Genomic DNA, 115,343 nt, shown 5'->3' on the forward strand with positions numbered 1-115,343 from the left:
GCAGGGCGTTGAGCAACGAGGCGGGGGAAGCGCAGGTGGAGGAATACTTCCGGCGCCACGCGAAGGTGAGGGGGTACACCCCCGAGGTAGTGGACAAGGTATGGGGGACGTTGAAGTCCTTTGCCAGTTTCGGCTTCTGCAAGGCCCATGGCGCTGCCTTCGCGGTTCCCACCTACCAGTCCGCCTGGCTCAAAACACACCATCCCGAAGCTTTCCTGGCGGGCTTGTGGGAGCACGATCCGGGGATGTACCCCAAACGGCTTCTGGTGGCTGAAGCCCGGCGGCTGGGCATCCCCATCGTTCCCCTGGACATCAACAGGAGCAAAGCCGAGTACCGGGTGGAGCGGATCGAATCCGGCAAGGACACCGGCAAGCTGGGAATCCGGCTCAGCCTGAACGGGATCTACGGGCTGTCGGCCGCCGAATTGAAGCGGATCGTGGCGGGGCAGCCTTATGATTCGCTGGCCGACCTTCGGGCGCGCTCGCGGCTTAGCAAGCCAAACATCCGGCGCCTTGCCCAGTTAGGTGCCTTTGATTCCCTGCACCGGGAAGCAGGAGGTCCGGCCAACCGCGCGGACCTGGTGCAGCACCTGCAGCAGCTCCAAACCGCCAACGGAACCCGCAAGGGCGTGGAGGTGCTGGAGGGGCAGCTGGCCCTTCCCCTGGGCGACATCGAACTAAGGAACATCAAGCCCAGGCTTCCCGCCCCCACGCTGGTGGAAAACGTCAGGGCAGAACTTGACCTCATGGCCGTAGATGTCAGCACCCACCTGATGGAAAGCCACCGCCCCATGCTGGAAAGGCTCGGCGTCACCACAGCGGACAAGCTTCTTAGCATGCGCAACGGCACAGAAGTACTGGTGGCAGGAGTGCGCGTGGCAACCCAAACGCCTCCCATGCGCGGCGGCAGGAGGGTAGTTTTCATCAGCATCGACGACGGCACAGGCTGTGTTGATTCGGTCTTCTTCCATGAGGCCCAGGAAAGCGCCGGACCGCTCCTGTTCGGCACCCGCCTGCTGCTGATCCGCGGCACCACCCGAAGGACCGGTCCACGGGGCATCAGCCTGAGTGCAAGCATGGCATGGGACCTCAGCAGGACGGAGACACTGCCCTTCCCTGAGGCCGCGACGGCGGGCGGCGGGGACGTGGCCCATCCCCTGGATGGCATCAGCAGGACGCTGGCGATCACCGGTTTTAACGGGTGAGCCTGCAGTTTTTGCCGGGTGGGCATGCAGTGCGGCGCGTTGGTCGGCCCTCACAGGAACCGATAGCATTGACGGTGGCTGGCTGTGGTCCCCGTATGCCACAAGCTATGAAGCCTCAACTTTGAATAGGAGACACCCGTGTCAGATGCCCAGCAGATCACCCTTCTCGTCGATGGCGAAGAGACCAAGGTGACTACCGGGACAACCGGTGCGGAACTCTTCTTTGAGCGCCGCGACGTTGTCGTGGCCCGCGTTAACGGCGAGCTGAAGGACCTTGACCAGGAGCTTCCCGAAGGCGCCGAGGTGGAAGGCGTCACCATTGATTCGCCCGACGGCCTGAACGTCCTGCGCCACTCCACCGCCCACGTCATGGCCCAGGCAGTGCAGCAGCTGCGCCCCGACGCCAAGCTCGGCATTGGCCCCTACATCACCGACGGCTTCTACTTCGACTTCGACGTTGCCGAGCCGTTCACCCCCGAGGACCTCAAAACCCTCGAAAAGATGATGCAGAAGATCGTCAACCAGAACCAGAAGTTCGTCCGCCGCGTCGTCACCGAGGACCAGGCCCGCGAAGCGATGAAGAACGAGCCCTACAAGCTCGAGCTGCTGGGTAAGAAGAACGACGCCGCCGAGGCCGGGGAAGGCGTGAACGTTGAGGTGGGTGCCGGCGACATCACCATCTACGACAACGTGGAACGCAAGGAAGGCGCCACCGTCTGGTGCGACCTCTGCCGTGGCCCGCACCTGCCCAACACCAAACTCATCTCCAACGCCTTCGCCCTGACCCGTTCCTCGTCGGCCTACTGGCTGGGTAACCAGAAGAACCAGCAGCTGCAGCGCATCTACGGCACCGCCTGGCCCACCAAGGAAGCCCTGAAGGCCTACCAGGAGCGCATTGCCGAGGCCGAACGCCGCGACCACCGCAAGCTGGGCTCCGAACTGGACCTGTTCTCCTTCCCGGACGAGCTGGGTTCAGGACTGCCTGTCTTCCACCCCAAGGGCGGCATTATCCGCAAGGAGATGGAGGACTATTCCCGCCAGCGCCACGTCGAGGCCGGCTACGAGTTCGTCTACACCCCCCACATCACCAAGGGGCACCTGTACGAGGTCTCCGGCCACCTGGACTGGTACAAGGACGGTATGTTCCCGGCCATGCATGTGGATGCCGAACTCAATGAGGACGGCACCGTACGCAAGCCCGGCCAGGACTACTACCTGAAGCCGATGAACTGCCCCATGCACAACCTCATCTTCCGCTCCCGCGGCCGGTCCTACCGCGAGCTGCCCCTGCGGCTGTTCGAATTCGGTTCGGTGTACCGGTACGAGAAATCCGGTGTGGTGCACGGCCTCACCCGTGTGCGCGGCATGACACAGGACGACGCCCACATCTACTGCACCCGCGAGCAGATGAAGGATGAGCTCACCAAGACCCTCAACTTCGTCCTGGCCCTGCTCAAAGACTACGGGCTGAACGACTTCTACCTGGAACTGTCCACCAAGGACCCGGAAAAGTACGTCGGCGACGACGCCACCTGGGAGGAAGCCACCAGGACCCTTGCCGAGGTGGCCCAGGAGTCCGGACTGGAGCTCGTGCCGGATCCGGGTGGAGCAGCCTTCTACGGCCCGAAGATCTCGGTGCAGGCCAAGGATGCGCTGGGCCGTACCTGGCAGATGTCCACCATCCAGCTGGACTTCAACCTGCCCGAACGCTTCGAACTGGAGTTCCAGGCCGCCGATGGCAGCCGCCAGCGCCCCGTGATGATCCACCGCGCCCTGTTTGGCTCAGTGGAGCGGTTCATGGGCGTCCTCACCGAGCACTACGCCGGTGCGTTCCCCGCCTGGCTGGCTCCGGTCCAGGTGGTGGGCATCCCGGTTGCCGAAGCGTTCAACGAGTACATGTTCGACGTCGTCGATCAGCTTAAGGCCGCTGGTATCCGCGCCGAGGTGGACACCACCTCCGACCGGTTCCCCAAGAAGATCCGCACCGCCAGCAAGGACAAGATCCCGTTCGTGCTCATCGCAGGTGGCGACGATGCGGAAGCAGGAGCGGTGTCGTTCCGGTTCCGGGACGGAAGCCAGGACAACGGCGTGCCGGTGGAGGAAGCCGTCAAACGGATCACCGACGCCGTCCGCAACCGGACCAGCTAGCCGAACGGAAGCAGCACAGTGCAGGAGAACACAGGCGCAGGTTATCCAGGCGATGACGGCGTTACCGACTATTTTGCCCTCGCCGGTGTCCCGGACGCCTTCCAGCGCCTGTGGACTCCGCACCGCATGGCCTACATCAAGGGCGGGCAGCACCAGTTCAAGAACGAAAACGACTGCCCGTTCTGCGTGGGCCCCGCCCGCACGGACGAGGAAGCGCTCATTGTCTACCGCGGCCGGACCTGCTATGTGGTGCTGAACCTGTTCCCCTATAACCCGGGCCACCTGCTGGTCTGCCCGTACCGGCACATCCCGGACTACACGGACCTCACGGTTGAGGAAACAGCAGAGTTCGCCGAACTCACCCAGACGGCCATGCGGGTCCTCCGCAAAGTCTCCAATCCCGGCGGCTTCAACCTGGGCATGAACCAGGGTTTGGTGGGGGGTGCCGGAATCTCTGCGCACCTGCACCAGCACATCGTTCCGCGGTGGGGCGGGGACGGCAACTTCTTCCCCATCATCGCCCAGACCAAGGCCATCACCCAGACCCTTGATGAGGTCCGGCAGCAGGTTGCCGACGCCTGGCCCGGGGAGTCGGATGCTGAATAGGCATGCCCGCGGCTTCTTCACCGCGGTGTTTACCCCGCTGGCCCGCTGGCTCCTGAAGATCGGTGTTTCCCCGGACGCGGTGACCATTCTTGGCACTGCAGGGGTTGCGGCGGGAGCCCTCGTGTTCTACCCCCTGGGTCAGCTCTTCTGGGGCACCCTCTTCATCACGGCGTTCATTTTCTCCGACGTGCTGGACGGCATCATGGCCCGAATGCAGGACGCGAAGAGCCGCTGGGGAAACTTCCTTGACTCCACCCTGGACAGGATCGCCGATGGCGCCCTGTTCGCCGGCGTGTCCGTTTGGTTCTTCACCGGGGGCAACAACACCGCCATCGCCGTCTCCGCCCTGCTGTGCCTTGTCCTGGGCATGGTGGTTTCGTATGCCAGGGCCAAGGCCGAATCCCTGGGGTTCACAGCGAACGTGGGCATTGCAGAACGTGCTGAACGCCTGGTATCCGTGCTGGTGGTCACCGGCCTGACCGGCCTTGGACTCCCGCCGGTGGTCCTGCTGGTGACGCTGGTACTGCTTGCGGTGGCGAGCCTCGTGACGGTGGTGCAGCGCATCGTTTCCGTCCGCCGGCAGGCCTTGGCGGAACCCACGCCCGCTGATTAAGCATGATTAAGCCGGGCACGCGGCGGGGGACTAGTATATAAGTGCCCGGTCAAGGGACCCGGCAACCCGTGCGTGCACCCCCGGCAGCTGCCGCCGCATGCCCGGCGAAGATCATCTGTCTACCCATAGGGGTTTTTGTGTCTACACCTGATGTAAGCAACGAGGCCGGTTCGTCCGCGAACAGCGTCACGGGCAGCAGCCGCGTGAAGCGCGGCATGGCCGAGATGCTCAAGGGCGGCGTCATCATGGACGTCGTCAACGTCGAGCAGGCCCGCATCGCCGAAGACGCCGGTGCCGTGGCAGTCATGGCGCTGGAGCGTGTTCCGGCCGATATCCGCGCCCAGGGCGGCGTGTCCCGTATGTCCGATCCGGACATGATCGACCAGATCATCGATGCCGTGTCCATCCCGGTCATGGCCAAGGCCCGCATCGGCCACTTCGTCGAGGCCCAGGTCCTGCAGTCCCTCGGCGTTGACTACATCGACGAGTCCGAGGTCCTGACCCCGGCCGACTACATCAACCACATCGACAAGTGGAACTTCAAGGTTCCCTTCGTCTGCGGTGCCACCAACCTCGGTGAGGCCTTGCGCCGCATCAACGAAGGCGCGGCCATGATCCGCTCCAAGGGCGAGGCCGGTACCGGCGACGTCTCCAACGCCACCGGCCACATGCGCAAGATCCGCTCCGAGATTGCCCGGCTCTCCTCCCTGCCCGAGGACGAACTGTACGTCGCGGCCAAGGAACTGCAGGCCCCCTACGAACTGGTCAAGGAAGTCGCCGCAGCCGGCAAGCTTCCCGTGGTCCTGTTCACCGCAGGCGGCATCGCCACCCCCGCTGACGCTGCCATGATGATGCAGCTCGGCGCCGACGGCGTCTTCGTCGGTTCCGGCATCTTCAAGTCCGGCAACCCGGCCCAGCGCGCCGCCGCCGTCGTCAAGGCCACCACCTTCTTCGACGACCCGGACGTCATCGCTAAGGCCTCCCGCGGCCTGGGCGAAGCCATGGTGGGCATCAACGTCGACGAGATCCCCCAACCGCACCGTCTCGCTGAGCGCGGCTGGTAACTCTCTCCTCGCGTCCTCTTGGGGCGCCGGACGGCGCTGATCCTCTGCGTGCTATTCCCCGCGCCCCGTTGGCGGCTTTGTCGACGGTCCGGGCGCGGGGGCCCTTTTACGCACGCTGCCGGATCAGCCCCGCCTCTCGTTTGGCTAGTCGCCAACCGCGGTAACTTACGACGCCGGTTCCTCACCTTCTCTGGTGGGGGACCGGCGTCGTCCGTTTTTTAGGTCTCTTCTGGAACCGTCGATTGCTCCGTACTTGTCGTTTTCGGGGCTCAAAACGACAAGTACTCAGCAATCGATGGGGGTTATTCGAGGCCGCGGCGCTTTAGCAGGGGCTCGAGCCGTGCTTCGCGGCCTCTCAGGGTCCGGAAGGACTCCAGGGGGTCGCGGCTGTTGCCGCGGCTGAGGAGTTCCTGGCGGAAGCGTTCGCCGTTGCTCCTGGAGAGGCCGCCGTTCTCGGTGAACCAGTCCACCGTCTCTGCGTCCAGCACTTCACTCCAGATGTAGGAGTAGTAGCCGGCCGCGTAGCCTGCCCCGGCGAAGATGTGCTGGAAGTAGCCGGTCCGGTACCGCGGCGGGATCAGCGGGTGGGCGATACCTGCCGCAGCGAGGGCCTTCGCCTCAAACTCCACGGCATCGTCCGGCACCTCACCAGGTTCCAGCGTGTGCCAGGCGAGGTCGAGCAGGGCTGCGCCCAGGTATTCGGTGGTTGCAAAGCCTTCGCCCCACAGCCGGGATTCGTTGAGCCGGTCCACAATGTCCTGCGGAAGTGGGTCCCCGGTGACGTGGTGGCGGGCGTAGTTGGACAGTACCTGCGGCCACATGATCCACATCTCGTTGACCTGCGAGGGGTACTCCACAAAGTCCCGCGGCACGGAAGTGCCGGAGAAGCGGGGATAGGTGACGTTGGAGAACAGGCCGTGCAGGGCGTGGCCGAACTCGTGGAACAGGGTCCGCAGCTCGTCCAGGCTTAGAAGGGTAGGCTCGCCGGCCGGAGGCTTGGAAATATTGAGCGTGTTGATCACCACTGACTGGGTGCCCAGCAGGGCGGACTGGTCCACCAGCGAGTTCATCCACGCGCCACCCCGCTTCGACTCACGCGCGTAGTAGTCGCCGAGGAACAGGCCCAGGCTGGCGCCGTCCTCATTCAGGACCTCCCAGATGCGCACATCCGGATGGTACGCCTGGAGATCAGCCCTCTCCTGGAAGGTGATGCCGTACAGCGACGTTGCAGCAAAGAACACGCCGTCGGTAATGACCCGGTCGAGTTCGAAGTAGGGGCGGAGCGCCTGTTCGTCCACGTCGTACTTCTCCCGCCGCACCTTCGCGGAATAGTAGGCCCAGTCCCATGCTTCCAGCGGGTGGCCGGCAACCTCGGCCAATGCGGCCGCCTCGGCATCGGCGTTGCGGACAGCGGCCGGCGCCATCCGGTTGAGCATGGTCCGGATTGCCTCGAAGTCCGGGGCCGTCTGCCGGTCGGCCACAAGCTCGGCGTAGTTGGCGAAACCCAGCAGCTGCGCCTTTTCCGCCCGAAGGCCGGCCATCTCCCTGGCGGGGTCCAACACATCCAGGCTGCCGCCGTCACTGCCCCTGGCCACGGATGCTTCGAACAGACGACGGCGGACGTCCCGGTTTTCGAGCGAGGCCAGGGCAGGCTGATTGCCGGGTTGGATCAGGGTGAGCAGGTATTTTTCGTCGTGCCCGGCGGCGCGGGCAGCTTCGGCGGCGCTGGCGACGTCGTCGGCGGGCAGGCCCGCCAGGTCATTGACGTCCTCCAGCAGCAGGGCCGCGGATTTCATTCCCTCTTTGACCCGTTGGCCGAACTCGGTGCCCAGCCGGGCCAGCCCGGCGTTGATGGCCCGCAGCCGCTCCTGGCCCGGTCCGTCCAGCTGGATGCCTGACTGGCGGAACTCCCTGAGGTACTCGTCCACCAGCCGGATGGATTCGGGATCATGGCCGGCCGTATCAATAGCCGCAAAGCGCTCAAACAGCCTCCTGTTGAGGTACACCTCGTCCTGGTGCGAGGAGAACCGAGGCGACAGCACCGTTTCCAGTTCCCTGATCTGCTCAGACGCGTCGGCCGACACCAGGGTAAAGAATGCCGCCGCTGCCCTGTTCAGGAGCTGTCCGGAGCGTTCCATGGCGAGGGCCGTGTTCTCAAACGTGGCCGGTTCCGTGCTGTTGGCGATGGCCTGGATCTCGTCCAAGTGGGAAGCCAGACCCGCTTCGATGGCCTCGCCGTACTGCTCCGGAGTGAGCGCCGTGAAAGGTGGAAGGCCGTAGGGCAGGGGACTGGCGGTGAGGAGGGGGTTCGTCATGGGGTAAACCTTTCACAGCGGGGCACGCTTCTCAATCACCGCCAATGGCGGCGTCCTCCCAGCCGGCATCCCTACAATTGCCGCTAGGTAGTCCGGCCAGGACTGCAACCAGTGCGCCCAGCAGGGCAAACGCCCAGTTCGGGAAATGACGAAGGAGATCGGGGCCCATGACCAAAGGTGGCACAAGGCCCGGGACGACCTTCGTGGGCATACCGTTCCGGTGGCTGGGACCGGGCGTGGTCATGCTGCTCGTGGGGGCGTACGGCATCTTCTGGTACCTGGCGCGTCCCGAGAACGAGCCCCTCACGGGCTACATAGGGCAGCTTTTCGGCGGCGAGTCCGTGCTGCTGTATTCGATCGCACTGGTGCTGGTCAGTACCCTTCCCCTTGTCGAGCCTGTCTTCGGCGGCATTGACCACGCTGCCATCTGGCACCGCAGGGCGGCGATTACGGCAACGATTTTGCTGCTGCCGCACATCGAGCTCGCGGCCAACCCCGAGGCTACCAGCCTGGGAAAAACCCTGGCCGTGGTGGCCATCTGCGGCCTGGCGGCGCTGGTGGTGTGGGCAATCCTGCCGCGCTGGCGCACCATGCTTCCGGCACCCATCCGGCGGCTGGTGGTTGCCGCTCTCCAGTCCAAGCCGGTCCAGGTGGCGGTCCGGCTGGTGGGCGGCTACGAGCGGTGGCGGGGCTTCCACCGCCTGACCGGCTTGTTCCTGGCCGCTGGATTCCTGCACGGCCTGCTCGATGCCAGCGCATTCGACGCGGTGCCCGGACTGCGGTGGAGCTACGTGGCCATCGGCGGAACGGGCCTGGCTTTCTATGCCTACCGGGAACTGCTGGCGCGCCGCTTCCTGCCGCATCACGACTATCAGGTGGCAGGAGTCCGGCCGGTTGCTGCCGACCTGGTGGAAGTGGCACTGCGTCCCCTGGGCCGGCCGTTGACTTTCAAGCCCGGCCAATTCGCCATGGTCTACCTCGAAACGGCCGACGGCTGGCAGCGCCACCCGTTCTCCATCTCAGGGCCGGCCCCGGAGGGTGGAATCAGTATCACGGTGAAGGCACTTGGAGACCACACCACCAAGCTCCCCGACGTGGTCCAGCCAGGCATGCCGGCGGTTGTGGGTGGTCCCTACGGCCGGTTCGACCGGCACCGCGGCACTGCACACCAGGTCTGGATCGCGGGAGGGGTGGGAATTACACCGTTCCTCAGCTGGCTGCGCGCCTTGGACAGGGAGCCTGATGCGGAACTTCAGGAGGAGGTCCACTTCTTCGTCACTTCGGCCGGGCGTTCCCCGTTCGCCGATGAGATCCTTGCCGTGGCCCGCAACCATCCCAGGCTTACCGTGCACCTGGTGGACACGGCGGCGGACGGCCGGCTGACCCCGGAATCGGTCCTGGCGTCTGTGGGCGGCGAACCAGCTCGGCTGTCAGTCTTCATGGGCGGACCGGATGCCATGCTGCGGCAGTTCCGGAAAGCCTTCCAGGCGGCAGGCGTCCGCCGGGCCAACATCCACCGCGAGTACTTCCAGTGGCGTTGAGGCGCCACTGAAGCCGCCCAGTTTCGCAAGCGATCCGGCAGGGGCCGTCGCAGCTCAGCGGGGGCGGCGGGCAGCGTGCTCCCGGGCCAGGACTGCGTAGGTGTCGTCGGGATTGCCGGGCGAGAAGCTGCCGAACCTGCGCTCCGCAGCCGTACGGATGAGGAAGTCCGCGATGGCCGGGTTCTTGGGCAGCAGCGAGCCATGCAGGTAGCTGGCAACGATGTTGCGGTAGCGGGCACCCTCATGGCCGTCGTTGCTGTTGTTTCCCGTGCCTTTGGCCACCGTACCGAGCGGCCGGACCCTGTCGCCCAGCGTCGTCTGTCCGCTGTGGTTTTCGTAGCCCAGGACTTCGCCGAACTCCGTGGTTGAGACCTTGACGTTGCCGATCAGGCGCTCATCGGTGCCGTGCGTTTCCACGTCCAAGACACCGATACCGGGAATGACGGCGCCCGTGCGGGTCTTGAAGAACCGTCCGAAGAGCTGGTAGAGGCCGCAGATGACCAGCATGGGCGCGCCGTCCTCGGCCAATTCCTTGAGTTCCCCTGCCCGGGACTGCAGGTCGTCCTGGATCACCAGCTGCCCGCTGTCCTGCCCGCCGCCGCCCACAATGATGTCCACGCCGTCAGGGAAGGGATCGCCAACGTTGTACTCGAGCAGTTCCGGGGTGTAGCCGTGCCACTGGATGCGGCGCTGCAGCACCAGCGCGTTGCCCCAGTCGCCGTAAATGTTCATGTCGCGGGGATAGAGCTGGACCACGCGGAGGGTGCCCTTGGACCCGCCGTCCGCCGTCGCTGCTTGTGCCGGATTCACGAGACAACCTCCACGGTGGTGATTTTGGACAGCTCGCGGCGGATGGCAAGCATCGCCGTGTAGGTGCAGAAGATCCGCTTCGGCTTGCCCCGGCCTTCCCTGACGAAGGCGGCCAGGGCGGCGGGGATCTCCGTTTCCACGGCTCCGACGGGAACCTGGTCGTACTGCAGCCGGAGCGCCATGTCGTAGGCCCGCGACCCGGTGATCATGTCCACACCGCCCTCGCGGAGCGAGTCGAACTCGACGTCCCAGAGCCAGGACATGTCCCGGCCGTCCGCGTAGTTGTCGTTGATGGCGACCATGGTGGCGTAACCGGCGGCAGGGAAGGATTTCAGGCCCAGCCGGAAACCGCTGGGGTTCTTCACCAGCACCAGGTCCAGCGGCTGGCCGTCCACCGTAAGGCTTTCACCGCGGCCAAAGGCGGGGGCCACCTTGGACAATGCCTCGAGAAGGGTGGCGTGGTCGGCCGTGGCGGCGCCCGCGCCGCAGATGCTGCGGGCCAGGGTCAGGGCCGCAGCGGCATTGAAGATGTTGTACACGCCGCGCAGCTTCATCGCCGTGGTGACCGTATCGCCGTCGTACTCAAACTCGGCGTTGTCCGCGCCCACTTTCCGGAGCACGACGTCGGCCGCCGGCTTTTCCGGCAGGCCCGCCGGGGCGGGACTACCGGGAACGGCCCGCATGTCGTCGTCGTTGGGAAAGGTCCCCAGCAGGGAGTCGTCAAGGCCGAAGTACTTGACCTCCTGGCCCGTGAGGGTGTCCGCGATCCGGGCCACCCGGGGATCCTCTCGGTTGAGGACTACGGTTCCGGTGGTCTTGGCGGCGATGTGCTGCAGGAGCTGCGCGGTCTTGTCGATCTCGCCAAAACGGTCCAGTTGGTCGCGCAGCACGTTAAGGAGGAGGCAGTACCGGGGCGGGACACTGTTCACGAAGTGGACTGCGTGGGCTTCGTCGAGTTCCAGGACGGCAATGTCCGCGTCCAGCCTGCCGCGCCAGTCCACCTCACCCAGGAGGGCTGCCGCCACGCCCCGCGTGAAGTTGCTGCCGGTGCGGTTGGTGAAGACCTTCAGGCCCTGGCTTTCCAGCAGTTCCACCACCATTTTGGTGGTCGTGGTTTTGCCGTTAGTGCCGCTGACCACCGCCACACCGTGCGGCAGGGTGGTGAGCGTGCGCCGCATGAAGCCGGGGTCGATTTTCTCGACCACCAGGCCCGGCAGGGCGGACCCGCCGCCCCGCAGCCGGGACACCCTGCGGACCAGCTTGCCGAGCGGAACACTGTAGAAGACCATGTTTTGAATATATCCCAGCAGCGGCATGCAACCGCTGCCCGCAGGACGTGTGCGGCAGCGGCTGCACGGCCCGGGCCGTATGCTGGAAAGATGACAAACCCCCCATCTGCTGCCCAGGCGCGCGTGGGGTCAGGCCTGAAAATCGGTGTCCTGGCCCTCCAGGGCGACTTCCGTGAGCACCTGCGTGCCGCGGAAGCCACAGGCGCCCAAGCCGTGCCCGTGCGCCGTCCGGAGGAACTGGACGGTCTGGACGGCCTCATCATTCCCGGCGGCGAGTCCACCACTATCGATAAGCTGGCCCGGGCCTTTGACCTTGCCGACCCCCTCCGCAAGTACATCGGCGAGGGCCTGCCCGTGTACGGCTCCTGTGCAGGCATGATCCTGCTCGCGTCCGACATTGCAGATCCGGCGACCGATCTCTCCGGTGCGCCCCAGCAGACCTTCGGCGGCCTCGACATCACTGTCCGCCGCAACGCTTTTGGCCGCCAGCGCGAGTCCTTCGAAACCGACCTGGACTTCAAGGGCCTGGACTTCAGCGCCACGGAATCGGGCGTGGAACCGGTCCATGCAGTCTTCATCCGCGGCCCTTGGGTGGAGCGGGTGGGGGAGGACGTGGAGATCCTCGCGCAGGTGGAGCCGGCGGACCCCGGCCAGGCCTCCCACGCTGCCCAGCTGCCGGGGGCGGCTAGAATTGTGGCAGTGCGTTCCGGCCAGCTGCTGGCCACCTCCTTCCATCCGGAAGTGACCGGCGAAAAACGCGTACACGAACTGTTTATCCGAATGATCAGAGGAGAAGCGTAAAGCATGTCAGGCCACTCCAAATGGGCAACGACCAAGCACAAAAAGGCGATCATTGACAGCCGCCGCGCAAAGTCGTTCGCCAAGCTGATCAAGAACATCGAAGTTGCCGCCCGGATGGGCGGGCCGGACCTCGCCGGCAACCCCGGCCTGGAACTTGCGGTGACCAAGGCGAAGAAGACCTCGGTTCCCAACGACAACATCGACCGCGCCATCAAGCGCGGCGCCGGCCTTACCGGTGAAGTGGTCGATTACACCGAGATCATGTATGAGGCCCGCGGCCCCCAGGGTTCCGCCCTGCTGATTGAGTGCCTTACCGACAACAAGAACCGGGCAGCCTCCGAGGTCCGCCTGGCCATCTCCCGTAACGGCGGCACCATCGCCGATCCCGGCTCCGTGAGCTACCTCTTCACCCGCAAGGGTGTGGTCAACCTGCCCAAGAACGGCCTGAGCGAGGACGATGTCCTGATGGCCGTCCTCGACGCCGGAGCCGAGGAGGTCAAGGACAACGGGGAGACGTTCGAAATCCACTCGGAACCGGGCGACCTGCAGGCTATCCGTGAAGCGCTGAAGGAAGCCGGCATTGAATACGACACGGACGAAGTGGAGTTCGTGCCCTCGATGCAGGTGGAGCTGGATGTTGACGGCGCCCGCAAGTTCCTGAAGCTGGCCGACGCCCTCGAGGACCTCGACGACGTCCAGAACGTGTACAGCAACGCCGACCTCAGCGACGAAGTCCAGGCTGCCCTGGAATCCGAGTGACGTCCCGCCTTGCCCGCTAGCCCGCAGCTGGAGTCTAGGCCGGATTCCCTGGCAGGGGCGGAGGACAGATGACCCTCCGCGTCCTGGGGGTTGACCCCGGCCTCACCCGCTGTGGCATCGGCGTGGTTGATGTGGAACGGAACCGGCGCGCCAGCATGGTGGCCGTCGGCGTAGTGGGCACGTCCCCGGACGAGACCCTCGACCGCCGCCTGCTGGTGATCGCGACGGCCATTGATGAGTGGCTGGACCGCTACGAGCCGGAGGTCCTCGCCGTCGAACGCGTTTTCTCGCAACTCAACGTGAGCACGGTAATGGGAGTGGCCCAGGCGTCCGGCGTTGTGATCGCGGCAGCAGCCCGGCGGGGCATCCCGGTGGCACTCCACACGCCGTCGGAGGTCAAAGCCGCAGTCACCGGGAGCGGGTCCTCCAACAAGGACGCCGTGACCAAGCTGGTGACCAAAATCCTACGGCTGGACGCACCACCACGCCCTGCCGACGCGGCCGATGCCCTGGCTCTTGCCATCACCCATGCCTGGCGCGCCGGGAGCGGCGCTGCCGTGGCCACCACCGGTCCCGGCAGTTCATCGCTGACCCCCGCCCAGCGGGCGTGGGCCGAAGCCGAGGCCAAAGCGCGCCGCGCACGCTGATTGTCCCTGCTGCTTGCTAGGGTATTCGTAGATATGTTCGGATAGTCGTGCCCCATCTGCGGGCCGGCAATACCACGGGAGCCCGGCCTTGATCAGTTTCCTCCGCGGAACCGTAGCGCACGTTGGCCTGTCAACGGCAGTGATTGACCTCAACGGGGCCGGGATGAGCGTCTACGCCACCCCACAGACCCTCAGCCGCCTCCGCGTCGGTGAAGAGGGAAAGGTGTTCACCTCGCTGATCGTGCGGGAGGACTCCCTGACGCTCTTCGGCTTCGCGGACGACGACGAGCGCGAGGTTTTCGAGATCCTGCTCAGTGTGAGCGGCGTCGGCCCCCGGCTTGCCCTTGCTGTGCTGGCCGTCCACGAACCCGAGGCCATCCGCGTGGCGGCGCATACGGGGGACAGCAAGACCTTCACCAAGGTCCCCGGAATCGGCCCCAAGGTCGCCGGCCGGATCGTCCTGGAGCTCGCAGGCAAGCTCGTCCCGCAGGGAACCGCCCCCACCGCCGGGGCCGGCACCCCGGCCGAGGCCGCCTGGAAGCCCCAGGTGGTGGCCGCCATGACCAGCCTTGGCTGGTCCGAAAAGGACGCGTCCGCCAGCATCGACAAAGCACTTGCCGACGAACCCGAAGTGTCCTTCCGCGGCAACGTTCCCGAGATCCTCCGCACCACGCTCCGGTGGCTGGGCCAGGACGGCGCACGCGCCGGCAACCGCGTAGGCACCCGTGGCTGAACCCTCACTGGTTGCCGCGGGGGAGGAGCCGGAGGAGCGCGCCATCGAGGCTGCGCTGCGACCCAAGAACCTGGACGACTTCGTTGGCCAGCACCGGGTGCGCAAGCAATTGTCGCTGGTGTTGCAGGCCTCCCGGATGCGCGGGCGCACCGCGGACCACGTGCTGTTCTCAGGGCCGCCCGGCCTGGGCAAGACCACCCTCGCCATGATCGTCGCGGCCGAGATGAATGCCCCGCTGCGCCTCAGCAGCGGACCCGCCATCCAGCACGCCGGCGACCTCGCGGCCATCCTGTCCTCGCTCTCCGAAGGCGAGGTCCTGTTCCTCGACGAAATCCACCGCATGTCGCGGCCGGCCGAGGAAATGCTCTACATGGCCATGGAGGACTTCCGCGTCGACATCGTCGTGGGCAAAGGGGCAGGGGCCACCGCAATTCCACTGGAACTGCCGCCGTTCACCCTGGTGGGCGCCACCACCCGTGCCGGTTTGCTGCCGGGGCCCCTGCGCGACCGTTTCGGCTTCACCGGGCACCTGGAGTTTTACTCGGTCGAGGAGCTGGAGCTGGTCCTGCGCCGTTCCGCAGGCCTGCTGGACCTGAAGGTCAATTCCGCCGGATTCGCTGAGATCGCCGGGCGCTCACGCGGCACGCCGCGTATCGCCAACCGACTGCTGCGCCGTGTCCGGGACTGGGCGCTGGTGCACGGCATCGAACAAATCGACGCCAGGGCCGCTTCCGCTGCCCTGGACATGTATGAAGTGGACAAGAAAGGACTGGACCGGTTGGACCGGGCCGTCCTGGAGGCCCTCATCACCAAATTCGGCGGCGGTCCCGTGGGCCTTTCCACCCTCGCCATTGCCGTGGGCGAGGAAACCGAAACGGTGGAAACCGTCGCCGAACCCTTCCTGGTCCGCGAAGGCCTGCTGGGCCGGACGCCCCGCGGCAGGATCGCGCTGGCGCCCGCATGGACGCACCTTGGCTATGCCATCCCGTCCAACGTGTTCGCGCAGGAGCAGTTGGACCTCTTCGAGCCCGGCGGGGACGCTTCCGCAGCGGGGGAATGGGCTCCGGAGGGCCAATAGCAGGCTCCCTTCAGCTTTTCCCTTTAGACTGGTATGACGCCCGGCACGTTCGGGTCTTTGTTTCGCGGGTGGCCCTGACGCCCCCGTCGCTTGGGGAAGGAAAAGTCAGGCCGTCTGCCTGCATCACCAGCCCGCCCCGGCCGAAGCGAAGCCGACGTCGCTGGAAAACCAGCTGTACCAGAAAAAGAACGGAATTCCCCTTGGATCCAATGTCAATTCTCCTGTTCGTCATGCTCGGCGTGTTCATCTTCATGATGTTCCGCCGCAACAAGAAGACGCAGCAGCAGCAGGCAGAGCTCCAGTCGAAGTTTGGCCCGGGCGTGGAGGTCATGACCAGTTTTGGCCTTTTCGGCCGGATCGTGGACATCGACGAGGCCGACAACAAGGTCACCCTTGAACTTTCCCCCGGCAACCTGGCCACGGTCCACCGCCAGGCCGTCACCAAGGTCATCGAGCCTGCGGCGGAAGCCACCACCGAGTCCGCCGCCGCTTCCCCGGTAGTGCCGGACGACGCCTCCTCGCTGACCACCCCGGAGGCCGGGAGCACCGCCACCGGCGCGGAGACTCCGGAAGAAACCCTGAAGCGCCTCAACGACGAGGGCAAGAAGGACAGCTAGGCCCGCTGGCCCCTTTCCTCCCTCTACCGCTGCGGACCACCGCCGGCGCGGGCCAGAGCCTGCGCCGGCGGTTCCTCCGCGAATAAGAGAAAGATCGACAATGGCACGAACTGGCCGCAAGAAGCCGGGGCTCCGCGTCCTGGTCTGGCTTGGCGTACTCCTGGCGGCTCTGACCGCCGTCCTGGCCGGCGGCACCATCGCCGGACAGGCCAGCTGGGCGCCCAAACTTGCCCTTGACCTCGAGGGCGGCACCCAGATGATCCTCGCCCCCAAGGTGGAGGGCGGATCGGACATCAACGAGCAGCAGCTCAACCAGGCCGTGGCGATCATCCGCCAACGCGTTGACGGCTCTGGCGTCTCCGAAGCCGAAATCAGCACCCAGTCCGGGCGCAACGTGGTGGTCAGCCTTCCCGGCACGCCCTCCGCCGAAACAAGGAACCTGATCCAGGCCTCCGCGGACATGAACTTCCGCCCCGTCCTGCTGAACGGCGACGGCGCAGCAGTGCCCCCGGAGAAGCAGACTCCCGATGACCAACTGCCCAAGCCGACGGCCGCCCCGGCCAACAGCAGCGACACCAACTGGATCACGCCGGAGATCTACAAGCAGTTCGAGGCACTGGACTGCAACAGCGCCGCCGAGAAGTCGCAGCGGTCAGATCCCACCAAGCCGCTGGTTACCTGCGAACCTGCCACCGACAAGTCCCCGGCCATCAAGTACATCCTGGGTCCCGTGGAGGTTAAGGGCAGCAACATCGTCACGTCCAGCTTCCAGCTGCAGCAGGGCGCCCAGGGTGCGGTCACCAATGACTGGGCCGTCAACATCCAGTTCGACGCCGACGGTACCGCGAAGTTCAAAGAGGTCACCGAGCGCCTGAACCAGTTCTACACGGCCGCCGGCGGGCAGTCGGGCAGCGACCCCAAGGCGCAGTTCGCCATCGTCCTGGACGACCAGGTCATCTCCGCGCCGCGTGCGCTGGCCGTCATCACCGACGGACGTCCGCAGATCACCGGCGGCTTCACCGAGCAGACCGCCAAGGCGCTCTCCGATCAGCTGAAGTTCGGTGCCCTTCCCATCAGCTTCGACATCCAGAGCGAACAGCAGATTTCCGCAACGCTTGGCGGGGAGCAGCTGCGCATGGGCCTGCTGGCCGGCCTGATCGGGCTCCTGCTCGTGGTGGTCTACTCGCTGTTCCAGTACCGGGCCCTCGGCTTCGTCACCATTGCTTCCCTGGTGGTCGCCGGTGCCCTGACCTACCTCGCCATTGCCATCCTCGGCTGGACGGAAAACTACCGCCTGTCCCTGGCAGGCGTAGCGGGCATTATCGTGGCCATCGGCCAGACAGCCGACTCGTTCATCGTCTACTTCGAACGCATCCGCGATGAACTGCGTGAAGGGCGCGGCCTGGTGTCCGCCGTCGAGAACGGCTGGAAGCGGGCCAAGCGCACCGTCCTGGCCTCCAAGGCCGTCAACCTGCTGGCCGCGCTCGTCCTCTACTTCGTCGCCGTCGGCAACGTGCGTGGGTTCGCCTTCACCCTGGGCCTGACTGCCATCGCCGACCTCATTGTGGTGTTCATGTTCACCCACCCCACGCTGCAGCTTTTGGCCCGCACCCGCTTCTTCGGTGAAGGCCACAAGTTCTCCGGCCTGGATCCCGAACGTTTGGGCGCGGTGCCGTTGTACCGCGGTGCCGGGCGGATCCGGACCCCGGAGGACCGGCCAGTGGTGGTCCGCAGCAAGAACACCGGTGCGGCGGCCGAGGCCGAGCGCCGCATGACCATCGCCGAACGGCGCCTGGCAGAAAAGCAGGAACAGCTGGCTGGCTCGTCCAAGACCTCCGCGAAGGAGAACAAGTAATGTCAGGCTTCGCTACTTTCGGCAACGAGCTTTACTCGGGCAAGCGTTCCTACGACTTCGTCGGCGCCAAGAAGATCTGGTTCATCATCGCCGCGGTGGGCGTGGCGCTGTCCATCATCATTCCGGTGGCCAAGGGCGGCTTCAACCTCGGTATCGAATTCCGTGGCGGCTCTGAATTCACGGTCTCCAACGTCAAAACCACGGATGCCACCATCGGCGAGAAAGCCGTCACCGACGTTGTGTCCGGCAGTGTTCCGCGCGTGGCGAACGTGGCCGGCAACACCATGCGCATCCAGACGGACAAACTGACCGACGACGAGACCCTCAAGATCAAGCAGGGCCTCACCAGCGCCTACGGCGTTACAGACAATGAGGTGACCTCCACATTTGTCGGACCCACGTGGGGCGCTGACGTGACAAAGCAGGCGTTGATCGGCCTGGTGGTGTTCGTGCTGCTGGCGGCCCTCCTCATGGCCCTGTACTTCCGCACTTGGAAGATGTCGCTGTCGGCGCTTGCCGGCATGGCGGTGACGATGTTCATCACGGCCGGGGTTTATGCCCTGAGTGATTTCGAAGTGACCCCGTCGGCGATCATCGGATTCCTGACCGTCCTCAGCTACTCGCTGTACGACACGGTGGTGGTCTTCGACAAGATCCGCGAGAACACCTCCGGCATCGACGCGTCCACGCGCCGGACCTTCGCCGAGGAGGTCAATTTGGCCGTCAACCAGACGCTGGTGCGGTCCATCAACACCATGATGGTGGCTATCCTCCCCGTGGGATCCATCCTGTTCATCGGTGCCGGACTCCTGGGCGCGGGAACCCTGCGCGACCTGTCCCTGGCACTGTTCGTCGGGATCCTGATCGGCACGGCGGCGACCATCTTCGTGGCCGCACCGATGTACGCCTGGCTCCGCCAGGGCGAACCGGACCTGGTCAAGCAGGCACGGCGCGTCGAGCAGCGCCGTGCCGGGGCAGCGGAGCGGTCAGCTCCGGCAGCACCGGCGAAAGCCTGACCGGCAACCGCGAAGCCTGACGGGCAACCGCGAGGCCTGACGGGCAACCGCAGGCAGTTGTAAAGCCATCAAGGGCCGGGTGACGCAGACCATGCGTCGCCCGGCCCTTGACTATTCTGTCCCGGTTATAAAAGTCGCCGCCCGGAGGAATAGACTGGGGTAATTAAAACGTGGTGAGGGGTGCTTCATTGGAAGAACGTTCGGCGTCGGCGCCAACGGCACAGGAAGAAAAGAATCCTGCCGGTGTACAAGCCGGTGCGGCAACGCCGGCGCGCCCTGGTTCCCTGGTTCCTGTTGACAACTCAGGATCCCGCGCCACGTTCCCCGGCCGCCGTGAGCGCACCCGCTCCCGCCTCGCCCGCCTGACCGGCCGCGGCACCGCCACTTACTCTCCCATCCTTGAGCCGCTGCTCCGTACAGTCCGGGCCAACAATCCCAAAGAGGACTTCGACCTTATCCAGCGCGCCTTTGACGTGGCCGAACGCAGCCACCGCGGGCAGAAGCGCAAGAGCGGGGATCCGTACATCACGCACCCGGTGGCCGTGGCCACCATCCTTGCTGAACTGGGCCTCAGCGGCACCACGCTGGCTGCGGCGCTGCTGCACGACACCGTGGAAGACACGCCGTACACACTTGCTGATCTGAAACGGGACTTCGGGCCCGAAGTGGCCATGCTGGTGGACGGCGTGACCAAGCTGGATAAGGTCAGCTTCGGCGAGGCTGCCCAGTCGGAGACCGTCCGCAAAATGGTCGTGGCCATGGCCAAGGACATCCGCGTCCTGATGATCAAACTGGCGGACCGGCTGCATAACGCCCGCACCTGGCGTTTCGTTTCGGCCGAGTCCTCGGCACGCAAGGCCCGGGAAACCCTGGAGATCTTCGCGCCCCTGGCCCACCGCCTGGGCATGAACACCATCAAGTGGGAACTCGAGGACCTGTCCTTCGCGGCCCTCTATCCCAAGGTGTATGAGGAGATCGTCCGGATGGTGGGGGACCGGACCCCGGAGCGGGAAAAGAGCCTGGGCGTCATCCGCGACCAGATCACAGAGGACCTGCGCGGCGCCAAGATCAAGGCCACCATTACTGGCCGGCCCAAGCACTACTACTCCATCTACCAAAAGATGATTGTCCGCGACAAGGACTTCGACGACATCAACGACCTCATGGGCGTCCGTGTCCTGGTGGACTCCGTCCGGGACTGCTACGCCGCCCTGGGCATCATGCACTCGCGCTGGAACCCGCTGCCCGGCAGGTTCAAGGACTACATCGCGATGCCGAAGTTCAACATGTACCAGTCCCTGCACACCACCGTCATCGGCCCGGGTGGAAAGCCGGTGGAAATCCAGATCCGCACGCACGAAATGCACCGCCGGGCCGAATACGGTGTGGCCGCGCACTGGAAGTACAAGGACCAGCCCAACCGCACCGCCGTCGGTCCGGGGAGCCCCCGCGATGGTGACATGGGGTGGCTACGGTCCCTGGTGGACTGGCAGCAGGAGACGTCGGATCCCGGGGAGTTCCTGGACTCGCTGCGGTTCGAAATCAACGCCCGCGAAGTTTTCGTCTTCACCCCCAAGGGCGAAGTCATGGCCCTTCCGGCGGGTTCGACGCCGGTGGACTTCGCCTACGCCGTGCACACGGAAGTAGGCCACCGCACCATCGGCGCCAGGGTCAACGGCAAGCTGGTCCCACTCAACAGCGAGTTGAACCATGGCGACTGGGTGGAGATCTTCACCTCCAAGGCGGAAGGCGCCGGGCCCAGCCAGGACTGGCAGCACTTCGTCAAGAGCGCCCGCGCCAGGAACAAGATCCGGCAGTGGTTCAGCAAGGAACGCCGCGAAGAGGCGATCGACCGCGGCAAGGAGCTGCTGACCCGCGCCATGCGGAAGCAGAACCTTCCGCTGCAGCGGCTGATGACGCACGAGGCCCTGGCTGCCGTGGCGGAGGAGTTCAAGTACGCCGACATCTCAGGTCTCTACGCCGGGGTGGGCGACGGCCACACATCCGCGCAGTCGGTCATGGAGAAGCTCATTGAAAGCCTCGGAGGCAATGAGAGTGCCGATGATGACGTCGAAGAGGTCAGCATCCCCACCCAGGTCACCAAGGCCCGCTTCTCCGACTCCGGCGTAGTGGTCCGTGGCGTAGGCGACGTTTGGGTCAAGCTGGCCCGCTGCTGCACACCCGTTCCGCCGGACCCGATCCTTGGCTTCGTGACCCGGGGCTCCGGTGTCTCCGTACACCGGACGGACTGCACGAACATTTCGGACCTGAAGGACCAGCCAGACCGGATCGTGGACGTGGACTGGGCGCCGACGCAGTCCAGCGTCTTCCTGGTCGAGATCCAGGTGGAGGCCCTGGACCGCAAATCCCTGCTCTCCGACGTGACCCGGGTTCTCTCGGACAACCACGTCAACATCCTTGCTGCCAGCGTCCATACCTCCACGGACCGGGTGGCGATCTCAAAGTTCGCTTTCGAGATGGGCGACCCGAAGTACCTCAGCCACGTGCTGAGCGCCGTCCGGCGGATCGACGGGGTCTTCGACGTCTACCGCACCACGGGGAACAAACGCCGGAGCTAGCAAAGCCAGCTTTTCCAGGGCAGCCCGCTTGTGTGGAACCCGGGGTGTTGCCTCGATGGCGCGGACCAGGAGTCGCAGTTTGACGTCCTGCTGAGGCCGTGCCAGCAGCCCGGCGAGGGCCGGCACGGCGCGCTCCGGCTCCACGTGGAGGGCGATATCAAGGGCGGTCCGCAAGGGGCTGGACACCATCAGCCCGCCCAGGCTGATCACATCGAACGGCCCCAGCTTCACTTCGTGCAACGTACACCCGCGTGTGCCCCGCAGGCTGGATACCCTCCTCTTGGCGTCCACCAGCAGGGCCAGGCGGTCAGGCTCCGCTGCGCAGCCGTAGATCCACGCGGCCGTCATCCGCCCGGCAACAACGCGCTGCCGGATTGCCGCCGGTACAGCGCCTGCCGCTGCCCGTGCGCGCAGCTGTGGGGACGCAGGAATGCCGGGGAGCGTGTAGCCGTGCTGATGGAAGCGGGCCAGCAGGCCGTCTGCTGCGAGGGACTGCAGTTCCGGACCGGCGAAGGGGCCTCCGGGAGCGTACAGTTCCGGAAAGCGCTGCGCTGCACCGGCTTCCGCCGCGTTTTCCTGGCATCCCGTACGGGAAGCATGGGTGCGGGCTTCCCTGCCCGTGCCGGCTGCGGATGGAGTTGGAGGAGAGGCCATAGCCCCATCCTGCCCGGACGCCCTTAGACGGCACAGGCCCCGCCCGGGTTATGTGGATAACCGGTACGGGGCCTGGGCCCGTCAGCTCAACGGGTTGTTCAGGAAAGCTCGCTGGCGGAACGCTGGATCTGGTCGAGCCAGGCCTGGCGGGCTTCGAGGGCTTCCTGGGCAGCCTTGATCTTGCGCTGGTCGCCGCTCTTCTCCGCCTGTGCGAGGTCTTCCTGGAGCCCGGCGATGGCGGACTCCAGCTGCGACAGTGCACTGTTGGTGCGGGCCTTGCGCTCCGGGTTGGACCGCTGCCACTGCTCTTCCTCGGCGTGGCGCACTGCGTCCTCCACCTTCCGCAGTCCGGCCTCAATCCGGCCCATGTCCGCCCGCGGCACCTTGCCGGCTTCTTCCCAGCGGTCACGGATGGACTGCAGGGCCTTCTTGGCTGCAGAGAGGTCCTTCACGGGGAGGATCGTGTTGGCTTCGGCCAACAGTGCTTCCTTCACGGTGAGGTTTGCCGCGTACTCCTGGTCGATCTCGTCGTTGGCAGCCTGGCGCGACGTGAAGAAGACGTCCTGCGCGGCGCGGAAGCGTGCCCACAGCGCGTCGTCGTCCTTGCGGCTGGCCCGGGGCGATGCCTTCCACTGGTCCATCAGCCGGCGGTATTCGCCGGCGGCGAAGCCCCAGTCCGTGGACGAGGACAGGGCTTCGGCTTCGGCGATCAGCTTTTCCTTGGCTGCCTTAGCTGCCGAGTTGTTGCTGTCCAACTGGGAGAAGTATGCCCTGCGGTGGCGGTCGAAAACCGTCCGGGCAGCACGGAAGCGCTTCCAAAGGGCGTCTTCGTTGCTGCGGCCTAGACGCACGCCGCTCTTCTGGGCTGCCTTCCAGTTCTCGAAAAGCTCGTTCATCCGGGCGCTGGAAGTCTTCCACTGGGTCTGAGCGGGATCCTGGCCGGAAATCTGCTCCGCCTCGGCAACAATGGCTTCACGCGCTGCCAGCTCGGAGGCCCGCACGGCGTCGTGCTCGGCCTTTTCTGCCTTTTCCAGCTCCGTGATCTGGCCGGACAGCTTATCCAGTCGCGCCTCGGCAGACCGGAGATCACCCACCATGTTCCGCTCGGCAAGCTGCTCACGCAGGTGCGTCACGGTCTTCTGCATGTCGGTGCTGGGGGCCTTGGAGCTGACCCGCTGTTCCAGCAGCACGATCTGGGCCACGACGTCGTCATACTTCCGCGCGAAGTAAAGCAGTGCTTCGTCGTCGCTGACGCCGGGGTACTGGCCCACCGGGTGCTCGCCGTCGTCAATCTTCAGGTAGACGTGGCCGTCTCCCTCCACCCGGCCCCATTTGGACGCCTCGGCGACGGAGGTGCTGGGGGCGGCGGGAGCCGGAGCGGCTGCGGGCGCGGCGGCTGCAGGCTTGGGCCTGGAGGCGAAAGCGGCTGGGGACGGGGCAGACGGCCGGGGGCCGGGAGCTGGCGCAGGTGCCGGGGGCGCTGCGGGAGCCTCGGGCGCGGCAGTTGACTGCTCGGCATTCGCATCAGGACCGGTACCCTCGCCGGTGGCGGGAGCCGCCGTTTCGGTCAGGTCTGTTGCTGTTTCGTCGGATTTCTGACTGTCTGTCACCGCTAAAAGTCTTTCGCTTGGAGGGAAATACTCACGTACTCACCGTGGCCAGTCCGGCCCGGCTTCCTACTTCAGAGAAAACGAGTCTATCGTGACTGGTTGTTTTGGTGCGCCGTCCGTGTCGCTGGCTCCTGGCGTGATTCCTGCGGCTGCAATGGCGGACACGACGTCGAGGCCGGAGGTCACCTTTCCTACGACGGTGTAGCCGCCGGCGGCGTCAGCGGGGATGACAGTGTCCTTGTAGACAATGAAGAACTGCGTCCCGTTGCCGTACGCGTTGTTGCCCGTACGGGCCACTGCGATGGTGCCGGCAGGGTAGGTGTTGTCCGCCGGGGTGTTCTCCAGCGGGCCCCACGTGTAGTTCGGGTCGCCCTGCCCGTCTCCCTTGGGGGAGCCGCACTGCAGGACGCCGAACTTATCTGCAGTGGTCAGCCGGTGGCACGTCTTGCCGTTGAAGTAGCCTTCGTCGCTGAGGGACTTGAAGACGGCGGCCGCCTGCGGGGCCTTGGTCCCGTCCACTTCCACGCCCAGCGGGCTGCCGTTCAGCAGCAGTTGGCCGGAAAACGTCTTGCCGGCCGCCGTGTCTGCAGCGGGGATGTTCGGCCCGTTGGTCGCCGGCGCGGACGGCGTGGGGGAGGAGCTCGCTGAAGCGGACGGTTCCGCCAGCCCCGCCTGCGCCGCAGCGTATTCGTCCTCCGTGGGGTTGCCGGCGAAAGCGGTCAGTTGAAGGACGACGGCGAGCACCACGGCGGCGGCTCCCGCACCGGCGGCGACGAGGTTGTCGCGCTTCCGCCGCTTTTCCTGGCCGCGCCGGAGCTCACGCTTGGCTTCCATCTGCTGGATGCGCCGTTTCGCTTCGCGGGCACTGCGTGAACTGGCCGCCAAGGGTCCTCCTCATCGTCGGGCTGCTGGTGCCCGGCGGTTGGCCGCAGGGCGCAGGTGTCAGGGGCCAGGCTTCGCGGGTCCGCTGCATTAGAGATGCACACGGATGACGCATAAACTGGCTGCCGCACATAGTTTATGCATGGCTGGCTGTGCTGCCGCCGCATGCCGCCTTTGAGGGGCGCGGGGCCGGCAGTTCCGGCGCACCTTCCATTCCTAAGGAGAACCTTCCCCATGGCACGCACCGCCTCCCTGTCCGGATTCCCCGAGTGGCTTCCCGAGGAGCGGCTGGTGGAGCTGCATGTGCTCGATACCCTGCGCAGGGTTTTTGAACTCCACGGCTTCGGCTCGATCGAAACCCGTGCCGTGGAAACGGTGGGCCAACTGCTCCGCAAGGGGGAGATCGACAAGGAAGTGTACGGCTTGAGCCGGCTGCAGGAGGATGAAAGCGAAAACCCCGTCAAAGGCGGAAAGGCCGACCCCAACGCCCTTGCCCTGCACTTTGACCTGACCGTTCCGTTCGCCCGGTACGTCGTGGAGAACGCGGGCTATTTGTCCTTCCCGTTCCGCCGCTACCAGATCCAGAAGGTGTGGCGCGGCGAGCGGCCCCAGGAAGGGCGGGCCCGCGAATTCACCCAGGCTGATATCGACGTGGTGGGCGACGGCGAGCTTCCCTTCCGCTACGACGTCGAGATCGCGCTGGTCATCGCCGAGGCACTCAGCGCCCTGCCCATCCCGGACTTCCGCCTCCGGATCAACAACCGCAAGCTGGCTGAGGGCTTCTACCGCGGCATCGGACTTGAGGACACCGCAGGCGTGCTGCGCAGCATCGACAAGCTGGAAAAGATCGGCCCCGACAAGGTCGCCGAGCTGCTGAAGACAGAGCTGGGCGCCACGGACGAGCAGGCCGCCAAGGCCCTCCAGCTGGCCGCCATCCGCACCGAGGACACCTCTTTTGTGGCCCAGGTCCGTGCCCTGGGCGTCAGCAACGAACTGCTGGATGAGGGCCTGGACGAACTGGAGCAGGTCATCGATGCGGCCGTCCAGCGGGCCCCGGGCAAGGTCCTGGCGGACCTGAGCATCGCCCGGGGCCTGGACTACTACACGGGCACCGTGGTGGAAACCGTCCTGGTGGGCCACGAACAGCTGGGTTCCATCTGCTCCGGCGGCCGCTACGACGCCCTGGCATCCAAGGGCAACCGCAAGTTTCCCGGCGTCGGCCTCTCCATCGGCGTCACCCGCCTGGTGTCGCGGATCCTGAGCCAGGACCTGGCCAAGGCTTCCCGTTCGGTTCCCACCACCGTCCTGGTGGCCCTGAACCATGACGACAGCTGGGGAGCGGCCCAGGACGTCGCCGCCCTGCTGCGGAGCCGGGGGATCCCCACCGAGGTTGCGGCCAAGGCCGACAAGTTCGGCAAGCAGATCAAGTTCGCGGACCGCCGGGGCATCCCCTTCGTGTGGTTCACGGAGGAAGACGGCACCCACCAGGTCAAGGACATCCGCACCGGAGAGCAAGTACTGGCAGCCCCCGAAACCTGGATGCCGCCGCTGGAGGACCTCACCGTCCAGGTGGAGACAACCGCGCCTGCACCGGCCTCGGTGTAGCCCGGGGGCTTACGGCCGGGGTTGGTATTTACGGCCGGGGCTGATGCTGCCGGAAGCGCAGCACCAGCCAGCGCCCGGCCACCCCCGCCGCGAGGACCGCCGCCATCGTCAGTAGGGCGGCGGCCGGCAGGGTGAAGGCAAGCACCACGCACCCCAGGAACCCAACAGCGTTGAGCCAGCGCGGAGCGTACCCTGGATGCGCCGCGAGCGTGAAGGCGGAGGCATTCGCAATCGCGTAGTACATCAGCACGCCGAAGCTTGAAAAGCCCACCACGGTCATCACGTCAGTGGTGAGCAGGAGCAGGATGACGACGCCGGCCACGGCCAGTTCCGCGACGAAGGGAACGGTGTGGGCGCCGCCCACCTTTGCCAGTGGTCCGGGAAGATCCCGTTCCCTCGCCATGGCCAACGTTGTCCTGCCCACCCCGGTGATAAGTGCGAGAAGGGCGCCCAGGCATGCGGCGGCCGCTCCGGCCTGCACCAGCGGCGCGCCCGCGGCCAGTCCGGAGTCCAGCACCGCGTCCAGCAGGGGCGTCCGGGTGGTGGCAAGCCGGTCCCCGAGGTGGGCGGGCAGGAGCAGGGCAAGCACCAGGTAGATGGTGAACGCTGCTGCCAGGGCTGCGATGATGGCCCGCGGGATAGCCCGGGCAGGGTTCCTGACTTCTTCGCCCAGCGTGGCGATCCGGGCGTAGCCGGCAAAGGCGAAGAACATCAGTCCGGCTGCGGGCAGGACGCCGCCGGCGCCTGCGGACGGAGCCCCCGCCGTTTCCGCCGCAGGGTGCGGACCCAGCACTGCTGCGACGGTAACGAAGGCCAGCGTTGCCAGGACCATGCACAGCAGGATCCGGGTCAGCAGGGCGGTCCTGGTGATGCCCAGCAGGTTGACGCCGGTCAGGACAACGATGGCGGCGATGGCCACGGGAACGGCGAAAGCCGGAGCCACGTAACTGCCGAAGGTCAGCGCCATGGCCGCGCAGGAGGCCGTCTTGCCCGTCACGAAACCCCAGCCGGCCAGGAAGCCCGGCCATTCGCCCAGTTGTTGGCGGCCATAAATATAGGTTCCGCCGCTGGTGGGGTATTTTGCGGCCAGGGCGGCGGAAGCCACGGCGTTGCAGTAGGCCACCCCGCCCGCAACCACCACGGCAAAGACCAGCAGGTTCCCGGCCAGGGCAGCGGCGGGGGCGAACACCACAAAGACGCCTGCGCCCAGCATTGAACCAAGCCCAATGGCGGTGGCATCAAAGGTTCCGAGCCGGCGTTGCAGCTGCTGCGGTTCGCCCATGCGGCGGCAGTCCCTTTCCAACGGGTAAACTCGGACGGGATCGTTCCCGCAACGATCATATTGAACTTCCCACTGTTTTCCCGCAGAAAGGCGTGCTGTGCTGCGCACACATGACCTCGGATCCCTTCGTTCCGAGCACATTGGACAAACCGTAACCCTGGCCGGCTGGGTGGGCCGCCGTCGTGATCACGGTGGTGTGGCATTCGTGGACCTGCGCGACGCTTCCGGCGTGGCCCAGGTGGTGGTCCGCGAGGAGGAAGTGTTCCACGGGCTGCGCAACGAGTACGTCCTGCAGGTCAAGGGCACCGTGTCCAAGCGCCCCGAGGGCAACGAGAACCCGGCGCTGGCCACCGGTGAAATCGAGGTCATCGCCGAGGACGTCACCATCCTCAACACGTCCGACCCCCTGCCGTTCCAGATCGACGAGCACGTGGAAGTCGGCGAGGAAGCCCGCCTCAAGCACCGCTACCTGGACCTGCGCCGCCCCGGCCCCAGCCGCAACCTGCGGCTCCGCTCCGAGGCCAACCGCGTGGCGCGCGACCTGCTCCACCAGGAAGGCTTCGTGGAGATCGAGACGCCCACGCTGACGCGTTCGACGCCGGAGGGCGCGCGTGACTTCCTGGTGCCGGCACGCCTGGCCCCGGGTTCCTGGTACGCCCTGCCGCAGTCCCCGCAGCTTTTCAAGCAGCTGCTGCAGGTGGGCGGATTCGAGAAGTACTACCAGATTGCCCGCTGCTACCGCGACGAAGACTTCCGCGCGGACCGGCAGCCGGAATTCACCCAGCTGGACATCGAGGCCAGCTTCGTGGACCAGGACGACATCATCCGGATCGGCGAAAACATCGTCAAGGCAGTGTGGCAGCTCATCGGGGTGGAGATTCCCACGCCGATCCAGCGCATCACCTACGCCGACGCCATGGCACGCTACGGCTCGGACAAGCCGGACCTCCGCTTCGGCCAGGAGCTGACCGAACTCACCGAATTCTTCAAGGACACCAACTTCGGTGTGTTCAAGGCACCCTACGTGGGCGCCGTCGTCATGCCCGGTGGCGCTTCGCAGGCACGCCGCGCCCTGGACGCGTGGCAGGAATGGGCCAAGCAGCGGGGCGCCAAAGGCCTCGCCTACGTGCTCTACAAGGAAGACGGCGAACTCGCCGGTCCTGTGGCCAAGAACCTCACCGACATCGAGCGCGCCGGTTTGGCTGACGCAGTTGGCGCCAAGCCCGGCGACTGCATCTTCTTCGCTGCAGGCGAGAAGACCCCGTCGCGTGCCCTTCTGGGTGCAGCCCGCGTGGAAATCGGCCACCGCACCGGCCTGATCGACCCCACCGACTGGGCGTTCTGCTGGGTGGTGGACGCCCCTATGTTCGAGCCGGCTGCCGCCGCGGTCGCTTCCGGTGATGTCGCTGTCGGTGGAGGGCAGTGGACCGCCGTCCACCACGCGTTCACTTCGCCCAAGCCCGAATTCCTGGACACTTTCGACAAGGACCCGGAGTCGGCACTTTCCTACGCCTACGACATCGTCTGCAACGGCAATGAAATTGGTGGCGGCTCCATCCGTATCCACCAGCGCGAAGTACAGGAGCGCGTCTTCGAACTGATGGGCCTGGACAAGGAGGACGCCCAGACCAAGTTCGGCTTCCTGCTCGAGGGCTTCAAGTACGGCGCGCCTCCGCACGGCGGCATCGCCTTCGGCTGGGACCGCGTTGTCTCGCTGCTGGCCGGCGTCGAGTCCATCCGCGACGTCATCGCCTTCCCGAAGTCCGGCGGCGGCCACGACCCCCTCACCGAGGCCCCGGCCCCCATCACGCCGCAGCAGCGAAAGGAAGCAGGCGTGGACTTCAGGCCCGAGGCCAAAAAGCCGGAAGTAAAGAAGCCCGAAGACAAGCAGTAGTACAGCGCCTGAGGCCGTGACACGGCGAGAGGTTCCCCGGTCCGCCGGGGAACCTCCTGCCGTTTAAGGAAGGAACTAACCCGGTGCCCGAACAGAGGCCTGCCCATCCCGGTTTCCTGGAGCTCGAGTGCGCCATGGACGCTGCCTGGCCCGCCTTGGAACGGCACCATGCCGGTGGCTGGATTTTTCGGGCGGCGGCAGGCGTAACGCAGCGGGCCAACTCGATCTGGCCACGGAACACCGCCCACCATACGGGTGAAGACCTTCCCGCACTGCTCCGCCAGGCGCGGTCCTGGTACCGAAGCCGCCGGTTGCCGGTCATCTTCCAACTGTTCGAGGACGCGGAAGCTGCGCCACTGCATGGACTGCTCGACGCCGAGGGTTTCACCCGCCAGTCCGAGACCCTGGTCCTGACCCGCGGCGCCACCCAGGTTCCCGGTCCTGCAGCCACACGGGCCATTCCGGCTGTGGAACTTACCCCGGAGCCATCGGAGGATTGGCTCCGGGTCTGGTGGCAGGTGGACGGCCGCGGCGGCGACGAGGCAATGGCCATCGCCCGGGAGGTCCTCTTGGGCTGTCCCTCAGTGTACGCCCTGGTGAGGGACAACGACGGCCGGCCCGCCGCCGTCGGGCGCCTTGCGCTTCCCGCAGGCACCAACCTGGGCGGCCTGTACTGCATGGCCACGCTGCCGGAAACGCGCCGCCGAGGCTTCGCGTCAGCGATCCTCGGGTCGCTGCTGCAGGCCGGCAACCACCGGGGCGTGACGGGCTTCTGGCTGCTGGTGACCGCAGCGAACCACGGCGCGCAGGAGTTGTACGCCAAGGCCGGGTTCGAGGAAGCCGGCCGCTACCTCTACCGGCAGGAACGCCCCCGCCGGGCGCCCGCTGGCTGCTGAACCGTCAAAGCCCAGGCCCGCTACCCGGCCGGATCCATTACCGTGATCCGCACCGAGCAGGCGTCGGCTGCGGCCTTCTTCAACACGGCCGCCCGGGGTTCCTGCACGTCGAGGTATGCCAGGCGCGGGAGCCGGGCATAGTCCCGGAGGGCCGGTTCCCCGAGGACCAAATCAGCCAGCGTCCTGTCGCCGCCCGGGACCAGGTATTCGAAGGCCTGGCCGGCGAAGACCATCCCTGCCTGCTCCGCCACAGCAACCACCAGGGCGTCCGCCTGGTTGGAACGCCTGCGGGCAAAGCGCTGCTGGGACTGGCCGCCCGCAGCCGTGCGCGACTGGACATACCGGGTGCCCGCCTTCGACGCCAGCAACGTACCCTCGCTTGCCACCCCAATGCCGTAACCGCCCCGCCGCACCAGCAGCAGTCCCAGCCGCCGGGGCTGGGAAGCAAGGGCGGCCAGCCGCTCCAAGGGGCCGGCGCCGCGGCCCGGGCGCCCATCTGCCGGCCACGGCGCCTGCAGGAGGGCTTCGGCGCCATCGGCCGCCACAAGGCGGAGCCCGTCGTCGTCATCCTGCAGCCGGTACCCGCCGTGCGAGGCCCCGAACCGTTCAGTCCAGCCCGACAGCCGGGCGCCTGACACGAAGGCGGTCCGGACCGAGGGCGGTCCGCCGGCAGAAGCGGGGGCAGGCATGGGGAATCCTTGGGGCGGAAAAAGCAGCGGTTGACTCGAAGTAGCCTATCTATGTGGATGATCTCTTCGGCAACGGGCCGGATAATGACGACGACGACGGTCCCGTCGCCGGGGCAGGCACCGGTCCCCGGGGCAACAGCGCACGGGGCCAGGGTTCGCCCCGAAGCCCGCTTGCCGTGCGCATGCGGCCGCGCACCCTTGACGAGGTTGTAGGCCAGCAGCACCTGCTCGGCCAGGGTTCGCCGCTGCGCCAGCTGGCAGCAGGGGCAGGCGCTGACGCAGCGGGTCCGGCCGGCCCCAGCTCCCTGATTTTGTGGGGTCCGCCGGGTACCGGCAAGACCACGCTCGCCCACGTCATCGCCCGCGGTCCCGGCCGCAAGTTCGTGGAACTGTCCGCCATCACCGCGGGCGTCAAGGATGTCCGCCGGGTGATGGACGACGCCCTGACCGCCCGGGATCTGTACAAGACCACCACGGTGCTGTTCCTGGACGAGATCCACCGCTTCAACAAAGCCCAGCAGGACGCCCTCCTGCCCGGGGTTGAAAACCGCTGGGTGGTCCTGGTGGCCGCCACCACCGAAAACCCTTCCTTCTCCGTAGTCTCGCCGCTGCTGTCCCGCTCGCTGCTCCTCACGCTCAAACCCCTGACCGACGCGGACATCGGGGGCCTGCTGGTGCGGGCCGTGGAGGATCCGCGGGGGCTGGGCGGCAAGGTCCGGCTCAGCGACGAAGCGCTGGAGCACCTGGTCCGGCTTTCGGGCGGGGATGCCCGCAGGGCCCTTACGGCATTGGAAGCCGCGGCGGGCGTCGCTTTCGGTGACGCGGACGACGTCGAACGTTCCGTGGGGGAGGAAGGCGCACCTGGTGGGCCGGCCGCCGAAGCACCTGTCGCCCTGGAGCCCGTCGTTGTGGAGTTGCGGCACACCGAGCGCGCCCTGGACGCGGCTGCCGTCCGTTATGACCGCGCCGGCGACCAGCACTACGACGTGGCCAGCGCCTTCATCAAATCCATCAGGGGCTCGGACGTGGATGCGGCCCTGCATTACCTCGCCCGGATGCTCGAGGCGGGGGAGGACCCGCGGTTTGTTGCCCGCAGGATTGTCATCTCGGCGGCGGAGGACGTAGGCATGGCAGACCCCACGGCCCTGCAGACCGCCGTGGCCGCTGCGCAGGCGGTGCAGCTTATCGGCATGCCGGAGGGACGGATCATCCTGGCCGAGGCCGTGGTCCACCTGGCCACCGCACCAAAGTCGAACGCCGCCTACATGGGCATCAACAAAGCGATCGCGGACGTGCGTGCGGGCCTCGGCGTCGGCATTCCCGCGCACCTGCGCGACGCGCACTATCCGGGCTCAAAACAACTGGGCCATGGCGTGGGCTACAAGTACGCCCACGACGCCCCGCACGCCGTGGCAACCCAGCAGTACCCGCCGGACGACCTGGTGGGCCGTGACTACTACCAGCCCACGGGCAACGGTGCTGAACGGGACATCGCCCAACGGCTGGAGCGCCTGCGGAAGATTGTCCGGGGCAAGTAATGGCATGGTAAGCTGAATCTTTGTCTGGCAAGGCGCGGACGCACAATCTCCCCAATTCACGTTGGACAGGTTATGCCCTGCGCCCAGTAGCAAAAGGCAGCGGTTGGCCGATGCTCTCCATCGTGGAGGCCAGTAACACTGACACACCGCAGATATTGGAAGGACACAAGTGGCTAACAACACTCGTGCTCGCCGTCAGGCCCGCCTCTCGCGGTCCCTCGGCATTGCTCTGACCCCCAAGGCCGCCAAGTACATGGAGCGCCGCCCGTACGGCCCCGGTGAGCATGGCCGTGCCCGCAAGAAGCAGGACTCCGACTACGCCGTACGTCTGCGCGAAAAGCAGCGCCTGCGCGCCCAGTACGGCATCCGCGAAGCACAGATGACCCGTGCCTTCGAAGAAGCCCGCCGCACCAAGGGCCTCACCGGTGAGAACCTCATCGAACTGCTCGAAATGCGCCTCGACGCTCTGGTCCTGCGTGCCGGCTTCGCCCGCACCATCGCCCAGGCCCGCCAGCTGGTTGTGCACCGCCACATCATGGTTGACGGCGTCCGCGTTGACCGTCCGTCGTTCCGCGTCGGCGAGGGCCAGCTGGTCCACGTCCACAGCCGCAGCGAAACCATGGTTCCGCTCCAGGTTGCCGCAGCCGGCGCCCACCGCGACGTCCTGCCTGCCGTTCCGGCCTACCTGGACGTCAAGCTGGAGGCCCTGCAGGCACGCCTGGTCCGCCGCCCCAAGCGCTCCGAGATTCCGGTGACCTGCGAAGAGCAGCTCGTCGTCGAATTCTACGCACGCTAAATCCCAGCAGCGTATCCAAAGAAGCCCGTGGCAAGCGCCGCGGGCTTCTTTGTATGTAAGGTACTTGGGGGACATCTGCGCAACGGGCCTTCCGTGCTTGCCGCGGATGGGGCCCCACCACGGAATTTCGAGGAGATGAACGTCTATGTCTGGTGGCGATATTGCCGGCCTGATCGCTGCCGGGGTGTTCGCGCTCCTGGTCCTGTTGCTTGCGGTCCCCATCCTTAAGCTGGGGAAGGTCTTTGACGAGATGCGGACCACCATCCGGTCCCTCAGCGACGGTGCCACGCCCCTGATGGATGAGGTCACCGCCACCGTGTCCACCACCAACCAGCAGCTGAAGAAGGTGGACGGCATCTCGTCCAACGTCTCGGACGCGTCCGCAAACATCTCCGCATTGTCCTCGCTGGTCGCCGCCACCGTGGGTTCCCCGCTGATCAAGGTTGCCGCGTTCAGCTACGGCGTGCGCAGTGCCTTCGCCAACCGTCGGAAGCCCGCTGCCGGCCGCCGCAGCCGCTAGATTCGAGAAGAAGACCATGAAAAGAATTGTGTGGATGGGAATCGGCGTGGCCATCGGCGTCATCGCGTTCCGAAAGGTCAGCCAGGCGCAGTCCAGCCTCGGACCGGAGGGCCTCAACCGTGCAGTGGGCCGGCTGGCCGACGGCGTTTACGACTTTGCAGACGCAGTGCGCGCAGGGATGCGTGAACGCGAAACCGACCTGAGGACGGCCCTGGGCATCGAGTCCGCCGAACTGGTTCGCCGCTAGCCCCGAAGGGCATTGCTCCGGCAGCCAGCCAACAACCGGCAGGGACCCGATCCGGGAACCGGCCACTTGAACGAAATATCCGAGCCGCCCGCCGGCGCGGACCAAGAAGGGTAAGAAAACAGCTCATGAAGTCGCAGGAGATCACAAAGCGCTGGGTGGACTTTTTTGTCAGCAAGGGCCACACTGCGGTTCCCTCCGCATCGCTGGTATCCAGCGACCCCTCGCTGCTGTTCACGGTGGCCGGAATGGTCCCATTCATTCCCTACCTCACCGCCCGCGAAGAGCCGCCCTACTCCCGCGCCACCAGCGTGCAGAAGTGCATCCGCACCGGCGACATCGAGGAAGTGGGCAAGACCGCCCGCCACGGCACCTTCTTCCAGATGTGCGGCAATTTTTCCTTCGGCGACTACTTCAAGGAAGACGCCATCAAGTTCGCCTGGGAACTGCTCACCAAGAGCGTTGACGACGGCGGCTACGGCCTTGCGCCCGAGCGGCTCTGGGTCACCGTCTACGAAGAGGACGACGAAGCCGAAGAGCTGTGGCTGAAGAACACTGGTGTCCCCGCGGAACGCATCCAGCGGATGGGCAAGTCGGACAACTACTGGTCCACCGGCCAACCCGGGCCCGCCGGTCCCTGCTCCGAGATCTACTACGACCGCGGTCCCGCCTACGGCGTTGAGGGCGGTCCCATCGCGGATGAGACCCGCTACGTCGAAATCTGGAACCTGGTGTTCATGCAGTACCAGATCGAGAACGTCCGGTCGAAAGTCGACTTCGACATCGTGGGCGAGCTGCCCAAGAAGAACATCGACACCGGCCTGGGCATGGAACGCCTTGCCATGATCCTGCAGGGTGTCGAGAACATGTACGAGACCGACCAGGTCCGGCCGGTGATCGACAAGGCCGCGGAACTGTCCGGCAAGGAATACACCTCCGCCGAAACACCGGACGACCCCCACCACACCGACGACGTCCGCATGCGCGTAGTGGCCGACCACATCCGTTCGGCCCTGATGCTGATCTCGGACGGGGTCACCCCGTCCAACGAAGGCCGCGGCTACGTCCTGCGCCGCCTCATCCGCCGCGCTGTCCGTTCCATGCGCCTGCTCGGTGTCGAAGAGGCCTGCCTGCCCCGGCTGCTGCCGGCCTCCCGCGACGCGATGAAGGGCGTGTACCCGATCGTGGAGACCGACTTCGACCGGATCAGCCGCATCGCCTACGCCGAAGAGAAGGCGTTCCTGCGCACCATCGCCTCCGGCACGGCCCGGCTCGAGGACGCCGTCAAGGAGTCCAAGGCCGCCAACAAACCGCTGTCCGGTTCCGACGCCTTCACCCTGCACGACACCTACGGTTTCCCCATCGACCTCACCCTCGAAATGGCCGAAGAGGCAGGGCTCAAGGTGGACGAGGCCGCATTCCGCAGCCTGATGCAGGAACAGCGCCAACGCGCCCAGGCCGATGCCAAGGGCAAGAAGGGCGGCCACGCGGACGTCAGCGTCTTCCAGGAGCTCCTGGGCCAGGGCGAGACGGTCTTCACGGGCTACACGGAGCTGGAAGGCGAGTCGCGGGTCCGCGGCCTGCTCAGCGCCGGCCGCCAGGTGCAGCAGGCCCTCACCGGGGACGAGATCGAACTCGTGCTGGCTGAGACCCCGTTCTACGCCGAAGCCGGCGGCCAGGCGGCCGATACCGGCCTGATCACCGGCGACGGGTTCGTCGTCGAGGTCCTGGACGTCCAGCGCCCCGTGAAGGGCCTGAGTGTGCACAAGGCGATTGTCCGCGAAGGCGAAATCGGCGCCGACTCGCTGGTGCGCGCCGCCGTGGACCGCGAACGCCGCCACGCCGCAGAACAGGCGCACACAGGCACGCACATCGTGCATGCCGCCCTGCACCAGATCCTGGGCCCGGAAGCCACCCAGCGCGGTTCCTTCAACAAGGCCGGCTACCTGCGCTTCGACTTCGCCTGGGGCGAAGGGCTGAGCACGGCCACCCGCTCCGAAATCGAAGAGGTCTCCAACCTTGCCATCCGCAACAACTACGCGGTGGAAACCAAGATCATGGGACTGGCCGAAGCCAAGGCCATGGGCGCCATGGCACTCTTCGGTGAGAACTACGGCAGCGAAGTGCGCGTCGTGGAGATCGACGGCGCGTGGTCCCGCGAGCTGTGCGGCGGCACCCACGTTGCCAACACCTCGCTGATCGGCAGCCTGTCCCTCCTGGGCGAACAGTCCGTGGGTTCAGGCAACCGCCGCGTGGAAGCTTTTGTTGGCATGGAGGCGTTCCGCCACCTGGCCGCCGAACGCGCCCTGGTGACCGAACTGACCGACCTGCTGAAGGTTCCGTCCGGCCAGCTCGCCGACCGGATCTCCAGCACCCTGGCCAAGCTGAAGGCCACGGAGAAGGAGTTGGACCGCCTCCGCAAGGAACAGTTGGCAGCAGCCGCCGCAAACCTGGTCAACACCGCCCAGGATGCCGCCGGCGTCCGGGTGGTTGCCCACGATGCCGGCACCGTCAGCGGCGCGGATGACCTCCGCGGCCTGGCCCTGGACCTGCGCAACCGCCTCGGTTCCGAAGCTGCTGCTGTAGCCGCCGCCGGCGTTGCCAACGGCCGTCCACTGATCCTGGTGGCCACCAACGAGGCAGCCAGGGAAGCCGGCGTCAAGGCCGGCGCCCTGGTCCGGGTCGCTGCCGGTGTGCTGGGCGGCGGCGGTGGCGGCAAGGATGACGTTGCCCAGGGCGGCGGCACAGACGCCGGCAAGGTCGGCGCCGCCCTGGCCGCCGTCGTCGACGCCATCTCAAGGCGCTAACGCCACGATGACCAATCCTGTTGCTGCCGGCGGCTACCCCCAGGGCGTCAAACTGGGGGTGGACGTCGGCACCGTCCGGGTAGGGGTCGCCATCTGCGACCGTGATTCGATCCTAGCCACGCCCTACAAGACCCTCGACCGGAACGCGAAGAAGAACTCGGACGTCCGCGTCATCGCGAAACTGGCGGAGGGACTGGGGGCCGTGCAGGTTATCGTAGGCCTGCCCAGGACCATGAAGGGCGAGGAACACACCTCAGCCAGGATGGCCACAGACTATGCGTTGCTGCTGGCTGCCGAGTTTTCCAGCCGCGGCTTGGCGGTCCAGGTCAACCTGGTTGACGAGCGCCTCAGCAGTGTCACGGCCCACCGCAACCTGCATGAAGCTGGCATGAGCAGCAGGGACCACCGTAAAGTAGTTGATCAGGTCGCGGCGGCGGGTATCCTTCAGCACGCCATCGACATGCAGAAAGCCAGGGGAGCGGATGTCGGCTCACGCGTGACAGCGCCATCCCCGTCCGTGGACCTGGGGGCCGGTGGGGTGGACGAACCAGTCCGCGCCGCCCCCGCAGACACGGCCCGATTTTCAGATAATGGAAGGCAACAGTGAGCCCTGCCAACATTGATGACACCTCCGGTTCGCTGGGCACGGAGGCCCAGCGGCCGCTGACCCGCAAGGAACTGCGCGCCCGGGAGAAGACCCTCAATACCGGGGGCCAGGACGCCGTGCCCGAACAGGCCTACGAAACCGGTGACGTTCCGCCGCCACCCGCCGCACCACCGGCCGCAGCTTCTCCGGACGCCGAATCCACCTTTGCTCCGCTTCCGGGCGCCGGTGACGTTCCGGCGGCACCGCAAACACCCCCGTCCATCCAGGACGAACAAACGTTGCGCGCTTCCCATGGCGATGCCCACCTCGAACCGCCGGTGACGGCCCAGCAGCACGACGGCGGCGGGCACCACGACACCGTGGCTCACCCTCACACGGATGATTACCAGGACGCCCACCCCGAGGACGTCCCGCACCACTCGGACGACGTCCACTATGCGCACCAAGAGGCCCACATCCACGATGACACGGACGTCCACGACTACCAGGAGACCGTTCACGGCCACCCTGCGTATGAGGCCGGCGAATACGACCATGAGACCCATCCTGAACCAGGCCATCCTGACCCGGTCGCGGGGATCCTTCCCGCCGCGTCCACTGAGGTAGTGAAACGTCCCTCGAAGAAGGTCCGCCGCCGTCGCAGGCTGCTGGCCCTGCTCCTGACGCTTGTTGTCTTCGTGGCGGCGGTGGCCGTAGGCGCCCAGTTCCTCAAACCCCTCCTGGGCAGCGGCAAACCCTCGGACTTCCCCGGCCCCGGAACGGGTGAGGTCCGCGTAACGGTGGCCAGTGGCGAGGGCACCAGGTCCGTCGCATCGGAACTGGAGAACCAGCGCGTTGTGGCCAACGCTGATACGTTCATGCAGGCGTTCCATGCCTCGGGCGCAACCCTTTCCCCGGGGGACTACACCTTCAAGACCGAGATGAAGAACGCGGATGCTGTCAACGTCCTTGCCGGCAAAGACAAGTCCAAGGTTATTTACTTCGCCCTGAGCGCCGGCCTTCGCATCAATGAATCCCTCCAGGCGATCTCCGAGGGGTCCGGCGTCTCCATTCAGCAACTGCAGGCGCTCAGCAACCAGCCCGCCCAGTTCGGCCTGCCCGCCAACGCGAAGAACCTGGAAGGCTACCTGCAGCCGGGCGAGTACCGCTTCCCGCTGGGTACTCCGCCCAAGGACATCCTCCAGGCACTAGTGAAGGCCACCACGGACGAACTCGTCTCGCAGGGCATCACCGACCCCGCCAAGCAGTACCAGGCCGTCATCGTGGCGAGCATCGTCCAGGCCGAGGGTGGCCAGGCCGACTACGGCGACGTAGCCGGCGCCATCTACAACCGGCTGAAGCCGAACGACCAGACCGGCGGCTTCTTGCAGGTTGACTCCGCCGTCACGTACGGGCTGGGCACCCGGAGCTTCAACTTCACCGATGAACAGCGCAAGGACAAGTCCAACCCGTACAACACCTACGCGAACCCCGGCCTGCCCCCCGGCCCCATCGGCTCTCCCGGCAAGACCGCCATCGACGCCGCAGCCAAGCCCAAGACCAACGATTACCTGTACTGGGTGACCGTCAACTTGGACACCAAGGAAACCAAGTTCGCCAAGACCCTTGCTGAACACAACGCCTACGTGGAGCAGTACAACGCCTGGTGCCAGGCAAACGCGGGCCGCTGCACATGAGCCTGCGGGCTGCCGTCCTGGGCCACCCGATCAGCCACTCAAAATCCCCGGCACTGCACCTCGCGGCCTACGGACAGTTGGGTGCAGGCATCAGTTACACGGCAATCGACGTCACTGAGGAGCTGCTGCCGTCCTTCATGCGCCAGATCCGGCACCAGCCGGGCTGGTGCGGGCTGTCCGTGACCATGCCGCTGAAGACGGCGATGCTGGACGAGGTGGACGAGGTGCGGGGAGTCGCGCGGACGTTGGGCGTCGTGAATACCGTGACATTCGAGGACACCGCGAATGGCCTTCGGACAGTGGGTTCCAACACGGACGTGACCGGCATCGTCAACGCCCTCTGCCATGCCGGCTCTGCTGCTTCACCTTCAGCCGTCATCCTGGGCGGCGGCGGGACGGCGGCCTCGGCCGTCGCTGCACTCAAGGAACTGGGCACCGAAACGGTGCAGGTCTTTGTCCGTGATGCTTCGCGCACGGCAGATGTCCGCGCCGCTGCCGACCGCCTCGGGATGGCCCTGGAGCTCCGCCCCCTTGCCGGGGCCGCGCGCCCAACGGCGGAAGCCGACGTCGTAATCTCCACACTGCCCCCGCGCGCGGCAGACGGACTCGCCGCGGAAATCGCCGCGCTCAAGACCGCGACACCGGGTGTGCTGCTGGACGTGGCCTACGATCCCTGGCCCAGCCTCATTGCCTCGGTCTGGCAGGCCGGCGGCGGCCGTGTGGTGCCCGGCCTGGAGATGCTGCTGTACCAGGCCGTGGAGCAGGTGCGGCTCTTCACCCGCCGCGGTGAAGACGTTAACGCAGCTGTCATAGATGTGATGTGTGACGCAGTCGGCCTTGCCCGGCGGGCGTTGTGACCGCCCTACGTGGCAGGATGGAAATTATGCGTTGGTTGACTGCCGGTGAATCCCATGGCCCGGCTCTGATGGGAATTATTGAGGGCGTCCCCGCCGGTGTGGAAATCACCAGCGGCCACATCGCAGACTCTCTGGCCCGCCGCCGCCTCGGCTACGGACGTGGCGCGCGGATGAAGTTCGAGCAGGACGTCGTGACCATTCTTGGCGGCGTCCGGCACGGTCGTACCCAGGGAGGTCCGGTCGCCATCCAGGTGGGAAACACCGAATGGCCCAAATGGGAGCAGATCATGTCTGCCGATCCCGTGGACCCGGAACTTCTCGCCGACCAGGCCCGCAACGCGCCCCTGACGCGCCCGCGCCCGGGGCATGCAGACTTCACCGGCATGCAAAAATACGGCTTCGATGAGGCCCGCCCTGTGCTGGAACGTGCCAGCGCCCGCGAAACCGCCACGCGCGTGGCGCTGGGGACGGTGGCCGCGCAGTTCCTCAAGCACCTCGGCATCGAGCTGGTCAGCCACACGGTGTCCATCGCCAGCGTGACTGTGCCGGAAGGCCGTCCGCTGCCCGTCCCCAGCGACGTCATCGCGCTGGACACGGATCCGCTGCGCTGCTTCGACCGCGAAACCTCCGACGCCATGGTGGCCGAGGTGGACGCCGCGCACAAGGAAGGCGAAACCCTGGGCGGCGTGGTGGAGGTCCTGGCCTACGGCCTGCCGCCGGGACTGGGCAGCTACGTCCACTGGGACCGCCGCCTGGATGCCAGGCTGGCCGCTGCCCTCATGGGGATCCAGGCCATCAAGGGCGTGGAGGTTGGCGACGGTTTCCTGACGGCAGCACGCCGCGGCTCCGCCGCCCACGATGAAATCGTCCGCGACGGGGAGGGGCGGATTGTCCGCGCCAGCAACCGTGCTGGCGGCATCGAAGGCGGCATGAGCATCGGCGATGTCCTCCGGGTCCGGGCAGCCATGAAGCCAATTGCCACGGTGCCCCGCGCGCTGCGGACCATCGACGTCAGTACCGGCGAACCGGCCAAGGCGCACCACCAGCGCTCCGACGTGTGCGCAGTCCCGGCTGCCGGAGTGGTGGCCGAGGCCATGGTGGCCCTGGTCCTCGCAGAAGCGGTCATCGAGAAGTTCGGCGGTGACTCGGTGGCGGAGACCGCACGCAACATCAAGGGCTACCTGGACAGCATTCCGGCATCCCTGGACTCGATCGGCCAGTAGTGCTCCACCGCAGCAGTCCCGGAGCGGTTGGCAGCCGGCCGATCGTGCTCATCGGCCCCATGGCGGTGGGCAAATCAGCCATCGGCCAGCAGCTCGCCCAGCAGCTGGGTGTCCCTTTCATTGACACCGACGCCGTCATCGTTGCCGGCCACGGCTCGATCGCGGGGATCTTCGCCGGGCGGGGTGAGAATGCGTTCCGGGAAATTGAGGCCCGGACCGTCGCCGACGCCGTGGAGGAAGCCGAGGGAACCTCGACGGTGATCTCGCTCGGCGGGGGAGCGGTGCTTGACTCGGGCACGCAGCAGCTGATCAGCCGCTGCACCGTGGTGTACCTGGAGTGCGACGCCGACACCGTAGCAGACAGGATCGCCCGCAACTCCGGCCGCCCGCTCCTTGCCGGAGATGCGATGGGCCGCTGGACCGCCATGTTTGCCACCCGCAGGCCGGTCTACGAAAGGCTGGCCGACATCACCCTGGACGTCCGCCACGGCTCGATATCCGAGCTGGGCGGCCGGCTGGAAGCAGCACTGCGCAACCATGCAGCTGCCAAACAGGAAGTTGAAAAGTGAACACGCAATCAACAGTCATCAACGTCACCGGCGAAGGCGCCGGCAACAACTACGGCGTCGTGGTCGGCCGCGGCCTCCTTGGTGAACTTCCCGCCCTGCTCGGAGAACGCGTCCGCCGGGTCCTGGTAATCCACCCCCGCGCGCTGCGCCTCACGGGCGATACCGTCCGGGACGAACTCGCAGAAGCGGGTTTCACGTCCCTTACCGCGGAAATTCCGGATGCCGAGGAAGGCAAGCACATCCAGGTTGCCGCCTTCTGCTGGCAGGTCCTGGGCCAGAACGACTTCACCCGCTCCGACGCCATTGTCGCCGTGGGCGGGGGAGCGGTCACCGACCTCGCCGGCTTCGTTGCCGCCACCTGGCTGCGCGGGGTCAAGGTCATCCACATGCCCACCAGCCTGCTGGGCATGGTGGACGCCTCCGTGGGCGGTAAGACCGGCATCAACACCGCCGAAGGAAAGAACCTCGTGGGCTCCTTCCACCCGCCGGCAGCCGTCCTGGCCGACCTGGACACGCTGGACACGCTCCCGAAGAACGAGATCATTTCCGGCCTGGCCGAGGTCATCAAGTGCGGCTTCATCGCCGATCCCGCCATCCTGGACCTGGTGGAGAAGGATCCGGCCGCGGTGGTGGACCCCCGCTCCGACGCTCTCCGTGAGCTGATCGAGCGGGCCATCGCCGTCAAGGCGAAAGTGGTCTCCGAGGACCTTAAGGAGTCCGGGCTGCGGGAAATCCTGAACTACGGACACACCCTGGGCCACGCCATCGAACTCGTGGAGCGCTACTCCTGGCGGCACGGCGCCGCAGTATCCGTGGGCATGATGTTCGCAGCTGAACTCGCCCGCAGTGTGGGACGGCTCAGCGATGCCGACGCCGACCGGCACCGGAGCATCCTGGACGGCCTTGGGCTTCCGGTCACCTACCGGCGGGACCGGTGGCAGGGGCTGCTGGACGGCATGCGCCGCGACAAGAAATCCCGCGGCGACCTGCTGCGGTTCGTGGTGCTGGACGGCATCGCCAAACCCGGCATCCTGGACGTCCCGGACACCTCGCTGCTGTTTGCGGCCTACCAGGAGATTGCGTCCTGATGCAGGGCGACATGAGCGGCACCGCCGATTGGCCCGAAGCCGGCTTCCCGGGAATCCGCATCAACCCGGATACCCTGCAGCCGCAGATCGTCAACGAGGATGTGGTCCGGGAAACCCTCGCCGCCTCCACGGATCCGGCTGACCAGATCTTCGTGCTGCTGGTTGAGGGCCATGCGTCCGAGGCTGCCGAACTGCTGGCCGAAGCCCGGTTCAAAGACCCTGAATCCTTCCTTTTGCGCATCTTCGAAGCTGAAGTGCTGAGCGTCAGCCACCGGATGGACCGCGCTGTGGGCCTGTTCCGCCAACTCCTTGCCGAGGCGCACGGCACGCCGGGGGAGGCCCTGGCCCTCCAGTACCTGGGCAGGGCGCAGTACGCAGCCGGACAGACCTCCGCTGCGGTGGAATCCTTCTCCAAGGCACTGGACCTGCGGGTGGCGCAGTCGGCCGACGCCGCGCAGATCTATTCATCCACCGTGGCGCTCCAGCGGGCCCGGGACGTCCTGGACCTCGCCTGCTGAGGCCGCAGCCACGGGCTGCGGACAGGCTGCCCGGTATTTACCGGTAGAATGGTTGTGGAATTTTTGCATCCACGCGATTTTTGACAAACACGTGCAGGCGGGCCGTTGCGGCGTGCCCGCCCGGCATACAGCATCTGACCACGCGGCCAGACAAAGAAACCAGAGGAAACCAGTGGCAACCACTAACGACATTAAGAACGGAACGGTCCTGAAGCTTGAGGGCCAGCTCTGGAACGTCATCGAATTCCAGCACGTCAAGCCCGGCAAGGGCGGCGCCTTTGTGCGGACTAAGATGCGCAACGTGATGTCCGGCAAGGTTGTTGACAAGACGTTCAACGCCGGCCTCAAGATCGAGACCGCCACCGTTGACCGCCGCGACTACCAGTACCTGTACCAGGACGGCGCGGACTTCGTCTTCATGGACACCTCGGACTACGACCAGATCACCGTCTCCGGCGCCACGGTAGGCGATGCCACCAACTTCATGCTCGAGAACCAGATGGTCAACATCGCCATCCACGACGGCACCCCCCTCTACATCGAGCTGCCGCCGAGCGTTGTCCTCGAAATCACCTACACCGAGCCGGGCCTGCAGGGTGACCGTTCCTCGGCAGGCACCAAGCCCGCCACCCTGGAAACCGGCTACGAGATCCAGGTCCCGCTGTTCATCGAAAACAACACCCGGGTCAAGGTGGACACCCGCGACGGCAGCTACCTGGGCCGGGTCACCGACTAGTGAGCGCCCGCGGTAAAGCCCGCAGCAGGGCACTGGATGTTCTTTTCGAAGCGGAGCAGCGCTCTGTTTCGGCGTTCGACGTGCTCCGCGCACGCCGGGAAAAGACCGACCAGGTGGTCAACCCCTACACCCTGGAAATCGTCGAAGGAGTGCTGTCGCAGCAGGCAGCCATCGATGAGTTCCTGGAGACTTACTCGCAGGGCTGGAGCCTGGAGCGCATGCCGTCGGTGGACCGCATCATCCTGCGCATCGGCACCTGGGAACTCCTCTACAACGACGACGTCCCTGACGGCGTGGCGGTCAGCGAGGCAGTTGCGCTGGCCAAGACGTTGTCCACGGACGAGTCCCCGCAGTTCATCAACGGCCTCCTGGGCCGGCTGCAGCAGCTGAAGCCTTCTCTCCTGGCCTAGGCTGCTCCGCAGGACAAACAATCTGCAGGACCAGCAAGAGAACCCCGCCGTTGGCGGGGTTCTTTTGCGTTGGCCGTGGCAGACGCTCACGCGGCCACGGACTCCCGCAGGGCGAGGATCCGCTGGAGCTGCAGCCTTTCCTCGGCCTGGTTGAGGGGAACGTCGCGCCCGCTCAGGATCCGCTGGCGGGTGTTGGCCAGCTGGGTGGCCGCCTTCAGGAGCTGCTTCATCTGCTGCTTCCTGCCCGCACCGGCCGCCCACGCCAGGGCTGTCCGCCGGCCCCCGTGCGTGGCCAGCAGTTGCACCTCAGCCGGCGTGAACCAGCCCGCGGCGGAATACTCCAGCAGGCGCTGGCGGGTCAGGCGTTTCTCGGCCACCCGCAGGAAGATGATGCCGGCCACTGCCAGCACGAAGATCGGCACCTGGACCACGATGTAGTCCAGCAGGAATCCCTGTCCCATGCTGTTCCACCTGTTGTGCAGGAACATGGCCGGCAGCAGGCCAATGACAAATGCGCCGATCGACGCGCCGGTGTGCCAGCGCCTGGCGGCGAAGCCCATGATGAGGCCGGTGGTACCGGTAAAAATCGCATGGGCGAAGGGGGACATGACGCCGCGCAGGAAGAAGACCTGGGCCAAGCCGCTGGCCGGCGACGCCGACTCGGCGATGGCCCGGCCGAAATAGAGGATGTTCTCGGTGAACGCGAACCCGCCGGCGATGGTGAAGGCGAACACGACGCCGTCCACCGGCCCGTCGAACTGCCGCCGGGCCGCCAGCAGGAGGATGAGCAGGCCCAGCGACTTGGCGAACTCTTCAACAATGGGCGCCTGAACGGTGGCCATGTACGTCTGTAGGTCAGGCTGGTCCGTGAACTGGAAGGCGATCACGAAGAACGGCTGGATCAGCAGAGTCACGGCAACTGACACTGCGGCGCCCCACGTGAACGCGAAAAACAGGAGCCGTTTGGGTTCCGGCTCCCACCTGTCGATGATGTGCACGGCCGTCAGGACCACCGCCAGCGGGACCAGGGACGCCAGGAAACCAATCAGGAACCCCGCGGCCCCGGTGTTGGACAGAAGGAACGGCACCACCAGGAACAGGCTCAGGAAAGCCAGCACGCCGCCGGCAACGCTCAAACCCAGCAGCCCGCTGCGGGCGCGCGATGCCTGCAGCACTGTTCCCTGTGCGTGCGGCGGAACCATGCCCGCCAGCGGCTGGCCCTGGTGCCCCGGTGCCGCCCGGTAGTGTTCCGGCTGCACCTGCCCCATCCAGCTTGGATTCGCTTCCTGCGGCAGGGGCGGCCCACCGGCACCGCGGTAGGGGTCGTCGGGAAGTCCGGATGAAGGGTGCTGCGAATACATCGGCATACCCGAAAGCCTAAGCGGGGGCTTCCGCGCCACAAAGGAAGTGGGCTTTGTTTCCGTCCGGCGGCCCGTGGATGTGACCAGCACCGCGTTGATCCCGGGCCGGCGCGGCTGGACCGTGTGGTAATTTTGAACAGCAATCATTCCTTTTTTAATTCCGTCCTGTGAGGCGGGGAAAGGGGAGACGAGCGTTGACATCTGTCACCAGCGCACCGGTTCCAGCCAGGGTTGTCCTCAACCAGGCGGACATTGACCGGGCCCTCACTCGTATCGCCCACGAGATCCTCGAAGCCAACAAGGGTTCCCGGGACCTGGTCCTGCTGGGCATTCCCCGCCGCGGTTACCCGCTGGCTGTCCGGCTTGCGGAAAAAATCGCCGCCGCGGACAACACCGTTGATGCCGCGGCCATCGTAGGGCAGCTTGACGTCACCATGTTCCGGGACGACCTTTCCCATCAGGGGACCCGCCCGCCGTACCCCACCAGGCTGCCGCGTACCGGCATCGACAACAAAGTGGTGGTGCTCATCGACGACGTCCTCTACTCCGGACGCACCATCCGCGCCGCCCTGGACGCACTCGTGGACCTCGGGCGGCCGCGCATCGTCCGGCTTGCCGTCCTGATTGACCGGGGCCACCGCGAACTTCCCATCCGCGCGGACCACGTGGGCAAGAACCTGCCCACGTCCTCCGCCGAAAAGGTCCGGGTCCGGCTGGAAGAAACGGACTCCTCCGCTGTCGGAAGCCCGGTCAACGAAGTCGTGATCGAGGGGGGCGCATGAAACACCTCCTGTCCACCGGGGACCTCAGCCTTTCGAACGCCATCCGCATCCTGGACACCGCCGAGGAGATGTCGGCCGTGGGGGAGCGGGAAGTCAAGAAGCTCCCCGCGCTGCGTGGCCGCACCGTGGTCAACCTCTTCTTCGAAGACTCCACCCGCACCCGGATCTCCTTCGAAGCCGCGGCCAAGCGGCTGTCGGCCGATGTCATCAACTTCGCCGCCAAGGGATCATCCGTCTCCAAGGGCGAATCCCTCAAGGACACCGCCCAGACGCTGTCCGCCATGGGTGCGGACGCCGTCGTCATCCGCCACTGGGCCTCGGGCGCGCCCCACCGCCTCGCCGCCACTGACTGGATCGACGCGGCGGTCATCAACGCCGGCGACGGCACCCACGAACACCCCACCCAGGCCTTGCTCGACGCCTTCACCATGCGCCGACACTGGGCCCGCCTCGGCGGCACCGGCTCGGAAGGAACGGACCTCAAGGGCATGCGGGTGGCCATCGCAGGCGACGTGCTGCACTCCCGTGTGGCACGCTCCAACGTCTGGCTGCTGCGCACGCTCGGCGCGGAAGTGACCTTGGTGGCCCCGCCCACGCTGCTGCCGGTCGGCGTCGACAAATGGCCCTGCAGCGTCAGCTATGACCTCGACCAGACGCTGGCCAACGGCGTCGATGCCGTGATGATGCTCCGGGTCCAGGGCGAACGCATGAACGCTTCCTTCTTCCCCAGCACCCGCGAATACTCCCGGCGCTGGGGCTTCGACGACAACCGGCTGCGGGCTTTGGACGACCTTGGCATGACGGACACCATCATCATGCACCCCGGACCCATGAACCGGGGCCTGGAGATCAGCGCCGCCGCCGCCGATTCGCCCCGTTCCACCGTCCTGGCGCAGGTCCGCAACGGCGTATCCGTGCGGATGGCCGCGCTGTACCTGCTGCTCTCCGGAGACACCCGGGAACCAGCCGCACACCGGGCACCGGCCTACGCCGCCGCAGCCCCTTCCACCAAGGAGAGCAACTGATGGCAGCCAACACCGGAACGTACCTGATCCAAGGCGCCGCCATCCTGGGCGGCGAGCCCGCGGACCTGCTGATCCGCGACGGCATCATCGCCGAGATCGGCCATGGCCTGTCCGCTGATGGCGCCACCGTCATCGACGCCGCCGGCCTGGTGGCGCTGCCCGGCATGGTGGACGTCCACACGCACCTGCGCGAACCGGGCCGCGAAGACGCCGAAACCGTCGAGACCGGCACCCGGGCCGCTGCGCTGGGCGGCTACACAGCCGTGCACGCCATGGCCAACAGCACCCCCGTGGCCGACACCGCCGGTGTGGTGGAACAGGTCTACACGCTGGGTCTTGCAGCCGGCTGGGTGGATGTCCGCCCGGTAGGTGCCGTCACCGTCGGCCTGGCAGGGGAGCAGCTGGCTGAACTCGGCGCCATGGCCGATTCCCGCGCCCGGGTCCGGATGTTCTCCGACGACGGCATTTGCGTCCACGACCCCGTGCTCATGCGCCGCGCCCTCGAGTACGTCAAGGCGTTCGACGGCGTGGTGGCCCAGCATGCGCAGGAACCCCGCCTCACCGCCGGGGCACAGATGAACGAGGGCGACGTCTCCGCCGTCCTGGGCCTGACCGGGTGGCCCGCGGTGGCGGAGGAAAGCATCATTGCCCGGGACGTCCTGCTGGCCCAGCACGTGGGCTCCCGCCTGCACGTATGCCACGTTTCCACGGCGGGCTCGGTGGAGATCATCCGCTGGGCCAAGGAGCGCGGCATCGACGTCACGGCGGAGGTCACCCCGCACCACCTGCTGCTGACCGACGACCTGGTGCGCAGCTACGATCCCGTGTTCAAGGTCAACCCGCCGCTGCGAACCGATGCCGACGTCCAGGCATTGCGTGCGGGGCTGGCAGACGGCACGATCGACGTTGTGGGTACCGACCACGCACCGCACCCGAGCGAGCACAAGGAATGCGAGTGGGCGCAGGCTGCCATGGGCATGACCGGGCTGGAGACCGCCCTGTCCGTGGTCCAGCACGCCATGATCGAAACCGGCCTGATGAGCTGGGCGGACTTTGCCAGGGTCACCTCCACCGCGGCCGCGAAGATTGGCCGGCTGGCTGACCAGGGCCGGCCCATCGAGGCCGGGGAACCCGCCAACCTCATCCTGCTTGATCCGGCGGCCCGCTGGACGGTGGACCCCTTCCAGATGGCCACCATGGGCCGCAACTCGCCGTTCAAGGGAAGGGAACTGCCGGGCAAGGTGGTGGCCACCTTCTTCAAGGGGCACCCCACTGTCCTGGACGGCACCCTCAACACCCCGCACCCGGACGCCGCCGCAACCCCGGCGGGCGCTGCCTGATGGAAAAGATCCTTCCCGGACTTGCCATGCTGGCGGTTATCGCCGTCGTCTTTGTCCTTCTCGGCGTGGGCTGGCGCAACCGCCTGAAGCGCCAGTCCGACGTCGAGCAGCTGCCCCAGGTGCCCGCCGCTCCCGGTGAGCCGACCGCCGCTGCCGACGGGCAGTACGTGGCCACCACTACGGCAGGTGATTGGCTTGACCGGATCGCGGTGCACGGGCTGGGCATCCGCACCAACTCCACCCTCGAGGTGTACCCGCACGGCGTCATCTACGGGCGGTCCGGCGCACCCGCGCTGTACATCCCCGCGGCCTCCCTGACTGAAGTCCGCCAGGACAGCGGCATGGCGGGGAAGTTCGTGGAGAAGGACGGCCTCCTGGTGCTCGGATGGACGCACGGCGCGCATGAACTGGATACCGGCTTCCGGACCCGCCGCGCCGCGGACAAGGACGTGCTGTACCAGGCCCTTCAGGATTTGATTTCGTCAGCCCCAGCGGCTGGTGCCACCAGTGGAAAGTAAGACAGTGAAAGCGAATACATTGACAGCAACCACCTCCGCTCCTGTATCGGCCCCAGCTGCGCTGGTTCTCGAAGACGGGCGTATTTTCCGCGGCACCAGCTACGGCGCCACGGGCACCGCCCTGGGCGAGGCCGTCTTCGCCACCGGCATGACCGGCTACCAGGAAACCATCACCGATCCGTCCTACGCCCGCCAGCTGGTGGTGCAGACGGCGCCGCACATCGGCAACACCGGCGTCAATGATGACGACGCCGAGTCCCGGCGCATCTGGGTGGCGGGCTATATCGTCCGCGACCCCGCACGCCGCCCCTCCAACTGGCGCTCGGAGCGCTCCCTGGACGAAGAGCTGGTGGCCCAGGGCATCGTCGGCATCCAGGGTGTGGACACCCGTGCCATCACCCGGCACCTGCGCGAGCACAAGACCATGCGCGCCGGCATCTTCTCCGGTGAGGCCGCCCAGGTCACGGACAAGGAATTGGTCGACGCCGTCCTGGCCAGCGCCCCCATGGAGGGTTCGCGCCTGGCCGAGGAGGTTAGCGTTGACGCAGCCTATGTGGTGGAACCGAAGGACCACGGCTGGGACGGCGATCCCCGCTTCACCATCGCGGCGATCGACCTCGGCATCAAGGCCATGACCCCCGTCCGGTTCGCCGAGCGCGGCGTCCGCGTCCACGTGCTGCCCGCCACCGCCACGCTGGAAGACGTCAAGGCGGTCAACCCGGACGGCTTCTTCATGTCCAACGGCCCCGGCGACCCCGCCACGGCCGACGCGCAGGTCAAGCTGCTGCGCTCGGTCCTGGACGAAAAGTTGCCCTACTTCGGCATCTGCTTCGGCAACCAGATCCTGGGCCGGGCACTGGGCTTTGGCACCTACAAGCTCCGCTACGGCCACCGCGGCATCAACCAGCCGGTGATGGACCGCCGCACCGGCAAGGTGGAAATCACCTCCCAGAACCACGGTTTCGCTGTGGACGCCCCGCTGGACGGCGCAACCCAGGCACCCGAGGAGCGCTACGGCCGCGTGGAAGTAAGCCACGTCAGCCTGAACGACGACGTCGTGGAAGGCCTCGCCTGCCTCGACATCCCCGCGTTCTCCGTGCAGTACCACCCCGAAGCGGCAGCCGGACCCCACGACGCCGCCTACCTGTTCGACCGCTTCATCGAACTGATGGAGGGCACCCGGGACGGCCGGAGCGCAAACCTGTCAAAGGAACCGGTGGACTCAGCGCACTCCGCCGGGGCCGAACCGGCAACGCCGAAAAATTCCGACAACAAGACTGAGGACAAGAAGTAATGCCGAAACGTACAGATCTCAAGAGCGTCCTCGTCATTGGTTCCGGCCCGATCGTCATCGGCCAGGCCGCCGAGTTCGACTACTCCGGCACCCAGGCACTGCGGGTCCTCAAGGAGGAAGGCCTCCGCGTCATCCTCGTGAACTCGAACCCGGCCACCATCATGACCGACCCCGAGTTCGCCGACGCCACCTACGTCGAGCCCATCACCCCCGAGGTGGTGGAGAAGATCATCGCCAAGGAACGCCCGGACGCCGTGCTGCCCACCCTGGGTGGCCAGACCGCGCTGAACACCGCCATCGCACTGGACAAGAACGGTGTGCTGGAGAAGTACAACGTGGAGCTGATCGGCGCGAACATCGCCGCGATCGAGCTCGGCGAGGACCGCGAGAAGTTCAAGGGCGTCGTGGAGCGCTGCGGCGCCGAGTCCGCCCGCAGCCACATCATCCACACCATGGACGAGGCACTGACGGCCGCCGTCGACCTCGGCTACCCCATGGTGGTCCGTCCCTCCTTCACCATGGGCGGCCTGGGCTCCGGGCTGGCCTACAACGAAGAGGACCTGCGCCGCATCGTCGGCCAGGGCCTGCAGTACAGCCCCACCAGCGAGGTGCTGCTCGAAGAGAGCATCCTGGGCTGGAAGGAATACGAGCTCGAGATGATGCGGGACAAGAACGACAACGTGGTTGTCGTCTGTTCCATCGAGAACTTCGACCCCGTAGGCGTGCACACCGGTGACTCCATCACCGTTGCCCCGGCGCTGACCCTCACCGACCGCGAGTACCAGAAGCTGCGCGACGTGGCCATCGCCGTCATCCGCGAGGTGGGCGTGGACACCGGCGGCTGCAACATCCAGTTCGCCATCGACCCCAAGACCGGCCGTGTGGTGGTCATCGAGATGAACCCGCGCGTCTCCCGCTCCTCAGCGCTGGCGTCAAAGGCCACGGGTTTCGCCATCGCCAAGATCGCCACCAAGCTCTCCCTGGGCTACACCCTGGACGAGATCCCCAACGACATCACGCAGAAGACCCCCGCGTCCTTCGAGCCGACCCTCGACTACGTGGTGGTCAAGGTCCCGCGGTTCGCCTTCGAGAAGTTCCCCGCGGCAGACAACACCCTCACCACCACCATGAAGTCCGTGGGCGAGGCCATGGCCATGGGCCGCAACTTCACCGAGGCCCTCCAGAAGGCCCTGCGCTCCCTGGAACAGAAGGGCTCGCAGCTGGACTTCAGCTCCGTCCCCGAATACGAAGTCGCGGAGCTGATCGAAAAGGCCAAGCGCCCCACCACCGAGCGGCTGCACCAGGTCCAGCGCGCCCTCCTGGGCGGTGCCACCGTGGAACAGCTTTTCGAGGCCACCAAGATCGATCCCTGGTTCCTGGACCAGCTCGAACTCCTCAACGAGGTCTCCCGCGAGATCCGCCAGGCCGGCGCCCTCACCAAGGAGATGCTGCAGCGCGCCAAGCGCCACGGCTTCTCCGACGAACAGATCGGCGCCCTGACGCACAACTCCGAGGCAGTGGTCCGCGGGGTGCGCCAGGCCCTGGGCATCCGCCCGGTCTACAAGACCGTGGACACCTGCGCCGCCGAGTTCGCCGCGTACACCCCGTACCACTACTCGGCCTACGACGAAGAGGACGAGGTTGCGCTGCACTCCAAGCCGTCCATCCTCATCCTCGGCTCCGGCCCCAACCGCATCGGCCAGGGCATCGAGTTCGACTACTCCTGCGTGCACGCGTCCATGGCGCTGCGCAAGGCCGGCTACGAGACCGTCATGGTCAACTGCAACCCGGAAACCGTCTCCACCGACTACGACGTCTCCACCCGCCTGTACTTCGAGCCGCTGACGCTCGAGGACGTCTTGGAAGTCATCGCAGCCGAGGAACGCACCGGCGGCGTCATGGGCGTCTTCGTCCAGCTCGGCGGCCAGACCCCGCTGAAGCTGGCCCAGCAGCTGGCCGACGCCGGCGTGCCCATCCTGGGCACTTCCCCGGAGGCCATCGACCTCGCCGAGCACCGCGGGGCGTTCTCCCGGGTCCTGGACAAGGCCGGGCTCGTCTCGCCCAAGAACGGCACGGCGGTTTCCTTCGAGGATGCCAAGACCATCGCCGACGAGATCGGCTACCCCGTTTTGGTCCGCCCCTCCTACGTGCTGGGCGGCCGCGGGATGGAGATCGTCTACGACGAGCCCAACCTTTCCCGCTACATCGCCAACGCCACCGAGATCACCCCGGACCACCCGGTCCTGATCGACCGGTTCCTGGAGGACGCCGTCGAAATCGACGTCGATGCCCTCTTCGACGGCACCGACATGTACCTGGGCGGCATCATGGAACACATCGAGGAAGCCGGTATCCACTCCGGCGACTCCGCCTGCGTCCTGCCGCCCATCACCCTGGGGAGCAACGTCGTCGAACGCGTCCGGACCGCAACCCGTGCCATCGCTGAAGGCGTGGGCGTGCGCGGCCTGATCAACATCCAGTTCGCCTTGGCGTCCGACGTCCTGTACGTCCTGGAAGCCAACCCCCGCGCGTCCCGGACCGTGCCGTTCGTGTCCAAGGCCACCGGCGTGCAGATGGCCAAGGCTGCTGCCCTCATCGGCGCCGGCGTGACCATCAACCAGCTGCGCGGCGCCTACAAGATCCTGCCGGAAGCCGGCGACGGCTCCACCCTGCCGCTGGACGCCCCCGTGGCCGTCAAGGAAGCAGTGCTGCCGTTCAGCCGGTTCCGCACCATCGAGGGCAAGGTGGTGGACTCGCTGCTCGGACCCGAGATGCGCTCCACCGGCGAAGTCATGGGCATTGACAAGCACTTTGACACCGCGTTCGCCAAGAGCCAGGCCGGCGCCAACAATGCCCTGCCCACCGAGGGCAAGGTGTTCGTCTCCGTGGCCAACCGGGACAAGCGCGCCGTCATCATGGCGGTCAAGCGGCTCTCGGACCTCGGCTTCGAGATCGTCTCCACCGGCGGCACCGCCGACGTCCTGCGCCGCAACGGCCTGCAGGCCACGCCGGTCCGCAAGGTGGCCGAGGGCAGCAGCGCGGAGGGCGAGGGCACCATCGCGGACCTGATCGTGGCCGGCGAGATCGACATGGTCTTCAACACGCCCTCGGGCGGGGAGGCCCGCAGCGACGGCTACGAAATCCGCGCTGCGGCCACGTCCATTGGCATTCCGTGCATCACCACGGTGGCCGAGTTCAACGCCGCCGTCCAGGCCATCGAAGCCATGCGCACCTACGAATGGTCCGTCACCAGCCTGCAGGAGCACGCGGCAGCGCTTGCGGAGTCGCAGAAAGCGGCCCTGCAGCATGCCTGAGCAGGTTCCCGGCACGCCTGCACCCAGCCCCGGCCGGGAGTCCTTTGGCTCCCGGCTCGGCGCGGCCATGGCCGCGCGCGGCCCGCTGTGCGTCGGCATCGACCCGCACCCGGCGTTGTTGAAGAGCTGGGGTCTGGACGACGACGCCGCCGGGCTGAGGCGCTTTTCCCTCACTGTCCTGGAGGCGGTGGCTCCGCTCGCTGCCGCGGTCAAGCCGCAGGTGGCGCTGTACGAGCGCCATGGATCCGCGGGCATCGCGGTGCTGGAGGAGGTCCTGGCTACCGCACGGGATGAATCGGTTCTGACGATTGCCGACGCCAAGCGCGGAGACATCGGGTCCACCATGGCTGCCTACGCCGACGCCTGGCTCCGTGACGGGTCTCCGCTGGCGGCCGATTCCGTCACGCTCAGCCCTTACCTCGGCTTTGAGTCCTTGCGCCCCGCGCTCGACCTGGCGGCAGGGACCGGCCGCGGTGTCTTTGTGCTGGCCCTGACCTCCAACCCGGAGGGCGCCTCCGTCCAGCACGTGGGCGGAAAGGACTCCGTGGCCCGCAGGATCACGGCCGCAGCGGCTGCCGAGAACTCGCGGTATGCAGAAAGCCTGGGATCCGTGGGCCTGGTGGTGGGTGCCACCGTCGGGAGCGCCTTGGCGGACCTGGACCTGGATCTCGCGGCCGTGCGCGGCCCCATCCTGGCACCCGGGCTCGGGGCGCAGGGGGCTACGCCGGCGGACCTTCGGGCCACCTTCGGTGCTGCCTACCCATTGGTCCTGGGAACGTCCAGCCGCGACATCCTGTCGGCGGGACCGCAGGTCCGTGGCTTGCGCAACGCTGCCCTGCGCACCCTGGAAGGGCTGCGGGGACAATAGCCTGCAATTGCCCCGATGCATTGATTCACGCTGCACCAGAGGGTAGTTTCAGGACAGGTCCAAGGGCGGCCGCCCTTGGATGAAATCCGCCGACTTCGGGGGTGTCCGTGATGGTCCTGCGACCCTTATCTGCGTCTGAACGGGCCGATGCCCTGGGCAAGGCGGCAGCAGCCAGGGCCACCCGGGCCGCCGCCAAGGAAAGCCTTCGGAACGGCGACAGGTCCGCGGCGGACATCATCAGTTCGGCCCTGGAGGACGACGCTTTGGCCCGGATGAAAGTCTCCGAGCTGCTTGAAGCCCTTCCCGGCATCGGGAAGGTACGGGCGGCGGCGATCATGCAGCAGCTGGGTATTGCAACGTCCCGCAGGGTCAGGGGCCTGGGCGTCCACCAGCGCCGGGCGCTGGTAGATTTTATAGACGAGCATTGAGGCAGGCAGCGCCTGTCTTTCCCCCAACTGCGGCAAAAGGAATACGTGAGCAAGAAACCTGGACTGACAGTCCTCGCAGGTCCGACGGCTGTTGGCAAAGGCACCGTGTCCACCTACATCCGTGACAACTACCCCGAGGTGTGGCTTTCCGTCTCAGCCACCACCCGCGCGCCCCGGCCCGGGGAGGTGGACGGCGTTCACTACTTCTTCAAGTCCAAGGAGGAGTTCGAGCAGCTCATTGCGGCTGGTGAACTCCTGGAATGGGCGGTTGTCCACGGCCAGAACACCTACGGCACCCTGAAGAGCACCGTCAACCGGGCCATCGACGAAGGCCGGTCCGTGCTGCTGGAGATCGACCTGCAGGGCGCCCGCCAGGTCAAGGCAGCCGTCCCGGACGCCCAGTTCGTCTTCCTCGCACCGCCCACCTGGGACGAAATGGTCCGCCGGCTGGTGGGCCGGGGCACGGAAACACCGGACGAACAGCAGCGGCGCCTGGAAACCGCTAAACTGGAACTTGCTGCTGAACCGGAGTTCGACCACACCGTCATCAACGACGACGTCCGCCGGGCAGCGGACGAGCTTGTTTCACTCATGGGGCTGACACCGCATCCACACCTGCCGGAACCGTCAGCCCGCTAGGAATTTGGAGAATTCGTGTCCACGAACCTTGAAGGCATCATCAACCCGCCGATCGACTCGCTGCTCGAAGCAGCCGACTCCAAGTACGGCCTGGTGATCTTCGGTGCCAAGCGCGCTCGTCAGATCAACGCCTACTACGCCCAGCTGCACGAGGGCCTGTTCGAATACGTCGGACCCCTGGTCGACACCAAGCTGAACGAAAAGTCGCTCTCGATCGCACTGCGCGAGATCAACGAAGGCAAGCTGGTCTCCACGCCGATCGAAGCCGCAGAGTAAACCTGCTGCTGAACTGACTTGCTGTTGACGGAGGTCACGTGCGCATAGTCCTCGGAGTCGGGGGAGGGATCGCCGCCTACAAGGTGGCATCGCTCCTCCGGCTTTTTACTGAAGCCGGCCATGACGTCACCGTGATCCCCACGGAGGCGTCCACCCGCTTCATCGGAACCGCCACCTGGGAGGCGCTGTCCGGCAACCCCGTGAGCAACAGCGTCTTCGACGACGTGCACCTGGTCAACCACGTCCGGCTTGGCCACGAGACCGACCTCGTGGTGGTGGCACCCGCCACGGCAGACCTCCTGGCGAAAGCTGCCACGGGCCAGGCCGGGGACCTGCTCACCAACACGCTGCTGATGGCACGCGGCCCCGTGCTGTTCGCCCCCGCCATGCACACGGAGATGTGGCAGCACGCCGCCACCCGCGCCAACGTCGAAACCTTACGCTCCCGCGGCGCCGCCGTCCTGGAACCCGCCTCCGGCCGGTTGACCGGCGCAGACTCAGGACCGGGAAGGCTGCCCGAGCCCCAGCTGATCTTCGACGCGGCCATGGCACTGGTGCCGGGACAGTCCAACTACCAGCTCCCGCTTGCCGGCCGCACCGTGACCATCAGCGCCGGCGGCACCCGCGAACCGCTGGACCCCGTACGCTTCCTCGGCAACCGGTCGTCCGGCAAGCAGGGCGTGGCCCTGGCGGTCGCCGCCCGGAACGCAGGCGCCACCGTGCGGCTGCTGGCCGCCCACATGGACGTTCCGCCGCCGGCAGGCGTGGAAGTCGTCCGCGTGGAAACTGCCCTGCAACTCCGCGAAGCTGCACTGGCTGCCGCTGCCGGGTCCGACGTCGTCATCATGTCCGCAGCCGTAGCCGACTTCCGCCCCGCCGAGGTCTCGGACACCAAGATCAAAAAGCGCGACGACACTGCAGATCCCGTCGTTACCCTGGTCCGCAACCCGGATATCCTGCAGGAACTCGTGGAGCAGCGGAATGCGGGCTATGCCCAATCCGGGCAGCTGATCGTAGGATTCGCAGCCGAGACCGGGGACAGCCAGGGGGACGTCCTGGCCTATGCGGAGGCAAAACTGCAGCGGAAAGGCTGCGACCTGCTGGTGGTCAACCACGTGGGCACGGACAAAGTCTTCGGGCAGGACTCCAATTCGGTGGTCATCCTTTCGCGCTCAGGCTCCGAACCACAGGAGGCCTCGGGATCCAAAACCGAGGTTTCGGAAGCCATCATCAGCCGCATCAGTTTCGAACTGAACCACGTTGCCTCAAACTGAACGTGTTTCGCCCTTGGCCCGAGTGTTCCTGGCCACGTTCGCTTAGCACAGGGACATCTATCGACTTCTCCCTGACGGGAGTACCAACACCAACCAGTAAGGTAGTTGAGTGACTTTACCGCTGCACCTTCCCCACACCCATGGGGCCACGCCCTCCGCGCTCCGGCTCTTCACGTCCGAGTCGGTCACTGAAGGCCATCCGGACAAGATCTGCGACCAGATCAGCGATGCCATCCTCGACGCGCTGCTGTCCGCCGACCCCGAGTCCCGCGTGGCCGTGGAGACCATGGCCACCACCGGCCTGGTGCATGTGGCCGGCGAAGTCACCACCGACGCCTACGTCGAAATCCCGCAGATTGTCCGCGAGACCATCCTGGGCATCGGGTACGACTCCTCGGCCAACGGGTTCGACGGCGCCCGCTGCGGCGTATCCGTTTCCATCGGCCAGCAGTCAAACGACATCGCCGGTGGCGTCTTCAACTCCCTCGAGGCCCGCGAGGGCCGCCAGGAGGACGACTACGACCTCCAGGGCGCCGGCGACCAGGGGCTGATGTTCGGCTACGCCAGCGACGAGACCCCGTCCTACATGCCCACCCCCATCTGGCTGGCCCACCGGCTTTCCGAACGCCTGACCGACGTCCGCAAGACCGGCCAACTGGCCTACCTCCGCCCGGACGGCAAGACCCAGGTCACCGTGGGCTATGACAAAGACGTTCCGGTATCCGTTGAGACCGTGGTGATTTCCAGCCAGCATGCCGAGGGCGCAAGCCTTGAGCAGCTGCGCGCCGACCTCGCCGCCGTCGTGATTGAACCGGTCCTCGCTGCCGCCAACCTGGATATTTCCCGCGCCGCCAACATCCTCAATCCCGCCGGTGAGTTCGTCATCGGCGGCCCCGTGGGCGACGCCGGCCTCACCGGCCGCAAGATCATCGTCGACACCTACGGCGGCATGGCACGCCACGGCGGCGGCGCCTTCTCCGGCAAGGATCCGTCCAAGGTGGACCGCTCCGCCGCGTATGCCATGCGCTGGGTCGCCAAGAACGTGGTGGCCGCAGGCCTGGCGAAGCGCGCCGAAATCCAGATCGCCTACGCCATCGGACAGGCGCGGCCGGTGGGAACCTACGTGGAGACTTTCGGCACCGAGACCGTGGATCCGGCCCGGATCAGCGAAGCCATTGCCGAGATCTTCGACCTCCGTCCCCGGGCCATCATCGACGCCCTGGACCTGAAGCGGCCCATCTATGCCAAGACAGCCGCCCACGGCCACTTCGGCCGGGATGAACCCGATTTCACCTGGGAGCGCCTGGACCGGGTTGACGATCTGAAGGCGTACTTCAACGCCTAATGTCAGTGCCCGGTGCTTTGCTGTCCGTGTCGAACCGGTAGCTGAACGGAGGTAACTGTCGTGGTTCCTGACAGCTCCGTCCAGCCCACCCTGCTGCAGGGTTTTCCCGCACGCAAAATGCCCGGCGGCGTTACCCTCGCCCGGTGCCTGCCGGTGGCGCGGGTCCTGGTTGAGTCCTCCCTGCCACACCTGGACCGCCCCTTCGACTATGCCGTCCCGGAGCCGCTGGACCAGGCTGCCCAGCCTGGAACCCGGGTGAAGGTCAAGTTCAATGGCCAGGACCTCAGCGGATTCCTCCTTGAGCGGGTGGAGGAGTCCGACTCCGGACACACCTTGGTTCCCTTGGCGAAGGTTGTGTCCCCGGTCCAGGTCCTCACGCCCGCCGTCAGGGACCTTGCCACCGCCGTTGCTGCCCGTTACGCCGGTACGGTCAGCGATGTCCTCCGCTTGGCGGTGCCCCCGCGGGTGGCCAAGCTGGAAAAGGACTACCCCGACCCGCTGGGTGCAAAGGAGGCGGTTCCTGCGCCCGAAGCTGCCGGAACCCCCGCCGTTTCCGCCTGGCGTGAGTACCGCACAGGTGCTGCGTTCCTGCGGCACCTGGCTGGCGGGGGATCGCCCCGCGCCGTCGTCAACCCCCTGCAGGGGTACGGTCCCGCGGGCTGGCCGGACCTGCTGGCCCAGGCCTCTGCTGCCGCCTACACCTCCGGTAGGGGCTCGGTGCTGGTGGTACCCGACTACCGGGACCTGGACCGGCTCGAGGAAGCGCTCGAAAGGCTGGTCCCGGCCGAGGCGGTGGCCCGGCTCACCGCCCACGACGGGCCCACCCCGCGGTACCGCAATTTCCTCCGACTCTTGGCCGGCACTGCGAAGATCGCCATCGGCACAAGGTCCGCCGCCTTCGCGCCTGTTCAGGACCTGGGGCTGGTGGCCTGCTGGGACGACGGCGACGATCTTCACATCGAGCAGCGCGCACCATACGCCCATGCCCGGGAGGTCCTGCTTCTGCGGGCCGAGCAGGAAGGCGCTGCCTGCCTGCTTGCAGGCCATGCCCGCAGCACCGAAGTGCAGCGGTTGGTGGAAGCCGGCTGGGCCGTCCCGGTCGAAACCGAGCGTGGAACCCTCCGCAGGACCGTTGCCCGCGTCGTCAGCACTGCCGACAGCTTCGAACAGGCGCGGGATCCACTGGCCACCCTCGCCCGCCTCCCGCACGCCGCGTGGCAGGCGGCCAAAGAAGGACTGGAGCGCGGCCCTGTGCTGGTGCAGGTGGCCAGGGCAGGCTATGCGCCCTCGCTGGTATGCGAAACGTGCCGTGCACCGGCTCGCTGCGCCCACTGCCAGGGACCCCTGGCGCTGGGTGGAACATCAGCGCTGCCGCAGTGCCGCTGGTGTTCCACCCCGGCACCGGACTGGAGGTGTTCCCACTGTGGGGGCAGGCGGCTGCGCAAGGGCGCCACCGGGGTTCTGCGCACTGCCGAGGAGCTTGGCCGAGCATTTCCCGGCACCACAGTCATCACGTCCTCCGGCGACCAGGTGAAGGCCAGGGTGGGGGCGGGCAAGGCGCTGGTGGTGGCCACCGTCGGCGCCGAACCTGTCGCAGAGGGCGGTTATGCTGCTGCCCTGCTCCTGGACGGCGATTCCCTGCTCCGCCGCGAAACCCTCCGTGCAGGAGAAGACACCGTGCGGCGCTGGTTCAATGCTGCAGCGCTGGTCCGTCCCGCCCCGGACAAGGGGCTGGTGGTGGTTACGGCCTCGGACGCGGCAGCAACCGGCGCCCTGCTGCGGTGGGACCCGGCAGGTTACGCCCAGCGCGAGCTGTCCCTCCGGATGGAGCTGCAACTGCCGCCGGCTGTGCGGATTGCTTCCGTGACGGGGCCGCGGGCTGCCGTGGAACACTACACCGGTGCCGTGGAAGCCGACCTCGCACGCGCCGGCATAACGCTGCGCACTGCGGGCCCGGCGCCGCTGCTGCTGACTGCACCGCCCTCCGGCAGGCGCTCAGCCGAGGACGTACGGACCCTGCTGTTCTTCCCTTACGGCCAGGCGGCCGCCGTCGTCCGCGTCCTCAGGGTCACCCGGGCAGCCGTAGCAGCCAAACGGACCACCGACCCGGTGCAGCTCCGCCTCGACGGTGTCGACGTGCTTTAGGTCCGGCGCCTTTTCGCCATGACTTCGTGGGCCGCGTCCACCAGCTGGCGTGCCGATTCGTCCCAGCTGAATTCGCTTGCCCGCGCAATGGATCGCCGGGACATGTCCTGCCAGTGCGCGTCATCCTGCAGGCGCGCCACCGCGTCGGCGAATTGCTTCGGGGACTCCGGGTCCACGTAGAGCGCTGCGTCCGCACCAACTTCCCGGAAAATCGGAATGTCGCTGGCGATCACCGGGGTGCCAAGCGCCATGGCCTCGACCAGGGGAAGCCCATACCCCTCGGCCCTGGAGAGGCTCACCAGTGCGGTGGCCCGCCGCAGCAGGGCGTCATACTCCGCATCCGTCACCCCGTTGTGGAACACCACCGAGGCGCCCGGCGGGATGATTTGTTCCAGCTCGGCGCGCCGCTGCGGCGTTATGCGGCTGAGCAGGTGCAGGGTGTAGCCGGGCAGGCCGGCCATGCCCGCCACCATGGTGTCCACGTTCTTGTACGGCATGAACGAGCCCATGTAGATGATCGTCTTGTCAGTACCATCGTCCGGGTTGCGGGGTTCCTGGGCCGGCTGCGGGGCGTTGGCGATGATGCGCACGGGCCGGCGCGTCAGCCGGTACTTGGCCATCAGCGCCTCGGTGGTGCGGCTGATGGTGGCCACGATATCGGCGCGGTTGAGGAGCAGGCGCTGCGGCCAGAACGCCTTGTGGTATAGCCGCCAGAGCAGGCGCACGGGTCCGGGCAGGAAGCCCGGGGGAGTGGGGTGCTCGTAGTAGATGAGGTCGTGCAGCGTAAGGATGAGGCCGTACTTGCGGCCCCACGTGCCCATGGTCTGCATGGGGCACACCACCACGTCCGCTCCGATGCCGTTGACCGTCCGGGCGACGAACAGCTCACGGGGGGAGAGCGGGCTGCTGATGAGCGTGTACGGAACGTCCGGAAGGAGGGCCAGTTGCCGGACATCGGAGACCAGCATGGACACGTCGGCGATCTTCGCCGTGGCAGCAATCAGGCTTGCTCCGTAGCGGCTGATGCCGTCGTGGTGGTCGGTGCGGGTGAAACGTGCATCGATGACAATCTTCACGCGGGGTGGTCCTTCAGGAAGCTGCGGATGTAGCGGGCGGCCGGTTCCGGCGTTTCGTAGTGGATCAGGTGTCCGACGCCGGGTATCACCTTCAGCTGCCCGTCCGGCAGCAGGGCCAGGAGGCGGTGCTGGTTGGGAAGGGTGGCAATTTCGTCTTTTTCGCCGGCGATCAGCAGCACGGGAAGTTCCAGGCGTTCGGCCACCTCTGCCACATGGTTGCTGACGGAGGCGGTGAAGGACTCCAGCAGGCTGTCCCGGTCGGCGAAGGAACTGAAATAGGCGTGGTGCTGGCCATGAATGAAGGCGCGCAGCTCCATGTCGCGCGTCTTGGCCATGGTTTCGCTCATCACCCGCACGATCAGCGGATTGCGCAAAAGCGCCAGGCCCGGCTTCCGGGGGAGGCGTGCCGCCAGCCGGTAGTAGAGCACGGCCAGCCGGGTCATCACGCCTTTGGGTCCTTCCAGCGCCGGGGCGGCGATGGGGTTGACCAGGATCAGGGGCTTTACGGCATCCGGGTTGTTGGCTGCGAAGTGTGACGCCACGATGGAGCCGAAGGAATGTCCCAGCAGCACGGTGTCCGGTCCCAGGCCCTGGGACGCCATGAAATCGGTGATGAACTGCCCGTAACGCTCCACTGAGTGCGCGTCCTGGACAAAGGCGTCTGAACTGCCAAAGCCGGGCAGGTCCGGCATGATGATGCGCATGTCCGGGAGCTGGTCCGCGACGCGCAGGAGCCCGTGGTGGTCGCCGCGGAATCCATGGACCACCAGGATGGTCCGGGTATCCGGCGTCTCTTCGAGGGGCTGGTAGGTCCAGAAGGCCACCGTTACGCCGTCGAGGATCACCGTGGAGGCGGACGTGCGGGCGGCGAGGCCGGGACTCAGGTACTTGGGCGCAGGGGATGTTTCCGGGTTCACGGTATCCATGCCGGGCCTAGTTGACGTTGTCCGGATGGGAGCCGGTCCGCTGCCCGCGATCCAGCTCCTTGATGGCCACCAGATCGCGCTCTGAAAGCTCGAAATTGAAGACGTCGAGGTTCTCCCGGATCCGCGCTTCGGAGCTGGCCTTGGGAATGGCGATATTTCCCAGCTGCATGTGCCAGCGGAGGATCACCTGCGCGGGCGTTTTGCGGTGCTCGGCGGCGCAGGCCTGGATGACGGGGTCGGCAAGGACCTGGCCGCGGCCCAGCGGGCTCCATGCTTCCGTGCGGATTCCGAGTTCCGCGTGCTTGCTGCGCAGTTCTTCCTGCTGCAGCCAGGGGTGAAGCTCAATCTGGTTGACGGCGGGGACCACTTCAGCGCTTTGCAGCAGGCGGTCCAGGTGCGCCGGCTGGAAATTGCTGACGCCAATGGCGCGGACCCGGCCTTCGCGGTACAGGGTTTCCAAGGCGCGGTAGGTTTCGGGGAACAGGCCGCGGCGCGGACAGGGCCAGTGGATCAGGTACATGTCCACGTAGTCCAGGCCCAGGTTGACCATGGAGTCGTCGAAGGCCCGCAGGGTTGCATCGTAGCCGTGGTGGTCATTCCACACCTTCGTCGTGACGAACACGTCTTCCCGGCCAAGCGGCGGAAACAGTTCCCCGGAACCACCATTGCCTTCCCCGGCGCCCAGCTGGGAACTGATGCCCCTGGCCACCCCGGTTTCGTTGCCATACATGGCGGCCGTGTCGAAGTGCCGGTACCCGGCGGCGAGCGCGGTGGCTACCAGGCCTTCCGCGTCTTTTGCCGGCACCTTGTAGAGCCCGAAGCCGAGCTGGTCTATCAGCACGCCGTTGTTCAGGCTGAGTCGGGGTGAGGTTCTCATGGCATCGACTCTACCCACTTCAGCTGGTCAGTCCCTCGTAATCGACAAGGCGCCGGGCAGTGGCTTCATCAAGGATCAGGTCGGTCGCGAGCCGCGCCGCCAGGGCACCGCGGAGGCCATTGATCTTGGACACTCCCGATACCACGCAGATCCTGCGGCGGACTTGCCGCAGCTGGGCCAGTGCAGGGCCGGTGGACCTTTCGTTCAGGACGATCCCGTCAGAGGAACCGTCGCCCCGGAAGAAGACGGTGGCCACGTCGCCCACCACGTCGGAGTTGGCCAGCGCGTTCAGGTCGTCCTCGTCCAGGTACCCGCCGGCATAAACGTGACTGGGGTAGTCGGCGTGCACGGAACCGACACCGAAAATGGCGATGCTCATCTTGGCCTGCAGCTCCAGGACCCGCTGGACGCTGCGTTCATTCCACATTGCCGTCTTGGTGGCGGCGTGGTCGAAGAAGGCAGGGACAGGGAACTGTTCCACCCGGGCTCCGTAGGCGCTGCCGAACCTGCGCATGATGTCGCTTGCATAGGTAATGCCGGTGGTGTGCATGTTGCCGGCGCCGTTGAGCTGGACGATGACGCTGTCATGCGTGATCTTCCTGGTGAGGTGCCTGCTCACCGCACTGAGGGTTGATCCCCAGGCCACCCCGATGATGGCGTTGGAGTCCACCACCGGCCCGATGGTCCGCGCCGCCTGCATGGCAACCCGGTCCAAGGTCTCAGCCTCATTGAGCGTCCCGAGGATCGGGACCACATGGACGTCCAGGTTGTACCGGCGCCGGATCATCCCCTCCAGTTCGGGTCCGGTATCCAGGGGGTTGCGGATCTGGATCTGCACCAGGCCCGACTCCCTGGCGGAGGACAGGAGGCGGGAAACCGTGGACCGGGACGTCCGCAGTTCACGTGCTATCGCGTCCATCGTCAGGTCCTGCAGATAATACATTTGTGCAGCTCGGAGGGCGTCTTGGTCCCGGGAAAGTGCCATCTCAGTTCCGTTCTGCACGTTTGTGCATAGTCCTTGACTCCATTTTCCATTTCTCCAAACAATAGAGCAGAACGGCGGCGCCACCCAGCGGTGACCGCATCACACAAAGCCCCAAGGGAGTCGTTTTGGGACCCAAGGATTCATCTGTACAACCCTCTGTCAGCGCGCCCCTTTCAGCGGCCGAACGTTCGTCGGTCCACAGCCTGCGGCGCCGTCCACACGCAAAGGTGCTCGTGGTGGGAGGTGGCATCAACGGAGTCGGCACCTTCCGGGATCTGGCCCTGCAGGGCGTGGATGTAGCACTGGTGGAGCGCGGCGACTACTGCCAGGGTGCAAGCGGCGCATCCTCGCACATGATCCACGGCGGCATCCGGTATCTCGAGAACGGCGAGTTCCGCCTGGTCCGGGAATCCGTGGTGGAACGCAATCGCCTGCTGAAGATTGCCCCGCACTACGTCAAGCCCTTGCAGACAACAATCCCGATCTTCAGTACCTTCTCCGGGATCCTGTCCGCACCGCTGCGCTTCCTGACACACAAGCAGCAGGGCAAGCCCAAGGAGCGCGGCGCGTTCCTCATCAAGGCCGGCCTCAGCCTCTACGATTCGTTCTCCCGTGACGGCGGGACGGTGCCCCGGCACCAGTTCCGCACCCACAAGGCGGCCCTCCAGGAGCTACCTGCCCTCCGGCCCGACGTCAAGTACACGGCCACTTACTTCGATGCCTCCGTCCACAACCCCGAGCGGCTGACACTCGACGTCCTCCAGGACGGCGAAAAGGCCGGCCGGGCCGGCAACACCGAGGCCGCCGGAGCACAGGGAAACACCGCCCGCGCCAGCAACTACCTCTCGCTGCAGTCCATGTCGTCCGCACCCAACCCCGGGACCGGCCGGGGAAGCACCGTCCGGCTCCGCGACGAACTCACCGGTGAGGAATTCGACTTCACGGCGGACATCATCGTCAACACCACGGGGGCCTGGGTGGACAACACCAACGAGGCCATGGGCGCAGCTTCCTCCTTCATGGGCGGCACCAAGGGCTCCCACATCGTGCTTGACCACCCCGGCCTCCTCGCAGCCTGCCGCGGACGGGAAATCTTCTTCGAGCACACCGATGGCCGGATCGTCCTCATCTACCCCATGGGCGACCGCGTACTGGTGGGCACCACCGACGTCGATGCGGACATGTCGGAGGACGCGATCTGCACTGATGAGGAGATCCAGTACTTCTTCGACCTCATCGGCCACGTCTTCCCCTCGATCGACGTGACGCCCGACGACATCGTCTACACCTTCTCCGGGGTGCGCCCCCTGCCAAGCCACGACGCCACCCAGCCCGGCTTCGTCTCCCGCGACTACCGCATCGAACGGCGCGCCTCCGGCGCCAACGGAAGCGGCGCCGTCGTCCTGAGCCTGGTGGGCGGCAAGTGGACCACCTTCCGTGCCCTTGCTGAGCACCTGACCAACGAGGTCCTCGCCGAACTCGGCGTGCAGCGCAAGGTGTCGACGGCGCAGCTTTCCATCGGCGGCGGCGCCGGCTTCCCAGCCGATGACGCCGGCGTGCAGAAATGGATCAAGGCACACATGGACGCCGGCCGTGACGCCGACCGCACAGCCGGGCTGCTGACCCGCTACGGGACCCGCGCCGAAGCCGTGATCGCGTACCTCGATGCGGAACCCGACCAGCCACTGCGCTCCACCCGCGAACTGAGTGTCCGTGAACTCGGGTTCATGGCGGCAAACGAGCAGGTGGGGCACCTGGTGGATGTGTTTATCCGGCGGACCTCCCTGGCCTTCCGCGGGCTGGTTACCGGAGAACTCCTCAACGAAGTGGCGGAGGTGCTGTCCGTCCCGCTCAAGTGGGACGCTGCCACCCGCGCCGCTGAGATCAAGCACGCCCAGGACGTGCTGCAGCGTTTCCACCGCGTGGAAATGCACAGCCTGGTCTCCTAAGGCCGGGCAGCCGGCCGGGGCGCGCCAGCGTCCCGGCCCAACGGTCCTTCACCCGCGGAGGACCGACAACTAAACAAAGAAGGAGTCAAAGATGTCTCTAGGAATAGTCTTCCTCTCCGAAGTCTTTGGCACGGGCATGCTGACCCTGTTGGGTTGCGGCGTCGTTGCCAACGTGGCTTTGCGGGGGACAAAAGGCAACAACGGCGGTTTCCTCATGGTCACATGGGGGTGGGGAATCGCCGTCTTCTGTGGCGTCTTCGTCGCCGCCAAGTCGGGTGCGCACCTGAACCCTGCCGTTACGCTCGGCCTGCTGCTCAATGGCAAAGCCGAATACGCTCCTGGCGTCGCCGTGGATTTCGCCTCGACCCTGACCTACTTCGGCGGCGAAATGGTGGGTGCCTTCCTCGGTGCCGTCGTCTGCTGGCTGGCGTACAAGCAGCACTTTGATGACGAGCCCGAGCCCGCCGGCAAGCTCGGCGTCTTCTCCACCGGGCCCGCCATCCGCACCAGCAGCTGGAACCTGATTACCGAGATCATCGGCACCTTCGTGCTGGTGTTCGTGATCCTCACCCTCGGTGGCACCCCCTCCGGCCTTGGCCCGCTCGCCGTCGCCCTCCTGGTGGTCGGCATCGGTGTTTCCCTCGGCGGACCCACCGGCTACGCCATCAACCCCGCCCGTGACCTTGGCCCCCGCATCGCCCACGCAGTGCTTCCCATTCGCGGCAAGGGTTCCAGCGACTGGGCGTACTCCTGGATCCCCGTCGTCGGACCGCTGGTCGGCGGCGCGCTCGGCGGCCTGGTGGCCCGCATTGTTCCCATCATCATCACGGCTGCTGCCTGACCCGTACCGAATCCAACCAACAAAGACAAGGACGTCATCATGAACCAGTACGTAATCGCCATCGACCAGGGCACCACCAGCACGCGCGCCATCATCTTCGACCACAGCGGCGCCATTGTCTCCAGCGGACAGATGGAACACGAGCAGATCTTCCCGCAGGCCGGGTGGGTGGAACATGACGCTACTGAAATCTGGAACAACACCCGTGAGGTCATCGGCTCGGCCCTCTCCAAGGCGAACCTGACGCGGCACGATATCGCCGCCGTCGGCATCACCAACCAGCGTGAAACCGCTGTGGTGTGGGACAAGACCACGGGCAAGCCCGTGTACAACGCCATCGTCTGGCAGGACACCCGCACCCAGGACATCGTGGACCAGCTGGCGAAGGACGGCGGGGCAGACCGCTTCAAACAAAAAGTGGGACTGCCCCTGGCCACTTACTTCTCCGGCACCAAGATCAAATGGATCCTGGACAACGTTGACGGCGCCAGGGAAAAGGCCGAGGCCGGGGACCTGGTCTTCGGCAACACCGACGCGTGGGTCCTCTGGAACCTGACCGGCGGTGTTGACGGCGGCGTCCACGTCACTGACGTCACCAACGCTTCCCGCACCCTGTTCATGGACCTCGAAACCCTGCAGTGGGACGACGAGATCCTTGGCATCTTCGGCGTCCCGCGCAGCATGATGCCGGAAATCAAGTCCTCCTCGGAGGTTTACGGCACCGTCCACAGCTCACAGCTGCTCCGCGAGACGCCGGTGGCGGGCATCCTGGGCGACCAGCAGGCCGCGACGTTCGGCCAGGCCGCCTTCGATACCGGTGAAGCGAAGAACACCTACGGCACAGGCTGCTTCCTGATCTTCAACACGGGCGAGGAAATCGTCCACTCGAAGAACGGGCTGCTCACCACCGTGGGTTACAAGCTGGGCGACGCGAAACCGCATTATGCCCTCGAAGGGTCCATCGCGGTCACCGGCTCCCTGGTGCAGTGGCTTCGCGACAACCTGGGCATGATCAGCAGCGCCCCGGAAGTGGAAACGCTCGCTGCGTCGGTCAAGGACAACGGCGGCGTGTACATCGTCCCGGCGTTCTCCGGCCTGTTCGCCCCGTACTGGCGCTCCGACGCCCGCGGCGCGATTGTGGGCCTGACCCGGTTCGTCAACAAGAACCACATCGCACGGGCAGCGCTGGAGGCCACCGCGTTCCAGACCCGCGAGGTTCTGGATGCGGTCAACGCGGACTCCGGCGTGCCGCTGAGCGAGCTGAAGGTCGACGGCGGCATGGTTGCCAATGACGCCCTGATGCAGTTCCAGGCGGACATCCTTGGCGTCCCGGTGATCCGTCCCAAGGTCATTGAGACCACGGCGCTGGGGGCTGCGTACGCGGCAGGCCTGGCCGTCGGGTTCTGGAAGGACCTGGGCGAGTGCTCGGCCAACTGGTCCGAGGACAAGCGCTGGGAACCGCAGATGGACCAAGCCGAGCAGGAACGCCAGATGCGGCTCTGGAAGAAGGCGGTCACCAAATCCATGGATTGGGTCGACGAGGACGTGAAGTAGCCCGCAGCTGGCCCTGAGAGGGGCCGGAGACTCCCGCCCGCCCGCTTCGCGGTGCCCACCACACCATGGCGGGGAGTCTCCGGCCCCTCTCTTCCGGCTGCTGCTCCCTCAGCCGCTCGTTTGCGACATACGCTGAGGGGGTGTGCGGGTGCGCTAAAGTAGATTTATGCGTGCGATCCTTCTGCTTACTTAGCCGCCGGCTCCGACTATCGGATAGCTGAGCGGCAGCCCCTCCCTTGGTGAGGGGCTTTTGTGTGTCCGGGGCTTTGCGCCGGGCCGGCAGCAGGGGGATCAGGCCGTTATGGCAGCACAGATGCCGTAACAGAACAGAAGAGGGCAGCAGTGGGCGTTCAGCCGGAGACAGAGACCGGAACAGCAACAACAGTGTCGGCGGAGCCTGAAGAGGGCACCTACAGTTTCACCGCCATGGAGGCCAAATGGCCGCAGGTGTGGGAAGACCTCAAGGTCTTCACCCCGGTGGACGACGGGTCCCGCGAGCGCCGCTACGTGCTGGACATGTTCCCGTACCCGTCGGGTGACCTGCACATGGGCCACGCCGAAGCGTTCGCCATGGGCGACGTGGTGGCCCGCTACCTGCGCCAGCAGGGCTTCGACGTGCTGCACCCCATCGGCTGGGACTCCTTCGGCCTGCCCGCGGAGAACGCCGCCATCAAGCGCAACGCCCACCCCAGCGAGTGGACCTACGCCAACATCGACACCCAGGCAGCGTCCTTCAAGCGGTATGCCATCTCCGCCGACTGGTCGCGCCGCCTCCACACCTCGGACCCCGAGTACTACCGCTGGACCCAGTGGCTGTTCAAGCGCTTCTATGAGCGCGGCCTGGCCTACCGGAAGAACTCACCGGTGAACTGGTGCCCCAAGGACCAGACCGTCCTGGCCAACGAGCAGGTTGTCAACGGCGCCTGTGAACGCTGCGGCACCACCGTTACCAAGAAGTCCCTGAACCAGTGGTACTTCAAGATCACCGATTACGCCGACCGCCTGCTGGACGACATGGAGGAGTTGCGCGGCCACTGGCCCGAGCGCGTCCTGGCCATGCAGAAGAACTGGATCGGCCGGTCCGAGGGTGCCCACGTCAACTTCGTGATCGAGGCCGACGGCGGCAAGCCCACCAAGGAGGTGACGGTCTTCACCACCCGCCCGGACACCTTGTACGGGGCAACGTTCTTCGTGGTGGCAGCCGACGCGCCGCTCGCCGTCGAACTCGTCACCGATGAGCACGCCGCCGCCCTGGACGAATACCGCGAGCGGGTCAAGGCACTCTCCGAGATCGAACGCCAGTCCACCGAGCGCGAAAAAACCGGCGTCTTCACCGGCCGCTACGCCATCAACCCCCTGAATGGCGAGAAGCTGCCCGTCTGGGCCGCCGACTACGTCCTCGCCGACTACGGCACGGGCGCCATCATGGCCGTCCCCGCCCACGACCAGCGCGACCTCGACTTCGCCCGCGCGTTCGACCTTCCCGTCCGCGCCGTCCTGGACACCGGCGAAGAGGATCCCGCTGTCTCCGGTACCGCCACGGCAGGGGAGGGCACCCTGGTCAACTCCGGCGAGCTCAACGGCCTGCGCAAGGCTGAGGCCATCCCGGCCGCCATCGCCATGCTGGAGCGGCAGGGCACGGGCGAGAAGTTCGTGAACTTCCGGCTCCGCGACTGGCTGCTGAGCCGCCAGCGCTTCTGGGGTACTCCCATCCCCATCATCCACTGCCCGTCCTGCGGCGAAGTTCCGGTGCCTGATGACCAGCTGCCGGTCACCCTGCCCTCGGACCTGCGCGGCGAGGACCTGGCGCCCAAGGGCACGTCGCCGCTGGCCGCCGCCGAGTCCTGGGTCAACGTTGAGTGCCCTACCTGCCACCGCCCCGCCAAGCGGGACACCGACACCATGGACACGTTCGTGGACTCTTCCTGGTACTTCCTGCGGTTCGTATCGCCGCACTACACAGAGGGACCCTTCGATCCGCAGAAGATCAACGACTGGATGCCGGTGGGCCAGTACGTGGGCGGCGTGGAGCACGCCATCCTCCACCTGCTGTACGCCCGGTTCTTCACCAAGGTCATCCACGACCTGGGCATGATCGACGCGGACGAACCCTTCAGTGCACTCCTCAACCAGGGCCAGGTGCTCAACGGTGGCAAAGCCATGAGCAAGTCGCTGGGCAACGGTGTTGACCTCGGCGAACAGCTGGACAAGTACGGTGTGGACGCTGTCCGCCTGACCATGGTGTTCGCTTCCCCGCCTGAAGATGACGTGGACTGGGCCGACGTTTCCCCGTCGGGGTCCGCCAAGTTCCTGGCCCGGGCGTGGCGCCTGGCCCAGGACGTCACCAGCGGGCCCGGTGTGGATTTCGCCGCGGGCGACCGCGCACTGCGCTCGGTCACGCACCGCACCATCGCCGAAGCCGCCGAACTCCTGGACGCCAACAAGTTCAACGTGGTGGTGGCCAAGCTGATGGAACTGGTCAATGCCACCCGCAAGGCCATTGATTCCGGCGCAGGCGCAGCTGACCCGGCAGTCCGGGAGGCCGCTGAGGCCGTCGCCGTGATCCTCAGCCTCTTCGCGCCGTACACGGCTGAGGATATGTGGAACCTGCTGGGCCACCCGGCTTCCATTGCCAATGCCGGCTGGCCCGCGCACGACCCCGCGCTCCTGGTCCAGGAAACGGTCACCGCCGTTGTCCAGGTCCAGGGCAAGGTCCGCGACAGGCTTGAGGTTTCCCCCGGCGTTTCCGAGGACCAGCTGCGCGAGCTGGCCCTGGCGTCGGAGAACGTCCAGCGTGCCTTGGACGGCCGGGGCATCCGGACAGTGATCGTCCGTGCCCCTAAGCTGGTGAACATCGTCCCGGCCTAGCCGTATCCGCAGCATGGACCGGCCGTCGGGAGTTTTCCGGCGGCCGGTCCCGGCTGAGCCGGTCACCGTCTCCAGGAGGCCCTTTGCCTGACAGTAACGCCACGGCCTGGCCATGGGTGCGTGCACGGCTTTCCGGCCTCCGTCCCGCACCCCGGCCGGTCACCGGACGTGGCGGAGGCGCTGTGGTGCGCACCGCCGTCGTCACCGACTCGGCTGCCGCCCTCCCGGCGGACTATTCACGCGGGCTTCCGCGCGATGGAATCCTGACGGTGACGCCCATGCCCGTCATGGTGGGGGCGGAAATTTACGGCGAGGGTGAAGACGACATCCTGGACACCATCGCCGTGGCACTGGCCGCGGGGACACCAGTCAAAACATCCCGGCCATCGCCGGGCCAATTCGAGCAGGCCTACCGCGCTGCCGAGCTTCGTGGCTTCGAGGCGGTGGTGTCAGTCCATATCTCGGGAGAGCTTTCGGGCACGGCGGATTCCGCCCGGCTCGCTGCAGCCAGGGTGGGAATCCCCGTGGACGTTGTCGATACGCGGACCGTCGGCATGGCGCAGGGGATGGCGGTTCAGGCAGCCGTGGAAGCCGCGGCCGCTGGTGCGGACCGGGTGGCGGTGGCCGCTGCCGCATCATCGCAGGCGGAACGCACCAAGGTCTTTTTCTATGTACCCAGCCTGGAACAATTGAGGCGCGGCGGGCGGATCGGAGCCGCGGCGTCGCTGCTGGGAACCATGCTTGCCATCAAGCCCATCCTGGCCGTCCACGACGGCAGGATCGTCCCGCTCGAAAAAGTGCGTTCTGCCGGCAGGGCCGTGGCGCGCCTTGAGGAAATCGTGGTGGCCGAGGCGGCACCCCGTCCGGGTGAATCCGTCTGCCTTGCCGTCCACCACTTCGGCAACCCGGAGCAGGCTGAGAGCCTGGCAGCCAGGCTGGAAGCGGCTCTTCCGGAATGTCCCCCCGCGCAGATCAGCTCCCTGCCGGCGGTCCTGGCCGCCCACACCGGGCTGGGTGTCCTCGCGGTCATCGTGGGCAGGCTGGAACAGGCGCGGCCGGGAACTGACGGGCCCGCGGGCCACCACAAGTGAGCCAGCAGTTCCGGCAGGGAATTCTTTCGCTGGGCTGTACGTTGCAGCACCGGTAACACCCATCAAACGAAAAGAGATGTACCTTCGTGGCAACCGATTACGATGAACTCCGCACAGACGTCAAGGAATCCCAGGAAAACTCACTGGAGGCACTGAAGTCCGCCAAAGCGCCGGACGCGCAATCCGTCGTCCAGGAGCTCGACGAGGCCGACACCCTGGATGGGCTGACCCCTGGCGGAGAGTTCATCGCCGAAGAGCTCGTCGTCCAGGTCATTCCGCAGGCTGACGATGAGTTCACCTGCTGGTCCTGCTTCCTGGTCCGCCACCGCTCCCAGAAGGCGCGGGAAAAGGACGGTCATGCCTACTGCGTCGAATGTGAGGGCTGAGCGGCTCACGCCGGCAACCCCACAACCCGCTGGTTTTCTGTCTTCACCAAGGTCTTGTACCCGGCCGGTCCTGAAGTAGGGCCCTCTGGCCCAAGTGCTGGGGCCCCCGTTTCCGTAACATGGGCGGCATCGCAGTACCGGAAGGGACAGTTCAATGGCCATGCAGCAGCCTCCAGACGCTTCGCGGAACAAAACCCCGGCGCTGGAGTTCCCTTACTACGGCGCCCCGCCAGTCGAGGCAGTCAAGCGCGTATTCCAGAAATACGCCGTCTTTACCGGGCGAGCCAGTCGCAGTGAGTATTGGTGGTGGTTTCTCGCCTCCGGACTGGCGTCCGCGGTGTTGAACTCGATCAGCCCGACAATCATTAATGGGCAGATAACGGGGTCCAGTGCGCTCGGGGGCATCTGGTTTCTCGCCACCGTGATCCCTTCGCTCGCTGTGGCGGTCCGACGACTCCATGATGCCAACCTCAGCGGCTGGTTGCTGCTCCTCACCCTTTACCGGTGCTCGGCTGGATTGCCCTGATCGTGCTGCTCGCGCAGCGGGAGAACCCGCTGGGGCAACGGTTCGACAGGTACCCGCAAGCCGGGTACTGGCAGGCTCCAACAGGACCGGGATACAGTTCCCCGCCTGCGCCCCCGGGCTCCGACGGTCTTTCCCCCTCGTAAGCCGCCCCGCCAGACTGCTTCAGCACATCATCCCGCTTTCGTGGCGCAGTTTTTTGGGTCAGAAAGGGAAGCAATGAGCGCTTACCGGAAACCTGCCCTTTTGCTTTCCGTGGCGCTGGCGGTAATCCTTGGGGCTTGCGCGCAAGGGGGTTCACCGTTCAATCCCACGCCGTCCTCCCCCTCCGGATCACCGCAGCCTTCCTCGTCCGGCTCCCGGAGCCCTGCCTGTGACCTGATCACGCCGGAGATCGCAATGAAGGTCGATCCTGGTCTGGTACAGATGGGCCAGCAGGGGAAACCGGCCGGAAGCCGTGCATATGTCTGCAGCTACTTGAGCAAATCAAACAAAAGCCGGGCGCTCAGCGTCGCGTTGATCTCACCGGCATCAGCCACCGAGATCGCGGAGGCGAAGAAGACCCCTGACTGCTCGACGGTTGAGGGCATCGGTGATTTCGCGTGCATGCAGTGGTCGGGGTGGTTCCGGGGCGAGCCCGGAGGGGCGTCAGCAAATACGGTGCTCAAGGCTGTCAGGGGCAGCGAGTCTCTGGACCTGCGCATCGTGGACATGCCACCGATGTCGCCGGAGATCCCTGTGCCGGACGGCAACGCTGCAGCGCGCGCGATCGCGCAGGCGGCCGTCGAGGCAGGGTGGGGCAACGGCAAGAATCTCAACCTTCCATCCGCTCCACCGGTCGGTCCACAGACCACTACCAACAATCCCGTTTGCGCCATGGTGAGCGTTGATGCGCTCAAAGAGGCTTTTGGCACCACAACCCAGGCGCAGGTTCTCCCGGGCGAAGGCAACTGCCGCTATCAATTTGGCGCTCCAGGGACGCCCGGGCCGGACTCGCTCATGTTCTCCATCGAACTTCATGAGGGCGGCGCCGGCATGCTCTCAGGGCCCCTGCCGCCGGACCGGCAGAATATTGAAGGGGTTGGGGACAGCGCAGTCCTGGTCATCCGGTCAGAGCCGGGCGGACCAAAAGCCCTCCGGCCTCCGAGCGATGTACCGGTCACGTCCATGTCCCTCATGGTTGTTCGGGGCGGGAATACGGCGATCTTCACTGCACAGGTCCTGGTCTCGCCGGCCGGCCCCACCGAAGAGCAGGTCAAGGAACAATTCATCACCCTGGTCAAGGGGATCGACTTCTGAGCCAGTCGGGTCCGCCACCTGGACCGGACTGCCGGCTGCATTCGCCGTCGCCACGTTTCCACATACGGCCATGGGTGCCTCGCCGGGCAACCGACCGGGTTCCTAGGGTGGAGCTATGTCACGCCGCGATGCTGGAACAGCAGGTCAGCAGGCGCGGCACGCACGGGCCAGGCTTCAGGCGACCCTGGGCGAGGCCCGCCCCGGACTCCTGGAACATGGCCAGGGTCAGAACGGTTTTGAGTACCGGGGCCCCGGCGACGGCGATGGAGCTGAAAGTGAATCCGGCCGTGCACCTTCACTACGATGGCGGGTCGGCCTGCGCGTCGCCGTGCTGTTGGCCGCTCTGGCCGCGGCCGCCGGCGCGTGGTTCTGGTTCCAGGCAGGATCGGCAGTCCCTGAGGTCGTGCCGCTGAGCGGGCTCAGTTCCGGGGGACACACGGAAGAACCCCGGGGTGACGCCAGTGCGGGCCCGGCCCCTGACCCTGCTTCAGGCCAGGGGGAGTCCAATCCTGCGGGGCTGGTGGTGGTTCATGTCGCGGGAGCTGTTGCCAAACCTGGTGTCATCCGGCTGCAGCAGGGCAGCCGGGTAGATGACGCCATCGCCGCAGCTGGTGGTGCTTTGGCGGATGGCGATGCCAACCGGCTCAACCTTGCGCTGGTGGTGGAGGACGGCCAGAAGATCTACGTTCCGCAGCACGGGGAACCCCTGCCCGGCGGGACGGACGCTGCAGCTTCGGCAGGCGCAGGGCCGGATGGTTCCGGCGCCGGCTCCTCCGGGACAAACGGCGCCGGGCAGCCGGGGGCATCGGGTGGGAAGGTCAACCTGAACACCGCCGAGGCTGCGGAGCTGGACACGCTGCCAAAGGTCGGCCCGGTGCTGGCACAGCGGATCGTGGACTGGCGGAAGGAACATGGTCCTTTCAAGAGCGTCGAAGAGCTGGACGCTGTGGACGGAGTTGGCCCCAAGATGCTTGAGGCCTTGCTTCCCTTGGTCACGGTCCAGGGGTAGCCGTGGCGGGCAATCCGGGCAGGCGACATACGGACAGGCTGCGGGCGGAGGCCGCCCGGAACCGCGGAGGTGGGAAAGGAACGCGCCGACCCGAGGCGCAAGGTCCTGGCACGCAAAAGTCAGTAACCCGGCGTCCAGGAGCGCAGAGCCCGTGGATCCGGTTCATTGAGTCGGCCGTGCAGGGCGTGGATGCAGTGCCGGCCGCCCGGGACACAACGCCGGCGTCCGGCCTGGACCGCCTGCGCGCACGGATCACTGAGACCCGCAAGGCCCAGGAAGAAGCCGGCTCAAATCCTGACGGGCTACAGAAGCGTACTGACCTCCGGCTTGCCCTGCCGGCAGCAGCGGTGTGGGCCGCGGCGGTGGCGGGGCTTTGGCTGCCTCCCACAGAGCTGGCCGTCCTCTGCTGCGCCTTGGTGGTGTTCGGCGCCGCCTTCCTGGCCCGTGCCGCCCGGGGCAGACGGAAAGGCAGCGCCCACAGCCGCGCCGGGCCTGCCGCAGGTCCCACGTTGCGGGCGTCCCGGAGACGCAGCTTTAGGGCGGCAGTGGGGGTCTCTTTGCTACTGGCTGCTGCCGGCGCAGCCCACTCGGCAACAGCATCCAGCCAACGGTCCGCTGGCCCACTAGCGGAGGCGGTCGCGGCAGGGAAGTCGGCCGTCGCCGTGGTCGAGGTGGCAGGAAACCCGCGTGTCATCGGCGGGCGGGGAAGAACGGGGGAACGCTGGTCCGTGCCGGTGTTGACCCGTGAAATGACAACAGGCGGCGTTCTGGTACGGATACGGGCCCGGCTGGTGGTCATGGGCGGACAGGGCTGGGGGAACGTTGTCCCGGGGCAGACCCTGCGGGCAACCGGCAAGCTACGGCCTGCAGAGCCCGGCGGGCAGGAAGTGGGAATCCTCAACGCCTCGACGGGCCCCGGTAACGCCGCAGGCAGCCCGCTGTTGGATAACGGTTCTTTGCTTGAGGCGGGAGCGAGGGAGCTGCGGGGTCGTTTCGTTGCCGCCTCCGCTTTCCTCCCACCCGACGCCCGCGGACTTCTTCCGGGAATGGTCACCGGTGACACCAGCGCATTGGATGAGGGCCTGGGCAACGCGATGAAGGCCGTGGGCATGACCCACCTGACAGCGGTCAGCGGCGCAAACTGCAGCCTGGTCCTGGGCGCGCAGCTGGTCCTGTGCCGCCGGTTCCGGCTGCCCCGCGCTCCTGCTGCAGGAGCCGCCCTCGCCGGCCTGGGCCTGTTCGTTGTCCTGGTGGGACCTGATGCCAGCGTCCTGCGCGCGGCGCTGATGGGTGCCATTGGTGTCACGTCCCTGGCAGGCGGCCGCTCGGGGCGCGGCCTGAGCTTCCTGTGCCTCGCTGTTATCGGTCTCCTGCTGACCGACCCGGAGTTGGGCTCGAGTTTCGGATTCCTGCTGTCCGTCCTGGCCACACTGGGCATCATCCTCCTGGGACGGCGGATCGTCGGCTGGATTCCGGCGGCAGTGCCACGGTGGTTGGCTGCGGCAGTTGCGGTTCCGTTGTCGGCCCAGTTGCTGTGCGGGCCCGTGATCGTCCTCCTGCAGCCCCAGTTTGCTACCTATTCGTTGCTGGCCAACGTGGTGGCCTCGCCCTTGGTTGCTCCCGTGACCTTGCTGGGCACAATTGCGGTACCCCTGGTGGTTCTGCTGCCGTGGCTGGCCACGGGGCTGATAGCGGTGGCCGGCATGTTCAGCGCCGGAGTAGGGGGCGTCGCCCGATGCGCCGCTCAATTGCCCGGTTCCGCCCTTCCCTGGCCGGAGGGGGTACCCGGGCTGCTCTCCATGGTGTTGCTCTCGGCGGTGACCCTCGGCACCGTGTGGGCGGTGGCGCGGCCCGTGCGGGTCGTCCGCAAGGTACGGGAATTGCACGCCGCCACCGTGGTGCTGATCGGGCTGGTGGAACACCGGCTGCAGCAGTTCCGCCGCGCCTGCGGCTTGGAGCGGGGGCGCAGACATGGCAGGCTGGGATACTGCAATAACACCTCCGGAAGGGACCTTCGATGGCCGCTGCGCAAAAGCGAGCAACCCGCTCCCCGGCATCGAATACGGCCTCCTGGCGGGACGTAGCCCCGGCCCGGATCGTGCTGGTGAGCGGGCCGGAAGAGTACCTGGGCATCAGGGCCATGGACAGGATCCGTTCGCAGGTCAGGGCGGCTGCACCGGACGTTGAATTGAGCCGTATGAATGCTGCCGGGTATGAACCCGGCGCCCTCACCATGCAGGTGAGTCCCTCCTTGTTCGGCGAAAGCAAGCTCATCGAGGTGGAAGCCGTGGAGGGCATGAACGATGCCTTCCTTGCGGATGCCCTCGCATACCTCCAACATCCGGAGGAGGACGCCGTCGTGGTGCTCCGCCACGCCGGGGGAGCGCGCGGCAAGAAGCTCCTGGATGCCATCCGGAAGGACGGCTGGCCCGTGGTTGACTGCCAGCCGCTGAAGAAAGACGCCGACAAGGTCCAATTCGTGGCCGCGGAGTTTAAAGCAGCCGGCCGGCGCATCAACCAGGATGCCGTCCAGGCACTGGTGAACGCCGTCGGTGCAGACCTGTCCGAACTTGCCGCCGCGTGCGCCCAACTGATCGCGGACGCGGGCACCACCGTCACCACGGACACGGTGGACAAATACTATGGCGGCCGGGTCGAAGCTACCGCGTTCAAGGTGGCCGACGCGGCAATGGCAGGAAACGCGCCGCTGGCACTGTCCACCCTGCGACATGCCCTTGCCACCGGCGCAGACCCGGTGCCCCTGGTGGCAGCCCTCGCATCCAAGCTGAGGACGGTGGCCCGGGTGGCAGGTGCCTCTGGATCGTCAGCGCAGATCGCCGCGGAGCTGGGCATGCAGCCCTGGCTGGTCGAGCAGGCGCAGCGGGATGTCGGGCGCTGGACGCCCGAGGGCCTGGTGCGCTCCATCCAGGCCACGGCGGAGGCTGACGCGCAGGTCAAGGGCCTGTCCCGGGATCCGGTCTACGCGGTGGAGCACGCCGTGACTGTGATTGCCATGTCCGTCCAGGGCAGGTAGCGCCAGGACTCCGTCACCTCCTGCCGCCCTGCCGCATCCCGCAGCAGATCGAACAGGCGTTTCAGGTGACAGTCGACGGCGGGCTGCCGCGGCTACCCGAACAAACCGTTTAAAGCCGTGTGGCCGGTACCCGAGGGTACCGGCCACACCATCAGTTCGTGGGAACTGGAAACCTTAGAGTGCGTTGACCTTCTTGGAGATCGCCGACTTGCGGTTCGCTGCGTTGTTCTTGTGCAGAACACCCTTGCTGACAGCCTTGTCCAGCTTACGGCTGGCAGAAACGAGCGCAGTAGTAGCAGCTTCCTTGTCAGCGGACTCAACAGCGGTGTTGACGGCGCGGATGGCCGTCTTCAGCTCGGACTTGACTGCGTTGTTGCGCAGGCGGGCCTTCTCGTTGGTCAGGATGCGCTTCTTCTGGGACTTGATATTCGCCACGTGTGAACTCTCTTTGTAATGCGGAAATGGTCTAGAGGGCTTTCAAGCTGGCCTTGACTGAGCGGCGTGGGGATACCTATGGCGGCCAACCATCAGTGACCGTCGACCTGCACGGACACACAGCAATAAAGAATAGCAGGTCAGCGGCGGCGCTGGCCATTTGCGCCGGTCACGTCCACCCGTGTCGCCCCCGGAGACCGGCTGCCACTTTTTCGAAGCGCGCTCTGTCCAGCACCGCACCTTCCCGCCGGATGCTGTCGGGCCGGATCTGAAGGATCCGGTCCAGCCGCACCTCGCTCGCCCTGCCCTGCCTGTCCCAGCCGCCGGCACCCAGGTCCACGTACCCGGATGCAGTGGAACCGTCGGGCACCCTGTCCCTGCTGGTCAGCATCAGTCCCAGCAGGTATGGGCCGTTATGCCCCACCAGGAGGACCGGCCGGTCCTTCCCCTTGGCGTGGTCCTCCTCGTAAGGGACCCAAGCCCACACCACCTCACCCGGATCCGGATCGCCGTCCGGCCGCGGGGCGTAGTGGATGGCGGCACGGCCGCGGAAGTCCCCAGGGTAGGCCGCAGCCTCTGGGGCGACGCTGCCGTGTCCGGGCCGCCGGCCGCCGGGGCGCCTGTCCGGCAGGCGGCCAGGGGCCTTCGGAGCGGACGGTCGGTTCTGCAGCAGCCGCAGTCCGCGGCGGACGGCGTTTCCCAGGGAGCGGAGATCAATAGCCATCCGGACAGCCTATCTGCGGGGTTGCGCCGCCGAAACGCCCTTGTATGTGCCGGTCCGGATGCGGTGGCGGGGTCCCGGACGTGGGACACTGGATGTTCAAGATGTGCGGCTGGACCGCAGGCACCTTTCGCGTGCCTGCCGGATGGCTGCAGAAAAGCCAACAGTAAGGACCCTGCGTGTCTCCCATGGCCCGCACCGCACCGGTGCCCGCCGCGACAGATCCGGCAATCATTCGGAACTTTTGCATCATCGCGCATATTGACCACGGCAAGTCCACCTTGGCGGACCGGATGCTGCAGTCCACCGGGGTGGTCCAGGCGCGCGACATGAAGGCCCAGTACCTGGACCGCATGGACATCGAGCGTGAACGCGGGATCACCATCAAGTCCCAGGCTGTCCGCATGCCGTGGGAGGTGGACGGCGTGAGTTATGCACTGAACATGATCGACACCCCGGGCCACGTTGACTTCACCTACGAGGTGTCCAGGTCCCTGGCCGCCTGCGAGGGCGCAATCCTGCTGGTGGACGCGGCCCAGGGCATTGAGGCCCAGACGCTCGCCAACCTCTACCTGGCCATGGAGAACAACCTCACCATCATTCCGGTGCTGAACAAGATCGACCTGCCGGCGGCGCAGCCCGAGAAGTATGCAGCCGAGTTGGCCAATCTGATCGGCGGCGATCCCGAAGATGTCCTGCGGGTGTCCGGCAAGACGGGCGTTGGCGTGGAAGCACTGCTGGACAAGATTGTCCGGGACCTGCCGGCGCCGAAGGGTGACCCCGATGGTCCTGCCCGTGCCATGATCTTCGATTCTGTTTACGACACCTACCGCGGTGTGGTGACCTATGTGCGTGTGGTGGACGGCATGCTCCACCCGCGGGAACGCATCCAGATGATGTCAACCAGGGCCTCGCACGAGCTCCTGGAAATCGGCGTCAGCTCGCCTGAACCCACACCTTCCAAGGGCCTGGGCGTCGGTGAAGTGGGTTACCTGATCACCGGTGTGAAGGACGTCCGGCAGTCCAAGGTTGGCGATACCGTCACCAACCTGGCCAAGCCGGCCGCCGAGTCGCTCCCCGGCTACGCCGATGCCAAGCCCATGGTGTTCTCGGGCCTGTACCCGCTGGACGGCGCCGACTACCCGGTCCTCCGCGACGCCCTCGAAAAGCTCATGCTCAATGACGCCGCGCTGGTATACGAACCGGAGACGTCGGCCGCACTGGGATTCGGGTTCCGCGTCGGCTTCCTGGGTCTCCTTCACCTGGAGATCACCCGCGAACGCCTGGAGCGCGAATACAACCTCGACCTCATCTCCACTGCGCCGAACGTGGAATACGAGGTCACGCTGGAGGACAAGAAGGTGGTCCGCGTGACCAACCCCAGCGAGTACCCCACCGGCAAGATCGCGGAAGTACGCGAACCGATGGTTTCCGCCACCATCCTGGCCCCCAACGAATTCGTCGGCGCCATCATGGAGCTGTGCCAGTCGCGCCGCGGCGTCATGGGCGGCATGGACTACCTTTCCGAGGACCGGGTGGAAATCCGCTACCGCCTGCCGCTGGCGGAAATCGTCTTCGACTTCTTCGACATCCTGAAGTCGAAGACCCGTGGCTACGGATCGCTGGACTGGAAAGCCGATGGCGAGCAGGTTGCCGACCTGGTCAAGGTGGACATCATGCTCCAGGGCGAGCAGGTGGACGCCTTCAGTGCCATCACCCACCGGGACAAGGCTTACGCCTACGGCGTGATGATGACCGGCAAGCTCCGCGAACTCATCCCGCGGCAGCAGTTCGAGGTGCCCATCCAGGCGGCCATCGGTTCCCGAATCATCGCCCGTGAAAGCATCCGGGCCATCCGCAAGGACGTACTGGCGAAGTGCTACGGCGGTGACATCTCGCGTAAGCGCAAGCTCCTGGAAAAGCAGAAAGAAGGCAAGAAGCGCATGAAGATGGTGGGGACGGTGGAAGTGCCGCAAGAGGCCTTCATCGCCGCCCTCACCACGGACGAATCGAAGGACAAGGCAAAGAAGAAGTGACCACTGCGCAGCGGGGGACGCGCTGATGCCCAGCGTCCTTCCCCTCGGCGACCCGGCGCCGTCGGACGGCCTGCTGCCTGCACAGGCAGCGGACGGTGCGGCGGGCCGGGCATTTGGCCTGTACGTCCACATCCCGTTCTGCGCGGTGCGCTGTGGCTACTGCGACTTCAATACCTATACCGCCACGGAACTCGGCGGCGGTGCTTCGCAGGACGCATATGCGCAAACGGCGGTGTCGGAAGTGGCGCTGGCGGCGAACGTGCTGGCAGGTTCCGGCCTGCCGGAGCGGAAGCTCAGCACTGTCTTCTTTGGGGGCGGCACGCCCACGCTGCTGCCCGCTGATGACCTCGCCCTGATCCTTCGCGCTGCCATTGACCATTGGGGCATCGAGGACGGTGCCGAAGTCACCACGGAAGCCAACCCGGACTCTGTCACCCCTGAATCCCTGGCCGTCCTCAAGGAGGCCGGCTTCACCCGCGTGTCCTTTGGCATGCAGTCCGCCGTTCCGCACGTCCTCAAGGTCCTTGACCGCACCCACACGCCGAGCCGGGTACCGCACGTGGTGCAGTGGGCCCGGGAAGCCGGCCTGGCCGTCAGCCTGGACCTGATCTACGGCACGCCGGGGGAGACACTGGCCGACTGGCGCCACTCCCTGGAGACGGCCCTGTCCTACCAGCCTGACCACATCAGCGCCTACGCGCTGATCGTCGAGGAAGGGACCAAGCTGGCAGCCCAGATGCGCCGCGGCGAAGTCCCGGGAATTGACGACGACGACCACGCCGACAAGTACGAGCTCGCCGACCAGCTGATCACCGAAGCAGGGCTCGGCTGGTATGAGGTCAGCAACTGGGCGCGCACTCCGGATCAGGCGTGCCGGCACAACCTGGCCTACTGGCGGGGAGACGACTGGTGGGGGATCGGCCCCGGCGCACATTCGCACGTGGGCGGGGTCCGCTGGTGGAACGTCAAGCACCCGTCCGCCTATGCCAACAGGCTGTCGCAGGGGCTGTCGCCGGCTGCCGGCAGGGAAACCCTGGATGCGGAAACCAGAAACCTGGAAAAGGTGATGCTCGAGGCGCGCCTGCAGTCAGGGCTCGAGGTGTCAACGCTTAGCGCTGCCGGGCGGCATGAGGTGGCCGGGCTGATCGCGGGCGGCCTGGTGGAGCCCGCTGCCGCTTTCCGGGGACGCCTGGTCCTGACCCTCAAGGGCAGGCTGCTGGCAGACGCAGTGGTCCGCCGCATCCTCCCGGACTGACCTGGGCCGCTACTTGATCCAGCGCAGGTTGTACTGGTAGCGGTGCGGTTGGCCGCGGTTGACGTGGATGCCGGCGGCCACCGAGAAGCACGTGAGCGCCACCCAGATCAGTGTGGCGATGACCGCGAAAATGTTCCCCACGTAGGGGATGAAGACCAGGATGTTGGCCAGGACCGCGGCGATGGTGGGCGGCAGGCTGAAGTTCAGCGCTTCCTTGGACTCCTGGGCGGTGAACGGCCCGCGGTCGCGGAAGATCAGGTAGATCAGCAGCGACGGGATACACCCCAGGATTCCGCCGAAGTGAGCCAGCGTGGCCCATTGGCGGTCTTCGCTGGCCGTAAGCGGCAGGGCGTTGGCGGGTACGCCATGGTACTCGGAACGGCCCTGGCCGTCCCTGTGATCACGTGCGTTTTCTGCCACAGTCTGTGTCCTTCTGAGGTGCAAGTTAGTGCTGACTACTACCAAGAATACTGGCTTTGCGGCCGTCGCCCGCCCGTCAGGGCACGGTGAGGAAATCAATGACTTCCTCAACCCGGCCCAGCAGCGACGCTTCGAGGTCCGCGTACGTGCGTACGGCACCGAGCAGCTTCTGCCATCCGAGGCCGATGTCTTCCTTCGTGGCGTGGGGCCAGCCGAAGGCTTTGAGGATCCCGGTCTTCCAGTCCTGCCCGCGGGGGATGGCGGGCCATTTTTCGATGCCCAGGACTGCAGGGCGGATTGCCTGCCACACGTCCACGTACGGGTGCCCGACGATCAGGACGTTGCCGGCCGCGCCCGGGGACGCCATGACGGCGTCGGCGATCCGGGATTCCTTGGAATCGGGAACCAGGTGGTCCACCAGCACACCGAGTCGGCGGCCCGGGCCGGGCCTGAAGTCCGCGACGGCAGCGGCCAGGTCGTCGATGCCGTGGAGGGGCTCGACGACGATGCCTTCCACGCGCAGGTCGTCTCCCCAGACCTTTTCCACCAGTTCGGCGTCGTGCTTGCCTTCCACCCAGATCCGGCTTGCCTTGGCAACCTGGGCGCGCTGGCCGGAGACGCGCACCGAACCGGAGGCAGTCCTGCCGGCGGGAGCACCGACGGCCGCCTTGGGTGCCGGCGGCATCAACCGGATGGGCTGGCCCTCGAGGAGGAAACCGAACCCCAGCTTGAAGGACCGCGACTTTCCGCGGCGGTCCTCCAATGCAACGACGTGCATTCCGCCGGACTTCTCCACGCGGGTGACGGCGCCCACCCAGCCGGACTGTACTTCCTCAAGCACCATGCCGCGCTCCACGGGGACCTCGGGCAGCTCCGTCCGCGTGGGAGCGGAAATGCCCCGGGGGCCCCAGTTCTGGTAATCCATGGAATCGATCCGCCTAGCGCTAGCTCCTTAGCCCGGGAGTTTCGCCCGGAGCGGTACCAATGCTAACAACGGGCCGAGGCATAATAGACTGTTAGCACTTAGGCATGTCGAGTGCTAACCCCCGGGTGGCACCGGGCGGGGCGGGCGGCCCCGGACCATGGATGGAGGTGGAGAGTGAGCGAGCCACGCAAACTGGAAGTACTGCGGGCCATCGTGGAGGATTACGTCCACTCCCGCGAGCCGGTTGGGTCAAAGGCCCTGGTGGAGCGGCATCATCTTGGCGTTTCCAGCGCCACCATCCGCAATGACATGGCCGCGCTGGAGGACGAGGGGCTGATCACCGCCCCCCATACCAGCGCCGGCCGGATCCCCACCGACAAGGGCTACCGGCTCTTTGTCGACCAGATCTCGGCAGTCAAGCCCCTTTCGGCTGCAGAACGCCGTGCCATCCAGACCCTCCTGGAGGGCGCGGACGACCTCGACGACGTACTGGACCGCACCGTTCGGCTGCTGTCGCAACTGACCAACCAGGTGGCCGTGGTCCAGTACCCGCACCTGAGCAGGGCACTTGTCCGCCACATCGAATTCGTGCTGCTGGCACCGCGGAAGGTCCTCGTGGTCCTCATCGCCAACAGCGGCAAGGTGGAGCAGCGCGTCATGGACGTCGGCCAGGACCTTGGCGACGAGGCGCTGGCCGAGTTGCGCACCCGTTTCCTGGCTGCCCTGGGGGGAACCCGGCTGAGCCACCTCGCCCAGGCCCTTCCCGCCGTCGTGGCTGCAACGCCCCACTCGCAGCGCCAGGCGGCACACGCGCTGGCCGTCGGCCTTGAGGGGCTGGCGCAGAGCAGTCGGGAAGACCGCATGGTCATGGCCGGCACCGCCAACCTCGCCCGGTCCAATGTGGACTTTCCCCTCAGCATTGGCCCTGTGCTCGAGGCGCTCGAGGAACAGGTGGTGATGCTGCGGCTGTTGAGCGAGATGGCCCAGGACCACCGGGGCGTGGCTGTCAGCATCGGAAGGGAGAACCCCTATGACGGCCTTGCCGAGGCCTCCGTGGTGGCCACCGGCTACGGTCCGGACAGCGCAGCCAAAGTGGGAATCCTCGGTCCTACCCGAATGGACTATCCCACCACCATGGCTGCCGTCAGGGCGGTAGCCCGCTACCTTTCCAGGATTTTGGGGCCCTGACTCTTGGCCGCCGGAGCTTGCTCGGACTGTGAAACAAGAGCCCTGGCCGACCAACTGAACGCAGTACAACAAGGAAGAGACACGAATTTTGAGCAGCCACTATGACGTCCTTGGAGTCTCACCCGAAGCTACGGGCGAAGAGATCAAAAAGGCCTACCGCAAGCTGGCCCGCACCCTTCACCCGGACGTTAACCCAGGTGCCGACGCTGCAGAGCGGTTCAAGGCGGTAACGCACGCCTACGAGGTCCTTTCCGATCCCCAGAAGCGCAGGATCTACGACACCACCGGCAACGAAAACGGCACGGACAACGGTTTCGGCGGCGCCGGTTACGCAGGCCAGGGATTCGCGTTCCAGGACATTTTCGACACCTTCTTTGGCGCCGGTGGTGCCTCGGGTCCGGCGTCGCGCGTCCGCCGCGGCCAGGACGCACTCATCAGTGTCCGGATCGACCTCCGCGACGCCGTATTCGGAGTCAACAAGAAGCTCGAGGTTGACACCGCTGTGGTCTGCCCCACCTGTGATGGATCCTGCTGCCGTCCCGGGACCCAGCCGGAACGCTGCGACATCTGCGGCGGCAGCGGCCAGGTCCAGCGGGCCGTCCGCTCCATCCTCGGCCAGGTCATGACGGCAGCCCCCTGCGGCACTTGCGAAGGATTCGGCACTGTCATCAAGGATCCCTGCAACGAATGCAGTGGCCAGGGCCGCATCCGCAGCCGCCGGTCGCTGACCATCAAGGTTCCCGCCGGCGTCGCCACCGGTACCCGCATCCAGCTCTCCGGCCAGGGCGAGGCCGGCCCTGCAGGGGGCCCGGCGGGCGACCTGTACGTCGAGATCCGCGTCAACAACGACCCCACGTATGTGCGCGAAAGCGATGACCTGCACGCCACCCTGCACATCCCCATGACCGCCGCAGCCCTGGGCACGGACGTCAGCCTGGAAACCTTCGACGGTACCCAGGAGATCGACGTCAAGCCCGGAACCCAGTCCGGCGAAATCATCACCCTGCGCGGGTTGGGTGTTACCCACCTGAGGGGCTACGGCCGCGGCGACTTGAAGGTCCATCTGCAGGTGGACACCCCGGCCAAGCTCGACTCCGCGCAGGAGGACCTCCTGCGCCAGCTTGCCAAGCTCCGGGGTGAGCAGATTACCGAAGGCAAGCTGGCCGCCAGCGGCGGCATGTTCGCCAAGCTCCGGGACCGGTTCGGGAACCTGTAGCGGTGAGCAACCCCGTCTTCTTCACCTCCGTCGGTTCCCTGGACGCAACGACGCCGGGCCGCATGTTCGTCCTCGAAGGAGCGGAGGCGCGGCACGCCGTCACCGTCAAGCGGCTGGCGCCGGGCGAGGCCGTGGACATTGTCGACGGCGCCGGCACCCGGATGACCGGAAAGGTCGTCTCGGCCGCACCGTCCGGGCTCGAGGTGGAGTGCAGCAGCCTGACGGTGGAAGACAGGCCGGAGGTCCGGCTGGTGCTGGTCCAGGCTTTGGCCAAAGGCGACCGCGACGAACTGGCCATTGAGACAGCCACGGAACTGGGCGTCGACGCGGTGGTTCCCTGGCAGTCTGAACGGTCCATCGTCCGCTGGAAGGGCGACCGCGCAGCGCGGGCGCACGCCAAGTGGGAATCAACCGTGACGGCGGCCGCCAAGCAGGCGCGGCGTGCCTGGATCCCGGAAGTCCGGGCTGCCGTCGACACCACGGCGCTTTCCGCCGCCGTGGAGGCGGCAGACCTGGCGGTCATCCTGCATGAAGACGCCGTGCGGCCGCTGCGTACCGTCCTGGAGGCATGGCAGGGGAGTGCAGGTGCCGGCCCCCGTGAAATTCTGCTGATCGTAGGCCCGGAGGGCGGCATCAGCCCGCGGGAAGTAACCAAACTCTGCGACAAAGGCGCTGTGACGGCCCTGCTGGGGCACCATGTCCTGCGGTCCTCCACAGCCGGCCCGGCCGCCGTCGTGCTTGCCAGCGACATCCTTGGCCGCTGGACCACTACCTGACCTTAAAGGACCTCGTGTCCTCGTTTTTGTCCGGCTCTCCGCTGGAGCCGGCCTGCGCTACGCGGAGCTCGTAGTCGCCTGGCGGCAGGTTGAGGGCAAGCGTGAAGACGCCCGCCTGTCCCTGCTCTGTACCTGCCGTGGTTTCCCCATTCAGGAAGGGCGCTTTGCTGCCGCCGTCCCCGGCCCGAAGCAGCTGCCAGTGGAGCTTTGCCCCAGGTGAGGTGCTGCGCCCGGTGATCTTCACGCTGCCGCCCGGCACCTCAACGTTTTCCTGGGGGTCGATGATCCATACCGGTGCCACGAGGCCTGCTGCCCGCGTCATGAGTGCGCCCAGCTGGATCTTTCCGAACGCGACGTAGTCAGTGTGGCCGTCCACCAGGATCCGGACCCGGATTTGCTGACCGGTGTCGATCAGCCCGGAACTGGCGGCGGCCGCGGTGGCCGTATAGATCAGCTGCTGGATAGCCCGGGCCGCCATGTCTGCGTCGAGGTTGCTGTTGAAGGCGTCGGCGGAGACATCGACGGTGATGACATCCTTGCCCGAAATGGACGTGGCCAGTTTGCCCGGGTTCTGCCAGGGCGTAAAGAAATCAGGGTCCAGGGGCTTTTCCGACATCATGGCACGCAGGGCCCGCGTGACCGGGTTGTCCTGCTCCGGGACGTCGCGAAATTCGCGGTAAAGGAAGATGCTTGTGCCACTGCGGCCAATCCAGTAAACCGGCGCCTTGTTGGAGGACTGGGTGGTTTCCAGCGGGGCGCTGGTGGAGGGCGCGTCCGGCATGGTGCCCCCTGAGGCGGGGATCGAGGCGGTGGTGCCTGCAGGTGAAGGCCCGCCCTCGGCAGTGCAGCCAGCCAGGACCGGAACGAGCACCAGCATCCCTGCCAGGACGGCCGGGCGCAGGCGGCCCATGGGTCGTCCTGCCCTTTTGGGCACAGAGGTTTCCGGCACTGTCCTGCCCTTGTCCTTTCCTGGCGTGGCGGGCCGATCCCCCTGGCGGCCTGGCGTCCCAGCAGATGCTGGATTTCCAGCATTGCACAGCGGTGCGCGCGGTCAGCCGCTCTGCGCCTCCTTCCGGCCAACTGCAACTGGAACGATATGAGGCCGATATGAAGTTGATACCTAACGCCGTGCCCGGCACGGTTTCATGGGTGGAGCGGCCGCTCCCGTTGAGCCGGGTATCTGCTCCATACCGGTGCTGGCGTAAGATAAAGGGATCGCTGGGCAGGGAGCACCGCGCAACGGGCCCCGGCATCAGCCAAACGCAAACAAGTGATGTCGATCTTCGAGGGGACCACGGGCCTGCGGGCCAACACCATGACTGAATCAGCAAATGGTAAGCGCCGGCTCAACACGGGCGAAGGCAGTCCGGGGGAATTTCCCCACTCCATGCCCGGCACCCGGACCGAAGTTGTCCTCTTTGAGAACACCGACCAGATGGTTCAATCACTTGGCAGCCACGATGAGGCGCTTCGCTTCATTGAAGAGCAGTTTCCCGACGTCAACTTCCACGCCCGCGGCAACGAACTGTCCATCAGCGGCCCCGTCACGGACGTCCCCCGGATCATGCGGCTCCTCCAGGAGGTCCGCGGCCTGGTGGCCCGGGGCACTGTCATCACGCCGGCGGTACTGCAGCAGCTGGTGTCGCTGCTGCGCACCCAGTCGCTGCAGAATCCCGTGGACGTGCTCACCCACGACATCCTCTCCAGCCGCGGCAGGACCATCCGGCCCAAAACCCTCAACCAGAAGAACTACGTTGATGCCATCGACGCCAACACGGTGATCTTCGGCATCGGGCCCGCCGGTACGGGTAAGACCTATCTGGCCATGGCGAAGGCGGTCCAGGCGCTTCAGCAAAAAGAGGTCAGCAGGATCATCCTCACGCGCCCCGCAGTGGAGGCGGGGGAGCGGCTGGGGTTCCTGCCCGGCACGCTCAGCGACAAGATCGATCCCTATCTCAGGCCGCTCTATGACGCCCTGCACGACATGATGGACCCCGAATCCATCCCGCGGCTCATGGCCGCCGGCACCATCGAGGTGGCGCCCCTGGCCTACATGCGCGGGCGAACCCTCAACGACGCCTTCATCATCCTCGACGAGGCCCAGAACACCACGCCGGAACAGATGAAGATGTTCCTCACCCGGCTTGGATTCGGATCCAAGATGGTGGTCACGGGGGACGTCACCCAGGTGGACCTGCCGTTCGGGACGCGGTCCGGGCTGCGGATCGTTGAGGAAATCCTGCAAGGCATCGACGGGGTCAGCTTCTCCGTCCTGGACGCCGCCGATGTTGTGCGGCACCGGCTCGTGGGAGACATTGTCAACGCCTACAGCATCTGGGACGAAACCCAGCGCAACCGGGTCAAGCACTCAGCCGGCAGGGAAAAACGGGGGGAACACGCGTGAGCATCGAGGTCAACAACGAGTCCGGCATCCAGGTGGAGGAATCCGAGCTCGTTGCCCTGTCGCGGTACATCTTTGAACAGCTCTACATCCACCCGCAGGCCGAACTCTCCATTCTCCTCGTGGACGAACCCGCCATGGAGAAGCTGCACATCGAGCTGATGGATGAACCTGGCGCCACGGACGTGCTCTCGGTCCCCATGGACGAGCTGACACCCGGGACCCCGGACCGGCCCACGCCCCAGGGGATGCTGGGCGACATCGCCATCTGCCCGCAGGTGGCCAAGGTCCAGGCCCGGAACGCCGGCCATTCGCTCCAGGACGAGATGCTGCTGCTGACCACGCACGGCATCCTGCACCTGCTGGGCTACGACCACGCCGAGCCGGAAGAGAAAGCGGAGATGTTCGGGCTCCAGCGCGAACTCCTGTCCGGCTTCACCGGCAAAGAAGCCCCGGCCGAGACAACCCAGTGACGCAACTGCTCCTGGTCGCGGTGGCACTGGTTTTCCTTGCCGTCGCGGCCGTGCTTACCGCGGCCGAGGCCGCCTTCAGTTTCCTTCCCCGCCACGACGCCGAAGAGGCACTGCACCGGAGCCGCGGCACCGCCATGCGCCGCATCCTTGCCGAACCCGTGGCCCACACCCGGGCCCTGCGGTTCTGGCGCGTCTGGTTCGAGATGGCCTCCGCCGTCGCCGTCGCGGTGCTGGTCGCCAGCCTGCTGGACAACGTGTGGCTCGCCGGCCTGGTGGCCACCGGCATCATGGCCCTCCTGGGCTTCGTGATCGTGGGAGTGTCACCCCGGCAGCTCGGACGGTTGCACTCCACAGCGGTGGTCCGCTTCACCGCCCCGATGGTCCGGTTCCTCACCAGCGTGCTGGGACCGGTTCCGGGCTGGCTGGTCGCCATCGGCAGCTCAGCAGCGCCCGGAGCGCCCGGCGGTGACGACGCCTTCTTCAGCGAGCAGGAGTTCCGTGAACTCGTGGACCGGGCCAGTGAGTCCGACATGATCGAGGACACCGAGGCGGAGATGATCCAGTCGGTGTTCGACTTCGGTGACACCCTGGTGCGGGCCGTCATGGTACCCAGGACCGACATCGTCAGCATCGACGCCGGCTCCAGCCTGCACCAGGCAATGTCCCTCTTCCTGCGCTCCGGCTACTCCCGGATCCCTGTCATCAACGAAAACACCGACCACATCCTGGGCATCGTCTACCTCAAGGACGTTGCGTCCGTCATCCACCAGCTGGGCGCGAACCAGGAACCACCCCTGGTGGAGTCCCTCGCCCGGGAGGTCCGCTACGTGCCCGAGTCCAAGCCCGTCAGCGACCTCCTGCGCGAACTGCAAAAGGAATCCACCCACGTGGCCATCGTCATCGACGAATACGGCGGTACGGCCGGGCTTGTGACCCTTGAGGACCTGATCGAGGAAATCGTGGGTGAAATCGTGGACGAATACGACACCGAGAGCGCGGAAGCGGTGGCACTGGACGACGGCTCCTACCGGGTGAGCGCCCGGATGGGCATCGATGACCTCGGCGAGCTGTTCGACCTGGAGATTGACGACGACGAAGTGGACACCGTGGGCGGCCTGCTCGCCAAGGCGCTTGGCCGCGTCCCGATCGTGGGCAGCACTGTCGAAGTGCAAGGCGTATCCCTGCGGGCGGAACGGCTGGAGGGCCGGCGGAACCGCGTCAGCCACATCATTGCGGCGCCCGTACCAAGAGTAGAGACTGACCTTGAAGGCCTCCTGGAAGAGGCCGAAGCAACCCAGCAGGGAGTTCCACGTGAGCAAGAAAAATAAGGCCGAACTACCGGACGACTTCGGCGGCTTCCGCGCCGGGTTCTCGGTCCTGGTTGGCAGGCCCAACGCGGGCAAGTCCACGCTGACCAATGCCCTCGTGGGCAAGAAGGTGGCCATCACCTCCGCCAAGCCGCAGACCACGCGGCACACCATCCGGGGCATCGTGCACCGTGACGACGCCCAGCTGATCCTCGTGGATACGCCGGGGCTGCACCGTCCCCGCACCCTCCTCGGAAAGCGCTTGAACGACCTCGTTGCGGACACGCTGGCGGAGGTGGACGCCATCGGTTTCTGCCTGCCGGCAAACGAAAAAATCGGCCCCGGCGACAAATTCATCGCGGCCCAGCTTGCCGCCGTCGGGCGCAAGCCGGTGATCGCCATCGTCACCAAGGCAGACCTCGTGGACAAGCAGGCGCTGACTGAACAACTCCTCGCCGTGGCCGCCCTGGGACGCGAGGTGCTGGGGGAGGACGGCTGGAAGGACATTGTCCCGGTCTCCGCTGCCGACGGCTTCCAGGTGGAAACGGTCGCCGACGTCCTGATCAGCCACATGCCGCCGTCTCCGCCCCTGTATCCTGACGGCGAACTGACCGACGAGCCTGAAGCGGTCATGGTTGCCGAACTCATCCGCGAAGCCGCCCTGGAGGGGGTCCGGGACGAGCTTCCGCACTCCCTGGCCGTGGTGGTGGAGGAGATCGTCCCCCGGGAGGACCGGCCGGACGACAACCCCCTGCTGGACGTCCGCGTCAACCTCTACGTGGAGCGGCCATCCCAGAAGGCCATCATCATCGGCAAGGGTGGCAGCCGGCTGCGGGAAGTGGGAACCAACGCCCGCAAAGGCATCGAAGCCCTGCTGGGCACACGGATCTACCTGGATCTTCACGTCAAGGTGGCCAAAGACTGGCAGCGCGACCCGAAACAGCTGGTCAAACTGGGTTTCTGACCTACGATGAAGGCGTTCGGCGGAGCGCGCCGGCACGTTCTCCACACTGGACCACTAAAATGGACCGGATTTCGTATTTAGAGGAAGGTTCACCAGGTGGATCCAGGCCGCGATGGACGCGACAACGAGGCTGACCTGTCATCCGGGACGGGACCGGTATCCCGCCACGCAAACGGCGGTGCCGTTGGTGCTGCCCGCCATCTGGGCCCCCTGCGCGGGATGCCGTTATGGCTGAAGGCCCTCACCGGCGTGGTGGCACTGGTCCTCGTGGCCGCGATCGCTTTCGGCGGATTCTGGTTTTTCCGGCTCCAGAACAACATCTCCAAGGCGCCGCTGAACGCCGGCGGGGAGAACACCGAGGCCGCCGGGAACGATGCCACCGGCCGGCTGCAGATCCTGATTCTCGGCTCCGATACCCGCGACGGGAAGAACTCGGAGTACGGAACCAGTGACGATTCCACCGGCTACGGCAAGTCGGACGTGATGATGCTGATGGACATCTCCGAGGACAACAAGCGCGTCAACGTCATCAGCTTCCCGCGTGACCTGCTGGTGGATATTCCCGATTGCAAGGACAAGAAGACCGGCAAGGACTACCCGGCCCGCACCGGTGTGATGATCAACGAGGCCATGAGCGAGGCCGGCATCGGTTGCGCCGTGGACACCGTCAACAAGCTCACCGGCATGCAGGTGGACCACTTCATGATGGCCGACTTCAATGCCGTGAAGGAGCTGTCCAACGCAGTGGGCGGAGTCGACGTCTGCATCAGCGACGCCGTTTTCGATCCCGATTCCCGGCTGCGTCTGCCCGCAGGAACTTCCTCGGTACAGGGCGAAATGGCGCTTGCGTTCCTCCGGACCCGCCACGCTTTTGCCGACGGCGGCGACCTGGGGCGGATCAAGGCGCAGCAGGGCTTCCTGTCGTCGCTGACCCGCAAGATCAAGGATGAAGGAACGCTGTCCGACCCGGCGAAGATGCTGAAGATCGCCGACGTCGTGACCCAGAACCTGACCGTTGATGACGGGCTTGCTTCCGTTCCCACCCTGCTGACCATCGGTACCCGGCTCAAGGACATCGACATCAGCAAGGTGGCCTTCGTGGCGGTGCCCACCACGCCGGCGCCGGTTGATCCCAACCGGCTGGTCATCGCGGAGCCTGCGGGTGCACAGCTGTTCTCCGCGCTGCGGAAGAACGTGGACCTCACCGATCCCACCGCGCCCGCCTCGCCGTCGCCCAGCGAAACCGCAACACCGTCTCCGGCGCCCACTGAGACCGCTCCGCCGGTGCCGCCCTACAACAAGGCCATCCAGCCCGTCACTGTCGCCAACGGAAGCGGCGTCAGCGGCCGCGCGCAGGAGATCGTCCAGGCATTGGTTGCCGGCGGCTTCACGCAGACCGGCCAGTTCCTCGCCCAGCCGGTGGCCAAGACAGCCGTGTATTACGGCAACGGCTTCGCCGACGTTGCGGCCGACGTCGCCGCGCTGCTGGGGATTCCGGCCACCCTCATGATTCCCGCACCGGGGGTATCGGGCGTGCAGGTCTACGTCGGCAGCGACTTCACCAGCGGCACCACCTACGGAGCAGGAGCAGGCGGCGGGACTGCACCCGCTTTGCCGCAAGACATCGTCAACCAGACTGCGGGCGACAAAGTCTGTCAGCAGGCCAACCCTGAGCTGATCGTACGGTAGTAACAGTTCCCCCGCGACGGTGACAGTTCACCGGCAAAAAGTTGGGCCCCGCCGTACAGGCGGGGCCCAGCTTTTATTTAGCTACCAGATGCTGACGCGCTCGGCGGCCGGCATCCACATTCCGTCGTCCTCAGTGACCTCAAACGCCTCGTGGAAGGAGTCCAGGTTCTTCGCGATCGCGTTGGTCCGGAACTCGTTGGGGGAGTGGGGATCGGTGGCAAGCCGGCGGATGGCCTCTTCCTGCCGGATCACCTGGCGCCATCCCGCCGCCCAGGACGCGAAGAAGCGCTGTTGGCCCGTCAGGCCGTCCAGGACTTCCGGTTCCTTGCCGTCGAGGCTGATCTGGTACGCCTTGTAGGCGATGGTCAGGCCTGCCAGGTCGCCGATGTTTTCACCGAGCGTGAGTCGTCCGTTGACGTGGTGGCCCGGCGCGGCGGTGGGGGACAGGGCGTCATACTGGGCCACGAGCCGCGCCGTCAGGGCCTCGAAAGCCTGGCGGTCCTGGTCCGTCCACCAGTTGCGGAGGGCTCCGCCGCCGTCGAACTGCGAGCCCTGGTCGTCAAAGCCATGGCCGATTTCATGCCCGATGACGGCGCCGATGCCGCCGTAGTTGACGGCGTCGTCGGCGTCGGCGGTAAAGAACGGCGGCTGCAGGATGGCGGCCGGAAACACAATCTCGTTCATCATCGGATGGTAATAGGCGTTGACAGTTTGCGGCGTCATCAGCCACTTGGTCCGGTCCACGGGCTTGCCCACCTCATCCAGGTGCCGGTCGACGTCGGCGTTGTGTGCCCGTTCCACGTTGCCGAGGAGGTCGTTGGGGTCGATCTCCACAACGGAGTAATCGATCCACTTGTCCGGGTAGCCGATCTTGGCCCGGAAGGCCTCCAGCTTGCGCAGGGCCTCGGCCTTGGTGTCCTCACCCATCCAGCCCACCCCGGTGATGCTGCGGCGGTAAGCCTCAATGAGGTTCGCCACCAGGGTCTGCATGCGCGCCTTGTGGGTCTCGGGGAAGTGGCGTGCCACGTAGATCTGACCGACGGCTTCACCCAGGGCGGCTTCGACGACGGCGACGCCCCGCTTCCACCGGTCCTTGTTGCGGGGCGTGCCGCTGATGGTGGTGCCGTAGAAGGCAAAGTTGGCGTCCACGAAGCTTGAGGACAGGTAGGGAGCGGCACCGCTGATGACCCGCATGGCCAGCCACTCCTGCCAGGTCTCCACGGGGACCTCGTTCAGGAGTCCAGCCGCGCCGGTAAAGAAGTCAGGAGTGCTCACCACGATTTCCGCCCGCTTGTCGGCATCGATTCCGGCAGCATCGAACCAGGTGCCCAGGAGCGGGAAGAGCTCGCTGGCTTCTTCCGCCGTCTTCAGGTTGTAGGTCTTCTGCGGATCACGCAGGGTGACGTTGTCCCAGTGGTGGGATGCAAGCTTCGTCTCCAGCTGCACAACCCGGCCGGCTGCGCCCTGGGGATCGGCCACTCCGGCGAGTTCGAACATCTTCTCCACATGCGCGGTGTAGGCGGAAACGATGGGAGCGAACTTCTCCTCCCGGTAGTACGACTCGTCGGGCAGGCCCAGGCCGCCCTGACCGGTGTACAGCAGGACCCTGTCCGGGTTGCCCGCGTCGGGGGCAGGGTAGATGTAGAACAATCCGCCCACGTCCGCGCGGAACAACCGGCCCGCCAGTGCGATGAGATCCGGTACCGAGCCGGTGGCAAACACCTCGGCCAGCCGCGCGCGGATGGGCTCCATGTCCTTGCCCTCAACAGCGGCCTCATCCATGAAGCTGTTGTAAAGGTCGCCGATCTTCCGCTCGATCCCGGTGGCGTCCGCTCCCTTGGCCGCAGCCTCCTCGATGATGTCCCGGACAGCGATCTCCGACCCGTCGCGGAGCGCGGTGAAGGTTCCCTCCAGGGGCCGGTCGTCCGGAATCTCGGTTGCTTTCAGCCACGCGCCGTTGACGTGCTGGTACAGGTCATCCTGCGGCCGGACTGTGTGATCAATGGTGGACAGATCGATCCCCGAAATGGGCACTGCAACTCCTTTTGCTGGAACGCCGCTGCCGGGCGGAACACCCGAGGCGTCTGCATGCTGGACTTTACGGACGGTAGTGCCCTTTCATCTTACGCACCCGTGTTACCCTCAAAGAGTGCGTGCAGAGCTCCTTCTCCTTAGCTGCCGCGGCGAGGCCACAGACGCTATCTAGCGCACGGCCCACCCTCGCTGCGGAGTTTGTGTTGCCCGGCCACCCTTTCACTGAAGATCGATAGAAAAGGCCACGAACGTCATGCGAAACGCACAGAAGCCCTCAGGAATGCCTGCCCACCGGTACACGCCGTTCCAGGACCAGATCAAGGTTGAACTCCCGGACCGCACCTGGCCGGACAAGGTCATCACCAAGGCCCCGCGCTGGTGCGCGGTGGACCTGCGCGACGGCAACCAGGCCCTGATCGACCCCATGAGCCCGGCCCGCAAGATGAAGATGTTCGACCTGCTGGTCCGCATGGGTTACAAGGAGATCGAGGTCGGCTTCCCGTCCGCGTCCCAGACGGACTTCGATTTTGTCCGCCAGCTCATCGAGGGCAACCACATCCCGGACGATGTCACCATCCAGGTCCTGACGCAGGCGCGCGAACACCTGATCGAACGGACCTACGAGTCCCTGGTGGGCGCCAAGCAGGCCATCGTCCACCTCTACAACTCCACCTCCGTGCTGCAGCGGCGCGTGGTCTTCAACCAGGACCAGGACGGCATCCTGGACATCGCACTCCAGGGCGCCCGCCTGTGCAAAAAGTACGAGGAAACCCTGGCGGACACGCACGTGACCTACGAGTACTCGCCGGAGTCCTTCACCGGCACCGAACTGGAGTACGCGGTCCGGGTGTGCAACGCCGTCGCCGACGTCTTTGAAGCCTCAGCGGACCGCCAGGTGATCATCAACCTGCCCGCCACCGTGGAGATGGCCACGGCCAACGTCTACGCGGATTCCATCGAATGGATGAGCCGGCACCTGCACCCGCGCGAAGGCATCATCCTGTCCCTGCACCCGCACAATGACCGCGGCACCGGTGTTGCCGCGGCCGAACTGGGCTACATGGCCGGTGCCGACCGCATCGAAGGCTGCCTCTTCGGCAACGGCGAACGCACCGGCAACGTCGACTTGGTCACCCTGGGCCTGAACCTGTTCGTCCAGGGCATCGACCCCATGATCGACTTCTCCAACATCGACGACGTCCGCCGCACCGTGGAGTACTGCAACCAGCTGCCGGTCCCGGAGAGGTCGCCGTACGGTGGAGACCTGGTGTTCACCGCTTTCTCCGGCTCCCACCAGGACGCCATCAAGAAGGGCTTCGAAGCCCTGGAGCGCGACGCCGCTGCAGCAGGCAAGGCCGTGGACGAGTTCACCTGGCAGGTGCCGTACCTGCCGGTGGACCCGAAGGACCTGGGCCGCAGCTACGAAGCCGTGATCCGCGTGAACTCTCAGTCCGGCAAGGGCGGCGTAGCCTACCTGCTGAAGAACGAGCACAGCCTGGACCTGCCGCGCCGCGCACAGATTGAGTTCTCCGGCGTCATCCAGCGCCGCACCGACACCGTGGGCGGGGAGGTCAGCGGCGCGCAGCTCTGGCAGATCTTCCAGGACGAATACCTGCCGTCCGGGCAGGCTGACGGGCAGTGGGGACGCTACTCCCTGGGCGGCGTCAAGACGGAAACGGATGCCGACGGCGGCATGACGCTGCACGCGTCCCTCGCCATTGACGGTGCGCAGGTAAGCCGCACCGGCACCGGCAACGGTCCCATTGCGGCCCTGCTGAACATCCTCCACGAGGACGGCGTCGACGTCCGGGTGCTGGACTACAGCGAGCACGCGCTGTCCGAAGGCGGCAACGCCATGGCCGCCGCCTATGTTGAGTGTGCCGTGGGGGAGCGGGTTCTGTGGGGCGTAGGGATCGATGCCAACACCAGCATGTCCTCCCTCAAGGCCGTCATCTCGGCAGTCAACCGCGCCATCCGGGACGCACAGGCCTGACACCGGTAGCTGGTGGCGCCGCTTCAACCGGCGGCGCCACCACGCCTTGGCAGCATCCTGCCGCGCAGGATGGGAAGATAGAGCGTGCCCCAACAGTCTTTCGCCTCCCGTGCGTACCGGGACGACGCCGTGGTGCTCCGTACCCACAAGCTGGGCGAGGCGGACAGGATCATCACCCTCCTGACCAAGCACCATGGGCAGGTCCGGGCCGTCGCCAAGGGTGTGCGCCGCACCAGCAGCCGTTTCGGTGCCCGGCTTGAACCCTTCATGGTGGCGGACCTCCAACTGGTCTCGGGACGCACACTGGACATCGTGACCCAGGCCGTCGCCAAAGGTGCCTATGGTGGAAGTATCGCCGCGGACTACGGCAGGTACACGGTTGCCGCAGCGATGACCGAGACGGCGGAGAAACTCACGGATGTGGACGGCGAGGCCGGCACCGCCCAGTACAACCTGCTGGTGGGGGCCCTCGCCGCGTTGAGCCGGGACGAGCATGCCGCCGGCCTCATCCTGGACTCCTATCTGCTGCGCGCGCTGGCTACCGGCGGGTGGGCGCCCAGTTTCACCGATTGCGCGCGCTGCGGCCTGCCCGGCCCGCACACGGCGTTCTCCGCGCCCCTGGGCGGCATGGTCTGCGCACAGTGCCGCCCGCCGGGGTCACCCGCCCCTGCGCCCGAGACTGTCATCCTGCTGGCTGCGCTGCTGACCGGGGACTGGACGACGGCGGACGCTTCCCAGGCCCAGCACCGCAAGGAAGCGGCGGGGCTGGTGGCCGCATACCTGCAGTGGCATCTGGAACGAGTACTGAAATCCCTCAAACATGTGGAGCGTAGCTGACAGTGGCCCTGGGAAAAAAGAACAATGCAGCCCGCAGGCGGACCCATCCCGTGGTGGCCCCCTACCCGCACCCTTCCGGTGCGGTGGCTCCCTCCATTCCGGCTGAGTTCATTCCGCGGCACGTGGCCATCGTGATGGACGGCAACGGACGGTGGGCCAACCAGCGGGGCCTGCCCCGGATCGAGGGGCACAAGGCGGGGGAGCCCGCGCTGCTTGACGTCATGGCCGGAGCCATCGAGCTGGGCATTGAGTACGTCAGCGTGTACGCCTTCTCCACAGAGAACTGGCGGAGGTCGCCCGAAGAAGTCCGCTTCCTAATGGGATTTAACAAGGACGTGCTGCGAAGGCAGCGGAACCAGCTCGATGACTGGGGAGTGCGCGTCCGCTGGGCCGGCCGGCGCCCGAAGCTCTGGGGTTCGGTGATCCGGGAGCTGGAAGAGGCCGAAGAGTTCACGGCAGGCAACAGCACCTGTAATTTGACCATGTGTGTTAATTACGGCGGCCGGGCTGAGATCACCGATGCCGTGTCCGCCATTGCTGCCGACGTGGCAGCGGGCAAGCTGAAGCCCGGTGCCATTACGGAACGGACCATCCAGAAATACCTCGACGAGCCTGACCTGCCGGATGTGGACCTCTTCCTGCGCAGCTCCGGCGAGCAGCGGCTGTCCAACTTCCTCCTCTGGCAGTCCGCCTACGCTGAGTTCGTCTTCATGGACACGCTGTGGCCGGATGTGGACAGGCGGACACTCTGGGCCGCCGTCGAGGAATATGCCCGCAGGGACCGCCGCTACGGGGGTGCCGTGGATGCCGCTGCTGCTCCCGCGGACGTCCGGCACGATTCCCCGGCGGGGCTCCAAGCGGAATAGCCTCACCCGTACGCGCGCAGCCAACGGGCCAGCCTTGAGTAGGCATCGGACCGGATCGGCTCGGGGGAGAGGAAGACGTCGTGCAGCGCGCCGTCAATCCGCTCAAGGGTTACGGTGCGGCCCAGGGTCAGCGCCCGGGCGCTGATGGTATTGACGTCCAGGACGGCATCGGTGCGGCGCATTTCCTCGGACCACAGCAGCCCGTTCGCGCTCCCCTTGGAGAGCAGGACCAGGATCGGCGCTTCGATTGCCAGTCCGCGTGCCACCCGCGCATGCCCTGCCAATACCGCCCTCAGCCACCCTGCCCGCACAGGGAACGCCATCCGGGGCCGGTAGCGCTCGTCAAGCGGCCACTCGCCGTCGGCAGCGCTGCTGATGGTGCGCCAGTAATGGCCGCGTTCGGGCAGGCGCAGGACTGTTTGGGGCCGGAGACGGGCCACCGGCCGCACCATGCCGGCCGCAGCACGCCGCACAAGGGAGCTGCCGTGCATCTCCAGCCACGGACTGTTGAGGACCAACAGCGAGACGTCTCCCGGGTGGCGGCTGGTCCAGAGGGCTGCCACCAGTCCGCCGGTGGAATGGCCCATCAAGGCCAGGGGGCCGGGGGCGCCTTCGGTGCGGATGATGCGCCGCGCTTCTTCAATCTCGGCGTCATATGCCGCGAGGTCCGCCACATACCCACCAGGTGATTCCGGGCGCAGGCTGCGGCCATGGTTGTGCATGTCCAGGGCGTAGAAGTCGTATCCCGCCCCGGCCCAGAACCGTGCCAGGTCCACATTGAAGAAATAGTCGCTCCAGCCGTGCAGGAACAGGACTGCACCGCGGCGGCCGTTGGCTGCGGCCCTGTCCGGGTCGGGCCGCAGCCGTACCAGGGTTGCGGTCCGCTCCACACCATCAGGTCCGGTGGCCACAAAGGAATGGGACTCAAAGTCCCCGCCCAGAATGTCCTGCTGCCACTGCATGACCTCATGCTAGACCGGCCCGGCGGGTGCGTCCGTTCCGGTCGGGCTGCTTCCTCGTTTTGGTATGCGGCCCCTGGAAACGGGAAACTGGAGGCATGCGCGTTTACCCCACTTTCTTCAGGCTGGCCTTTTCATGGATGGACGCCGAGCGCGCCCACAAGATCGGATTCAAAGGCATCCGGCTCGCGCATGCGTCAGGCGCCGGGAAGCTCCTGCAGAAGCTGACGGCGCCGGCACCGTCCCTCCAGACCGCTGCCTTTGGGGTTACGTTTCCTTCGCCCTTCGGGCTGGCTGCCGGCTTCGACAAGGAAGGGCTCGGCATCGAGGCCCTCACGGACCTTGGGTTTGGCCACGTGGAAGTCGGCACCATCACTGGCCAGGCCCAGCCGGGCAATGAAAAACCGCGGCTGTTCCGACTGGTGGAGGACCGCGCGGTTATCAACCGGATGGGTTTCAATAACGACGGTGCCTCGGCCGTTGCACCCCGGTTGAAGGCGGCGCGCGCCGCGCTTCAGCGCCGGTACCCGGCGGTGCGCCCCGTTATTGGCGTCAATATTGGCAAGACCAAGGTGGTGGAGTTGGCGGACGCCGTTGACGACTACCTGGTGAGCGCCCGCAGCCTGGCACCGGCCGCGGACTACCTGGTGGTGAATGTCAGTTCCCCCAACACGCCGGGACTCCGGCTGCTCCAGGACGTGGAAACCCTCCGCCCTCTCCTGACGGCTGTGGGACAGGAAGCTGACCGGGCTGCCGGACGCCACGTGCCCCTGCTGGTGAAGATCGCCCCGGACCTCAGCGACGAGGACATCGACGACGTCGCGCGCCTCGCCCTGGACCTGAAACTGGACGGCATCATCGCCACCAACACCACCATCGCCCGGACGGGACTGGCCTCGCCGGCGGACCAGGTGGCCAGGTGCGGTGCCGGCGGCCTGTCCGGAGCCCCTCTGAAAGCGCGGTCCCTCGACGTCCTCAAGCGGCTCAAGAAGGCCACCGGCGACTCGCTGACACTGGTGGCGGTGGGCGGTGTGGAGTCGGCCCAGGACGTACAGGAAAGGCTCGACGCCGGCGCAACCCTGGTGCAGGGCTACACAGCATTCCTTTATGAAGGTCCGTTCTGGGCAGCACGGATCAACAGGCAACTGGCAAAGAACCGCCGCTCCTGACACTCGGGCGCCCAGGCAAACCTGCACCCAAAAGAAACGGGCACTTAAAAAGGAAACCCGGCGGTCATTCCGCCGGGTTTCCTGTGCTTAATGTCGGTGCCTGCTCAGGCGGGGTACTGTCCGCGCTGAACCTGGGGCTTGGGCAGCCGCAGTTTCCGGAACTGCAGGGACCGCATGGAGCCGTACCAGACGGTTCCGCGCTCCACCTCGCCGAACTTCTCCGCAAGGCGCGTGCGGAGCTTGCGGGAAAGGATAAAAACGTCCACGAAGACAGCCAGGAACATCACCCAGAATGCGCCCAGGACGTAGATCATCATGTCGCTCGAGGCCGGGACCACCAGGGACACCAGCACGAAGACCAGGGCGCCGAACATCAGGTACTCGCCAAGGTTGAAGCGCGCGTCCACGAAGTCACGGGCAAACCGCTTCTGCGGGCCTTTGTCCCGGAGCGGCAGGAACTTTTCGTCACCGGTGTCCAGGGCCCGGCGCATTTTGAGCCGCTGGTCCTGCACGGCCTGGCGTTCGGCGGCCTTGGACGCCTTGCGGTCCTCGGGGACCAGCGGGCGTTTGCGGGCAGCCTCCTGGGCCTTCCGGGTGGGGGTAGGGGCGCCCTTGCCCACCGCACTGTTCTGCCGCGCCGCCGCTTCCGCCGCCTGCTGGTCTATTGTTTGCTGCGCCGAGGGCGCTTCTTTTCTACGTCCGAACACCTGACCAGAATACCTTGCAGCAGCACGGCCGCTGCCTGCTGCCATGTCTGCCCTGGCCGGGAGCGGAATGTGACGAGGGTAATGTTTTGGCCATGACCTCATCATCCGCGGCCACCCCGCACAGCACCACAGACGTCCCAGGATCCAGCCCCGTGGGCAACGCCAGGACGGACGATCTTCGTTCTGCCGTAGACGGCTCCTTCGACCGGACGCTGGAACGGCTCAAGGAGCTCGTCGCCATTCCCGGAATCGCATGGCCGAGTTTCGAGCGCACGCCGCTCGAACGCAGCGCCGAGGCCGTCGCGGAACTCCTCCGGGGCGCCGGCCTTGGCGGAGTGAAGGTGCTGTCGGTGAACAAGGCAGACGGCACACCCGGTGGGCCGGCCGTCGTCGCCCGCCGTCCGGCCGCGGAAGGAAAGCCGACGGTCCTCCTGTACGCGCACCATGACGTCCAGCCGGTGGGCGACGAGTCGCTGTGGGAAACCGAGCCGTTCAATGCCATCGAGAAGGACGGCCGCCTGTTCGGCCGGGGCGCCGCTGATGACAAAGCCGGCATCATGACACATGTTGCCGCCTACGCGGCTGTCTCCGAGGTCCTGGCCGGCGCTTTGGGTCTGGGCGTGACCTTCTTCATCGAGGGGGAGGAGGAAGCAGGCTCACCCACCTTCCGCGCGTTCCTGGAAGCCAATCGCGAACTGCTGCGGGCCGACGTTATCGTGGTCGCCGACTCCAGCAACTGGAAAGTCGGCGTACCTGCCCTGACCACCAGCCTGCGGGGCCTGGTGGACGGCACCATTGAGGTGCAGGTCCTGGAACACGCGGTGCACTCCGGCATGTACGGGGGCCCGGTCCTGGATGCGCCCACGCTGCTGTCGCGCCTGATCGCCACGCTTCACGATGCAGACGGGAATGTGGCCATCGAGGGCCTGGTGGCCACCGACACTGCGGCAGTGGAGATGCCGGAGTCAGACTACCGGGCCGACGCGTCCGTGCTCGACGGCGTCCGCCTGGCCGGGTCGGGGAGCATCGCCTCACGGCTGTGGACCAAGCCCGCACTGTCGATCATCGGCTTCGACGCGCCCGCGGTGGATGTAGCCTCCAACACCCTCCTTCCGCGTGCGCGGGCCAAGTTCAGCCTGCGCCTGGCCCCCGGGCAGGATCCGGCCGAAGCCATGGAAGCAGTTCGCAGGCACGTTGAGGCCAACGCGCCATTCGGCGCAAAGGTTGTCTTCACCCCGGGGGAAGCCGGCAACCCGTTCCGGACAGACACCTCCTCCGCAGCTGCCTCCGTGGCCATGTGGGCTCTGGGGGAGGCATGGGGCGTTCCTGCCGTGGAAACCGGCATCGGCGGTTCCATTCCCTTCATCGCGGACCTCACGGATCTGTATCCGGCAGCGCAGATCCTGGTTACGGGCGTGGAAGACCCCGATTCGAGGGCGCACAGTGCCAACGAGTCCCTGCATATCGGCGACTTCCGCAACGCCATTCTTGCCGAGGCCCTCATGCTGGCGCGGCTGGACAGTGAAGGCCTCCCCGCCACCGCATGAGGGCGCTGTGCCGGGCAGCGGAGCGGGCAAGCTCCCAGGGAACAAGCGGGCCGCTTTGACGGTTACGACAGGAGTTAGAGCTACAGGACTGCCGCGCGTAGCATGTAGCTATAGCCCATACCGTAACCGTAGGGGCAGGCGCCGTTCCGGCGACGCCGCCAGACCGTCCTAAGAAGGTAGGCCAATGAGCACCGCAACCAACGAAAACAGCACCGCCACCACCGTGGCAAGCGACGAACTGCCCGTTCACGAGGTCAACCTGACCGACGTCGCTGCAGGCAAGGTACGCAGCCTCCTCGAGCAGGAAGGCCGCACGGACCTGCGGCTGCGCGTAGCCGTGCAGCCCGGCGGTTGCTCAGGGCTGATCTACCAGCTCTACTTCGACGAACGGCTCCTTGATGGTGACGCCGTGCGCGACTTTGACGGAGTCGAGGTCGTCGTCGACAAGATGAGCGTGCCGTACCTGAGCGGCGCCAGCATCGACTTCGAAGACACCATCTCGAAGCAGGGTTTCACCATCGACAACCCGAACGCCGGAGGCTCCTGCGCCTGCGGCGATTCATTCCACTAAGCCGGTTGTTTCGCCTGATGTCCGCGCCGGGTTCCCTGCCGTCCAAAACGGCACGGGGGCTCGGCGCGGACATGTGGGCGAAACGCCCGGCGGAGCGGTAAGCTCTACACCGAGTAGTAAAACTTTTTTGTGCCCGGAGCGCCTTTCTGGCTGCCCGGACAACAGCAACAAGTAGGAAGGGCCGTCTGTGAGTTCGCAGAACCGAACCGGCAGCCGACGCAAAACGATCACCACGATCTCAAGCTTGGCAATTGCCGGCGCGTTGGTTTTGACCGGATGTTCGCCAGAGGTAGAGAAAGGGTGGATGCCCACTGAACGTGGCACCACCAGCAACACCGACCGCATCATGGACCTCTGGGTCAACTCATGGATTGCTGCGCTCGTGGTGGGCACCATTACGTGGGGCCTCATCATCTGGTGCCTGGTTGCCTACCGCCGCCGCAAGGGAACCGTAGGCTTCCCCCGGCAGACCAGCTTCAACCTCCCCCTCGAGGTCTTCTACCTGACCATCCCGATCTTCATGGTCCTGGTGTTCTTCTACTTCACCGACCGTGACCAGCAGGCCATCGATGACCGCTCCCAGCCGGCTGACGTCGTAGTGGACGTCCGCGGCAAGCAGTGGGCATGGGACTTCAACTACAAGTCCGGCAACGTCATCCAGGAAGACCTCCACGAGGCCGGCGTCCAGGCGCACCTCACGGGCAACACCATCGACAAGGAACAGCTTCCCACCCTGTACCTGCCGGTCAACAAGTCCGTTGACCTTGAGCTCAACTCGCGCGATGTCATCCACTCCTTCTGGGTTCCCGCCTTCCTGCAGAAGCGCGACATGATCCCGGGCAAGACCAACTACATCCGGTTCACCCCCACTAAAGAGGGCACCTACGACGGTAAGTGTGCCGAACTCTGCGGCGAGTACCACTCCGAAATGCTGTTCCGCGTAAAGGTGGTGTCGGAATCTGAATTCCAGGCCCACATGGACCAGCTCAAGGCTGACGGCAATACCGGCCTGCTCGGCGTGGAGTACGACCGCAACCCGAACCTGAACGAAACCAAGTAAGGGGAGCGACGTGGCTACGTACACCCAGTCCGCACCTGCGGGAGTCCTGCCGGCTCCCGTGGTACCCAAATCCAAGGGGCGCATCGTCGTCAACTGGATCACCTCCACCGACCACAAGACCATCGGGTACATGTACCTGATCTCGTCCTTCGTGTTCTTCTGCCTCGGCGGAGTCATGGCGCTGCTGATCCGCGCCGAGCTGTTCGAGCCCGGCATGCAGATCCTGCAGACCAAAGAGCAGTACAACCAGCTGTTCACCATGCACGGCACAGTCATGCTGCTGATGTTCGCCACCCCGCTGTTCGCCGGATTCGCCAACGTCATCATGCCGCTGCAGATCGGCGCCCCTGACGTTGCCTTCCCGCGCCTGAACGCCTTGGCGTTCTGGTTCTTCCTGTTCGGCTCCACCATCGCAGTGTCCGGCTTCATCACCCCGCAGGGTGCTGCGTCCTTCGGCTGGTTCGCCTACGCGCCGCTGTCCAACACCACGTTCACCCCCGGCATCGGCGGTGACCTGTGGGTCTTCGGCCTGGCGCTGTCCGGCTTCGGCACCATCCTTGGCGCCGTCAACTTCATCACCACCATCATCTGCATGCGTGCCCCGGGCATGACCATGTGGCGGATGCCCATCTTCACCTGGAACACCCTGATCACCGCCATCCTGGTGCTCATGGCCTTCCCGCCGCTGGCCGCCGCACTGTTCGCCCTGGGCGCGGACCGCAAGTTCGGTGCGCACATCTTTGACCCCGAGAACGGTGGGGCTGTCCTGTGGCAGCACCTGTTCTGGTTCTTCGGCCACCCCGAGGTGTACATCATCGCGCTGCCGTTCTTCGGCATCGTCTCGGAGATCTTCCCGGTCTTCAGCCGCAAGCCGATCTTCGGCTACAAGGGCCTGGTCTACGCCACGATCGCCATCGCCGCCCTGTCGGTGACGGTGTGGGCGCACCATATGTACGTCACGGGCGCCGTCCTGCTCCCGTTCTTCTCGTTCATGACCATGCTCATCGCGGTGCCCACGGGCGTGAAGTTCTTCAACTGGATCGGCACCATGTGGCGCGGCTCGCTGACGTTCGAGACGCCCATGCTGTGGAGCATCGGCTTCATGATCACGTTCCTCTTCGGCGGCCTGACCGGCATCATCCTGGCGTCCCCGCCGCTGGACTTCCACGTCTCGGACTCCTACTTCGTGGTGGCGCACTTCCACTACGTGGTGTTCGGCACGGTGGTGTTCGCCATGTTCGCCGGGTTCTACTTCTGGTGGCCCAAGTGGACCGGCAAGATGCTCAACGAGCGCCTGGGCAAGATCCACTTCTGGCTCCTGTTCCTCGGCTTCCACGGCACCTTCCTGATCCAGCACTGGCTGGGCGTCGAGGGCATGCCCCGCCGCTACGCCGACTACCTCGTTGAGGACAACTTCACGTGGATGAACCAGTTCTCAACCATTGCATCGTTCGTGCTGGGTGCATCCCTGATCCCGTTCTTCTGGAACGTCTACATCACCTGGCGCAGTGCTGAAAAGGTCCAGGTTGATGATCCGTGGGGCTTTGGTGCTTCGCTGGAGTGGGCCACGTCCTGCCCGCCGCCGCGCCACAACTTCACGTCCCTGCCCCGGATCCGTTCGGAGCGTCCCGCCCTGGACCTGCACCACCCGGAACTCCGCCAGGTCCACACCGTTGAGTCGCCGGCTCCTGCAGCAGGGGTGCTCGGCAACGCCGACCAGAAGGACACCGCACAGTGAAAATTGAATCCTGGATCTTTGGCTCCGGAGTTTTCTTCTTCCTGCCCATCTCGATCATCTATGGCTTCCTGACCAGCTGGGGCGAGTGGGTCGGCATCCTGGGCATCCTCCTCGTCGGCGGCCTCGCTGGCATGATCGGCGCCTACCTCGGCTTTACCGGCCGCCGCGTAGGCCTGCGCCCCGAGGACCGCAGCGATGCTGAAATCCATGAAGGCGCCGGCGAACAGGGGCACTTCAGCCCCTGGAGCTGGTGGCCCCTGGTTCTGGGCATCGCCTGCGCCACCGGTTTCGCGGGCCTGGCACTTGGCCCCTGGATCATCGCGATCGCTGGCGGCATCGCCGTCGTGGCCCTCGTAGGCTGGGTCTACGAATACAGCCGCGGAGACCACGCGCACTAAACAAGCAACGGAATAACGACTTCGGGCCCCACCTTTCGGTGGGGCCCGACGTCGTTATCCATGTCCTAAAGCGCCTCAGGCGCTTCCCTGGGACTCCAACAGCGACCGCAGCTCCCGCAGGGCTTCCTCGGCTTTCTGCCGGCTCAGATCGCTGTCCAGCATAGTCTCGCTGACCGCGAGTTCAACCTCGCAGCCCTGCGGAAAGTCAGCAGTCATCACCTGAAGCAGGGACCGCGCATCCACCTCGCCGGCGCCCGCCTTGCTGATAGTGACCGGCAGCCCAGTGTCGGTCACCGCACGGACGAATACCGCGGCGGAACGTGCATGCAGGCCCACAGGCGCAGCCACCACGGCCTTCTGTATTGGCAAAGCGACTCCTACGTCAAACGACGGCCCCATCCGTCTGTCGGCAAAATTTCCTGACCAAATATATCCGGCGCCCGGCGCGGTGCGCGACCGGGAGAGCAAAGTGGTACAGCAGGTGGTCTAGCCCGTCCTAAAATTGACTGCAAACCCAACGGCAGGAGACAGAACATGGCAGCTGGCGCCACGGCGATAGCGGGGGAGATTGACCGCACCAGCGGAACCGCCATCTACATTCAACTTCGCGAGATCCTGCGAACCTATATCGCGCAGTCCTGCCCGCCGGGCTCGGCACTTCCATCCGAACGCGACCTTGCCGAACGCTTTGGACTGGCGCGGATGACCGTACGCCAGGCCATTGACGCCCTGGTGGGGGAGGAGGTCATCGAGCGTGTGGTCGGCCTGGGCACATTCGTCCGCCGGCCGAAACTGGACCTGCAGGTGAAGCTCACGTCCTATAGCGAAGAGATGCAGCGGCGCGGCATGGTTCCGGCGGCCAAGGTGCTGAGTTTCGAGCAGATTGGCGCCAGCGCCTTCCTTGCACGCGAGCTGCAGCTTGATGAAGGCACTCCGCTGGTCCGGTTCCGCCGGCTCCTCCTGGCTGACGGGGAGCCCATGAGCGTGGACGAGAACTTCATCCCGGCGCACCGGGTCCCCGGCCTGCTCGACGGCGAGCCGCCGACCTCGCTGTATAACGTCCTCAGCGAGCAGTTTGGCCTGGTCATGGAGTGGGGGGAGGACATGATCGAGGCCACGGCAGCGTCGCCCTCCACGGCCAGGCTGCTGAACGTTGAGGTGGGGGCGCCCCTGTTGAAGATCCAGCGCCATGCGTTCGTGGCACGGGCCATGGTGGACTACTCGGTCTCGTACTACCGGGCGGACCGCTACAAGCTCTGGGTGCCTCTCCAGCGCCCCGGGGCACGGAGGGCGCGCAACCACTAGGTACGCCCGGATTTGGGGCTGGTGAATCCGGCTGGCGCCACTGCAGCGGCGTGTTAAACAGGAAAGGCCCGATCCATAATGTGAACTGCTCCCCGAAAGTTGGACTGAGAAATCAGTTCTGGCTTTCGGGGAGCAGTTTTATGCATGGAAGAAGTTCGTTGTCCGAGGAGCAGCGCGAGGCCGCGGTAGCGTTGTTTGAAACGGGTTGGGGTGCTTGGGCGGTAGCGACCCGACTCGGAGTAGGTAGAGGTGCCATCAAACGGTTGTATGGTCGATGGCGGATACGCGGAGGTACGACGCTGGTGGCGAAGCCAACCAGACCGGTGTTCTCGTTTGAGTTCAAACTTGATGCTGTGCAGCGATACCGCGCGGGTCAGCCCAAAGTTGCCCTGGCGAAGGAGCTTGGACTCTCCTCTCCACTGATGCTCGAGAAGTGGGCGCGTCAGTACCGGACCGAAGGCGAGGACGGGCTGCGCCCCAAGCCGAAAGGCCGGCCGAAGACGAAGCCCGGGACAGCAAGGAACCCTGAGTCTGAGGTAGAAAGACTGCGCCGTGAGAACGAGCGCCTGCGCGCAGAGGTGGCGTTCCTGGGAAAAGTGCAGGCCTTGAGGGACGAGGAACAGCGCTAAAGGTCCGCGCCGTCATCGCTCTCAAGGCCGAGCACCGGTTGGAAGTTCTCCTGAGCGTGGCCGGGCTACCCCGGTCCACGTTCTTCTACCACCAGGCCCGACTTAATGGCCCCGATCCGCGGGCCTCCCTGAAGGCAGCTGTCACTGAGATTTTCACGAAGAACCACGCCCGCTACGGGCACCGCCGGATCCATATCGAACTGCTCAAGCAAGGGTGGACGGTCGCCAAGAAGACCGTGCTGAAGCTGATGCGTTCCCTGCGGCTGGTCTGCAAGGTCCGAAGCAGGAAGCGGTACAACTCCTACCAGGGCGAGCAGGGCATCGTGGCCCCGAACCTGCTGAAACGCGAGTTCGAAGCGGATGCCCCAAACCAGAAGTGGGTGACCGATGTGACCGAGTTCAGCGTGGGTGACCGGAAGCTCTACCTCTCACCGATCATGGACCTCTTTGACCGGCAGATCATCTCCTACGCGATTGGCGCCTCGCCCAATCTGGAGCTGGCCAACGCCTCGTTGCGCGACGCCCTGGCCACACTGGAGGACGGGCAAAAAACACTCGTGCACTCCGACCAGGGATTCCAGTATCAGCACAACTCCTGGCGCACGCTCCTGAAGAACGCCGGCGCCGTGCAATCGATGTCCCGCAAAGCCAACTGCTACGACAACGCCGTCATGGAGAACTTCTTCGGCCACCTCAAGGAAGAGCTCTTTCACCGAGTCCGGTTCCTCACCACCGACGCACTGGCATCAGCGCTGGACGACTACATCCGCTGGTACAACACCGAAAGAATTTCCACCAAGCTCAAGGGCTTGAGCCCGGTACAGTACCGGGCTCAGATGCTTGCGGCATAGGACCCTCTTACCCAACCTGTCATCGGCACGCGTCGCCGCGTCGCGTCTCCGACCTCGCAGCAGCCGGCAAATTGATAGCAGTTTATTCTCTTCCGTGGTGTTCTTGTAGCAGTTCAATAGCTCGACGGGGGAAGCTATGCGGTCACTTCAGGTCACGGCAGCAGCGGCGCTGGTTGTTCTAGTAGCAGTCAACGGCTGCACGAACACGCAGCCAGCCACCGCCCCAGATACGTCCATTCCACGGCTGCAGCTTGCCCCTAATTTGACCTGTGAAGATGCATGGGAAGGCAGTGCTCCTCCCGCACCCGAAGCTCCCGCTGCCGAAGGCGTTTCATCGCTTTCCTGGGCGGGTAGCCCTGCAAACTATTCCTGGCCCGTCCGCGACGAAATGAACGGGTACCCCTACACGGGCAACGGAGGCAAGCAATACGGGGCATGGAAGACGCCGATAACTGTGGCAGCGGGATCTGGGGAACGGACCATCACTATCGACGCCCCGTCAGACGCTTCCCTCATTGTCGCCTCCGCATCAGAGTGGGAAACCAGCGAAGCAATCCGCCACGGAGACCCCGACTTACCCAGTTCTTACACGGTCACCTCGTGTGAGGATCGACCTGCCCAGTTCCCGGGGATGACGTTGGTCCAGGGGCCAGCCTGTGTAGTTATCAGAGTGACGGAGAAAGCGACCGCCAAATCCTCCACCGTTTCAGTGCCCATGTATGGAGGCACTTGCCCATAACCTGGTCGTCCGCGGGAGCCATGCCCGCACCGGACTCCCTCACCGGGATAGCTGCGGCCGAAAGGAACTGTTCCGGGCGGCAGAAGCCCACTGCTTCTGTTGGAGGCCTCTTGCCCCGGTCTGTGAGTCTTGACAGCCGCGGGCCATCAGGCATCATCGGTGGTGTGCCGCTGAACGAAATAGGGGCCGCGCTGATGACAGAACTAGGAGCTAAACAATGGGGACGATGATCGGCGCAGTGCACTCTATGGGGGGCGAGCCGCCTCGGCTCGAACGGGTGCTACTGCCCGTGCGGCATGAGTTCGAGGTGACGGTCCCGGACGGCACAGTGGTCCGAGGCTATGTGACCAGCTACGAGGTATGGGATTCGTTTGTGCGGGTGAACGTGACTTTCATTGATCGGCCGCTGCGGAGCGGGCACGACGACGCGCTCGTTCTACGGCTCTCCGACGGCACGTTCGCGAAGATGGTTCACGGGAATGGCGGCGGGAGCGACCGCTTCAGCGTCATGGCAAGCGCGTTCGCCCGCCCGCTCGTCGCCCAGACTGCGACGCTCGGGCTCGGACGGGACCTGCGGAGACGCCCCACGCCTCGCATTGTCCAGAACCCGGGCGGCGCGATGTTGCCTGCCCGGGATCCGAACGAGGAGATGGTTTTCACACAGATCATGGATCTCCCGCTCCCGTAGCGGATCCTTAATCGAACACTCACTTCAGCGGCCATAGAACTGCCAGCAACGAAGAGGTCCCCGTCCCAAATGGGACGGGGACCTCTTCGAAAAACCGATCGCTGGCCGCTAAAGTGGAACTCGCACATTTACGAGTCCAACTTTTGGGTACCAGTTCAATGGATCGGGCCTTTCCTGTGTGCGTCAGGAGCTAGTGTGTCAGGCTCTTGCTTCCCTCTGCGGCTTCAACAGCTTCGTGGCCGTGGCCATGGGCCGCCTCCAGCTCAGCAGGCGTTGCAGGGGCAACGCGGTCTTCGAAGAACCAGCGCGAGAGGAACGCACGGCGCTTTTCCTTGCTGGTGACTACGCCGTGTTCGTTGGGAATGGCCGGAATAACCTGGGGCGATTCGAAACCAACCAGCTTGTAGCGCTTGTACTCATCCAGCGGGGCGTGGACCTCGATGAACTCACCGTGCGGGAGCCGGACGATGCGGCCCGTCTCCCGGCCGTGGAGGGCGATCTCGCGGTCCTTGCGCTGCAGTGCGAGTGCGACGCGCTTGGCGACGATGAAGCCGATGATGGGGCCGATGAAGAACAGTGCGCGGAGCCAGTAGGTGACATCGTTCAGCGACACGTGGAAGTGGGTGGCGATGAGGTCGGAACCTGCAGCCGCCCACATGACGCAGTACCAGATGAAACCTGCTACGCCGATGGCCGTACGGGTCGGGGCGTTGCGCGGACGGTCCAGTACGTGGTGTTCACGGTCGTCCTTGGTGATCCACCGTTCGATCCACGGGTAGGTGAACATCACCGTAAACAGGATGCCGGCCGGCACCAGGGCGGGCAGGAGAACGTTGAACGTGAACACGTGGCCGAACCAGACCTGTTCGACGTGCCAGCCGTACGGGTTACCCGGCATCAGGCGGAGGGCGCCGTCAACGAAGCCGATGTACCAGTCAGGCTGGGTACCTGCCGACACCGGTGAGGGGTCGTAGGGGCCGTAGTTCCAGATCGGGTTGATGGTGAAGAACGCCGCCATCAGGGCGATCACACCGAAGACGATGAAGAAGAATCCACCGGCCTTGGCTGCGTACACAGGGCCGAGCGGGTAGCCGACAACGTTGTTGTCGTTGCGGCCCGGGCCGGGGTACTGCGTGTGCTTGTGGACGACGACCATGAACAGGTGCAGGACGATCATCAGCAGGATCAGCGCCGGCACCAGCAGGATGTGCAGCATGTACAGGCGGCTGATGATGGCCGTTCCCGGGAACTCCCCGCCGAACAGGAAGAACGAGATGTAGGTTCCGATAACCGGGATCGACTTGATAACACCGTCGATGATTCGCAGGCCGTTACCGGACAGCAGGTCATCGGGGAGGGAGTAGCCAGTGAATCCAGCCGCCATGGCCAGGATCAGCAGGACACTGCCCACAACCCAGTTCATTTCACGCGGGCGCCGGAATGCGCCGGTGAAGAAGACCCTGAGCATGTGGACCGCGATGGACGCCACGAACAGCAGGGCGGCCCAGTGGTGAACCTGGCGCATGAAGAGGCCGCCACGGATGTCGAAGGAGATGTTCAGCGACGAGCTGTACGCCACCGACATTTCCACTCCCTTGAGGGGAACGTAGCCGCCGTCATAGTGCGTTTCCGCCATGGACGG

General features: G+C 66.0%; 102 protein-coding genes (2 of these 102 only partly in view). 79 read left to right on the top strand and 23 right to left on the bottom strand.

Annotated elements, in window-relative coordinates; genetic code table 11:
- The 5 genes from ACFO0G_RS08885 to pdxS all read left to right on the top strand — a co-directional run.
- Window positions 1-1,205, top strand: the final stretch of a protein-coding gene (locus ACFO0G_RS08885; RefSeq protein WP_376977089.1) for a DNA polymerase III subunit alpha. Its footprint begins 2,287 nt before the window's first position; 1,205 of the gene's 3,492 nt are visible here — the last part of the coding sequence; its start codon lies beyond the left edge, outside the window; it ends in the stop codon at window positions 1,203-1,205.
- Window positions 1,206-1,343: 138 nt separating this feature from the next.
- The gene (gene thrS, locus ACFO0G_RS08890; RefSeq protein ID WP_286397314.1) at window positions 1,344-3,353 is read left to right on the top strand and encodes a threonine--tRNA ligase; all 2,010 of its coding nucleotides are present in this window, start codon (window positions 1,344-1,346) and stop codon (window positions 3,351-3,353) included.
- A gap of 18 nt (window positions 3,354-3,371) precedes the next feature.
- Entirely contained in the window at window positions 3,372-3,959 is a 588-nt protein-coding gene (locus tag ACFO0G_RS08895) for an HIT family protein (RefSeq protein WP_376977092.1), read from the top strand.
- On the top strand, window positions 3,949-4,572 hold the full coding sequence (pgsA, locus tag ACFO0G_RS08900; protein WP_286397310.1) for a phosphatidylinositol phosphate synthase: 624 nt from the start codon (window positions 3,949-3,951) through the stop codon (window positions 4,570-4,572). The genes ACFO0G_RS08895 and pgsA overlap by 11 nt, the downstream gene beginning before the upstream one ends.
- A 137-nt stretch (window positions 4,573-4,709) precedes the next feature.
- Complete coding sequence (gene pdxS / locus ACFO0G_RS08905; RefSeq protein WP_026265780.1) at window positions 4,710-5,636, top strand: pyridoxal 5'-phosphate synthase lyase subunit PdxS; 927 nt, start codon at window positions 4,710-4,712, stop codon at window positions 5,634-5,636.
- 302 nt (window positions 5,637-5,938) lie between these two features.
- On the opposite strand, the gene ACFO0G_RS08910 is transcribed toward pdxS, so the two are convergent.
- A complete protein-coding gene (locus ACFO0G_RS08910; protein ID WP_376977095.1) occupies window positions 5,939-7,951 on the bottom strand; it encodes a M3 family metallopeptidase in 2,013 nt (670 codons plus the stop codon).
- 167 nt (window positions 7,952-8,118) lie between these two features.
- On the opposite strand from ACFO0G_RS08910, the gene ACFO0G_RS08915 reads away from it, so the two are divergent.
- Entirely contained in the window at window positions 8,119-9,492 is a 1,374-nt protein-coding gene (locus tag ACFO0G_RS08915; RefSeq protein WP_376977097.1) for a ferredoxin reductase family protein, read from the top strand.
- Between the two features lie 54 nt (window positions 9,493-9,546).
- Here ACFO0G_RS08915 and ACFO0G_RS08920 read toward each other — a convergent pair whose 3' ends face one another.
- On the bottom strand, window positions 9,547-10,302 hold the full coding sequence (locus tag ACFO0G_RS08920) for a type 1 glutamine amidotransferase (RefSeq protein WP_376977099.1): 756 nt from the start codon (window positions 10,300-10,302) through the stop codon (window positions 9,547-9,549).
- A complete protein-coding gene (locus ACFO0G_RS08925) occupies window positions 10,299-11,591 on the bottom strand; it encodes a Mur ligase family protein (RefSeq protein WP_286397298.1) in 1,293 nt (430 codons plus the stop codon). The genes ACFO0G_RS08920 and ACFO0G_RS08925 overlap by 4 nt, the downstream gene beginning before the upstream one ends.
- Window positions 11,592-11,681: 90 nt before the next feature.
- Here ACFO0G_RS08925 and pdxT point away from each other — a divergent pair, with 90 nt between their 5' ends.
- The 9 genes from pdxT (at window position 11,682) to ACFO0G_RS08970 (ending at window position 21,676) form a co-directional block, all read left to right on the top strand.
- Window positions 11,682-12,392 (top strand): pyridoxal 5'-phosphate synthase glutaminase subunit PdxT, encoded by a 711-nt coding sequence (gene pdxT / locus ACFO0G_RS08930; RefSeq protein WP_286397295.1) that lies wholly within the window; start codon window positions 11,682-11,684, stop codon window positions 12,390-12,392.
- A 3-nt stretch (window positions 12,393-12,395) separates the two neighbouring features.
- On the top strand, window positions 12,396-13,151 hold the full coding sequence (locus ACFO0G_RS08935) for a YebC/PmpR family DNA-binding transcriptional regulator (protein ID WP_376977102.1): 756 nt from the start codon (window positions 12,396-12,398) through the stop codon (window positions 13,149-13,151).
- A gap of 68 nt (window positions 13,152-13,219) precedes the next feature.
- A complete protein-coding gene (ruvC, locus tag ACFO0G_RS08940) occupies window positions 13,220-13,798 on the top strand; it encodes a crossover junction endodeoxyribonuclease RuvC (protein ID WP_159631890.1) in 579 nt (192 codons plus the stop codon).
- A gap of 88 nt (window positions 13,799-13,886) precedes the next feature.
- Window positions 13,887-14,531 carry a Holliday junction branch migration protein RuvA gene (ruvA, locus tag ACFO0G_RS08945; protein WP_376977105.1) on the top strand — a complete coding sequence of 215 codons (645 nt, stop codon included), beginning with the start codon at window positions 13,887-13,889 and terminating at the stop codon, window positions 14,529-14,531.
- Complete coding sequence (gene ruvB / locus ACFO0G_RS08950; RefSeq protein ID WP_286397284.1) at window positions 14,524-15,609, top strand: Holliday junction branch migration DNA helicase RuvB; 1,086 nt, start codon at window positions 14,524-14,526, stop codon at window positions 15,607-15,609. Before ruvA ends, ruvB begins: the two co-directional genes overlap by 8 nt.
- A gap of 209 nt (window positions 15,610-15,818) precedes the next feature.
- Complete coding sequence (yajC, locus tag ACFO0G_RS08955) at window positions 15,819-16,226, top strand: preprotein translocase subunit YajC (protein ID WP_376977108.1); 408 nt, start codon at window positions 15,819-15,821, stop codon at window positions 16,224-16,226.
- 100 nt (window positions 16,227-16,326) lie between these two features.
- On the top strand, window positions 16,327-18,081 hold the full coding sequence (gene secD, locus ACFO0G_RS08960) for a protein translocase subunit SecD (protein ID WP_286397279.1): 1,755 nt from the start codon (window positions 16,327-16,329) through the stop codon (window positions 18,079-18,081).
- Entirely contained in the window at window positions 18,081-19,097 is a 1,017-nt protein-coding gene (gene secF / locus ACFO0G_RS08965; protein WP_376977110.1) for a protein translocase subunit SecF, read from the top strand. The genes secD and secF overlap by 1 nt, the downstream gene beginning before the upstream one ends.
- A 188-nt stretch (window positions 19,098-19,285) precedes the next feature.
- Window positions 19,286-21,676 (top strand): RelA/SpoT family protein, encoded by a 2,391-nt coding sequence (locus tag ACFO0G_RS08970; protein WP_376977112.1) that lies wholly within the window; start codon window positions 19,286-19,288, stop codon window positions 21,674-21,676.
- On the opposite strand, the gene ACFO0G_RS08975 is transcribed toward ACFO0G_RS08970, so the two are convergent.
- From ACFO0G_RS08975 to ACFO0G_RS08985, 3 genes are all read right to left on the bottom strand, one after another.
- Entirely contained in the window at window positions 21,557-22,330 is a 774-nt protein-coding gene (locus ACFO0G_RS08975; protein WP_286397273.1) for a hypothetical protein, read from the bottom strand. The two genes, ACFO0G_RS08970 and ACFO0G_RS08975, sit on opposite strands and share 120 nt — an antisense overlap.
- A gap of 98 nt (window positions 22,331-22,428) precedes the next feature.
- Window positions 22,429-23,940 carry a DUF349 domain-containing protein gene (locus ACFO0G_RS08980; RefSeq protein WP_376977115.1) on the bottom strand — a complete coding sequence of 504 codons (1,512 nt, stop codon included), beginning with the start codon at window positions 23,938-23,940 and terminating at the stop codon, window positions 22,429-22,431.
- 66 nt (window positions 23,941-24,006) lie between these two features.
- A complete protein-coding gene (locus ACFO0G_RS08985; protein WP_286397269.1) occupies window positions 24,007-24,825 on the bottom strand; it encodes a peptidylprolyl isomerase in 819 nt (272 codons plus the stop codon).
- A 231-nt stretch (window positions 24,826-25,056) separates the two neighbouring features.
- Here ACFO0G_RS08985 and hisS point away from each other — a divergent pair, with 231 nt between their 5' ends.
- Window positions 25,057-26,427, top strand: a complete 1,371-nt coding sequence (gene hisS, locus ACFO0G_RS08990) for a histidine--tRNA ligase (RefSeq protein ID WP_286397267.1) — start codon at window positions 25,057-25,059, stop codon at window positions 26,425-26,427.
- Between the two features lie 28 nt (window positions 26,428-26,455).
- On the opposite strand, the gene ACFO0G_RS08995 is transcribed toward hisS, so the two are convergent.
- Window positions 26,456-27,709 (bottom strand): APC family permease, encoded by a 1,254-nt coding sequence (locus tag ACFO0G_RS08995; RefSeq protein WP_286397266.1) that lies wholly within the window; start codon window positions 27,707-27,709, stop codon window positions 26,456-26,458.
- Window positions 27,710-27,806: 97 nt separating this feature from the next.
- Between ACFO0G_RS08995 and aspS the strand changes: the two genes are divergently transcribed.
- Window positions 27,807-29,603 (top strand): aspartate--tRNA ligase, encoded by a 1,797-nt coding sequence (aspS, locus tag ACFO0G_RS09000; protein ID WP_376977118.1) that lies wholly within the window; start codon window positions 27,807-27,809, stop codon window positions 29,601-29,603.
- Window positions 29,604-29,686: 83 nt separating this feature from the next.
- Entirely contained in the window at window positions 29,687-30,499 is an 813-nt protein-coding gene (locus ACFO0G_RS09005) for a GNAT family N-acetyltransferase (RefSeq protein ID WP_465251110.1), read from the top strand.
- 20 nt (window positions 30,500-30,519) lie between these two features.
- Here the strand turns inward: ACFO0G_RS09005 and ACFO0G_RS09010 are convergent, their stop codons facing one another.
- On the bottom strand, window positions 30,520-31,188 hold the full coding sequence (locus ACFO0G_RS09010; protein WP_286397262.1) for an acVLRF1 family peptidyl-tRNA hydrolase: 669 nt from the start codon (window positions 31,186-31,188) through the stop codon (window positions 30,520-30,522).
- 53 nt (window positions 31,189-31,241) lie between these two features.
- Here ACFO0G_RS09010 and ACFO0G_RS09015 point away from each other — a divergent pair, with 53 nt between their 5' ends.
- From ACFO0G_RS09015 to nusB, 14 genes are all read left to right on the top strand, one after another.
- Window positions 31,242-32,726 (top strand): replication-associated recombination protein A, encoded by a 1,485-nt coding sequence (locus tag ACFO0G_RS09015; RefSeq protein WP_376977120.1) that lies wholly within the window; start codon window positions 31,242-31,244, stop codon window positions 32,724-32,726.
- 169 nt (window positions 32,727-32,895) lie between these two features.
- Window positions 32,896-33,522, top strand: coding sequence for a 30S ribosomal protein S4 (gene rpsD / locus ACFO0G_RS09020; protein ID WP_009357431.1), 627 nt, complete (start codon window positions 32,896-32,898; stop codon window positions 33,520-33,522).
- A 145-nt stretch (window positions 33,523-33,667) separates the two neighbouring features.
- Complete coding sequence (locus ACFO0G_RS09025) at window positions 33,668-34,042, top strand: DUF948 domain-containing protein (protein ID WP_142133738.1); 375 nt, start codon at window positions 33,668-33,670, stop codon at window positions 34,040-34,042.
- Between the two features lie 16 nt (window positions 34,043-34,058).
- Complete coding sequence (locus ACFO0G_RS09030; protein ID WP_286397255.1) at window positions 34,059-34,289, top strand: DUF6167 family protein; 231 nt, start codon at window positions 34,059-34,061, stop codon at window positions 34,287-34,289.
- Window positions 34,290-34,414: 125 nt separating this feature from the next.
- Window positions 34,415-37,093: an alanine--tRNA ligase gene (gene alaS / locus ACFO0G_RS09035; RefSeq protein ID WP_376977123.1), complete on the top strand. Its 2,679-nt coding sequence runs from the start codon at window positions 34,415-34,417 to the stop codon at window positions 37,091-37,093.
- A 7-nt stretch (window positions 37,094-37,100) separates the two neighbouring features.
- Entirely contained in the window at window positions 37,101-37,700 is a 600-nt protein-coding gene (gene ruvX / locus ACFO0G_RS09040; protein ID WP_376977125.1) for a Holliday junction resolvase RuvX, read from the top strand.
- Window positions 37,697-39,376 carry an endolytic transglycosylase MltG gene (mltG, locus tag ACFO0G_RS09045; protein WP_286397248.1) on the top strand — a complete coding sequence of 560 codons (1,680 nt, stop codon included), beginning with the start codon at window positions 37,697-37,699 and terminating at the stop codon, window positions 39,374-39,376. The genes ruvX and mltG overlap by 4 nt, the downstream gene beginning before the upstream one ends.
- Window positions 39,373-40,233, top strand: coding sequence for a shikimate dehydrogenase (locus ACFO0G_RS09050; RefSeq protein ID WP_286404413.1), 861 nt, complete (start codon window positions 39,373-39,375; stop codon window positions 40,231-40,233). The genes mltG and ACFO0G_RS09050 overlap by 4 nt, the downstream gene beginning before the upstream one ends.
- Window positions 40,234-40,256: 23 nt before the next feature.
- A complete protein-coding gene (gene aroC, locus ACFO0G_RS09055) occupies window positions 40,257-41,456 on the top strand; it encodes a chorismate synthase (protein WP_286404410.1) in 1,200 nt (399 codons plus the stop codon).
- Window positions 41,456-42,025 (top strand): shikimate kinase, encoded by a 570-nt coding sequence (locus tag ACFO0G_RS09060; protein ID WP_286397245.1) that lies wholly within the window; start codon window positions 41,456-41,458, stop codon window positions 42,023-42,025. Before aroC ends, ACFO0G_RS09060 begins: the two co-directional genes overlap by 1 nt.
- Window positions 42,022-43,113: a 3-dehydroquinate synthase gene (gene aroB / locus ACFO0G_RS09065; protein WP_286397242.1), complete on the top strand. Its 1,092-nt coding sequence runs from the start codon at window positions 42,022-42,024 to the stop codon at window positions 43,111-43,113. The genes ACFO0G_RS09060 and aroB overlap by 4 nt, the downstream gene beginning before the upstream one ends.
- Window positions 43,113-43,631 carry a tetratricopeptide repeat protein gene (locus tag ACFO0G_RS09070; protein ID WP_142133744.1) on the top strand — a complete coding sequence of 173 codons (519 nt, stop codon included), beginning with the start codon at window positions 43,113-43,115 and terminating at the stop codon, window positions 43,629-43,631. Before aroB ends, ACFO0G_RS09070 begins: the two co-directional genes overlap by 1 nt.
- A gap of 172 nt (window positions 43,632-43,803) precedes the next feature.
- A complete protein-coding gene (gene efp, locus ACFO0G_RS09075; protein ID WP_142133745.1) occupies window positions 43,804-44,367 on the top strand; it encodes an elongation factor P in 564 nt (187 codons plus the stop codon).
- A complete protein-coding gene (gene nusB / locus ACFO0G_RS09080; protein WP_142133746.1) occupies window positions 44,367-44,777 on the top strand; it encodes a transcription antitermination factor NusB in 411 nt (136 codons plus the stop codon). The genes efp and nusB overlap by 1 nt, the downstream gene beginning before the upstream one ends.
- Window positions 44,778-44,863: 86 nt before the next feature.
- Here the strand turns inward: nusB and ACFO0G_RS09085 are convergent, their stop codons facing one another.
- Window positions 44,864-46,138, bottom strand: a complete 1,275-nt coding sequence (locus ACFO0G_RS09085; protein WP_376977470.1) for a PrsW family intramembrane metalloprotease — start codon at window positions 46,136-46,138, stop codon at window positions 44,864-44,866.
- A 194-nt stretch (window positions 46,139-46,332) separates the two neighbouring features.
- On the opposite strand from ACFO0G_RS09085, the gene pyrR reads away from it, so the two are divergent.
- The 13 genes from pyrR to ACFO0G_RS09150 all read left to right on the top strand — a co-directional run bounded on the left by pyrR (window position 46,333) and on the right by ACFO0G_RS09150 (window position 61,386).
- Entirely contained in the window at window positions 46,333-46,920 is a 588-nt protein-coding gene (pyrR, locus tag ACFO0G_RS09090; RefSeq protein ID WP_286397236.1) for a bifunctional pyr operon transcriptional regulator/uracil phosphoribosyltransferase PyrR, read from the top strand.
- Window positions 46,917-47,945: an aspartate carbamoyltransferase catalytic subunit gene (locus tag ACFO0G_RS09095; RefSeq protein WP_286397233.1), complete on the top strand. Its 1,029-nt coding sequence runs from the start codon at window positions 46,917-46,919 to the stop codon at window positions 47,943-47,945. Before pyrR ends, ACFO0G_RS09095 begins: the two co-directional genes overlap by 4 nt.
- Window positions 47,945-49,285, top strand: coding sequence for a dihydroorotase (locus ACFO0G_RS09100; RefSeq protein WP_286397230.1), 1,341 nt, complete (start codon window positions 47,945-47,947; stop codon window positions 49,283-49,285). The genes ACFO0G_RS09095 and ACFO0G_RS09100 overlap by 1 nt, the downstream gene beginning before the upstream one ends.
- Window positions 49,285-49,803 carry a PH-like domain-containing protein gene (locus tag ACFO0G_RS09105; RefSeq protein WP_286397228.1) on the top strand — a complete coding sequence of 173 codons (519 nt, stop codon included), beginning with the start codon at window positions 49,285-49,287 and terminating at the stop codon, window positions 49,801-49,803. Before ACFO0G_RS09100 ends, ACFO0G_RS09105 begins: the two co-directional genes overlap by 1 nt.
- Window positions 49,784-51,097: a glutamine-hydrolyzing carbamoyl-phosphate synthase small subunit gene (carA, locus tag ACFO0G_RS09110; RefSeq protein ID WP_376977131.1), complete on the top strand. Its 1,314-nt coding sequence runs from the start codon at window positions 49,784-49,786 to the stop codon at window positions 51,095-51,097. Before ACFO0G_RS09105 ends, carA begins: the two co-directional genes overlap by 20 nt.
- Complete coding sequence (gene carB / locus ACFO0G_RS09115; protein ID WP_286397222.1) at window positions 51,097-54,411, top strand: carbamoyl-phosphate synthase large subunit; 3,315 nt, start codon at window positions 51,097-51,099, stop codon at window positions 54,409-54,411. The genes carA and carB overlap by 1 nt, the downstream gene beginning before the upstream one ends.
- A complete protein-coding gene (gene pyrF, locus ACFO0G_RS09120; RefSeq protein ID WP_286397219.1) occupies window positions 54,404-55,279 on the top strand; it encodes an orotidine-5'-phosphate decarboxylase in 876 nt (291 codons plus the stop codon). The genes carB and pyrF overlap by 8 nt, the downstream gene beginning before the upstream one ends.
- A 110-nt stretch (window positions 55,280-55,389) precedes the next feature.
- On the top strand, window positions 55,390-55,707 hold the full coding sequence (gene mihF, locus ACFO0G_RS09125; RefSeq protein ID WP_200830713.1) for an integration host factor, actinobacterial type: 318 nt from the start codon (window positions 55,390-55,392) through the stop codon (window positions 55,705-55,707).
- A gap of 45 nt (window positions 55,708-55,752) precedes the next feature.
- On the top strand, window positions 55,753-56,346 hold the full coding sequence (gene gmk / locus ACFO0G_RS09130; protein ID WP_376977135.1) for a guanylate kinase: 594 nt from the start codon (window positions 55,753-55,755) through the stop codon (window positions 56,344-56,346).
- Between the two features lie 15 nt (window positions 56,347-56,361).
- The gene (gene rpoZ / locus ACFO0G_RS09135; RefSeq protein WP_003800778.1) at window positions 56,362-56,622 is read left to right on the top strand and encodes a DNA-directed RNA polymerase subunit omega; all 261 of its coding nucleotides are present in this window, start codon (window positions 56,362-56,364) and stop codon (window positions 56,620-56,622) included.
- 38 nt (window positions 56,623-56,660) lie between these two features.
- Entirely contained in the window at window positions 56,661-57,896 is a 1,236-nt protein-coding gene (gene coaBC / locus ACFO0G_RS09140) for a bifunctional phosphopantothenoylcysteine decarboxylase/phosphopantothenate--cysteine ligase CoaBC (protein WP_376977137.1), read from the top strand.
- 109 nt (window positions 57,897-58,005) lie between these two features.
- Entirely contained in the window at window positions 58,006-59,241 is a 1,236-nt protein-coding gene (metK, locus tag ACFO0G_RS09145; protein ID WP_142133758.1) for a methionine adenosyltransferase, read from the top strand.
- Between the two features lie 117 nt (window positions 59,242-59,358).
- Entirely contained in the window at window positions 59,359-61,386 is a 2,028-nt protein-coding gene (locus ACFO0G_RS09150; protein ID WP_376977472.1) for a primosomal protein N', read from the top strand.
- Here ACFO0G_RS09150 and ACFO0G_RS09155 read toward each other — a convergent pair.
- The 4 genes from ACFO0G_RS09155 to ACFO0G_RS09170 are packed head-to-tail and all read right to left on the bottom strand — an operon-like array spanning window position 61,383 to window position 65,250.
- Window positions 61,383-62,462, bottom strand: a complete 1,080-nt coding sequence (locus ACFO0G_RS09155) for a glycosyltransferase family 4 protein (protein WP_286397212.1) — start codon at window positions 62,460-62,462, stop codon at window positions 61,383-61,385. The genes ACFO0G_RS09150 and ACFO0G_RS09155 overlap by 4 nt on opposite strands.
- Window positions 62,459-63,388, bottom strand: a complete 930-nt coding sequence (locus ACFO0G_RS09160) for an alpha/beta fold hydrolase (protein WP_376977140.1) — start codon at window positions 63,386-63,388, stop codon at window positions 62,459-62,461. Before ACFO0G_RS09160 ends, ACFO0G_RS09155 begins: the two co-directional genes overlap by 4 nt.
- Window positions 63,389-63,395: 7 nt before the next feature.
- Window positions 63,396-64,265, bottom strand: coding sequence for an aldo/keto reductase (locus ACFO0G_RS09165; RefSeq protein WP_286397206.1), 870 nt, complete (start codon window positions 64,263-64,265; stop codon window positions 63,396-63,398).
- A gap of 19 nt (window positions 64,266-64,284) precedes the next feature.
- Window positions 64,285-65,250 (bottom strand): sugar-binding transcriptional regulator, encoded by a 966-nt coding sequence (locus ACFO0G_RS09170; protein ID WP_286404404.1) that lies wholly within the window; start codon window positions 65,248-65,250, stop codon window positions 64,285-64,287.
- A 125-nt stretch (window positions 65,251-65,375) separates the two neighbouring features.
- Between ACFO0G_RS09170 and ACFO0G_RS09175 the strand changes: the two genes are divergently transcribed.
- The 11 genes from ACFO0G_RS09175 (at window position 65,376) to holA (ending at window position 79,804) form a co-directional block, all read left to right on the top strand.
- Window positions 65,376-67,199: a glycerol-3-phosphate dehydrogenase/oxidase gene (locus ACFO0G_RS09175; RefSeq protein ID WP_286397204.1), complete on the top strand. Its 1,824-nt coding sequence runs from the start codon at window positions 65,376-65,378 to the stop codon at window positions 67,197-67,199.
- A 91-nt stretch (window positions 67,200-67,290) separates the two neighbouring features.
- Window positions 67,291-68,040 carry an MIP/aquaporin family protein gene (locus ACFO0G_RS09180; RefSeq protein WP_286397203.1) on the top strand — a complete coding sequence of 250 codons (750 nt, stop codon included), beginning with the start codon at window positions 67,291-67,293 and terminating at the stop codon, window positions 68,038-68,040.
- 39 nt (window positions 68,041-68,079) lie between these two features.
- Entirely contained in the window at window positions 68,080-69,594 is a 1,515-nt protein-coding gene (gene glpK / locus ACFO0G_RS09185; protein WP_142133765.1) for a glycerol kinase GlpK, read from the top strand.
- Window positions 69,595-69,936: 342 nt separating this feature from the next.
- Complete coding sequence (gene leuS / locus ACFO0G_RS09190; RefSeq protein WP_376977143.1) at window positions 69,937-72,462, top strand: leucine--tRNA ligase; 2,526 nt, start codon at window positions 69,937-69,939, stop codon at window positions 72,460-72,462.
- Between the two features lie 83 nt (window positions 72,463-72,545).
- A complete protein-coding gene (locus ACFO0G_RS09195) occupies window positions 72,546-73,553 on the top strand; it encodes a DegV family protein (protein WP_286397197.1) in 1,008 nt (335 codons plus the stop codon).
- Window positions 73,554-73,639: 86 nt separating this feature from the next.
- Entirely contained in the window at window positions 73,640-73,939 is a 300-nt protein-coding gene (locus tag ACFO0G_RS09200; protein ID WP_286397194.1) for a DUF4193 domain-containing protein, read from the top strand.
- A gap of 154 nt (window positions 73,940-74,093) precedes the next feature.
- Complete coding sequence (locus ACFO0G_RS09205; protein ID WP_376977146.1) at window positions 74,094-74,465, top strand: DUF805 domain-containing protein; 372 nt, start codon at window positions 74,094-74,096, stop codon at window positions 74,463-74,465.
- Between the two features lie 474 nt (window positions 74,466-74,939).
- On the top strand, window positions 74,940-75,761 hold the full coding sequence (locus ACFO0G_RS09210; protein ID WP_376977148.1) for a hypothetical protein: 822 nt from the start codon (window positions 74,940-74,942) through the stop codon (window positions 75,759-75,761).
- Between the two features lie 115 nt (window positions 75,762-75,876).
- Window positions 75,877-76,770: a ComEA family DNA-binding protein gene (locus ACFO0G_RS09215; RefSeq protein WP_376977150.1), complete on the top strand. Its 894-nt coding sequence runs from the start codon at window positions 75,877-75,879 to the stop codon at window positions 76,768-76,770.
- Between the two features lie 176 nt (window positions 76,771-76,946).
- On the top strand, window positions 76,947-78,854 hold the full coding sequence (locus ACFO0G_RS09220) for a ComEC/Rec2 family competence protein (RefSeq protein WP_376977152.1): 1,908 nt from the start codon (window positions 76,947-76,949) through the stop codon (window positions 78,852-78,854).
- On the top strand, window positions 78,788-79,804 hold the full coding sequence (gene holA, locus ACFO0G_RS09225; protein ID WP_376977154.1) for a DNA polymerase III subunit delta: 1,017 nt from the start codon (window positions 78,788-78,790) through the stop codon (window positions 79,802-79,804). The genes ACFO0G_RS09220 and holA overlap by 67 nt, the downstream gene beginning before the upstream one ends.
- Window positions 79,805-79,978: 174 nt before the next feature.
- Here the strand turns inward: holA and rpsT are convergent, their stop codons facing one another.
- Complete coding sequence (rpsT, locus tag ACFO0G_RS09230) at window positions 79,979-80,239, bottom strand: 30S ribosomal protein S20 (protein ID WP_018761400.1); 261 nt, start codon at window positions 80,237-80,239, stop codon at window positions 79,979-79,981.
- Between the two features lie 169 nt (window positions 80,240-80,408).
- Complete coding sequence (locus ACFO0G_RS09235) at window positions 80,409-80,963, bottom strand: type II toxin-antitoxin system PemK/MazF family toxin (protein ID WP_376977157.1); 555 nt, start codon at window positions 80,961-80,963, stop codon at window positions 80,409-80,411.
- A 176-nt stretch (window positions 80,964-81,139) separates the two neighbouring features.
- Here ACFO0G_RS09235 and lepA point away from each other — a divergent pair, with 176 nt between their 5' ends.
- Window positions 81,140-82,996 (top strand): translation elongation factor 4, encoded by a 1,857-nt coding sequence (gene lepA / locus ACFO0G_RS09240; protein ID WP_286397179.1) that lies wholly within the window; start codon window positions 81,140-81,142, stop codon window positions 82,994-82,996.
- 25 nt (window positions 82,997-83,021) lie between these two features.
- The gene (hemW, locus tag ACFO0G_RS09245) at window positions 83,022-84,251 is read left to right on the top strand and encodes a radical SAM family heme chaperone HemW (RefSeq protein ID WP_376977160.1); all 1,230 of its coding nucleotides are present in this window, start codon (window positions 83,022-83,024) and stop codon (window positions 84,249-84,251) included.
- Between the two features lie 9 nt (window positions 84,252-84,260).
- On the opposite strand, the gene ACFO0G_RS09250 is transcribed toward hemW, so the two are convergent.
- A complete protein-coding gene (locus ACFO0G_RS09250; protein ID WP_056336732.1) occupies window positions 84,261-84,671 on the bottom strand; it encodes a DUF4870 domain-containing protein in 411 nt (136 codons plus the stop codon).
- Window positions 84,672-84,747: 76 nt separating this feature from the next.
- Window positions 84,748-85,596 carry a DUF3097 domain-containing protein gene (locus ACFO0G_RS09255; RefSeq protein ID WP_376977162.1) on the bottom strand — a complete coding sequence of 283 codons (849 nt, stop codon included), beginning with the start codon at window positions 85,594-85,596 and terminating at the stop codon, window positions 84,748-84,750.
- Between the two features lie 174 nt (window positions 85,597-85,770).
- Between ACFO0G_RS09255 and hrcA the strand changes: the two genes are divergently transcribed.
- The 3 genes from hrcA to ACFO0G_RS09270 all read left to right on the top strand — a co-directional run bounded on the left by hrcA (window position 85,771) and on the right by ACFO0G_RS09270 (window position 88,776).
- A complete protein-coding gene (gene hrcA / locus ACFO0G_RS09260; RefSeq protein ID WP_286397168.1) occupies window positions 85,771-86,784 on the top strand; it encodes a heat-inducible transcriptional repressor HrcA in 1,014 nt (337 codons plus the stop codon).
- 88 nt (window positions 86,785-86,872) lie between these two features.
- Window positions 86,873-88,000 (top strand): molecular chaperone DnaJ, encoded by a 1,128-nt coding sequence (dnaJ, locus tag ACFO0G_RS09265; RefSeq protein WP_286397166.1) that lies wholly within the window; start codon window positions 86,873-86,875, stop codon window positions 87,998-88,000.
- Between the two features lie 2 nt (window positions 88,001-88,002).
- Complete coding sequence (locus ACFO0G_RS09270) at window positions 88,003-88,776, top strand: 16S rRNA (uracil(1498)-N(3))-methyltransferase (protein ID WP_376977165.1); 774 nt, start codon at window positions 88,003-88,005, stop codon at window positions 88,774-88,776.
- Here ACFO0G_RS09270 and ACFO0G_RS09275 read toward each other — a convergent pair.
- The gene (locus ACFO0G_RS09275) at window positions 88,769-89,686 is read right to left on the bottom strand and encodes a GerMN domain-containing protein (RefSeq protein WP_376977167.1); all 918 of its coding nucleotides are present in this window, start codon (window positions 89,684-89,686) and stop codon (window positions 88,769-88,771) included. The two genes, ACFO0G_RS09270 and ACFO0G_RS09275, sit on opposite strands and share 8 nt — an antisense overlap.
- Window positions 89,687-90,091: 405 nt before the next feature.
- On the opposite strand from ACFO0G_RS09275, the gene ACFO0G_RS09280 reads away from it, so the two are divergent.
- The 5 genes from ACFO0G_RS09280 to ACFO0G_RS09300 all read left to right on the top strand — a co-directional run bounded on the left by ACFO0G_RS09280 (window position 90,092) and on the right by ACFO0G_RS09300 (window position 95,610).
- Entirely contained in the window at window positions 90,092-91,180 is a 1,089-nt protein-coding gene (locus ACFO0G_RS09280) for a PhoH family protein (RefSeq protein WP_286397159.1), read from the top strand.
- Window positions 91,177-91,650 (top strand): rRNA maturation RNase YbeY, encoded by a 474-nt coding sequence (gene ybeY, locus ACFO0G_RS09285; protein WP_141941473.1) that lies wholly within the window; start codon window positions 91,177-91,179, stop codon window positions 91,648-91,650. The genes ACFO0G_RS09280 and ybeY overlap by 4 nt, the downstream gene beginning before the upstream one ends.
- Complete coding sequence (locus ACFO0G_RS09290; protein WP_376977170.1) at window positions 91,647-92,978, top strand: hemolysin family protein; 1,332 nt, start codon at window positions 91,647-91,649, stop codon at window positions 92,976-92,978. The genes ybeY and ACFO0G_RS09290 overlap by 4 nt, the downstream gene beginning before the upstream one ends.
- On the top strand, window positions 92,962-93,921 hold the full coding sequence (era, locus tag ACFO0G_RS09295) for a GTPase Era (protein ID WP_286397152.1): 960 nt from the start codon (window positions 92,962-92,964) through the stop codon (window positions 93,919-93,921). Before ACFO0G_RS09290 ends, era begins: the two co-directional genes overlap by 17 nt.
- Window positions 93,922-94,017: 96 nt before the next feature.
- The gene (locus tag ACFO0G_RS09300) at window positions 94,018-95,610 is read left to right on the top strand and encodes an LCP family protein (protein WP_376977173.1); all 1,593 of its coding nucleotides are present in this window, start codon (window positions 94,018-94,020) and stop codon (window positions 95,608-95,610) included.
- A gap of 81 nt (window positions 95,611-95,691) precedes the next feature.
- Here the strand turns inward: ACFO0G_RS09300 and ACFO0G_RS09305 are convergent, their stop codons facing one another.
- The gene (locus ACFO0G_RS09305; RefSeq protein ID WP_376977175.1) at window positions 95,692-97,644 is read right to left on the bottom strand and encodes a M13 family metallopeptidase; all 1,953 of its coding nucleotides are present in this window, start codon (window positions 97,642-97,644) and stop codon (window positions 95,692-95,694) included.
- Window positions 97,645-97,897: 253 nt separating this feature from the next.
- On the opposite strand from ACFO0G_RS09305, the gene leuA reads away from it, so the two are divergent.
- From leuA to ACFO0G_RS09320, 3 genes are all read left to right on the top strand, one after another.
- Complete coding sequence (gene leuA / locus ACFO0G_RS09310; protein WP_286397144.1) at window positions 97,898-99,637, top strand: 2-isopropylmalate synthase; 1,740 nt, start codon at window positions 97,898-97,900, stop codon at window positions 99,635-99,637.
- Between the two features lie 84 nt (window positions 99,638-99,721).
- Window positions 99,722-100,474, top strand: a complete 753-nt coding sequence (gene recO / locus ACFO0G_RS09315; RefSeq protein WP_376977178.1) for a DNA repair protein RecO — start codon at window positions 99,722-99,724, stop codon at window positions 100,472-100,474.
- 2 nt (window positions 100,475-100,476) lie between these two features.
- Entirely contained in the window at window positions 100,477-101,340 is an 864-nt protein-coding gene (locus tag ACFO0G_RS09320; RefSeq protein WP_286397139.1) for an isoprenyl transferase, read from the top strand.
- A gap of 2 nt (window positions 101,341-101,342) precedes the next feature.
- On the opposite strand, the gene ACFO0G_RS09325 is transcribed toward ACFO0G_RS09320, so the two are convergent.
- Complete coding sequence (locus ACFO0G_RS09325; protein WP_376977181.1) at window positions 101,343-102,302, bottom strand: alpha/beta hydrolase; 960 nt, start codon at window positions 102,300-102,302, stop codon at window positions 101,343-101,345.
- A 95-nt stretch (window positions 102,303-102,397) separates the two neighbouring features.
- Between ACFO0G_RS09325 and ACFO0G_RS09330 the strand changes: the two genes are divergently transcribed.
- Entirely contained in the window at window positions 102,398-103,468 is a 1,071-nt protein-coding gene (locus tag ACFO0G_RS09330) for a quinone-dependent dihydroorotate dehydrogenase (RefSeq protein WP_376977183.1), read from the top strand.
- Between the two features lie 104 nt (window positions 103,469-103,572).
- Here the strand turns inward: ACFO0G_RS09330 and ACFO0G_RS09335 are convergent, their stop codons facing one another.
- The gene (locus ACFO0G_RS09335; protein ID WP_286397131.1) at window positions 103,573-104,175 is read right to left on the bottom strand and encodes a DUF3043 domain-containing protein; all 603 of its coding nucleotides are present in this window, start codon (window positions 104,173-104,175) and stop codon (window positions 103,573-103,575) included.
- Between the two features lie 92 nt (window positions 104,176-104,267).
- On the opposite strand from ACFO0G_RS09335, the gene ACFO0G_RS09340 reads away from it, so the two are divergent.
- The 5 genes from ACFO0G_RS09340 (at window position 104,268) to ACFO0G_RS09360 (ending at window position 109,489) form a co-directional block, all read left to right on the top strand.
- On the top strand, window positions 104,268-105,722 hold the full coding sequence (locus ACFO0G_RS09340; protein ID WP_286397129.1) for a dipeptidase: 1,455 nt from the start codon (window positions 104,268-104,270) through the stop codon (window positions 105,720-105,722).
- Between the two features lie 184 nt (window positions 105,723-105,906).
- The gene (locus ACFO0G_RS09345; protein ID WP_236798415.1) at window positions 105,907-106,293 is read left to right on the top strand and encodes a HesB/IscA family protein; all 387 of its coding nucleotides are present in this window, start codon (window positions 105,907-105,909) and stop codon (window positions 106,291-106,293) included.
- 187 nt (window positions 106,294-106,480) lie between these two features.
- Window positions 106,481-107,353 carry an aa3-type cytochrome oxidase subunit II gene (gene ctaC, locus ACFO0G_RS09350; RefSeq protein WP_286397125.1) on the top strand — a complete coding sequence of 291 codons (873 nt, stop codon included), beginning with the start codon at window positions 106,481-106,483 and terminating at the stop codon, window positions 107,351-107,353.
- 10 nt (window positions 107,354-107,363) lie between these two features.
- Entirely contained in the window at window positions 107,364-109,091 is a 1,728-nt protein-coding gene (ctaD, locus tag ACFO0G_RS09355) for an aa3-type cytochrome oxidase subunit I (RefSeq protein WP_142133792.1), read from the top strand.
- Window positions 109,088-109,489, top strand: a complete 402-nt coding sequence (locus ACFO0G_RS09360) for a cytochrome c oxidase subunit 4 (protein ID WP_142133793.1) — start codon at window positions 109,088-109,090, stop codon at window positions 109,487-109,489. Before ctaD ends, ACFO0G_RS09360 begins: the two co-directional genes overlap by 4 nt.
- A gap of 75 nt (window positions 109,490-109,564) precedes the next feature.
- On the opposite strand, the gene ACFO0G_RS09365 is transcribed toward ACFO0G_RS09360, so the two are convergent.
- Entirely contained in the window at window positions 109,565-109,858 is a 294-nt protein-coding gene (locus ACFO0G_RS09365; RefSeq protein ID WP_376977187.1) for an HPr family phosphocarrier protein, read from the bottom strand.
- A gap of 165 nt (window positions 109,859-110,023) precedes the next feature.
- On the opposite strand from ACFO0G_RS09365, the gene ACFO0G_RS09370 reads away from it, so the two are divergent.
- From ACFO0G_RS09370 to ACFO0G_RS09385, 4 genes are all read left to right on the top strand, one after another.
- Window positions 110,024-110,794 carry a GntR family transcriptional regulator gene (locus ACFO0G_RS09370; RefSeq protein ID WP_376977189.1) on the top strand — a complete coding sequence of 257 codons (771 nt, stop codon included), beginning with the start codon at window positions 110,024-110,026 and terminating at the stop codon, window positions 110,792-110,794.
- 302 nt (window positions 110,795-111,096) lie between these two features.
- Window positions 111,097-111,423, top strand: coding sequence for a helix-turn-helix domain-containing protein (locus ACFO0G_RS09375; RefSeq protein ID WP_376977191.1), 327 nt, complete (start codon window positions 111,097-111,099; stop codon window positions 111,421-111,423).
- A 38-nt stretch (window positions 111,424-111,461) separates the two neighbouring features.
- Entirely contained in the window at window positions 111,462-112,274 is an 813-nt protein-coding gene (locus ACFO0G_RS09380) for an IS3 family transposase (RefSeq protein ID WP_376977193.1), read from the top strand.
- 956 nt (window positions 112,275-113,230) lie between these two features.
- Window positions 113,231-113,701 carry a hypothetical protein gene (locus tag ACFO0G_RS09385; protein WP_376977195.1) on the top strand — a complete coding sequence of 157 codons (471 nt, stop codon included), beginning with the start codon at window positions 113,231-113,233 and terminating at the stop codon, window positions 113,699-113,701.
- 190 nt (window positions 113,702-113,891) lie between these two features.
- On the opposite strand, the gene qcrB is transcribed toward ACFO0G_RS09385, so the two are convergent.
- A protein-coding gene (qcrB, locus tag ACFO0G_RS09390) for a cytochrome bc1 complex cytochrome b subunit (protein ID WP_142133796.1) crosses the window boundary here: on the bottom strand, window positions 113,892-115,343 show its 3' portion. The gene runs 219 nt beyond the window's last position; the window shows 1,452 of its 1,671 coding nt (coding positions 220-1,671); the start codon falls outside the window, past its right edge — the gene reads right to left on this strand; the stop codon is at window positions 113,892-113,894.

Source organism: Arthrobacter sedimenti (genome assembly GCF_042652025.1).
Classification (GTDB): domain Bacteria; phylum Actinomycetota; class Actinomycetes; order Actinomycetales; family Micrococcaceae; genus Arthrobacter; species Arthrobacter sedimenti.

Bases quoted from the DNA above. Each gene is read 5' to 3' on its own strand.
- ACFO0G_RS09370 (WP_376977189.1), top strand. From the start codon at position 110,024: ATGGCAGCTGGCGCCACGGCGATAGCGGGGGAGATTGACCGCACCAGC.
- hemW (WP_376977160.1), top strand. From the start codon at position 83,022: ATGCCCAGCGTCCTTCCCCTCGGCGACCCGGCGCCGTCGGACGGCCTG.
- ACFO0G_RS09085 (WP_376977470.1), bottom strand. From the start codon at position 46,138: ATGTATTCGCAGCACCCTTCATCCGGACTTCCCGACGACCCCTACCGC.
- pyrF (WP_286397219.1), top strand. From the start codon at position 54,404: ATGCCTGAGCAGGTTCCCGGCACGCCTGCACCCAGCCCCGGCCGGGAG.
- glpK (WP_142133765.1), top strand. From the start codon at position 68,080: ATGAACCAGTACGTAATCGCCATCGACCAGGGCACCACCAGCACGCGC.
- alaS (WP_376977123.1), top strand. From the start codon at position 34,415: ATGAAGTCGCAGGAGATCACAAAGCGCTGGGTGGACTTTTTTGTCAGC.
- pgsA (WP_286397310.1), top strand. From the start codon at position 3,949: ATGCTGAATAGGCATGCCCGCGGCTTCTTCACCGCGGTGTTTACCCCG.
- ACFO0G_RS09030 (WP_286397255.1), top strand. From the start codon at position 34,059: ATGAAAAGAATTGTGTGGATGGGAATCGGCGTGGCCATCGGCGTCATC.
- ACFO0G_RS09010 (WP_286397262.1), bottom strand. From the start codon at position 31,188: ATGCCTGCCCCCGCTTCTGCCGGCGGACCGCCCTCGGTCCGGACCGCC.
- leuA (WP_286397144.1), top strand. From the start codon at position 97,898: ATGCGAAACGCACAGAAGCCCTCAGGAATGCCTGCCCACCGGTACACG.
- ACFO0G_RS09150 (WP_376977472.1), top strand. From the start codon at position 59,359: ATGCCCGGCGGCGTTACCCTCGCCCGGTGCCTGCCGGTGGCGCGGGTC.
- mihF (WP_200830713.1), top strand. From the start codon at position 55,390: ATGGTCCTGCGACCCTTATCTGCGTCTGAACGGGCCGATGCCCTGGGC.
- ACFO0G_RS09340 (WP_286397129.1), top strand. From the start codon at position 104,268: ATGACCTCATCATCCGCGGCCACCCCGCACAGCACCACAGACGTCCCA.
- secD (WP_286397279.1), top strand. From the start codon at position 16,327: ATGGCACGAACTGGCCGCAAGAAGCCGGGGCTCCGCGTCCTGGTCTGG.
- ACFO0G_RS09165 (WP_286397206.1), bottom strand. From the start codon at position 64,265: ATGAGAACCTCACCCCGACTCAGCCTGAACAACGGCGTGCTGATAGAC.
- yajC (WP_376977108.1), top strand. From the start codon at position 15,819: ATGTCAATTCTCCTGTTCGTCATGCTCGGCGTGTTCATCTTCATGATG.
- ACFO0G_RS09160 (WP_376977140.1), bottom strand. From the start codon at position 63,388: ATGGATACCGTGAACCCGGAAACATCCCCTGCGCCCAAGTACCTGAGT.
- ACFO0G_RS09025 (WP_142133738.1), top strand. From the start codon at position 33,668: ATGTCTGGTGGCGATATTGCCGGCCTGATCGCTGCCGGGGTGTTCGCG.
- ACFO0G_RS09095 (WP_286397233.1), top strand. From the start codon at position 46,917: ATGAAACACCTCCTGTCCACCGGGGACCTCAGCCTTTCGAACGCCATC.
- ACFO0G_RS09280 (WP_286397159.1), top strand. From the start codon at position 90,092: ATGACTGAATCAGCAAATGGTAAGCGCCGGCTCAACACGGGCGAAGGC.
- ACFO0G_RS09235 (WP_376977157.1), bottom strand. From the start codon at position 80,963: ATGGCTATTGATCTCCGCTCCCTGGGAAACGCCGTCCGCCGCGGACTG.
- ACFO0G_RS08925 (WP_286397298.1), bottom strand. From the start codon at position 11,591: ATGGTCTTCTACAGTGTTCCGCTCGGCAAGCTGGTCCGCAGGGTGTCC.
- ACFO0G_RS09325 (WP_376977181.1), bottom strand. From the start codon at position 102,302: ATGCAGTGGCAGCAGGACATTCTGGGCGGGGACTTTGAGTCCCATTCC.
- pdxT (WP_286397295.1), top strand. From the start codon at position 11,682: ATGACAAACCCCCCATCTGCTGCCCAGGCGCGCGTGGGGTCAGGCCTG.
- ACFO0G_RS08975 (WP_286397273.1), bottom strand. From the start codon at position 22,330: ATGGCCTCTCCTCCAACTCCATCCGCAGCCGGCACGGGCAGGGAAGCC.
- ACFO0G_RS09205 (WP_376977146.1), top strand. From the start codon at position 74,094: ATGGCCATGCAGCAGCCTCCAGACGCTTCGCGGAACAAAACCCCGGCG.
- ACFO0G_RS08935 (WP_376977102.1), top strand. From the start codon at position 12,396: ATGTCAGGCCACTCCAAATGGGCAACGACCAAGCACAAAAAGGCGATC.
- ACFO0G_RS09170 (WP_286404404.1), bottom strand. From the start codon at position 65,250: ATGGCACTTTCCCGGGACCAAGACGCCCTCCGAGCTGCACAAATGTAT.
- ACFO0G_RS09050 (WP_286404413.1), top strand. From the start codon at position 39,373: ATGAGCCTGCGGGCTGCCGTCCTGGGCCACCCGATCAGCCACTCAAAA.
- ACFO0G_RS08915 (WP_376977097.1), top strand. From the start codon at position 8,119: ATGACCAAAGGTGGCACAAGGCCCGGGACGACCTTCGTGGGCATACCG.
- ACFO0G_RS09385 (WP_376977195.1), top strand. From the start codon at position 113,231: ATGGGGACGATGATCGGCGCAGTGCACTCTATGGGGGGCGAGCCGCCT.
- ACFO0G_RS09345 (WP_236798415.1), top strand. From the start codon at position 105,907: ATGAGCACCGCAACCAACGAAAACAGCACCGCCACCACCGTGGCAAGC.
- secF (WP_376977110.1), top strand. From the start codon at position 18,081: ATGTCAGGCTTCGCTACTTTCGGCAACGAGCTTTACTCGGGCAAGCGT.
- carB (WP_286397222.1), top strand. From the start codon at position 51,097: ATGCCGAAACGTACAGATCTCAAGAGCGTCCTCGTCATTGGTTCCGGC.
- ACFO0G_RS09180 (WP_286397203.1), top strand. From the start codon at position 67,291: ATGTCTCTAGGAATAGTCTTCCTCTCCGAAGTCTTTGGCACGGGCATG.
- ACFO0G_RS09255 (WP_376977162.1), bottom strand. From the start codon at position 85,596: ATGGATTACCAGAACTGGGGCCCCCGGGGCATTTCCGCTCCCACGCGG.
- ACFO0G_RS09100 (WP_286397230.1), top strand. From the start codon at position 47,945: ATGGCAGCCAACACCGGAACGTACCTGATCCAAGGCGCCGCCATCCTG.
- ruvX (WP_376977125.1), top strand. From the start codon at position 37,101: ATGACCAATCCTGTTGCTGCCGGCGGCTACCCCCAGGGCGTCAAACTG.
- ACFO0G_RS09215 (WP_376977150.1), top strand. From the start codon at position 75,877: ATGTCACGCCGCGATGCTGGAACAGCAGGTCAGCAGGCGCGGCACGCA.
- ACFO0G_RS08995 (WP_286397266.1), bottom strand. From the start codon at position 27,709: ATGGGCGAACCGCAGCAGCTGCAACGCCGGCTCGGAACCTTTGATGCC.
- ACFO0G_RS09275 (WP_376977167.1), bottom strand. From the start codon at position 89,686: ATGGGCCGCCTGCGCCCGGCCGTCCTGGCAGGGATGCTGGTGCTCGTT.
- ruvC (WP_159631890.1), top strand. From the start codon at position 13,220: ATGACCCTCCGCGTCCTGGGGGTTGACCCCGGCCTCACCCGCTGTGGC.
- holA (WP_376977154.1), top strand. From the start codon at position 78,788: ATGGCCGCTGCGCAAAAGCGAGCAACCCGCTCCCCGGCATCGAATACG.
- hisS (WP_286397267.1), top strand. From the start codon at position 25,057: ATGGCACGCACCGCCTCCCTGTCCGGATTCCCCGAGTGGCTTCCCGAG.
- ACFO0G_RS08910 (WP_376977095.1), bottom strand. From the start codon at position 7,951: ATGACGAACCCCCTCCTCACCGCCAGTCCCCTGCCCTACGGCCTTCCA.
- ACFO0G_RS09330 (WP_376977183.1), top strand. From the start codon at position 102,398: ATGCGCGTTTACCCCACTTTCTTCAGGCTGGCCTTTTCATGGATGGAC.
- ACFO0G_RS09105 (WP_286397228.1), top strand. From the start codon at position 49,285: ATGGAAAAGATCCTTCCCGGACTTGCCATGCTGGCGGTTATCGCCGTC.
- ACFO0G_RS09070 (WP_142133744.1), top strand. From the start codon at position 43,113: ATGCAGGGCGACATGAGCGGCACCGCCGATTGGCCCGAAGCCGGCTTC.